This window comes from Campylobacter sp. IFREMER_LSEM_CL1890 (assembly GCF_025772045.1).
Classification (GTDB): Bacteria; Campylobacterota; Campylobacteria; order Campylobacterales; family Campylobacteraceae; genus Campylobacter_D; species Campylobacter_D lari_D.
Genome location: NZ_JAKMRK010000005.1, coordinates 1 through 115,343, shown reverse-complemented (window position 1 = coordinate 115,343; position 115,343 = coordinate 1). Strand labels below are relative to the sequence as shown.

Sequence of the window (115,343 nt, the reverse complement as noted above, 5' to 3'; positions counted from 1 at the left end):
TACACCAAATTGTCCTATAAGTTGAGAGTCTTTTTTGGCATCACCACTTAAGTTCTCTAAAAAGCTTTTTGTGCCACTTTTAGCAATGGTTCCAAGATGATTGATTAAATCGTCTTTATTCATACCTATACCATTATCACTTATAGTTAAGGTTTTTGCTTCTTGATTGAAATTAATTTGAATTTTTGGCTCAAATTTTAAATTTTTATAAGCATCATCACTCACGCTTAAATAACTAAGTTTATCAAGTGCATCACTTGCATTAGAAATAAGCTCTCTTAAAAAAATTTCTTTGTTAGAATACAAAGAATGAATCATAAGTTGTAAAAGTTGATTAACTTCAGTTTGAAATTGCATTTATATCTCCTTTATTTAAAAATTAAAAAACCAATCCATACTGCCAAAAGACAAAGGATAACATTTAAAATAATATTTATAAAAAAGTGAAAATAATCACCATTTTGCAAAAATAACAAATTTTCATAAGAAAAAGTTGAAAAAGTTGTAAAGGCACCCAAAAAACCAGTGCTAATTAAATTTTTAGTAAAAATATGCACACCTTTAGAATTTGCATAAGAAAAAAATAAACCTATTAAAAATGATCCTATTATATTGACCATTAATGTCCCATAAGGAAAGTTATGAGGAATGATTTTATTAAAAAAGTTGCTAGTAAGCATTCTGGATATGGCCCCTAAAAAGCCTCCAAAACCTACAGCTAAAATCGTACCAATCAAGCTTGTGACCTTTCGCTATCTAAGATTGTTTGCATTTTTTCTCTAGTTTGCTCAAGCCAATCATCTTTACTTGTATCAACAAGATCTAGAAATACCACTTTTAAAACACCACTATTTGCGCTAAAATTTTGGGTGTCTAAAATTTTAGCTGAATCAATAATTACCACAGGCTGGACTTTTAACTTAAGTTTTTCACTTAAAATTTTAGCTCCGACTTTAAATTTTAAAAGTTTTTGTGTTTTAGATCTTGTGCCTTCTGGAAAAATGGCTAAAATTCTATCCTCGTTTAATCTTTCTTTGGCTTCTTTTAAAAGCTTTACTAGGCCTTTTGGACTTCTATCTATACAAATAATTTTTGGTTTTTTAATCAAAGTTTTAAAAACAGGGAGTTCGCCTAGTTCTTTTTTAGCTATCCAAGATATATTTTTTGGGCATAAATCTTCCAAAACAACTATATCTAGCAAGCTTTGATGATTGATTAAAAGCAAATTAGCTTGAGGGTGTATAAAACCTTGGGTTTGAATTTTATAGTTTATTACATATTTTTGCAGTTTTGACCATACTTTTCTGATTTTCCAAATTTTTTCTTGCGATTGCAATAATAAAAAGGCAATACATAAAAATATAATAGATAAAATAAATTCTACCCAAAATATTAAAGCTTTAAATCTTTGATAAATCTTCACTTTTCACCCAGCCTATTTTTCCATTATTAAATAAAATTTTTCTGTATTCATCTCTTGAATCTAACACTTCTACTTCTTGTTTGTATTTCCCAGAATAAAAATGAGTTGAGTTTAGAGTTGGTAAAATTTGCACTTTACTTTCAGCTTTTAATATAGCTTTATATATGTTATTTTGAGCTAAAAAACTTGCTATTAGAGCCAAAATTGCCAAACCTAAAGCTGTGTAGCTTTTTTTAAATACAAACCATAAAGCGAAAATACCACACAAGCTCCATAAAAAAACTTGTTTGTAAAAATTAAAATCATTAGTTTTTGGATTTAAATCACTTTGTGTACTTATACTATCTTCTTTAAGTTCTATTTTTAAGGAAAAATCTTTTAATTCTTTAGAATTTAAATTAAAGTAAGAAAAATCAAAACGCGTTTTACTTTTATCTAAAATAGCATAATAAAATCCACTTTGTTTTTCAAAATCGCCTTTAATAGCCTCTACACCTTGTTTTTGGATATCTTTTATGTTAAAACTTGCTAGATTTGTGTTTTCTCCCGCAAGTTCTATAAATAAAATTATACTATCATTATCAAAACTACTCGCTTTTACTTGTTTAACTTCCAAATTGCTTGCAACTATATGTGAGTATTTATTAGAAGGAGCATCGATTTTTTTAAGTTTAATGGGCTTTATAATTAATGATGAGCTTTGAAAAATATGATCATTTCTACTTAATGAAACGATGATTTTGTTTAAACTAGCATTTAAACTTTTAGCTTCAAACCATAATTTTGTATGATATGAATTAGCCTTTTGTTCCCAAATAGGATTAGGATTGATCCAAAGCATATCATCACTTTTTTCAAAACTCACATTTAAATCAAAACTCACATTAGTTGTGGTAATAACCTCAAGATCTATAGCAAAAGCTTCATCTATGAAAGCTTCATCAGTGTATTCTTTTGCGTTTAATACTAAAGAACCTTGAGGGATGAAATTTTCATCATCGATTTTACTTTCATAATTACTCTCATCACTTGGAGCGATGGTTTGATAAATTTGCTTAGCTTGATCATCTAATTGATTGTAATTTTTTTCTAAAGTGTTATAATCTTCAAAAACACTATTTTCTTGAGCATATAAGTTAAAAGTTAGTAAAAAAAGACAAAAAAATTTGAAGATTTTTAGCAATTTAAAAATCCTTCAAACATTTTAAGTCCTACTTTTGATCCAAGAATATCATCGCACATTCTTTCAGGATGTGGCATTAATCCAAAGACTTTTTTATTTTCATCGCAAATTCCTGCTATATCGTTTAAAGAGCCATTTGGATTGTTGATATATCTTAGTAAGATCATATCTTTATCTTCTAGCATTTTAATACCATCTTCGCTATTAAAATAATTTCCTTCTCCATGGGCAATAGGTAATTCTATGATATCATTTTTTTGAAAATTTTTCAAAAAAGCATTATTATTTGATACTACTTGCAATGCTTGCATTTTAGAAATAAAACTTAAACTATTGTTATGTTTCATAGCTCCTTTTAAAAGTTCAAGTTCTAATAAAATTTGAAAGCCGTTACATATGCCTAGAACATATCCACCCTTTTGAACATGCTCTTTAAGTGTTTTTATAGCAGGAGCAAGTTTTGCAATAGCAGCACATCTTAAATAATCTCCATAAGAAAAACCTCCAGGTAATACGATTAAATCTGCACTAAAATCTTGTCTTTCATGCCAAATGATTTCAGTTTTTACCCCTAATTTTTCAAAGGCATAAGCTGTATCAAACTCACAATTAGTTCCAGGAAAACGAATAATAGCTACTTTCATAATATTATCTCATAATCTTCTATCACAGTATTTGCAAGTAATTCTTTACACATTAAATCAACTTGTTTAAAAGCTTCTTCTTCATCATCACAAGCTATATCAAAACTAATTTGTTTTGAGGTTTTAACATTTGCAATATTATTAAAATCCAAAGAATACAAAGCCTTTTCTATGGCTTTGCCTTGAGGATCTAAAACCCCATTTTTGAGTGTGATATTTATAGTTACTTTCATTATTTTTCCTAACTTAAAATTCTTTTTAAGACTTCTTTGTAAGCCATTTTTATATTACCCAAGTCTTGTCTAAAGCGATCTTTGTCTAATTTTTCATTAGTTTTGCTATCCCAAAATCTACAGCTATCAGGACTAATTTCATCAGCTAAGATCATATTTCCTTCATTATCAATACCAAATTCTAATTTAAAGTCAATCAATCTTAAACCTTTAGATTCAAAGAATTTTACTAGAATAGAATTGATATGTCTTGCGGTATTTTTGATTAATTCTAAATCTTTTTCACTTTTTACTAGATTTAAAATCAAACAATGCTCATCATTGATGATAGGATCACCTAAATCATCATTTTTATAACAAAACTCAACTACAGCAAAAGGTAAAATCGTGCCTTCTTTAATGCCTAATCTTTTTGTTAAAGATCCTGTAGCTACATTTCTAGTAATAACTTCAATGGGTATAATATTACATTTTTTAACAATTTGTTCTTTTTCGCTGATGGTTTCTACTAGATGGGTTTTAATGCCTTCTTTTTCTAAGAGATGAAAAATTTCAGTACTAATTTTACAATTTAATGCACCTTTTCCTGCTTCATTACCCTTTTTTTCTGCATTAAAAGCTGTTAAATCATCTTTAAATTCTGTGATGAGCAAATTCTCATCATCAGTTTTAAACATTTTTTTACCTTTTCCTTCATATAAAAGATCTAATTTCATAGCCATTTTACTCTCCTTTTGTAATGTTTAAAATTTTAATCGCATCTATTGCGGTTTTTAGTTGTATGTCATTATTAATTTGTTCTTTGGTAATGATATTTTTATCTTCTTTGTTGTCTTTTTTCTTTTCTTGATGTCCGATTTTATCTAGTTCAGCTTGTAAGTGTTTTTTAAGATCACTTTCTTTGATTTCAAAGCCGTGATTTTCTTCTTTACTTACTTTTCCTGGAAATACTTCTATATCAGGATTAACTCCAACAGCTTGTATAGTTCTACCACTTGGTAAATAATATTTTGCTATAGTAAGTCTCAAGCCTTCTTTGCCTTTTTCATCCATAGGTAATATAAGTTGCACACTACCTTTTCCAAAGGTTTTTTCTCCTATGATAATAGCGCGTTTAAAATCCTGCAAAGCCCCACTTACAATCTCGCTTGCACTTGCACTACCACCATTTACAAGCACTACTAAAGGTGCATTGGTGATTTTTTTACTAGGATTTGCTTTAAATTCTACATTCTCGCTTTCAATTTTACCTTTTTGTGAAACGATTACTCCTTTATCTACAAAAAGATTTACTAAACCCACTGCTTGATTTAAAATACCGCCTGGATTGGTTCTAAGATCTAGTATAATTCCTTTTGTATTAGAATGTTTTTTGATCGCTTTACTAGCTTCATCTACAACATTTTTATCAAAATTAGTCACTCTTAAATAAAGTAAATTTTCATTTTCAATTAATTTTGTATAAACACTATCTACTTTTATGATATCTCTTTTTAAATTTACATCAAATGGCTTTGCATCGCCTTTTCTATAAATAGTTAGAGTAACCTTTGTTTTAGGCTCTCCACGCATTTTAGAAACAGCTTCATTTAAAGTCATACCTAAAGTCGATTCATTATTAATTCTTAAGATAATATCATCAGTTTTAATACCTGCTTTATCCGCTGGACTTCCTTCTATAGGAGCTACAACACTAATTGCTCCATCTTTTTGGGTAATAGTAAAGCCAAGTCCACCAAATTCCCCATTAGTTTGTTCTTTAAGTTCTTTATAACCTTTTTCATCTAAGAAGGAAGAGTGGGCATCTAAATTTGTAAGCAAACCTGCTATGGATTTATCAACCAAATCTGTATAATTAACATCATCAACATAATATTGTTCTATGATAGACATAGTTCTTGTAAGTTTAGATAAAGCTTCTATTTTTTTTTCTGCTTCGCTAGGAGCGGGATTTTTAGCTTGCAAGTTAGTAAAAATAAAAGAAGCGGTTATTAAACTACAAATGCTAGCTGCGATAATAAGATTTCTTTTTGTCTTCAAAGGAAAAACTCCAAAATAAATATGAATTCATAAAATAATTATCTAATTTTAGTTATTTTTGCTTAAAAAATCGTAAATAAAGTAAATATTTTTATGATATTAGTGTATATATATAAAAAATTATTTATAAATATAACTAAATAAACTTGACAATAATAGACTAAAGTTATATAATACACTTCATATAAAAGTAAAAAGGAGTAAAAATGGCAAATATACAAGATTTTTTAACAGATTCTATGCTTTCAAATATAGAAAGTGCAATTTCTTTGGCCATTCATTCTAAGAATAGTGAAATAAAACCTTTGCATTTATTATGGGCTTTAAGTGTTGATAGCTCCAGTTTGCTTAATCAAGTTTTTAATAAATTAAATGTTTCTAAAGAGGCATTTGAGTTAGAAGTAAAAAGTAAAATTTCATCTTTTCCTACTAGCTCAAATGTAAATAAAGACAATATTAAATTTTCAAATGAATTTATTAATTCTTTAGAAAAAGCAAAAGGCTTGGCTTTAGAAAATAAAGATAGCTATTTAGCTGTGGATATGTGGCTTGTTTCAGAAAGTGCTAGCGGGGTTATTAAGGAACTTTTGTCTAAATTTGTAGATTTAAATGAGTTTAAAAAAGAATTAGAATTCATTAGAGCAGGAGCTAAAATAGAAACTAAAACAAGTGATGAAACACTTGATTCTTTATCTAAATTTGGTATTGATTTGACTATGAAAGCTAAAAACAATGAGCTTGATCCTATTATAGGTAGGGAAGAAGAAATTCAAAGATTAATGCAAATTTTAATCAGAAAAACTAAAAATAATCCTATTTTATTAGGTGAGCCAGGGGTAGGAAAAACTGCTGTGGTGGAAGCTTTAGCACAAAGGATAGTAAAAAAAGATGTTCCTACTTCGTTGCAAAATAAAAAAGTTATAGCTTTAGATATGAGTGCTTTAATAGCAGGGGCAAAATACAGAGGTGAATTTGAAGATAGATTAAAAGCAGTTGTAAATGAAGTAATAAAACATAAGAATGTAATTTTATTTATAGATGAAATTCACACCATTGTAGGTGCAGGTGCAAATGAAGGGAGCATGGATGCAGCAAATATTTTAAAACCTGCTTTAGCAAGAGGTGAGCTTCATACTATAGGTGCTACAACCTTAAAAGAATATAGAAAATATTTTGAAAAAGATGCAGCTTTACAAAGAAGATTTCAGCCTGTAAATGTAGCTGAACCTAGTGTAAATGAAGCTTTGGCTATGCTTAGAGGTATAAAAGAAAAATTAGAAATTCATCATAATGTAACTATTAATGATAGTGCTTTAGTGGCAGCTGCAAAGCTATCTAAGCGTTATATAGCTAATAGATTTTTACCTGATAAAGCGATTGATTTAATTGATGAGGCTGCAGCGGAATTAAAAATGCAAATAGAAAGTGAGCCAAATTCTTTAAGAAAGGTTAGAAAGCAAATTGAAAGTTTGGAAGTAGAAAATGAAGCTTTAAAAATGGAAGAAAATGAAGCTAATGAAAAAAGATTGGAAGAGATTAAAAAAGAATTAGCAAATTTAAAAGAAGAGCAAATCAAACTTAATGCCAAATTTGAAAATGAAAAAGCAGTATTTAATGGCATAAGTGCAAAGAAAAAAGAAATCGATACTTTAAAAAATGAAGCTATTTTGGCTAAAAATAAAGGAGATTTTCAAAAGGCTGCTGAAATAGAATATGGCAAAATTTTAGAGTGCGAAAAAGAGGTTTTAAATTTAGAAGAAAAATGGAAACAAATGACCCAAGAAGGAGTTTTGCTTAAAAATCAAGTAGATGAGGATTTAGTAGCTGGTATTTTAAGTAAATGGACAGGCATTAGTGTGCAAAAAATGCTCACTTCTGAAAAACAAAAATATTTACATATTCAAGAGTATTTACAAGAAAGCGTCATAGGGCAAGATGAGGCTTTGAGTGCTTTAGCTAAAGCTATTAAGCGTAACAAAGCAGGGTTAAATCAAGCAACTAAGCCTATAGGAAGCTTTTTATTTTTAGGGCCAACTGGAGTAGGTAAAACAGAAAGTGCGAAGGCTTTGGCTAAATTTTTATTTGATGATGAAAAAGCTATGGTGCGTTTTGATATGAGTGAATTTATGGAAAAACACAGTATATCAAGACTTTTAGGTGCACCTCCAGGATATATAGGGCATGAAGAAGGTGGGGAATTAACTGAAGCTGTTAGAAGAAAGCCTTATAGTGTGATTTTATTTGATGAAGTAGAAAAAGCCCATAAAGATGTATTTAATATACTTTTGGGAATTTTAGATGATGGTAGGGCTACAGATAGTAAAGGCGTAACGATTGATTTTACTAATACTATCATTATCTTAACTTCTAATATAGGTGCAAATTTTATTATGGAGTTAAAGGGCGAAGAAAAAGAAAAAGCTATTAAAGAAGCTCTTAGAAACTTTTTTAGACCGGAGTTTTTAAATCGTTTAGATGATATTATCACTTTTAACCCTTTGGGAGAAAGTGAAGCTAAAAAAATAGTTAAATTACTTTTTAATACCTTGCAAAAAAGTCTTGAAAATAGGGGTATTAAAGCAAGCTTGAGTGATAATGCTGCTAGTTTAATAGCAAAAGTTGGTTTTGATGTAGATTTTGGCGCAAGACCATTAAAAAGAGCTTTGTATGATATGGTAGAAGATAAATTAAGTGATATGATATTATCGGATGAATTAAATGAAAATGATGAGATTATTATAGATTCTAAAGATGATGAAATCATCATTGTTAAACAATAAGCAAGTGTAATACTTGCTTATTTAGAGTAAAATTATCTTAATAATACTAAATTGTAAATACTTCGTATATTTGATTAAAAAATTATCATTTTTTATCTATTCTTAACAATAAATATTTTAAAATCTTTAATGATATTTCTATAATTTAAGGAACAACAAATGAGTGATTTAGATATTTTTAATCGCCGTTTAGACGCATTAGAAAAACTTCCTCTTTTGAAAAATGAGATTTCTATCTCTAAAGCCTTAGAGCAATCAGGTTTTTCAAGAAGAGATTTTATGAAATGGGCTAGTGCTATGACTGCATTTTTAGCATTACCTGCTAGCTTTACTCCAGTAGTTGCAAGAGCTGCTGAGCTCAGTGATAGACTTCCAGTGATTTGGCTTCATATGGCTGAATGTACAGGATGTTCTGAAAGTTTATTAAGAAGTGATGCTCCTACCATTGATAGTTTGATTTTTGATCATATTTCTTTAGAATATCATGAAACTATAATGGGTGCTGCAGGTTGGCAAGCTGAACATAATCTTGAAGCTGCTATGGAAAAATATAAAGGTAGATATATCTTAATGGTAGAAGGTGGTATACCAACAGGTGCTACAGAAAACTTTTTAACTATAGGACCACATGGAAAAACAGGAAGACAATTAGCAGAACAAGCCTGTAATGATGCTTTAGCTATTTTTGCTATAGGTACTTGTTCGGCTTTTGGTGGTATCCAAGCTGCTAGACCTAATCCAAGCAATGCTGTAAGCTTAAGTAAAGTAACAAATAAAACAGTTATTAATGTACCAGGTTGTCCTCCAAGTGAAAAAAATATTATAGGTAATGTGATTCATTACATATTGTATCAAACATTGCCAGCACTTGATGCCTACAATAGACCAAAATGGGCTTATGGGTTAAGAATTCATGATCTTTGTGAAAGAAGAGGACGCTTTGATGCGGGTGAATTTGTGCAACAATTTGGTGATGAGGGAGCAAAAAAAGGATATTGTCTTTATAAAGTAGGTTGTAAAGGCCCTTATACTTTTAATAATTGCTCAAGAGAGAGATTTAATCAACATACTTCATGGCCAATCCAAGCAGGACATGGTTGTATAGGCTGTTCTGAACCTGATTTTTGGGATACTATGGGACCTTTTGAAGAAGTGATGGCAGGAAGATTATTTGATACTGTTTATGGCTTGGGTGCTGATAGCATTTCAGATAAAATTGGTATAGGTGTGCTTTGTGTAACAGGCGTAGCTGTTGCTGCGCATGCTGTAATTGCTTCATTAGAAAAAAATAAGGATTAAAAATGTCAAAAAGAATTATTATAGATCCACTTACTAGAATAGAAGGACATTTAAGAGTTGAAGTAGTGGTTGATGAAAATAATGTCATTAAAGAAGCATATTCAGGATCGACTTTATGGAGAGGGATTGAAACTATTGTAAAAGGTCGTGATCCAAGAGATGCAGGCTTTTTAACTCAAAGAATTTGTGGTGTTTGTACTTTTTCACATTATAGAGCAGGGATTATCGCAGTAGAAAATGCTTTAGGTATTACTCCGCCACTAAATGCAGTTTTAACTAGAACTTTAATGAATGCAGCTTTATACATGCATGATCATCCTGTACATTTTTATCAACTTCATGGTCTTGATTTTGTTGATGTTGTAAGTGCTTTAAGTGCTGATGTAAAAAAAGCAAGTGATGAAGCATTTAAATATACTGATATGCCTTATGCAACAGGTGCAGATAAGCTTTTAGAAGTTCAGCAAAGACTAAAAATCTTTGTAGATAAAGGAAATCTTGGACCATTTGCAAATGCTTATTATGGACACGCAACTTATCGCTTTACTCCTGAGCAAAACCTTATTGCACTTTCGCATTATTTAGAATGTTTAAGAATTCAAAGAACAATAGCTCAAGCTATGGCGATTTTTGGTGCTAAAAATCCTCATCCACAAAGTTTAACAGTAGGTGGTGTAACTTGTGTTATGGATCTTTTAAACCCATCAAGAATGGCTGAATATATGACTAAATTCCAAGAAGTAGCTGATTTTATTAATCGTGCTTATTATCCGGATTTAATCATGGCAGCTAAAGCTTACTCTAAAGAAGCAAGTGTATTAAATGATGTAGGGGTAAATAACTTCTATACTGAGAGAGAATTCCAAATTTCAAGTGATGAATGGTTGTTTGAAGGTGGTATTATTAGAAATGGTGATTTGAGTAAGGTTGAAGAAGTAGATGAAGCTAAAATCACTGAAGAGGCTACAAGATCATGGTATGCAGACAATGAAGCTTTACATCCTTATGATGGTAAAACTAATCCAAACTATACAGGCTTAATTGATGGTGAAAGCATTGATGATAAAGGTAATATGGTTCATAGTAAGGTATTTGATATTAAAGGCAAATATAGCTGGATTAAAGCTCCAAGATATGAAAATTCGCCTATGCAAGTTGGGCCATTAGCAAATATTTTAGTAAATTATGCTAAGGGTAATAAAATTGTAGTAGAAGCGGTTGATTCTTTCTTAAAAGCTACGAATTTACCAGTTCAAGCACTTATGAGCACTTTAGGAAGAACAGGCGCTAGAGCAATTGAAGCTAAAATTATTGCTGATCATGGTTTAAAAGCATTTGATTCTTTGGTTGAAAATTTAAAAACAGATGAAAGCACTTGTACTACTTATGTAATTGATAAAAACAAAGAATACAAAGGTAGATTTATGGGAAGTGCACCTCGTGGTGCGTTAAGCCATTGGTGTAGGATTAAAAATGGTGTAATTGAAAATTGGCAAGCAGTAGTTCCTTCTACTTGGAATGCAAGTCCAAAAGATGCAAATGGAGTAGGTGGTAGCTATGAACAATGTCTTATTGGTATGAAACTAGCTGATGTTAAACAGCCTTTAGAAGTAATAAGAGCTATTCACTCTTATGATCCTTGTATAGCATGTGCAGTACATGTAATGGATACTAAAGGTAATAATCTTAGCGAGTATAAAGTTAATGTAAATTTATAAGGAAAGGACTTTAGTATGGATTCTAAACATTCCTTAAAATCAAACAGAAAGGCTGAATACGAATTTAGTATCGGTCTTCGTTTTACACATTGGTTAAGAGCGGTTGCAATCGTGATTTTAGTGGGAACTGGATATTATATTTCTTATGTATTTCAAGCTCCTTCTATTTCATCTGAACCGACTTTATTTATGCAGGCAAAATACCGCATGGTGCACCAAATTTTTGGTTTTATCTTAATAGCTTGTGTGATTTTTAAAACATATTTGTTCTTTTTTGATTCAAAAAGTGATGGTGAGAGAAAGAGTATAAAAGATATTTTTAATGTAAAATTATGGATAGAGCAAATTAAATTTTACATTTTCCTAGGAAAGCACCCGCATTTACAAGGTGTATATAATCCTTTGCAATTTGTAACTTACCTTTTCTTTTATCTTGTTATGTTTGGGCTTATTTTGACAGGATTAATCCTTTATATGCATGTATATCATGAAGGCTTGGGTGGATTTTTATATAATATTTTAAGACCTATTGAGGTAATGTTAGGTGGATTGGCTGATGTTAGAACCTATCATAGAATTTTAATGTGGGTTGTGTTGATTTTTGTTCCAGTGCATATTTATATGGCTGTATTTAACTCAGTTAAAGGTAAAGATGGTGCTTTAGATGCTATCTTTAGCGGTTATAAATTTGTAAGAGAAAATCGTTGAAACTTCTAGTTTTAGGTATTGGTAATATTATGTTTGCAGATGAGGGCTTAGGCGTTCATCTTTGCAAACTTTTAGAAAAAAATTATAAGTTTTATCATGAAAAAGACTCGGTGAGTTTTGTAGATGGTGGAACTTTGGCTTTACAACTTAGCTATATTATAGCCGAATATGATGAAATGATTGTGATTGATTGTATTGCAGCAGATGATGCTAAGATTGGAGATATTTTTTTCTTTCCTTATGATGCAATGCCAAAAAAAGTTAATTGGAGTGGTAGTGCGCATGAGGTTGAAATGCTTCAAACTTTACAATACATGGAACTTATGGGAGATTTACCTAAAACTCAAATTTTAGCTTGCGTACCAAAGCGTATAGAGCCATTGAGTTTTGAACTTTCAAAAGAAGTCTTAAATGCTTTAGAAAAAATGGAGAAAATTTTACTTGATTTTTTAGAGAAAAAAGGCTTTACTTACAAGAGAATTGCTAATTATAATATACAAGAGCTTGCTCTAAATTCTTATAAAAGCTAAGCAAAAAAGCTTAGCTTAAATTCTAATCATCAAATTTTTGTCCCAAGAAATTTCCATTTACATCAGTATAAATTTCCATCATATTATTAAGTTTGAATTTATAACCTTGAATTTCTTTTTCAACTTTAATTATACTTGCATTTGGGTGCATTTTTTTAATCGTTGCTAAAACATTTGGACTTAAAAAAGAAGTATCAATTGGTCTGTATTTTGCATCGATTTCTTTCCAATCTCCATTGATAAAAAACTCAAGCTCAGTTCCATTGTCTAAATAAACATCAAAGCTATCAATATCTTGTTTAACTAAAGCAATATTTGAACCTGTAAAATGTTTTTGTATGAAATTTTTAGAATTTGCTGGTAAAGCATTAACTCCTACAATCATATCTTGTGCAAAAACAAAACCTGCAGTAACTAATGTTGCTAAAGCTATTTTTAATTTCATTTTTTATCCTTTATGTTGAATTATTTATGAAATCATATTGCTATTGAGTGAATTTTGTGTGAACTTAAAAGAAATAGCAAGTATTTAATTGTATAATGATAAAAAAGTTTTTTAAAAGGATAAATAATGTATAGGTTTGCACCATCGCCTACTGGAGATATGCATATTGGAAATTTAAGAGCAGCTTTATTTAATTATATTAAAGCAAGACAAGAAAATTCTGATTTTATTTTGCGTATTGAAGATACGGATAATGCTAGAAATATAGCTGGAAAAGAAGAAGAAATAAAAGCTATTTTAAAAGAATTTGGTATAACTTGGCAGCATTATTATGTACAAAGTGAGAATTTGAAATTTCATCGTCAAATGGCTTTAAAGCTAGTAAGTGAAAAAAAAGCATTTGCTTGTTTTTGTACTGAGGATGAATTAGCTCATAAAAAAGAACTAGCTAAAAGTAAAAATCAAGCATATAGATACGATGGTACTTGTGAAAAACTTGCAGATATTGATGTATTAAATTGTGAAAAACCTTTCGTAATCCGTCTTAAAAAACCTCAATCGCAAATGAAATTTATAGACTATATTAAAGGTGAGATTGGTTTTAATCCTGAAGATATTGATAGTTTTGTGATTATGAGGGCTGATAAAACCCCAACTTATAATTTTGCTTGTGCGGTTGATGATATGCTAGAAGGTGTTACTTGTATTATAAGGGGCGAAGATCATGTTTCAAATACTCCTAAGCAAGAACATATTAGAGCAAGTTTGGGTTATGATAAAAGCATGACTTATGCACATTTGCCTATCATTTTAAATGAAGAAGGTGTTAAAATGAGCAAAAGAGAGGCTCATTCTAGTGTAAAATGGATGCTTGATAATGGATATTTAGCAAGTGCTATTGCAAATTATTTAATACTTTTAGGTAATAAAACTCCGAAAGAGATTTTTACTTTAGAAGAAGCCATAGAATGGTTTGATTTGAAAAAAGTTTCAAAATCTCCTGCAAGATTTGATACTAAGCGTTTAATGCAAATTAACCGTGAGCATATAAAAATGCTTGATAATGATAAATTAAATTCTTTATTAAATTTAGGCAAAGATGTAGCTGAGCTTGCAAAATTTTATACTCAAGAAGCTAGCACGCTAAATGAGATAAGAGAAAAAATACAAGCAATTTTTGCAGTTAAAAATTATAATGAATTTGAAAAAGAATGTAAGTTGATTAAAGAAGTTTTAAAAGATTTAGATTTACCTCAAGAATATGATGAGTTTAAAAAGATTTTGATGGAAAAAACAAATTTAAAAGGTAAAAATTTCTTTATGCCTTTGCGTTTGGTATTAACAGGAGTTACTCACGGACCTGAAATGAGTGAAATTTATACTTTAATTAAGCCTTTTGTTAAAGAAATTATAAAGGAGTAAAATGGGAGTTGGAACAAGTTTGATTGTATCTTTGGTGCAAATTTTTTCTTTAGTTATTGAAATTTATGTATGGATTATAATCATTGCAGCATTGATTTCTTGGGTAAGGCCTGATCCATATAATCCTATAGTGCAAATTTTATATCGTTTAACTAATCCTGCTTATGCTTTTGTAAGAAGGTTTATTCCTACTACTATAGGGAGTATTGATTTAGCACCTTTGATTATTATTTTAGGATTAAAATTTATCCAAATATTTTTATCAAATTTAATTTTAGGAAGTTTATAAGTGTTGAAAAAAAGTGTAGTGTTACTTTTAGCTGGAGTGGTTTTTGCAAATAGTGCAATGTATTCTTATAAAGAATTAGAGCAAAGACCAAATTCTTTAGCTAAGGATTATTATTTATATCGTTTATTAGAAAAAAATGAATTTAAAAAAGAAGAAGTTGAAGGTTTAAAAGAACATATTTATCGTTATGCAGGGCGTATTAAAAATGCCATTGAAGCCATTATTCCGCCTTTGGGGTATAATAAAGAATATGAAGCTTGTTATAAATTTAATACGCAAAATATCTTAGATGCTAATGCTACTTGTCAGCTTATAAGATTAAATAGTTTAACTTTTATACAAGATCTTAATGCTTCAGTGCGTAATGAGATGAAAAAAAATATCCCACAGGATAATCCAAATTTAACAAAACTTTTAGAAGCTTTTGATGCTAAAGATCCTCTAAGTTATGCGGTTTTAAATTATGATAGTGCTAATTTTTATAAAATCTATAATTTCTTAAAAGATAAAAAAGATTTTTTCTTAGAAAAAGATTTTGTAAATGAATTAGCTAAAGAAAAAGAATTTACAAATTTTGTAAAAGAAATTATCATTAAGAAAAAAAGTCCATTGATAAGAAAATCTCTAGTCAATGTAGATGCAAATTTAACTTTTCAAGATAATGCTTTTTATCTAGGTGTAAATGCTATTTTAGAAAATGACGATAAAAAAGCATTGGAATTTTTTCAAGTAGCAAAAGATACTTTTAAAAGCAAACCTTTAGTAGATAATGCAAATTTTTGGCTATATTTGATCACTCAAGATAAAAAGTACATTGATGAGCTTGCTCAAAGTGATTCTTTAAATATTTATAGTCTTTATGCAAGAGAGTTAAAAGGCTTGCCTTTACCTAAAATAGAAGAATTAAAGCCAAAAAAACAAAAAAATGATTTTGATATGAAAGATCCTTTTGCTTGGCAAAAGCTCGCAAAAGAAATTGCAAAAGGTACTCCTAATGAGCTAGAAAAACTTGCAAAAGATTTTTATACCAAGGAAAATATCGCTATTTATGCCTATATTAAAGAAAGGGCCGAAGGTTTTAAAAAACATTATTTTATTATGCCTTATTTTGAATATTTAAAAGATTATTCCACGCAAAGAAAAGCTATGATTTTAGCTTTAGCTAGACAAGAAAGTCGTTTTATACCAACAGCCATTTCAACTTCTTATGCTTTGGGTATTATGCAATTTATCCCATTTTTAGCTAATCATATAGGCAATAAAGAACTGCAAATTCCAAATTTTGATCAAGACATGCTTTTTGAACCAAAAACAGCTTATACTTTTGCAAATCATCATTTAGATTATTTAGAATCTAAACTTAATTCCCCGGTTTTTGTGGCTTATGCTTATAATGGAGGTATAGGATTTACCACTAGAATGCTCAAAAGAGAAGATATGTTTAGAGCGGGAAAATATGAGCCATTTTTATCAATGGAGCTTGTTCCTTATGCAGAAAGCAGGGTATATGCTAAGAAAGTTTTAGCTAATTATGTTGTTTATTTGCATCTTCTGAACGATAATACACCGATTTCGAAATTTTTTGAAACTTTAGCTCAAAACACTGATTCTCAAAACACAAATCAAGTTTTAAAATAGGTTTTTGCACTAATTCATTAAGAGTGATTTTGTAATAACTTGCATAATCACTCTTAATGATATATTTAAATAATTTATCATTTTGATCTAAGGTTTTTATATTAGTTTTTTCTCCATCTATGAGTATTGAAATTTGCTCTTGCTTGATGTTGATATTTGGCAAAAAACTAAGTACAAAAACTTCTTTTTGACTTTTTTCATCTAATACAGGGTTTAAATAGCTCAATAAAGCAACTACTCTATTATCTTTATAATTAAAATTAATTTTTTGTGCATACATTAGAGTTTGGCTTTTTAAATTAATTTCACTTTGCTCTTGGGTTTTATTAGAGCATGCGGTAAAAATAAGTGTTAAAAAAATAATCATATAAACTTTTTTCATATTTTTGTTCCTAATTTTTTTATAATTATAAGCTTTTAACTTTTAAAAAGATATAATTTCATTTATTTTATTTGATTTAAGGAAGTTATGAAAAGATTAGCAATGGCTTTTAGCGGGCCTTCCAATTCAGGTAAAACGACTTTGATTACTCAAGTTGCTAAGTATTTTATGGAACAAAATTATAAAGTATGCATTATAAAACACGATCCAAAAGATAAAGCAAGCTTTGATATAGCAAAAAAAGATAGTTTTAAATTTTTTCAAAGTGGTGCTGATGTAATGGTTTTAAGTCCTACAAGGACAACTTTATTTACACATTCTCCAAGTACTTTAGATGAAGCTATTTCTAAGCTAGGAGAATTTGATTTTTTACTTATAGAGGGCTTAAAAACCTTAGATATGCCAAGAATTAGCGTTTTTTGTAAAGAAGTAGATGAGAGCTATTTTGCTTATTCTAAGGCTATTGCAAGCTATGAGAAAATTGAAAATAAAAATTTAACTTGGCTTTATTTGGATGATTTGGAAAGTATTTGTGATTTTATATTAAAAAATTCAAAAAAAGTATAGAGGTAAAATATGCAAGAATTAATTGACGATATACAAAAAGCAGTGATTGAAATTTCAAAAGAACTTAGATATTTAAAAGATTTTGATTATACCACTTCTCAAAATGCCACAGGAGATAATCAATTAAAACTTGATGTAAAAAGCGATGAGATTATCACTAGAATTTTAAAGCAAAGCAAAGGTTTAAAAAGCTTAATTAGCGAGGAAAAACAAGAGCAATTGCTAATCAATGAAAATGAAAAATATGTTGTTGCTTATGATCCTTTAGATGGTTCTTCTTTAGTAGATGTGAATTTTGCTATAGGTTCTATTTTTGCTATTTATGAGCAAAAGGCTAGTGCAAAAAATCTAAAAGCAGCAATTTATGCTATTTATGGCGTGCGTTTAGAGCTTATAGTGTGTATAGACACTCCTAAGCTTTATAGATTAAACGAAAAAGATGAATTTGTTTTTGTTAAGGATTTAAAATTAAACGAAAAAGGCAAATTAAATGCAAGCGGTGGGACACAAAAAAATTGGTCAAATACTCATAGAGCCTTTATAAAAGCTTTATTTGATGAGGGTTATCGCTTGAGATATTCTGGTGCTATGGTGAGTGATTTGCACCAAATTTTACTCAAAGGTGGAGGGTTGTTTTCATATCCTGCAACAAGCGATGCACCAAATGGAAAATTAAGAGCATATTTTGAGGTGTTTCCTTTTGCTTTTATTTTTGAAAAAGCAGGAGGATTTTCTACCAATGGAGAAAATGATTCTTTACTTGATTTAGAATTTGAAAAAATTCATGCAAGTACGCCATGCTTTTTGGGTTCTAAATATGAAATTGAAAAACTAAAACAAGCTTATAAAGGTTTTTAATGGCTGAAGTTAAAGATGAATTTGAGTTGGCTTTAGAAGTTAAAAAAAATGAACTTCAAGCTTGTCAAAACGAAAAAAAAATAAAATCTTGTTTACCTTGCTCTATGATTTTTGAGTGCTCTTTAAGAAAAGAGTATATAGAAGCAGTTTATAAGAGTATGTCTAAAGGTAAAGAAGGTGGATTTGATTTTTAATAAAGGTTGAAAATGCGTTATATTACTACCCCGATATATTATGTAAATGATGTGGCTCATATTGGTCATGCTTACACTACGATTATAGCAGATACTTTGGCTAGATTTTATCGCTTACAAGGAGAAAAAACATTCTTTTTAACAGGCACAGATGAACATGGTCAAAAAATAGAGCAAGCTGCTAGCGTTAGAAATTTTACTCCTAAAGAATATGCAGATGAAATTAGTGCTAAGTTTAAAAAACTTTGGGATGAGTTTGAGATTTCTTATGATTATTTCATTAGAACTACGGATGAAAATCACAAATTAAGCGTTCAAAAAGCATTTAAAAAAATGTATGATAAAGGTGATATTTACAAAGGCACTTATGAAGGCTTTTATTGTGTTTCTTGTGAGAGTTATTTTACTCAAACTCAACTTATAAATGAGTGTCATTGTCCAGATTGTGGTAAGAAAACACAGCTTTTAAAAGAAGAAAGTTATTTTTTCAAGCTTTCTAAATATCAAGATCAAATTCTTAAATGGTACAAAGAAAAAGAGCCGATTTTACCCAAAAATAAGGCTAATGAGTTGATTTATTTTGTAGAAGGTGGCTTAAAAGATCTTTCCATTACAAGAACGAGTTTTGAATGGGGTATAAAGCTTCCAAAAGAACTAAATGATGAAAAACATGTGGTGTATGTTTGGCTTGATGCTTTGATGAATTATGTGAGTGCTTTGGGCTATGGACTTGATGATGAAAATATGGATCTTTGGCCTGCTTATATACACTTTGTAGGCAAAGATATTTTGCGTTTTCATGCAGTGTATTGGCCTGCGTTTTTGATGAGTTTAGAACTTCCTTTACCTAAATTTATAGCAGCACATGGTTGGTGGACTAAAGATGGTGAAAAAATGAGCAAATCTAAAGGTAATGTAGTAGCGCCTAAAGAAGTAGCAGATACTTTTGGTTTAGAGGCTTTTAGATATTTTTTACTCAGAGAAGTTCCTTTTGGTAATGATGGAGATTTTTCGCAAAAAGCATTAATCACTAGAATCAATGCAGAATTAAGCAATGAGCTTGGAAATTTATTAAATAGAATTATCGGTATGAGTGCTAAGTATTCTCAAAATATTATTGAGTGTAAAGATGTGAATTTGTATTTTAATCAAGAATTAAATGAATGCAAAGAGTATTTAGATAATGCAATCAATGCTTTGGAAAATATCCAGCCAAATCGCTATTTAGAGGAACTTTTCAAGGCTTTATCTTTAGCAAATTTAAGTATTAGTAAATATGAGCCTTGGAAATTGATTAAAAATAATCAAACGCAAAAAGCTAATGCTTTAGTGGCTTTATGTGCTAATATTTTAACAAAAGCAACTATTTTACTTTCAGCTGCTATGCCAAAGATAGCATTAAAAATTGCAAAGGCTTTAAATTTTGAAATATCAAACGAAAATTATCAAAAACTAATTTTAAATAATCAATTATGTGATTTAAAATCAAGTGCATGTGAAGCTTTGTTTCCAAAAGTTGAATTAACCCAAGAAAACAAAAAAGAAGAAAAATTAGAAGAGAAGCCAAATTTAGCTCAAATTAAAATAGATGATTTTAAAAAAATCGAAATCAAAGTAGCATTAGTAAAAGATTGTCAGAATATAGAAGGCAGTGAAAAGCTTTTAAAATTTCAACTTGAACTTGAAAATGGCGAACTAAGACAAGTGCTTTCAGGTATTGCTAAATTTTATAAAGCTAGTGAGTTAATAGGCAAGCAAGTTTGCGTAATTACAAATCTAAAAAAAGCTAAAATTTTTGGTCATGAAAGCCAAGGTATGATTTTAAGTGCTCAAAAAGATGGAAAATTAGTTTTGATAAGCCCGCAAGGCTTTATCGAAAATGGAGCTTTAATAGGCTAGATGAATATTTCTAACTTTATCGAACTTATTAATGCTCGAGTTTTAAATTATGGAGCAACTTCTAGTGTTTATGATTTTAGTATAGATTTAAACAAAGTCAAACAAGCAAGTGTTTTTTTTGCTAAAAATAATGAACAAGCAAGCTTTGCTATAAAACTTGGTGCTTATGTTATAGTAAGTGAGGAAAGATTAAAACTTGAAGATAAAGATGTGTTTTATCTTCAAGTTGATGATTTAGAAGCAACTATTTTTAGACTTTTTAGATTTTTAAGTGAAGAAAAATCTTATGAATTTATATATTGCAATCATGTAGAATTAAAATTTGCAAAGGCATTTAATTTTAAAGTCTTAAACTCAAATATTTTATTAGATTTTGATCTTTTGAAAAATTCAAAAGAAAAAACTTTCTTTTGCTCTGATGATGAAAAATTTATTTTAAAACTTAAATCAAATTTTCATACTTTAAAAGCATGTAAATACGAAATTTTAGGCTCTAAATCTTTATTTCAAACGAGTTTGCTTTGTAAAAATTTGTATTTTAAAGATTTAAAATTTGCATTTTTTTATGCAGATATTTTTGCTAGATTTATTGATTTTGCTGAAAAGCAAAATCTATCTTTTAATTTTAATGAAAAAAAGTTAGATCTTTTTAAGGCATATTTTTTAAACTCAAAAAATGAAATTTGTGCTTTTGGTGGAAGTTCTAGAGTAATTTTACTTGTGGAAAATGAAAAAGATTTTGAATTTATATGCCAAAAACTCCAAGGCGTTAAAGATTTCAAAATAGCATTAAAAAATTCATTATTTTGTGATTTTTCTTATATAAATTTGAGTGAATTAAAGAATTTTTTTGATTTTAAATATTGCCTAATCAAAGAAAGCGAAGAAGAGTTTTTGGAATATTTTTTAGCACAAGAGAAAAAAATTAGTTTATTTGATTAAAAAAATATCAACTTTAAAAAGATATATTTACGATTTTATTTTATTAATTTAAGGAAAAAATATGAAAAAATTTTTATTTTTAAGTTTATTTGCTGCAGCTGCATTAAATGCTGAAATTTTAGTTTATGGTCCAGGTGGTCCTGCTCCTGTTTTGAAAGAGCTTGCTAAGCAATTTGAAGAAAAACATGGAGAAAAAGTTATTATTAATGCAGGACCAACACCTAAATGGATAAAAAAAGCAAAAACAGATGCTGATATTATTTATTCAGGTAATACTTCTATGATGGATGGTTTTGTTAAAGCAATGCCAAAACAAATCAAAATAGAAGATGTTCAAGTTTTAAATGCTAGAGGCTCGGGTATGATTGTAAGAGCAAATAATCCAAAAAAAATTAAAAAATTTGAAGATCTTTTAAAAGATGGTGTTAATGTTATGGTGGTTGATGGAGCAGGGCAGGTTGGCTTATATGAGGATATGGCTTTAAAAACAGGAAAAATTGAAAACCTAGAAAAATTAAGAAAAAACATTAAAGTATATGCTAAAAATTCAAAAGCAGCGGTTGATGAGTGGAAAAATAATCAAAATATCGATGCTTTAATCATTTGGACACATTGGATTAAAGCAGTTGGAGAGAAAGAAAATAAATTTATTTTAGCGGATAAAAATTCAATCATTTACAGAGCAGCTGAAATAGTTCCAACGCAAAAAGGTTTAAAAAATCCAAAAGTAGCTGAATTCATCAAATTTACACAAAGTAAAGAAGCTCAAAAAATTTGGAAAAAAGAAGGTTGGGTAGCTAAATAAAAATCAAAAGCATTTTACAAAAAGTAAAATGCTTTTATAGTATTATTTTTCGTTGATTTCTGCTTCGATGCTAATTTGTACTTCATCGCTAAGTGTTAAGCTAGAAGTATCAGGAGCAAATTTGAAATCACTTCTTTTAATTTGTCCTTGTAGAGTAAAACCTGCTTTTTCTTTGCCACTATCTGTTTTAATAACACCGCCAATTTCAGTATCTAAAACAACATCTTTGCTTACTCCAGCAATACTTAATGAGCCATACATTTTACCTTTTTCATTAGAGATTTTTTCATATTTACTCATAGTAAAAGTAATGTTTGGATGAGTTTTTGCTTTAAAAAAATCATCTTGTTGTAAATGTGCATCTCTTGCTTTATTTTCTGTGTTTATAGAAGCAACTTTTATATTTGCTTGAAGTTTGTTAAATTCAAATTTAGCACTATCAAAATCAATTACTGCATCATAATCTTTAAAATTTCCATTTACATTGCTAATTTGTAAATGTTTGATTTTAAAAGCTACATTTGTGTGTGCTTTATCTAAGCTAAATTCTTTACTCAAAGCACTACTTGCCAAAATCGAAGCAGCTAAAAATGAACCAAATAATATTTTTTTCATGTTTTCTCCTTAATGTTTAAAAAAGCAAATTATACAAACTAAAATAAAATGAAAGTAAATTTTTAAACATATTCTATAAAATCTTTTACATTAGCCTCTTTAAAGCCTTTTAGTCTTAATAAACAACTATCACATTTACCACAAGCTTTATCTCCTCTTTCATAGCAAGACCAAGTATATTCTAAGGCTACCTTTTCTTTTAGGGCTAATTCAACTATTTGTCCTTTACTTAGATGAACTAATGGGGTTTTTATTTGTACTTTGCAAGTTTTTGTTGTACCTTCATTGATAAATTCATTAGCTTTTTGTATAAATTTCGCACTACAATCAGGATAACCACTGCTATCTTCTTGTACCACTCCTATAAAAATACTTTCACAATTTTCCTTTTCAGCTATAGCACCTGCGATAGATAAAAAAATACCATTTCTAAAAGGAACATAGGTGTTTGGGACTTCTTTTTCATGTAGTTTTTCTTTGGGAATTTCTAAATTTAAATCTGTTAGTGAGTTTCCTCCAATATTTGCTATAAATGACACATCTAAAATATATTTTGTTTTTATGTTAAGTTTTTCACAAATTTTATTAAAACATTCCCTTTCTTTAAGCATGGTGCGTTGGTTATAGTCAAAATGTAAAGCAATGATCTCATATCCTTCTTTTTTAGCTAAATATGCACATAAAGTACTATCCATACCACCACTTATAATACAAAGAGCTTTTTTCATGCTTTTCCTTAATTTTGATATAATTTTGAAATTATAAAATCAAAAGGATAATAATGATTTTTTGTGAAGAAGAAATGGATATTTCTTTTCTTGAAAAAATAGCACAGAAAATGAGCGATCAAAATATAGAGCTTGTTTTGGTAAATGAAAGAGTTATGCGTGAGATTAATTTTAGTCAAAGAGGTATAGATAAAACTACAGATGTGTTATCTTTTCCTTTGATGCAAAATTGTGAAAATTTACTTGGTAGCATTGTGATAAATTTAGATGAAGTAAGTAAAAAAGCAATGGAGTATAAACACAGTAATGAAGAAGAGATGGCATTACTTTTTATACATGCTATGCTTCATTTACAAGGATATGATCATGAGGTAGATCAAGGACAAATGAGACAAAAAGAACAAGAATGGATTGAATATTTTAAACTACCAAAAAGCCTGATAGTAAGAGTGCAAGAGGAGTAAATATTTAAAAAATTTTAGCTTATGTGTGAGTTATATACCTATAATGAAAATACATTTATACTAAATATTTTAGGAAAAATTTGATATTTGTTTATCTAATTTGATAAAGAGTAGTACTAATTATGATTTTGTCCAAACAAAGTAAAAGCAATATTTAAGGTGAGAAAATCAATACGGAGCCTATGATAAAGCTCCTTATTCTACCGGAGCAATTGAAATTTTTATAAGTTTTGATAAGGGTTAAAGCCTTTTTTAGAAGAAAATTTAAAACTTGCTTATTTGATCTTAAACAATTTTAATCGTCAAATTTTTGTCTTAAAATAGTCCCATTATCATCAATATAAAGTTTCATTTGATTATTAAGTTCTATTTTGTAATATGAAATTTTTCTTTCTATTTCAATAATCGCTGCATTTGGATAGGTATTTTTAATGGTATTTTGTATTGCTAAAGGCAAAATAGCATAATTTAAAGATCTGAAATTTTCAGCTTCTTTAAATTCTCCATTGAGTGAAAACTCAATTTCACTTCCATCACTTAAATAAATTTCGTAAGAATATCCATCTTGTTCTACTAGACCAATCTCTGCATTAAAGTAATCTTTAATAAATTGTTTGATATTTACCGGCAAAGAATCAGGTGCTATGACTATACCAGCATTAAGAGTATTTAAACTAATCAAAAAAGCTAAAGCTAGTTTTTTCATTTTTAACCTTATTATATTTTTGACGATATTGTATCTTATTAATGTGAATTTTATGTGTAAGCTAGAATTTAAATAGCTTTTTGTTATAATTATCAAAAATACAAAGTAGGGCAATGGTAGCTTCATTTTTAATCGCTTTTAATGTTATTGTATTTATTTTTGTAAATTATCTTTATTTTGGTTCTTTAAATTTAGATACTATTTTGGGTTTAAATTTATTTTTTTTTCAAGGATTTTATTGGCAAATTTTAAGCTCAATATTTATGCATGGAAATTGGCCTCATTTGATTTTAAATATGATAGTGCTTTTTCAATTTGGTTCTATGCTTGAAAAATACTTAAAAAGTTTTAAATTTGCTCTGCTTTATTTAATCGGTGGAATTCTTTGCTCTTTGCTTAGTGCTTTTTATGTGTATTTAAGTTTTGATGGCAGTTTTGTAAATGTAGTGGGTGCAAGTGGTGCTATATGTGTTTTAATGGGGTATTATGCATATTTGGATAAAACCGCCACCAAAGGACTTATCGTGGCTATATTATTAATGAGTTTTGTGCCTATTTTTATGGGTGTTAATATAGCTTGGTATGCACATATTTTTGGCTTTATATGTGGATATGCTTTGGGTAAATTTAAGGTTATAAGATGAAATATATCTATTTTATTCGTCATGCTAAAGCTCAAAAAGAAAATTACGATCAAGATTTACAACGAGAACTTAGTTCTAGTGGAAAAGATGATTTAAAAACTATGATTTATAGGATTAAGGATTTAGAATTTAAAGCCCAAAGCATTATCTCAAGTCCTGCTAAGCGTTGTATAAAAACAGCACAAAAACTCTGTAAAAGCTTTTCTTTAAAAGAAAAAGATATCAAGATAGAAAAAAGCTTTTATGATGGTAATTTAAAGGATGTGTTAAATTTTATAAAAGAATCAAAAGAGAGTAGGGTAGTGCTAATTATGCACAATCCTTTATTGCAAGAACTTTGTGAGTATCTAGCTCATATAGATTTAGAAAACTTTCCAACTTCTGCTATTTTATGTATGCAATTTGATATAAAAGAATTTAAAGATATAAAAGAACACAGTGGGGAAGTTGTGTTTTTTGATTATCCTAAAAGTCAAGAAAATAACTAATCTACATTTTTAAACTTCAAATTTATTTAAGCAAAAATATAAACTAAAATTTAGTTGAAATAAAAAATATACATCTTTAGTCTTTTATAACTGCATAAAATAACTTATAATATTTTTCAAAAAATTATACTTATTTTTTTATGGATAAATTATTTTCATCCAAAAAATAAAATGCTTTAAATACTATATTATAGGTATTTTTAAATATATTTTACTTATGTATAAACAGATAAATATAAAAGTTTGAAAATTATAGTTTTCAATACAAAATATATATAATTTCAATATTTTACTATTTATCATATAATTTTACATATATATTAAGTTTAAATTAAAATATTTTTATAGACTAAAAAAGTTAAAATGATGAGTAAAAAAAGAAATTAATACAAAAGTTTAACTTGTGTGGAGTTTTTGATTTTATTTGGATTTTTGAATTAATCTTGAAAGTTGTTTTGCTAAAAGTTTAGCACTATTTTCATTTTTGCTAAGTTTTTTCATATTTTCTCTAAATTCGTAAAGTCTTTTTTCTTGTGCAAAGTCGTTATTTAAAGTATTATCTTGTTTTGAAATATTGTTTTGTTTTACTTGCTTTTGCGCGGTTTTTTTCTTAAAAAACATATCATCACCCTATTTTGTTTTTATAATTATAGCTTGATATTTTTTAAGTAAGATTTTTTTATAATTTTTATATTAATTTTAAAAGGAAAAAAATTGAAAACCATAGGTTTAATAGGCGGAATGAGTTATGAAAGCACACTTAGTTATTATGAAATTATCAATAAATTAACAAATGAAAAATTAGGAAAATTACATAGTGCCAAGATAGTTTTAACTAGCGTTGATTTTGAAGAAATAGAAGAATGTCAACGAAAGAATGATTGGCAAAAAGCAAGTGAAATTTTAACCCAACATGCCCTACTTTTGCAAAAAAGTGGAGTTGATTTTATATTAATTTGCACTAATACTATGCATAAATGTTATGAAAATATACAAAAAAACATTCAAATTCCTATCTTACATATAGCCAAAGCTATGCTTTTAGAACTTCAAGAGCAAAATATCGATAAAGTATTGTTATTGGGGACAAAATACACTATGCAAGAAGATTTTTATAAACAACTTTTAATTAACTCAAAGATTGAAGTTTTTATTCCCAAAAATGATGATATTTTAAAGCTTAATGACATTATTTTTAATGAACTTTGCAAAGGTATTATAAATGAAAAATCAAAAAGATATTTATGTGATTTGATTGCTCAATTTCCGGAGATTCAAGGAGTGATTTTGGGTTGTACTGAACTTGGTTTGATTATAAAAGAAAGCCCTAAAAAGCTATTTGATAGTGCATATATTCATGCAAAAATGGCTACTTTGAAAGCTTTGGAGAATGAGTGATGAAATATCCTCTAGATTGTGAAGAAAATTTTGAAAAGTCATTTTTATTTTGGCTTTGTAGATATGTGAAATTTAAACTAAATTCTTTATCAAATAAAGAATTAAAAGACCCCCAAGCCTTGGCTGTAGTAAATTTAGCCTTAAGTAAGGGTGTTAAAAATATACAAGAGCTTGATGCTTATGTAAAAAAAGCAAGAAATGCAGGACTTAGCGGTGTAAATACATATTTTAATCCTTTGAAAAAACTTTATGAGTATTTGTTATTTTATAAGCTTTATTCGCTAAAACAAATCGATGAAGAGCTTTTAGTAGAAATTTTAGCAAGTATTAGTGCTTCTTTGTCTGATGCGAGTAAGAAAAACTACCGCATAGCTGTGATTAATTTTTTTGCATTTTTAGATAAACAAAATGAAGAAGATCAAAAAGCACATATTTTTGATATCAACCTTAAAAATTGGGCAGGTGTAAGTGGCTCTAAAGGAGTTAAGCTACCTGAGTATATGAGTGAAGATGAAGTGAGTAAATTTTTAGATGCTATTGATAATACAGATTTTAAAAGTAATACCATACGCAATCGCTTGATTATTAAAATCATCATTTTTACAGGAATTAGGGTTAGTGAAGCTATTAATATAAAATTAAAAGATATTAGTGAAGAAAATGATCTTTATATTATACGCATTAGAGCTAAAGGTAATAAATACCGCGTTGTGATGATTAAAAAAGAGCTTATAGAACATCTTTTAAAAGATGTAAGGATAAATTATCTTTCTTATGATGGACTTTTATTTGTTAATCGCAATGGCAAAGCCCTAACCCAAGCTTATGTTTCGCGTATAGTAGAACAAATTTTATTTAAAGCAGGAATTCGCAAGCAAAAAAATGGAGCCCATATGTTAAGACATACTTTTGCTACCCTACTTTATAAAAAACAAAAAGATTTAGTTTTAGTCCAAGAAGCACTAGGGCATGCGAGTTTAAATACTTCAAGAATTTATACGCACTTTGATAATGAAAAGCTAAAATTAGCTGCAGAGGTAGCCAAAAAACTTCACGATAGAACCTAGATAGTTTTATCTAGTATTTTTTAATCACTTATTCTTAGTGTTTTTTGGCATTTAAAAACACACTAAGAATAATCAAAGCAAAAGCAAAAAGATCAATTACGCTATAAATAGTTCCTAAAAATAAAAAACTCATAAAAGCAGCAGCCACAGGTTCTATACAAGCTATCATACTAGCTTTAAAAGCCCCTATTAATTCAACTCCTTTTAAATATAAACAAAAAGCCCCTATTGTACCTATAAATACAATCGCGCTCATAGCCAAAAAGGAATTTAAAGAAAAATCATGTTTTGGGATATTTCCTTGTAATAATACAAAAAGCAAAAAAGAAGCAAATAAACTAGCCAAACCCATGATTAAAAATAAGCCATATTTTGCTATGATAAGTCTAGCACTCAAAGAATAAAATGCCACTCCAAGAGCTCCAAAAAAAGCCCAAATAACACCTCTTATGTCAAGTTTTAATGCATTAATATCCCCATTTGTTATAAGTAAAAATAAGGCAAAAAGTATTAAAAACAAAGCGATTAGCTCTATTTTTTTAGGTAAAATTTTATTTTTAAAACACATAAAAAGCATTATGATTAATGGTGCGTTGTATTGTATCATCGTGGCAGTTCCTGCATCGGTATAATAAATAGCCTTAAAATAACCATATTGAGTTATCAATAAACCAAAGATAGAAAAAATTAAAAGAGAGCTAAGTTCTTCTTTTTGCTTTAGTAATTTTAGTTTGAAATTTTTTACACCCAAAATTATTAAAATAACGCCGGTAAAAAGCAAACGATAAAAACTTACCCATTCAGCAGAATAATGATTTTTAAACAAATACTCAGCCAAAACCCCACTTATGGCCCAAAATATCCCACCAAGTATGACTAGAAAAACTCCCAAAAAACACCTTTAATCTTATTAATTTATATAATATTTGTAGTAAAATATTATTATATCATTATGTATATATTTTAAGGAAAATTGATGACTTATTTAGAGATTGATGGTGTTGAAAAGTTAAATGGAGAAGTGATAATAAGTGGTGCAAAAAACGCTGCACTCCCTTTGATAGCTTCAAGTATTTTAGCTAAAAATGAAGTGCAAATTTCAAATTTACCAAATGTAGCAGATATTTGTACCCTACTTTCTTTGCTTGAAAATTTAGGGGCAAATTATACTTTTAAAGACAATTTTGCAAAAATAAATACAAAACACTTAAATAAAACCATAGCAAAATACGACATCGTGCGTAAAATGCGTGCTTCTATACTTACCTTAGGGCCTTTACTAGCTAGATTTGGAAATTGTGAAGTTTCTTTACCGGGAGGTTGTGCTATAGGCCAACGCCCTATTGATTTACACCTTTTAGCTTTAGAAAAAATGGGAGCTAATATTGAGATTAAACAAGGCTATGTAGTAGCTAGTGGAGGGCTTAAAGGTGCTGATGTGATGTTTGATAAAATCACTGTTACAGGCAGTGAAAATATCATTATGGCAGCAGCCCTAGCTCATGGTAAAACTAGACTTTTAAATGTTGCTAAAGAGCCTGAAGTAGTGCAACTTTGTGAGGTTTTAGCTAGAGCCGGACTTGATATACAAGGCATAGGATCTTCTGAACTTGAAATTTATGGCACAAGTGGAGAACTTTTAGAATTTAAACCTTTTGAAATCATTCCTGATCGTATTGAAGCAGGAACTTATTTGTGTGCAGGAGCTATCACTAACTCAAAAATCACTCTAAAAAAAGTCAATGCAAGCCATCTTAGCGCAGTTTTAGCAAAGCTAGAGCAAATGGGCTTTAGTTTTGATATTAATGAAGATAGTATTAGTATAAATCCTGCTAAAGAAATCAAACCAGTTGAAATTTTAACTAGCGAATACCCAGGCTTTCCAACGGATATGCAAGCACAATTTATGGCTTTAGCTTTAAAAGCAAATGGTACAAGTATTATTGATGAAAGATTATTTGAAAATCGTTTTATGCATGTAAGTGAGCTTTTAAGAATGGGAGCTGATATAAGATTAAACGGGCATATTGCTACTATAAATGGTACTAAAGAGCTTTTGGGAGCTGATGTTATGGCTACTGATTTGCGTGCATCTTCTGCTTTGATTTTAGCGGCTTTAGCAGCTAAAGGCACAAGTAAAATTCATAGAATTTATCATCTTGATAGAGGGTATGAAAATTTAGAAGAAAAATTTAAAAAACTAGGTGCAAGTATAAGAAGGCTTGAAGAATGAGAGATATTTTTGCAACTTTAGATTTTTTAAAAGAACAAATCAAAGCAAAAAATGAATTTCAAAAAGTAAATTTGACACAAGCTTTGGGGTGTATTTTATATGAAGATGTTTTTGTGAAAAAAAACCTACCCGCTTTTGATAATTCTGCCCTAGATGGCTATGCACTAAATTATACACATAAGAATGAATTGCTAAAAATAAAAGGAAGTATTTTAGCAGGCGATAAAAATGATTATATTATAGGAAAAAATGAATGCTATAAAATCATGACAGGAGCTAAAATTCCTCAAAATGCAAATACTATTTTAATGCTTGAAGAAGCTTCGCTTGAAGATGAAAAGCTCAATGCTAAAAATGCTAAAGAAAACAATGCCATCCGCTTTAAAGGCGAGGAAGCAAAGCTTGGAGAACTTTTGTTTAAAAAAGGACAAAAAATCACTTCAGGCATGGTAGCTATGCTCGCTGCTCAAGGAATTTATGAGTTAAATGTTGTTAAGAAATTGCGTATTGGGATTTTTTCAAGTGGAGATGAGCTTGTAGAACCTTGGGAAAATGCTGATGAATACAGCATATATAATGCAAATGCTTTTGGAATTTATGCTATTTTGCAAGATTATGCTGATATTGAGTATTTAGGACTTATAAAAGATGATTTAAATGCATATAAAAAGCTTTTAGAAAATAAAGAATTTGATATGCTTATAAGCAGTGGTGGAGCTAGCGTGGGTGAGGCTGATTTTATCAAACAAGCTTTGCTTGAGTGTGATTTTAGCCCTATTTTTGAAAAAGTCAATGCTAAACTTTGTAAGCATGTAAAACTTTTTAGCAAAAGCGATATGCTTTTTCTAGCCCTACCGGGAAATCCTTTGGCTTCTTTAGTTTCAACGCATATTTTTGCAAAAAATATACTCAATTTACTTTATGGTAAAGAACTTTTGGAATTTGATAAAGCAAGATTGACTAAAGATTTAAATTTCAAAGGCCAAAGAAATGATTTTGCTTTTGGAAAATTAGTCGATGGATATTTTAAACCAAGCGAAGCTAAATTTGGCTCAGGTATGCTAAAACCTTTATGTGAAAACACGCATATTTTAATCACGCAAATTGATGATACAAAATTGGCAAAAGATCAAGAGGTTAAAGTTTTAAAAATTTAATAGGGTATTGCACTACCCTATTTTGAATGATTAACTTCTTGCTTTATCTAAGGTTTTAAAAAGATTATTTAAGATATTTTCTTCATTTTTTTGGTATTTGCTTTGGCGTAATTTCTCCCAAGCATATACACTATAATCTTTAGAAATTGAACCTATATTTAAATCTGTATTACTAAAAGCATTGTTGCTATCTTTTTTATACTCTTTTTCTTCTTTGTCTTTAAGTGCATTAAGTGTAGCTTGAAATTCATCTGAAGATGTGTTTTTTTCTTTGATTTTTGTCATATTGTTTAGGGCTAGCGGACTATTTTTATCATTTACTTGCATGAGTTGCTCCTTTTTTAAAATTTAATAATCACAAGCAAAAAACATTCCTTAATTTTAAAAACTTGACAATAAAATAAAGTTTTGATAAAATCACACTCTACTTTTAAAATGCGGGAATAGCTCAGGGGTAGAGCACAACCTTGCCAAGGTTGGGGTCGCGAGTTCGAATCTCGTTTCCCGCTCCACTTCTTTTAACTAAAATCAAACTTTTTTGATGTATTATACGATTAATATAATTTTTATAAAAGGTCGTTGTATTGTTTTTTAAGCAAATCATTCTAGTTTTATTTTTCTATACTTTTAGTTTTGCTTCAAATTTTGATGAAGTAAAATTAGCTTTGATTAAAGAATTTAAGACAAATTATCCGCAACTAGAAATCATTTCTTTGGATCTTAACACTCAATCAAGTTTGCCTGCTGATTTTAATCAATATATTTTTTTAAAGCTAGGTAATCATAATTTTGATAGAGCCGATGGCTTTATAAAGGCTGAATTTAAAACTCCAGAGCAGTTTAAAAAAAATATATTTTTTAAGTATTTTTTAAAGGCAAAATTAGAAGTTTTGCAAACTACGCGTCCTATTTCGCGTAATGAAAATTTAAGTCCTGCTAGTTTTAAAATTTTAAAAATTCCTTTTGATAAAGCCCCTCAAGGTGTATTAAAAAAAGATGAAATCACAAATTTAATAGCCAAAAGCAATATAAGAGAAAATATGATTTTAAAATATAATATGTTTAAAACCAAAACCCTTATACAAAGAAATGATTCTGTTTATGGTATCATCAAAGATGGGGATTTAAGTATGATGATAGAATTAAAAGCCTTGCAAAGTGGGAATTTAAACCAAAGAATTCGCCTTAAAAATAAAGATGGAAAAGTCGTGCATGGTAAAGTTATTAGTAAAAATTATGTGGAGCTAAAATGAGAAAAATTTTAGTAGGTATTAGCGGGGCTAGTTCTTGCGAGCTTGGCTTTTTATTATTAAAACATTTAAAAGAAAAAGGACAAATTTATGCTATTGTGAGTAAAAATGCAAAAATAAGCTTTATAAAAGAAAATTCCCTTTTGCAAAATATAGACTTTTTGCAACACATAAAAGATAAATTTGAGCTTGAACATGTAAATTTTTTAGATAATGAAGACATTAGTCAATGCGTAGCAAGCGGATCTTTTGGCATAGAAACGACTTTTATCGCACCTTGCTCGATTAACACTTTAGCAAAAATTGCTTGCGGTATAAATGATACTTTACTTACAAGAGCTGCAGGAGTGGCTTTAAAAGAACGCAAAAAGCTCATACTTGGAGTAAGAGAAATGCCCTATTCTACTTTAAATTTAGAACAAATGGCTAAACTTTCTAGCTATGGAGTTATCATCGCTCCTCCTGTAATGGCAAGTTATGCTAAGATTGATAATTTAGAAAAATTATATGAATTTATCATAGGAAAATGGCTTGATTTAGCAAATATCGAGCATAATTTATACCAAAGGTGGCAGTGATGGCTAGTTGTGTGTATCCAGGAACATTTGATCCTATCACTAATGGACATTTAGATGTTATCATTAGAGCTAGCAAGATGTTTGAAGAGGTGGTAGTTGCTATAGCTAAAAGTGAAAGCAAAAAGCCTATGTTTAGTCTAGAGCATAGAGAAAAAATGGTAAAAATTGCTACAAAAGACTTAAAAAATGTTAAAATTACAACTTTTGATAACTTACTAGTAGATCTTGCTAAAAATTTGCAAATAAATATCATTATAAGAGGCTTAAGAGCGGTGAGTGATTTTGAGTATGAATTACAACTTGGCTATGCAAATCACATGCTTTGGAAAGATTTTGAAACTATATATCTTATGCCAAATTTAAAAAATTCTTTTATTTCAAGCTCCATAGTAAGATCAATTTGTGCTCATAATGGTGATGTGAGCAAGCTTGTGCCAAAAGAAATTATATCTTTATTAAAGGAGAGAGATTGTATATAGCTTTTGAAGGGGTTGATTGTGTGGGTAAAAGCACACAGATAGAACTTTTAAAAAAATATTTTCATAATGCATTTTTTACTAAAGAACCAGGTGGAAGTGAGCTTGGAGTGCATTTGAGAAAAATTTTATTAGAAAGCAAAATACATTTTTCTAAAAAAACTGAGCTTTTGCTTTTTTTAGCAGATAGAGCAAATTTAATCGACATGCATTTAGCACAAAATAAAAACAAACTTATCATTTCAGATCGTAGTTTTATTTCTAATATGGCTTATGCAAGATGTGATTTTGATCAAAATATTTTATTTGAGTTAAATTCTTTTGCCACAGGCGGGGTTTTTCCGCAAAAGGTTATATTTTTGCATGGCTCTAAAGAGCTTATTGAACAAAGACTTTCTAAAAAAGATCTAGATAGTATTGAAAAAAGAGGGGTTGAATATTTTTTAAATATACAAAATGCCCTAGAAGAAACTTTAGAGTTTTTAAAAACCAAGATAGATATAAAAATTTTAAAATTAGATGCTTCTTTGAGTATTGAAATTTTACATGAAAAAATTAAGGATTTTATAGATGATTAATGCTTTAAAAGGAATGAAAGATTTACAAGATGATCAAGCTACTCTTTATGAAAAAGTGGTAAAAACTTGTGAAAAAGTAGCTAAAAACTATGGTTTTACTTTTATTAATTGTCCGCATTTAGAACTTACTAAGCTTTTTAAAAGAAGTGTTGGAGAAAGCTCTGATATAGTTGGCAAAGAAATGTATGAATTTGTTGATAAAGCAGGCAATGATGTGTGTTTAAGGCCTGAAGGGACAGCTGGGGTGGTAAGATCATACATAGAAGCTAAAATGGACAAGGCTCAAAGTGTTAAAAGATGGTTTTATCATGGCTCTATGTTTCGCTATGAAAGGCCACAAAAAGGAAGATTGCGTGAATTTCATCAATTTGGAGTAGAAAGCTTTGGCATAGCAAGTGTGTATGAGGATGCGAGCATTATTTTAATGCTAAATGAAATTTTTAAACGCTTAGAAATTCATACAAGCTTGAAAATTAATTCTTTAGGCTGTAAAGAATGTATGGGTGTATATAAAGAAAAACTCATAGATTTTTTAAATTCTAAAGAAGGTTTTTGTGAGGATTGTTTAAGAAGAAAAGACTTAAATCCTATTAGAGTGCTTGATTGCAAAAATGATCATTGTCAAAGTTTAATCGAAAATGCACCAAAACTAAGTGAAAATTTATGCTCATGTTGTAAGAAAGATTATGAAAAATTGCAAAAACTTTTAAAAGAAAATGATGTTGAATTTGAATGTGATGAAAAATTAGTGCGTGGGCTTGATTATTATTCTAAAAGTGCATTTGAGTTTGTTAGCGATGAAATCGGTGCAAAAGCTGCCGTAGCAGGTGGTGGAAGGTATGATAGATTGATTGAATACTTAGATGGTAAAAGTGGTTATGGTGTGGGTTTTGCTATGGGTATAGAAAGGATTATGGCTATTTTAGAACAAAAACAAAGCATAAAATCAAGAGAAGGAATTTATCTTTGTGCCATGGATGAAGCTTATATAGATACTATTTTTAAATTAGCAAATACTTTAAGAAAAAAACATAAGGTATATTTAAGCTATGAAGCAAAAAAACTTGCAAAGCATTTAAACCAAGCAGATAATGCTAATGCTGAAATCTTTTTGTGTATAGGCGAAGATGAAATGCAAAAAGAAGAGATTTTTTATAAAAATTTAGAAAATAAAGATACTAAAAATATAAAATTAGTAAATTTGGAGAATGAGTTATGATTGATTATGGTATTAATATTTGGGGTGCAAATAATTTTATCATTGAAAATGGCAAAGTATGTGTAAATCATGGTAAAAAACCTGCTATTATAGATATAGTAAATACTTTGCGCGATGATGGTTATAAGGGGCCATTGTTGCTTCGTTTTCCTCATTTAATCCATAAGCAAATTGAGCAAATTTATAATAAATTTGCTAAAGCGAAAAAAGAATTTAACTATAAAGGTTCTTTTAACGCTGTATATCCTTTAAAAGTCAATCAATATCCAGGTTTTGTAAAAAATTTAGTTAATCTAGGTAAAGAATACAACTATGGCTTAGAGGCAGGAAGTAAGGCCGAGCTTTTACTAGCTATGGCTTATAATAATGAAAGTGCTCCTATAACAGTTAATGGCTTTAAAGATAAAGAACTCATAAATATGGGCTTTATAGCGTGTGAAATGGGTTATAATATCACTTTAACTATGGAAGGACTTAATGAGCTTGAAGCAATGATTGAAATTGCTAAAAATCGTTTTAAGCCAAAGCCAAATATAGGTTTAAGAGTGCGTTTGCATTCAGCTGGAGTAGGAATTTGGGCAAAAAGTGGTGGTATAAATTCAAAATTTGGTTTAACATCCACTGAGCTTATTGAAGCGGTAAATCTTTTAAAAGCTAATAAACTTTTAGAGCAATTTACTATGATACATTTTCATTTAGGCTCACAAATTACTGAAATTCATCCTTTGAAAAAAGCTCTAAATGAAGCGGGTAATATCTACACCGAGCTTAGAAAAATGGGGGCAAAAAATTTAAAAGCTATTAATCTTGGTGGAGGTTTAGCGGTAGAATACTCTCAGTTTAAAAACGAAACAAGCAGAAATTACACCTTAAGTGAGTATGCAAACGATGTTGTGTTTATTTTAAAAGGTATTGCAGAACAAAAAAAAGATTTAGAGCCTGATATTTTTATAGAAAGTGGGCGTTTTGTAGCAGCTAATCATGCTGTTTTAGTAGCGCCTGTTTTAGAGCTTTTTTCTCAAGAATACACAGAAAGCAAGCTTTTATTAAAAGATAAAAACCCAAAACTTATTGATGAACTTTATGATTTGTATAAAAACATTAAAGCTTCTAATGCACTTGAGTATTTACATGATAGCATTGATCATATGGAGAGTATTTTAACCTTGTTTGATTTGGGTTATGTGGATTTACAAGATCGCTCTAATAGTGAAATTTTAGTACATTTGATTATGAGAAAAGCTATTTCTTTGGTGGGTGATCAAGCTGATTTATCGAGTTTGCAAAATGAAGTGCAAGAAAAATATTTAGTGAATTTTTCAGTATTTCAGTCTTTACCTGATTTTTGGGGTTTAGAGCAAAATTTCCCTATCATGCCACTTGATAGACTCAATAAAAAGCCAACTAGAAGTGCAAGTATATGGGATATAACTTGTGATAGCGATGGGGAAATTTCTTATTCGAAAGATAATCCTTTGTTTTTACATGATATTGATGTAGAAGCTGAAGATTATTTTTTAGGATTTTTCCTAGTGGGAGCTTATCAAGAAGTGCTTGGTATGAAGCATAATCTTTTTACACATCCAACCGAAGCTTGTATAAGTATTAATGAAAAGGGTTTTGAAGTAGAAAGCGTGCTAGAGGCTCAATCTATTTTAGATACCTTAGAAGATCTTGATTATGATGTGCATGCAATTATGGACAATATTAATGAAAAAATTTATGCTTCAAAACTTGTAAATGAAAATCAAAAAAAACATATTTTGGGTGAAATTTATTTATTTTTAAATGATAATGGATACTTAAAAAGTATAGGTTCTAAATGAGTATTTTTAAACTAATCAAAGAAGATTTTTCTATGCCAAAACAAAAAGATCCTGCATATAGATCTTGGGTGGAATTAGTTTTTAACTATCCTGGTGTTTGGGCTGTGGTAAATTATCGTTTTGCGCATTTTTTTTATATCAAAAATTATAAACGCATAGCAAGAATGATTAGTGGAATTTCTCAGTTTTTAACAGGGGTTGATTTGCATCCTGGAGCTACGCTAGGTAGAAGGATATTCATAGATCATGCAATAGGTGTGGTAGTAGGTGAAACAGCTATAATTGGTAATGATGTGATTATCTATCAAGGAGTAACCTTAGGTGGCACAAGTTTAGATAAAAATACCAAAAGACATCCTACTATAGAAGATGGTGTGATCATAGGCTCTGGGGCTAAAATTTTAGGTAATATTACCATAGGTAAAAATGCAAAAATAGGTTCAAATGCAGTTGTATTAAAAGATGTTGGGGCAAATTTAACAGCTATTGGTATACCTGCTTATATTAAAGAATTTCAAATAAGCCAAAAAGAGAGAATTCAAAAACTAGAGGAAAGAATTAAATTTTTAGAAGAAAAACTAAATAAAGAGGACAAATGATAGCAATTACAGGTGGAGGCACGGGAGGGCATTTGGCTATAGCTAGATGTTTATTGCAAAGCGCAAGAAAACAAGGCATAGAATGTATTTACATAGGAAGTGAAAATGGCCAAGATAGACTTTGGTTTGAAAATGAAAATGGTTTTTATAAAAAATATTTTCTAAGCTCTCAAGGCGTTGTTAATAAAAAAGGCTTAGCTAAAGTTCAATCATTTTTACATATTTTAAAACTTGCAAGAAAAACAAAACAAATTTTAAAAGAACATAATATTAAAGCAGTTTTTAGTGTGGGTGGATATAGCAGTGCTCCAGGCGCTTTTGGTGCTTTAATGGCAAATACTCCACTTTTAATCCATGAACAAAATTCAAAAATAGGAAGTTTAAATTCACTTTTAAAGCCTTTTTCTAAAGCTTTTTTTACTGCTTTTGATGATCAAATTAACAAAGCAAATACTTTCTTTTGTCCTTATCCTATCAGCGAGATTTTTTCTCAAAAAGCAAGAGTGAGAAAAGAATTAAAAAATATTATTTTTCTTGGTGGCTCTCAAGGGGCTAAATTTATTAATGACCTTGCTTTAGAAAATGCTTTATACTTTAAAGAAAAAGGCATAAATATCATTCATCAATGTGGTAAGAATGATTATGAAAGATGTAAAAAAGCTTATGAGGATTTAAATGTCAAAGTAGAGCTTTTTGACTTTGATAAAAACATTATGGATAAAATTTCTAAAGCAGATTTAGCTATATCAAGATCAGGCGCAAGCAGTCTTTTTGAGCTTAGTGCAAATTTACTTCCTTGTATTTTTATTCCTTATCCATATGCGGCTAAAAATCATCAGTATTTTAATGCTTTGTATTTAAAAGAGCGTAATTTATGTGAAATTTTAACCCAAGAAGAAAAACATCAATTTTTAAATTTGGTAGAAAATTTCTCACTAGAAGAAAAATCTTTAGCCTTGCAAGGATTAAAAAGTGAAAATGGCGCAGATTTTATGATAGAAAAAGCAAAACAAATGGGGTTTATTTAAATAAAATACTCCCCAAACGCACCATATTTGAACCACATTTTATAGCTAGTTCAAAATCCCCACTCATACCCATGGAGCAAATTTTTGCCCCGTGTTTTTGTAAAATTTCATAGATTTTAAAAGTTTGCTCAAAGCTTTCTTGAACTTTTTCCTCATCCATAGAGCCTATACACATAATGCCTGTAAGGTTTAAATTTTTACACTCTTCTTGTATTTGTAAATATTCTTCTATGGCCTTATTTTGCTCTATACCACTTTTAGAACTTTCATTAGCAGTATTGATTTCTAATAAAGTATCTAATTTATAATCAAGTCTTTTATCTACGGCTTTGGCGATTTTTAAGCCATTGCAAGATTGCCAAAGTAATGGGTTTTGTTTGATTAAAAGATTGATTTTGTTACTTTGAAGATTGCCTATAAAATGCCATTTGATTTCTAAATCTTGAAGTTTTTCTTTTTTTAAAGCTAAAGCTTGGACTTGATTTTCTCCAAACTCTATAACACCTTGCTTAAAAAGCTCTCGAATTTGTTCATCTTGAACATACTTGCTAGCTGCTACTAAACGCACATTTTGTTTTATGGTTTTTTCAAAAATACTTTCTAAATTCATCTTTTCCTACATCAATTCATATAATTTTTTACGCTCACTTGAGCTTCCTATACCAAGTTGCATACGATATTTAGTGATAGTCCTACGCCCTAGTTGCACACTTGGGAATTCTTTTTGAGTGAGTTCAAGAATTTTCAAATCACTCAAAGGTTTTTTAGGATTTTCTTTTTTAATTAAATTACTAAGAAAATCTTTGATTGTAGCATTAGAAGTTTCGCCATCATCAACTGCGGTGGTAAAGAAAGATTTTAAAGGTATTAAACCTCTATCACAACTTAAGTATTTGTTTGCAATTGCCCTTGAAATAGTAGAAGCATTTCTTTCAAGATCTTGTGCTAAATCTTTAAGTTGCATAGGTTTAATATCTCCGCCCATGAAAAAATCATATTGATATTCTATAATCATAAGCCCTAGTTTATAAAGGGTAGCTTTACGCATAGCTAGTGCATCGATTAAATTTTTTGCATCTTTTAAATAAGCACTTAAAAACTCATGATCTAAACCATCTGCTTCAAAAGCAATTTCAGGATAATAATCATCATTGATTTTAATTTTAATTTCACCATTTTCTTGATAAATAAATATATCAGGAATGATTTCCATGCTCTCTTCAAAATACTCCAAAAAAGGTGGAATGGAGATTTTTTTAATTATAGCTATAGCCTTTTTATATAAAGGATCTTTGATAAAATCTTTTGCATTTTCTAAATTTAAAATTAACATTTTGCAAAACTCATAAAGCTCATCATCTAAGTCAAAATGCTCTAATGCAAAAATAAAAGCTTCTTGATTGTCTTTTGCGCCCACTCCAATAGGCTCAAGATACTTAAATCTTTGTCTGATTTTTTCTACTTCTAAAGGATCAAATTCACCTAAAATTTCTTCATCATATTCAAAATAACCTTCATGATTTAAACATTCTATGATTTTTTCAGCAATGGTTTGGGATTTTTTAGTAGGAAAAAATGGTGGTATGATTTGCTCGCTTAAAAGTTCATATACATTTTTTACTTCCAAGCTTTTTGCATCAATCATTTGTGTAGTGGTATTTTTACTAAAATACTCTTGATAATACTTGTTTTGATTGTTTGTAATGCTTGAGTTTTCTTTGATCTCTATAAAAGGATTTTCTTTAGCAAATTCATCTAAACTTTCTTTTAGATCTTCAATATTAGCTTGCAATATAGGAAGCCAAGATCTTAAGGTTTGTGATAGTTTTGCTTTTTGTGTTATAGAGGTTTTTTGTTTAAGCATTATTCAAGTCTAAACTCACTTCCAAGATAATATTTTTTAACATCTTCATTATGCGCAATTTCATTAGCATTACCACTAGCTAGCAACCTTCCGCTTCTAATCACATAAGCTCTATCGCAAATTGCTAAAGTTTCTCTTACATTATGATCAGTGATTAAAACACCTATATTCATAGCTTTTAAATCATTAATCAAGCTTTGAATTTCACTCACTGCGATAGGATCAACCCCAGCAAATGGTTCATCTAAAAGTAAAAATTTAGGATCACACATAAGTGATCTTGCGATTTCACAACGCCTTCTTTCACCCCCACTTAAACTCATGCCTTTTCTGTGTCTAATAGGTTCTATGCTAAGTAATTCTAGCATTTGTTCTATCTTTTGTTCTAATAAATTTTTATCCTTATATATTACTTGGGCGGCTAAAAGTAAATTTTCTTCTACGCTTAAGTCTTTAAAAACACTACTTTCTTGAGGTAAATACCCAATGCCAAGCTTTGCTCTTTTATTAAGTGGTTCTTTTGTGATATCTTGTGAGTCTAAAAACACCTGTCCACTTGTTGGCAAAATAAGTCCACATATCATATAAAAACTCGTAGTTTTTCCTGCTCCATTAGGCCCTAAAAGTCCTACAACTTCTCCACTTTGCACTTCTAGCGAAACATCGTGTATGATTTTAGTTTTTTTAATGATTTTTTCTAAATTTCTAGCTTCTAGCTTACTCATGTATTATATACTTTCTTTTATTTTCATAAGGAATGATTTGTAAAATTATATTAAAAATTTGATATTTATCTAAATATTTTTTTAATTTTTCATCACCCCACTCTACCAAATGCAAACCCTCTTCAAAAAAATTTTCAATCAAGCCATTTTTTAAAAGCCCATCAAAACCTTCTTGATAAATATCATAATGATACATTTTACCTTGTTGAAAATCATACTCTTGCATGATAGAAAATGTAGGAGAATTAAGCGTTTTTTCTACTCCAAGAAATTGAGCATAATTTTGTACTAAAGTAGTTTTACCGCTTGCTAAATCCCCTTGAAGTAAAATAACTCCATTTTTAGGTAAAATTTCACAAAGCTTATAAAGCTCATTTTGGCTTAAAATCATTTCTTTCATTGGATTTTTACCACATATTTTTCTTGCATAGCTTTTGGTATGCTTTTGGTTGTTGGTATATCTAAGACTTTATAGGTATTGGTATATTCTATAAATTTAATGCTTATTTCATCGCCAATTTTTACTTCTTTACTAGCTTTAACTACTTGATTATTTATACTTACTACACCACTTTTGCACATATCTTCTGAAATAGCACGACGCTTAGTAATATTAACTACATTTAAAAATTTATCTATTCTCATAAAAATATTTTATCAAAAAATACAAGAAAATGTTATAAAATGTCTAAATATTTTACATTATATTAAGCTAAATTCGTTAAATTTTACAATCATTTTTTTACAAAGAGGAAAGACAATGAAAAAAGATATTAAAAAAGTAGTTTTAGCATATTCTGGCGGACTTGATACAAGTATAATTTTAAAATGGCTACAAGATGAGTATAAATGTGAAGTAGTAACTTTCACAGCAGATATTGGACAAGGCGAAGAGCTTGAACCTGCTAGAAAAAAAGCGCTTTCTTTGGGTGTAAAAGAAGAAAATATTTTTATTCAAGATTTAAAAGATGAATTTGTAAAAGATTATGTGTTTCCTATGTTTAGAGCAAATGCTATTTATGAAGGAGAATATTTACTAGGTACAAGTATAGCAAGACCTTTGATAGCAAAAGCTTTAGTAGAAATAGCAAATAAAACTAATGCAGATGCTATTAGTCATGGAGCAACAGGTAAAGGAAATGATCAAGTGCGTTTTGAATTAGGTGCTTTGGCGCTAAATCCAAATTTAGCCATTATTGCTCCTTGGAGAGAATGGGATTTAAATAGCCGTGAAAAACTTTTAGCTTATGCGCAAAAACATGGTATTGATATAGCTAAAAAGCCAGGTAAGTCACCTTATTCTATGGATGCAAATTTATTGCATATTTCTTATGAGGGTTTAGTACTTGAAGATCCCGCTGCTAAACCTGAAGCGGATATGTGGCGTTGGGTGAAAGATTTAAAAGAAACTCCAAATGAAAGCGAAGTGATAGAGCTTGAGTTTAGTAAAGGCGATTTATGTGCTATTAATGGAGAAAAAATGTCTCCTGCACAGCTTTTAGCAAAACTTAATGGGCTTGGTGCAAAACATGGTATAGGTCGTCTTGATATTGTTGAAAATCGCTATGTGGGTATGAAAAGTAGAGGTTGTTATGAAACTCCGGGTGGAAGTATACTTTTAAAAGCACACCGTGCTATAGAAAGTATCACTCTTGATAGAGAAGCAGCACATTTAAAAGATGAATTAATGCCAAAATATGCAAGTTTAATTTATAATGGCTATTGGTTCTCGCCTGAAAGATTAATGCTTCAAGCCTTAATTGATGAGTCACAAAAATATGTAAATGGTAAAGTTAAACTTGAATTATATAAAGGTAATGTAATAGTAATAGGCAGAGAAAGTGTGAATGATAGCTTATTTAGCGAGGCTTATTGTACTTTTGAAGAAGATGCTGTGTATGATCAAAAAGATGCAGCAGGCTTTATAAGATTAAATGCTTTGAGATTTATCATCGCAGGTAAAAATGGAAGAAAATTTTAAAAAGGAAAACAATGAAAGTATTATTAATTAAAGATGTAAAAAGCTTAGGAAAAGCAGGAGAAGTTAAAGAAGTAAAAGATGGATATGGACAAAATTTTTTAATTGCCAAAGGTTTTGCCAAAGCTGCTACACATGAAGTTTTAAAACAATATGAAGCAGAGCAAAAGAAAAAGGCTGAAAATTTAAGATTTGAACTTGCAAATTTGGAAAAATTAAAAGAGGAATTATCTAAAATCACTATTTGTATAGCTAAGCCTGTGGGAGCTAATGGAAGCTTGTTTGGTGGGGTTACTAAAGATGAAATCGCACATGCATTAAAAGATCAAAAAGGTATAGAGCTTGATAAAAAAAGCTTAGAATGTGATACCATAAAAGAGCTTGGTGTGCATGAAATTTCAGCAAAATTAGGCCATGCAATTCATGCTGTATTTAAGCTAGAAGTTAAAGGAGAATAATGTTTCACGCAACTACAATTTTAGCTTATAAAGGTAAAAATAAATCTGTAATTGGTGGAGATGGGCAAGTAAGTTTTGGAAACACTGTTTTAAAAAACAATGCAGTTAAAATTAGAAAATTAAACAATGGAAAAGTATTAGCAGGTTTTGCAGGAAGCACTGCTGATGCTTTTAATCTTTTTGACATGTTTGAAAAACTACTTTCTAGTTCTAAGGGTGATTTGTTAAAAGCTGCAATAGATTTTTCAAAAGAATGGCGTAAGGATAAATACCTAAGAAAACTTGAAGCAATGATGTTGGTATTAGATAGAGATCATATATTTTTACTTTCAGGAACTGGAGATGTAGTTGAGCCTGAAGATGGTGCTATAGCTGCTATTGGTAGTGGGGGTAACTATGCACTTTCTGCTGCAAGAGCTTTAGCCAAACATTCAAATTTAGATGAAGAAGAATTAGTCAAAGAAAGCTTGCAAATAGCTGGTGAAATTTGCATTTATACAAATACAAATATTAAAACTTATGTAATTGAGGATGATAAATGAATTTAACTCCAAAAGAGATTGTGAAATTTTTAGATGATTATGTAATTGGACAAAAAAACGCCAAAAAAATTATAGCAATTGCTTTAAGAAATCGTTATAGAAGAATGCAGCTTAGCCCTGAACTTCAAGATGATATCATGCCAAAAAATATTTTAATGATAGGATCAACTGGGGTTGGTAAAACAGAGATTGCAAGACGCCTTGCTAAGATGATGGGACTTCCTTTTGTAAAAGTTGAAGCAAGTAAATATACTGAAGTTGGTTTTGTTGGGCGTGATGTAGAAAGCATGGTTAGAGATTTAGCTAATGCTGCTTTAAATTTAGTAAAAAACGAAGAAAAAGAAAAAAATAAAGACAAAATTAATGAATTTATAGAAAATAAAATTTTAGAAAAACTTTTACCACCTTTACCAAAGGGTGTTAGTGAAGAAAAACAAGAAGAGTATCAAAATTCTTTAGAAAAAATGCGCGTGAAATTAAAAGCTGGTGATTTAGATGATAGCACAATAGAAGTTGAAATTTCACAAAGCGTGTTTGATACTAATCCAAATTTACCACCTGAAATGGGTGCTATGCAAGATATAGTAAAAGTTATTGGCGTGGGTAATAAAAAAGTTAAAAAAGAAATGAAAGTAAAAGATGCAAGAATAGCTTTAGCTCAAGAAGCAAGTGAAAAAATTCTTGATATGGAAAGTATTAAAGGCGAGGCTTTAAGAAGAGCTGAAAATGAAGGGATTATTTTTATCGATGAGATAGATAAAGTAGCAGTTTCAAGCTCAAATTCAAACCGCCAAGATCCAAGTAAAGAAGGGGTACAAAGAGATTTGCTTCCTATAGTTGAAGGTAGTACTATACAAACTAAATTCGGACCTTTAAAAACTGATCATATTTTATTTATCGCAGCAGGTGCTTTTCATTTAAGCAAGCCAAGTGATTTAATTCCTGAACTTCAAGGGCGTTTTCCTTTAAGGGTTGAGCTTGATTCGCTAGATGAGGATGCTTTATATGCTATTTTAACAAGACCTAAAAATTCATTACTAACACAATACATTGAGCTTTTAAAAACTGAAAATGTAGAGCTTGTTTTTGAAGATGAGGCTATTAGAGAAATAGCAAAAATAGCAAGCAAGGCTAACGAAGAAATGCAAGATATTGGCGCAAGACGCTTACACACGGTGGTGGAAAAACTTTTGGAAGATATTAGTTTTGAAGCAGATGAATATGCTGGAAAAGTTTATAAAATAGATGATTTTAAAGTGCAAGTTAAACTTGGAGATATCATAGAAAATAAAGATTTAGCTAGGTATATCTTGTGAAAAGTGGCTTTATAAGCATAGTGGGTAGAACTAATGCGGGAAAAAGTTCTATCCTTAATTCTTTATTAGAAGAAAAAGTGGCTATGGTTTCTCATAAGCAAAATGCTACAAGAAGAAAGATTAATGCAATTATAATGCATGAGAATCATCAGCTTATTTTTATAGATACACCAGGCTTGCATGCAAGCTCTAAAGCTATGAATCAGCTTATGATTGATTTGGCGATTAAAAGCATTGTAGATTGTGATGTGATTTTATTTGTAGCTAGTATTTATGATGATATTAAAGATTATGAAAATTTTTTAAGTTTAAATCCTAAAGTGCCGCATATTGTATTAATCAATAAGGTTGATTTGGTAAAAAAAGAAGTCTTACTTAAAAAATTAAGCGAGTATTCTCAGTTTAACTCGCATTTTAGCGCTATTATCCCCTATTCTGCTAAGCAAAAATTTTATAAAAAAATTCTCTTAGATGAGATGATTAAGTATTTGCCTGAACATCCGTATTATTTTGATCCTGAGTTTATTACTATCACAAATGAAAAGGATATCTATAGAGATTTTATTTTAGAAGCTATATATGAAAATTTAAGTGATGAAATTCCTTATAGCACTGAAGTAAAAATAGAAAAAATCAAAGAGCTTGAGCAAATTTATTATATTAACGCTATCATCATTACAGATAGTAATTCTCATAAAGGAATGATACTAGGTAAAGATGGAGCTACAATTAAGCGTATAGGTAAAGAAGCTAGGATGAAAATAGAAAAATTAGCACAAAAAAAGGTAATGCTAAAATTGTTCGTTCAATTAGAAAAAAATTGGCATAAAAACGAGCAAAATCTCAAAAAAATCCTTTATGATGAGTAAAAAAATCATCAAAAAAGATTTTCTTACTTATGAAAAACTTTTATATATAAAACTTACAAATCCTATTAGTGAAGATGAAATCTTAAAAAAGAGCTTTGAGGAACTTGGTCTTAAAGATGATTTTTCATATGAGCTAAAGTATTTTCAAGATAAATCTTTTACTCATGTATTTTTGTGTAAATATGAAGATATTTTAGATGTTGATTATGTAATCCCAGAACCCCTGCTCTTTGAAGTGTATTTTAGGAATGATACAAATAGTGAAAATCTTGCATTATTATTTAAGAAAAAATACATAGTTTTAGTGGAGTATTTGGGATGTGAATTTCAAAATTGCAAAGTTATGCCATTAAATACTTATAGTAAAATATATGATGAAAAATTAAAAAATACATATAAAAACATCATAAGTATAGACGATACTCAAAATCTTAGCAGTTTTGATAAATTTAATAGTAATACTTTCTATCAAAAATTATTAAAAAAACATGATCGAGTTAAAATTGATTTTGCCAATATAGCAAAAATAAATCATTTAAAATCTTTTAGTTTTAAAATTTTATTAGCTTTTACATGCGGGATTTTACTAGCCTTAGTTTATCCTTTGTATTTATATACGCAAAAATCATTTTATGAAAAAGAAAAAATAAAATATGAAAATTTAATCAAAAATCAAGATGATATCTTAGAGCAAGCAAAAATAAATCAAAAACAAAATCATGAAGTTGAAAAATTACAAGAAAAAAATGAACAAAAAATTGATTTGTTACAAAAATTTTATGCAAATACGCTCTGCTATAAGGATTTTTATAATTTTTTAAAAGTCTTAAATTCTCATCAAAGTTATATAGAAGCTTTATATATAAAAAATAATGATTTTATCATAAAGCTTAATAAAGATTATGATTTTTATGATGATTTTAAAAAATATCATTTTGTGTTAAAAAATAAAGAGATTAACGATGAAAAAATTACTCTTGTTTTTGAAAAATCTTTATGAAAATTTAGAAAATATTTTTACGAGATTATCTAAACGCGAATTTATATTGACTTTGATAATGGCTTTTGTATTTGGTTTTTTTATAATCTATATGAGTATTTTTGAGTATTTTGAAAAACAAATGAAATTGTCAAAAGATGAGTTATTTATTTTACAAGCAAAATATGAGCAAAAACAAGAATTGATTTCTGATTTTAAAGATGAAAAATTGCAATCTTTTGATAATGAAATATCCTTAGAAGAAAGTAAAGATTATCAAAGTGTTTTAAAAAATATAGAAAAAAATCTCACTAAAGTAAGGTTTTTACAAATCCAAAGTCATGAAAGTCAAGATCAGTATTTTACTTATTATGATTTAAGATTGAGTTTTAATGGTGATTTTTATTTTTTAATGCAATTTTTGCAAGAACTAGATCCTTATATAAAAGTCAAAAATTTAGAGCTTGTAAAATATGAAAATGAATTAAAAATTACATTAAATCTTATTTTTACTCTAGTATAAAAATGATTTTTTTGATAAAATTTATCTAAACATGGCAAGCGATCGCTTCTTTTGAAGAGGAAAGTCCGAGCTGCAATAAGACAAGGATTCCATCTAATGGATGGCTAGGGTAACCTAAGGGAAAGTGCAACAGAAAGAAAACTACCATATTATATGGAAAAGGTGAAACGGTAGAGTAAGAGCCTACCAGTAGCTTTGGTAACAAAGCTAGCTATGTAAACCCAATCCGCAGCAAGAAGGGGTGGTTTTAGTCTTATAATATAACCCTTCGCTTGAACTTGTTTGCAAAAACAAGTCTAGATAAATGATCGCTCTTGACAGAACTCGGCTTATCGCCATGTTTTATTTCATATAAGCAGATGCTTTTTTGAGTTTTTGTAAATTTTTTGCTACTTCATCTTGCTTTTTTTTCATAAAAGCTATTGCCTCATTAGTAAGAGCTAAAGCCTCATTGGGACAATCTTTAAAGTCAGGTTTTTCTATGAGTTTAACTATTTTTTCCACATCTTCAGTATATACAGCTAGTTTAAACTCATCTATCCATTTTTTTTCACTCATTTTTGATGAACTTCTCTCCAAGCCTCTAACAAGCCTTTGACTACATTGATAACTTCATCTACTCTTGCTTCACTATTTTCTATATTTGCTAAAGAAAGAAGTTGTAATTCTCTAGTGTATAGGCCACTTAAGTAGTGTGCTATTTCTCCGCCTTTTTCATAATCAAGGCAATTTAACAATTCTATAAAAATAGCACTAGCTCTTTTTACATAATACACTCTTTCTTCTATATTTCCATTTTGAATAGCTATTTTTATCCTACTTGCAAAGCGTAAAATCCCACTATATAACATCTCTATAAGTTTTTCTTGGGATTCTACACCAGTTTGATTTTGTGAATACGCATTATATACTGCACTATTTAGCATTTAAATCCTCTCTATTTTTTAAGAATTTTGATTATTTGCTGCATTAATCATATTTGTAATAACACTTGCTTGGTTATTTAATTTTGCAATTATACCATCATATGCAGCCCATCTTGACCACATTGTGTCATATCTGCTTTCTATGGATTTTTTAGTATTTTCTATAGTTTCGTTTAGATTTTTTGATTCTTTGGTTAAAGAGTCTTTATAACCCCCAAAAGAACCATCAGAGCTCATCATCTCACCCATAGTGTTTTTTAATACCCCAAAGGTTCCAGTTTCTTCTTTGTAAACTGAATATATAGTTTTTGGACTTAAGCCAAATTTTTTCAAAAAGTCTTTATCGCCTTGAATTTCTAGATTACTTCCTGATGTTCCTTTGATTCTAAATTGGATTTGCTGATTATTGTTACCTTGATTAATGATTTCAAAACTAGCTTCTAAACCTTCTAAGCCAAAACTATTTATATGATCAACTAAATTTTTAGCTTTTTCTATATCATCTTTTCCTGTTAGTTTAAAAGGATCTCCATTGGCAGTTTTACTTAAATCTATAGTTTCATCATTATAAGTAATGGTAAAATTACCTTCTTTGAATTCTATATCGCCACTATCAAGCTTACTTACTCTATCTCCTGTTAGATCAATGTCTTCAAAGCCATTGTGTCCTACGAAAAATTTCTCAGCCATTTCAGGATCTTCATTAAACTTAGCATTAAATTTTCCAGAGTCAAAGGTTAAAACCCCATCATTTAAAGTCAAACCATAATCAGCTAAAGATAAACTTACTTTTGAAGAAACTTTAACACCATCTGAAGTATCACTATCTCCAACTGTGATTGTTCCATCTACTGTGATAGTTTGAAGCAAAATATTGTTAATTTGTGATTTTATATTATAAATCGAGCTTACACCTACGAAATTTCCTTTTGTCCCTGCATCAGGATCGTATTTTGTCGCTGCATTAAGATTGATCATCAAATCATTATAAGCAGTAGCTAAGCTTTCTAAAGATTGTGCTATGGCTTCAGTATCTTGAGTAACATTGAAACTAATTTCACCCTTTTGTTTAAGCTCTAGGGTAATATCAGGTCCTATATCTGTGATGGTATTAGTTGATCTAATCATCTTAACGCCATCTACACTAAAGATAGCATCCATACCTTTTTGGATATGGTTTTCATTGTCTTTGGAAACATTGTAGCCTTGTGGTGTGCTATAATCTAAATCAATTCCAAATTTTTTACTTAGTAAATTTTTGGCATTTGGATCTCTAGTATAATTTGCTTGATCTATATTGCCATCAGCATCAGTTGCATAACCACCATCAAAAAGACTTAATTCACCACCATTAGTAGCTCTAAAAGTAAAAGACTTTTTATCTTCGCTAAAGCTTAATTCTACTTTTCCATTAGTTTGTTTTTTTAAATCCTCTGCTAAACTTTCATAGGTTGTTTGATCATTTATATCTATAGTAAATCTATCATATCTTTCACCATTTTTTATAACAAAAGTAAAAGAAGTGTTTTGACCTGATTCAAGTAATTTATCAGAAGTGCTTCCAACAACTTTTCCGGTTATTTTATCTTTTTCATTTCCAGCATTTTGAGGTCTAAAACCATACAAACCACCTGCACTAATGCTATCTTTATCAAGTTTCCAGCCCATAGCTTCTAAAAGTTTATCATCGCCTGAAAAAGAGATATTGTTTTTAGTTCCTGTTTCAGTGCTTTGCACTACTAAACGATAAGGATTGTCTCTATCTCCGGTATTTACTAGCTTAGCTTCTATTTTACCACCTGTGGCGGAATTGATTTTTTCAGCAAGTTGAGCTACGGTTGTACTTTTATCAATTTCTATTTTATAGTCTTTTCCATCTTGGGTAATAGTAAAAGAAGCTTTGCCATTTTCATCACCTTCTATACCTAAACTGCCCATGACGGTAGAGGTTTTGTCTTTAAAACCATTGCTTTGATAAACATCTTTTTGAGCAAGTTGATCGACTATGACTTTCATATTTGAAAGATTAGATAAAGAGCCTACAACCAAGCTAGCAGCAGCGCTATCACCACTCACACTAGGAGAAACTTTCTTTTTGTTAAATTGAGAAGTATCGCCAAGACTATTTACAGCAGTTTGAAAAGCAAGTAGTTTAGCTTCAAGCTCTGCTAAGTCTTTTTGTCTTGAAGTGTTAGTTTCAAGTTGTGTGTTATAAAGCTTTAAGTGAGCATTCATTTCTGCTTCTTTAAGCTTATTAAGTGTATCGCTTGTTAAAACTCCCGAACCTATACCTAAACTTCCTAAACTACCTACTGCCATGATTAACTCTCCTTATCAAAAATGGTGCCAATAACACCTTTAAAATGTTCTATTAATTTCATAACTTCTTCACTAGGAATTTTGCGTATTAATCTACCTGTGTCTTTTTCGGTGACATTTACATACATTTCGTTTATTTTATCATTATACGCAAAACGCACATTTGTTTCCAATGTCTCCATTTGTCTATTAAGTTTTTCTGTTGCGTTTTTTAATTTTTCATTTAAATTCTCATCTTGATCATTTAAATCAACTTGTTGCTTATTCTCTTGAGATGGCTTTTCAACACTTTTTGTGTTAAAATGAGTTATATTTGTATCCCTTTGAATATTGCTAATGTCCATTTTAAACTCCTTTTTAAAAGACTCTAAAACACACTATCGACACAATTTTAAAAAACTTAATATTTAAATTAAAAATATATATATTTAATAAGCAAAAAGTGTTCTCAAAAAGTTTAAAATTAAAAAATTTCAAACTTTTTGAAGAATTTTTCATCATTTACAAGTAATTTTTTTGCAATAAGTCTGTCTATAACTTCTTTGGAGCAATTTGTCATTAAAGGCCACTCTTTATGATAATCTTCTAATGATCCTTTATTTGTCGCATCAATTGCAACACAATCTTTTTTGATAAATATATCTCTTTTTGCATCGATATTATTTACCACACGCCAAATTAACATATAAGGATTTTCCAAAATAGCATCTGAATCTAAAAAAACTAAAATTCTAAAATGTTTTTTATAAATTTGTAGTTTTTCAAAAATTTGAGCAATTTTTTCTTTTTTATCAATTAAGATCACACAAATTGGAGCAAAGGTTTGGGTGTAAAATTGTTTTAATTTTAAAATATTTTGATCTTTTTCTTTAAAAAGTGAAAACAAAGCTTCATCACTTAGAATTTCAAGTTCAACTTTTTTCTCATCACCACACGCATCAAGTCCTGCTTTACCACCGTAACAATAAGTGCTTGAAGCATGATCGAGTTGATCGCAAATTCCTTCACTAATAAGTAATTTTTCTTCATCAAAGCGATTAAGTATATAAGGTATGAGCTTGTCATAATCTTGCAAGCAAGGTGCATTTTCATCGACAAAAATAGCATGTTTTGCAAAACTCATTTGCCCTACTCCCCAAAAAGTATGCATTACTTGTTTTGCATGAGCTGGATATTTTGCTTCTATTTTGGCTAAGATTAAATTATGAAAAACTCCATTTTCAGGCATGTTATAATCTATCAAATCAGGTGCGTTAGTTTGAAGTAAAGGTAGAAAAACTCTTTCTGTGCCAAGCCCCATGTATTTATCTTCTAAAGGCGGTTTTCCTACAACAGTAGCTTGATAAATCGCATTTTTTTTAGCAAAGATTTTTTCTACTTTTAAGACAGGACAAAGTTCAACAGGAGTATAAAAGCCTGTATGATCTCCAAAAGGTCCCTCGGGTGCAAATTCATTTGGATTTACAAAACCTTCAATCACAAAATCACTATCATAAGGCACATAGAGGTGATTGCTTTTGCATTTTGCCAAAATAGCAGGTTTTTTCTTAATAAAACCATAAAGTAAAAGTTCAAAAATACCTTTTGGTAAAGGCGCTTGAGCACACCAAATATATAAAGGATCTCCACCTATGGCTATACTTACTGGCATTTTTTGATTTGCTTTTTTATACTCATGAAAAAAATGGCTCGCGTCTTTGTGAATTTGCCAATGCATAAGCAAGGTTTTTTCATCAACTACTTGCAAGCGATACATTCCAAGATTATTTTGTTTTCCATTTATGCTTTGAGTATAAACTTGCCCCATAGTGATAAAAGGTGCAGCGTCTTTTTCCCAAGTTTTTAAAATAGGTATTTCATATAAAGAATTTAAGCTTTTGTAGTTAAATTCTCCATCTTTTTTGATGCGTTTTGGTGGGATATTTTTTAAATCAAGCAAGGTTTTGAAAAAATTTAATTTCGCACCAAAGCTTTGCGGTATGTGCATTTTAAGTAAAGAGCTAATTTCTTTAGCTACATCTTCATAATCTTTTCCAAATGCTAAATTTAAAGCTTTTTTGCTGCAAAAAGTATTTAATAATACAGGATAATCGTATTTTTTGCCATTTTTTACTGCATTAGTAAAAAGCAAGGCTTTAGAGTCTTCTTTTTTAACTTCTATATAAGCTAAATGTGCCATTTCAAGTTCTACATCTACTGGCTCATGGATGGTTTTTAATAAATTATTTTTTTCTAAAAGCTCTACGAATTTTTGCATTTATATCATACTCTCTGCTTCTTTTAAAATTTCTTTTGCACCTTTTGCTATCATTTCTTTGGCTAAAAGCTCGCCTACATTTGAGTAATTTTGCTTATCAATCACTCTTTTTTCTTTTAAAATTTTACTTGCATCGGGTAAGCCCACTATGGCGCGAATTTCTATTTTTTCATCAATGATTTTTGCATTAATTCCTATAGGTACTTGACAACCACCTTCTAGGGTTTTTATAAAATCTCTTTCTATATGAGTTTCTACAAAGGCATTTTTATCGTTTAAGCATTCAAGGTATTTTAAAATTTGTTTATCATCAATGCTTTCTATGCCTAAAGCTCCTTGAGAAGCTGCAGGTATCATCTCATCAAGTTCAAAAGCCCTAATGTATTTTATTTCTTTATCTAAACCCAAGCGTTTAATGCCAGCTAGAGCTAAAATAATAGCATCAAATTCCTTAGCTTTAAGTTTTTCTAAGCGTGAGTTGATATTACCTCTTAAAGAAATGATATTTAAATCAGGTCTTAACGCTAAAAGCTGCATTCTTCTTCTAAGACTTGTAGTGCCTACTTTTGCACCTTTTGGAAGAGCATTTAAGTTTTCATAATACTCACTTAAAAAAGCATCATTTACCACTTCTCTTTTTGAAATAGCAGCTAAAACTAAGCCATCAGGAAAGAAGCTTGGCACATCTTTTAAGCTATGCACAGCTAAGTGTGAATCACCTCTTAACATACTTTCTTCAAGTTCTTTTGTAAAAAGTCCTTTTCCACCTATTTTAGCTAAAGGAGAATCAAGTAAAACATCACCTTTAGTTTTAAAACCCTCTAAAGAAATTTCTAAATCAGAATGTGTTTGTAATAATTTATTTTTTATATACTCACTTTGCCATAATGCAAGTTGGCTTTTTCTTGTTGCGATGATTAATTGCATTTTTTATGCTCCTGTATGATTTCTACATCTATGATTTCTTCTTCGTTGTTTGTTTGATGATATTTTCTTTTTTGTTTTGTAAATAATTTTAATATCATCATAAAAAATAAGAGTAAAATTCCCAAAAATGTGCTTAAAATTCCTGGTATTAAAAGTAAAATTCCAACTATAGTTAAGGAAAATAATTTAATCATACCAAATAAATTAGTATTGGCATTTTGCATAGTTATGAGATTTGTCCAAGTCTTTGCTAAAAACATTGCTCCTAAAAACATACTTGCAAAAACTATCATAAAAAAATTTAAAAAACCAAAAAAGACTATAAATAAAATACTAGCAATCAATTCTAAAATCAAAAAAGCACTTAAATTTGTTTTTGCTATCATAAAATTTTCTCTAAGTGTGAAATTACTTCTTGGGTTTTTAAAACTTGTTTTTCTAGGGTGTTTCTATGGATTAACTCTACTTCATCGCTTTCTAAGCCCTTACCTATAACTAAAGCATAAGGAAAGCCCATTAATTCAAAATCATTAATCTTTACACCAAAACGCTCATTTCTATCATCAAACAAAATTTCTTTATCTTTAAAATGAGTATAAATTTGCTCGGCAAATTCCATAGCTTTTGTATCTTTTATATTAGAAACGATAATATCTAAAACAAAAGGAGCTAAAGTTTTATTCCAAATGCAACCTTTTTCATCATGGCTTGCTTCTATAGCAACAGCTACTAAACGGCTCACTCCCATACCATAACAACCCATAGTGAAAAATTGAGCTTTACCATTTTCATCTAAATAGTTTGCATTCATTGCTTTTGAGTATTTATTTCCAAGTTTAAAAATATGCCCTACTTCAATACCTTTGCTTTGCTTAAGCTTGTGCTGACATTTTGGACAAAGATCATGCTCTTTAACTGCGGTAAGATCTTTAAAGCGTTCTTTATTTAAATTTACAACATTGATTCCGACTAAATGATAATCTTTTTTATTTGCTCCAATAATCATATTTGTTTCATTTTCAAGCTCACGATCAATATAAAAATCAACTCCATTTAATCCTACAAAGCCGATAAATCCTGGTACCAAACCTGCTTTTTCTAATTCTTCTTCACTTACATCGGCCAATTCTAATGCATTTGCTGCATTTAGTGCTTTAACTTCTTGCAGTTCATCATCGCCGCGTATAAAAAATACTACAATTTTTTCTTCATTTTCATAAATAGCTTTTTTAGCAATAGCTTTAACAGTATAGTAAGGATTAATTTTAAAAAATTCCGCTAATTCTTCTATAGTTTTTACATTTGGAGTGTGAAATTGTGTAGCAAAATCAGCTTCTGGCCTTTCATCTTCACAACTTTTTTTAGCTCTTTTTGCTGCTTCAATATTTGCAGCATAATCACAATGCTCGCATAATAATATATCATCTTCGCCATTTTTAGCCAAAACCATAAATTCTTTTGAACCGCTTCCACCAATAGCCCCACTATCAGCTTCAACAGCTCTAAAATCAAGCCCTAATCTTGTAAGAATTTTACTATAAGTTTCATGCATAAGATTAAATTCTTTATCTAAATCAGCTTCATTGCTATGAAAACTATAGCCATCTTTCATTAAAAATTCTCTACATCTTAAAAGTCCAAATCTAGGTCTAGCTTCATCTCTAAATTTAAGTCCTATTTGATATAAATGCAAAGGAAGTTGCTTGTAAGAATTTACTTTATTTCTAACCAAAGCTACTATGGCTTCTTCATGGGTTGGTCCTAAGACAAAATCATTTTCTTTTCTATCTTTAAAGCGTAAAAGCTCTTTACCAAAAACATTAAATCTCCCACTTTCTTTCCAAAGTTCAGCTGGGGTATTAAAACTTAAATTTACTTCTAAAGCCCCTGCTTTATCCATTTCTTCTTTGATGATATTTTTAATCTTATCTAAAACTCTTTTTCCTAAAGGTAAAAAATTATACAAACCACTTCCAATTTGTTCTACAAAAGCACCCTTAACTAAAAATATATGACTTGGCAGGGTAGCATCTTTTGGATTTTCTTTTGTGCTTATGGCATAAAATTTACTAAATTTCATGATTATTCTCCAAATTAAATTCACATTTATAGAAGTTTAAACCTTCCATGCTTTCATTTTTTAAATCAAACACATAACGCATGGCATTTACAACAGAGTCATTTTGCATAGTTCCACTTAGTTTTTTTAAATTTACACTAGGATGATGTAAAAATGCATTCATCACCTGTCTTATAAGCTTTCTTGCTTCTTCATGATTTGAGTGTTTTAAATATCCTTTATCTATGGCCTTTTGTAATTGTTCTTTAGTGATTTCATCAGCTTGCAAGCGTAATTGCTTGACCAAAGGTAAGGTTGCTAGTTTGCTTAGATGTTGAAAAAACTCATTTGTCATAGCGCCTACTATAGAATAAGCAATCTGGGCTTGATGTTCTCTTAGTGTTAAATTTTTTCTTACAACTTCTTCTAAATCATCAACAGCATAAACTATATTTTTTTCATTTGCTTTTACATCAATATCCCTAGGCACTGCTATATCAAAAAAATATCTTTTATAATCTTTTTCTTCTAATATGTCATTGGTTATGATAGCATGTGGAGCGTTTGTGGCACTAAAAAATATCTCATATTTATTTAATGCTTCTTTTAAATTTGCGATACTTTCGCAATTTGCATTTTCACCTAAATCCTCACAAAGTTTTTGGGCATTGTGTATATCTCGATTTAAAATCAACACTTTAGCTTTAGCATTTAATAAATGTTTACAGGCTAACTCACTCATTTCCCCTGCACCCACTACAACTGCAGTTTTATTTTCTAAATTTATAAGCTCTTTGGCTTTTGCTACCGCTACTGAAGCAACTGAAATAGGATTTTTGGAAATTTCAGTTTGATTTCTAATATTTGCTGCACATTTAAAAGCATAATGGACTGCTCTAGTTAAATGCACACCACATCTTTGTTCTTGTAGAGCAAATTTATAAGCATCTTTTAATTGTCCAGCAATTTGTGTTTCTCCAATAACTAAACTATCAAGTGAACTTGCCACAGAAAATAAATGATGGATAGCCCCACTATCTTCATAAAAATCAGCTTTTGTGCTTAAATTTTCTTTATCAACCCCACAAAGCAAACTAAGTGTTTTTAAAATATGTTCATTGATACTTTCAATTTCTCCGATAAAAAGAAAAATTTCAACTCTATTGCAAGTGCTAAGCACTAAACTTTCTAGAATTTTATTATTAGTATGGATTAATCTTAATAGTTCTCTTTTTTTATCTTCATTGGAAAAGGAAAGTTTTTCTCTAGTAGCAATATCTGTATTTTTGTGCGTAAAACTGATACAATAATAATGCATTAAAATTCCCTTTCTATCATACTTTTAATAATATCTTCCAAATCTTTTATATTGTATTTTTCTATGGCTTTTAAGGCATTATTTGCATAGGTGTTTAATTCTTGACCAATTTGATTAAAAATTTCATACTCTTGCATTTTATTTTTAATCCAAGTAAGTTCATCTATATTTAAATCTTTCTTGTAATAAGACTTAAGTATTTCTTGATCTTGTGGATTTAATTTTTCATATAAATACATATAAGCAAGGGTAGTTTTACCTTCTTTAAAATCATTCATGGCGGGTTTGCCTAAGGTTTGTTCATCGCCTTTGATATCTAAAATATCATCTACGATTTGAAAAGCCAAGCCCAAGTTTTTACCATATTCTGCAAAATCATCTTCATTTAAATTAGCAAGTATAGCCCCACATCTTGCACTAGCTTCGATTAAAACGGCTGTTTTGTTATATATCATTTGCAAATAAGCGTTTTTATCGGTATTGAAAGTTTCGCTTAAATTTACATCCATTAATTCACCAATGGAAAGCTTTACAACAGCATTGGAGATGATTTTTGCTAATTTTAAATCTATTAAAGAAAGTTCATAGAAGGCTTTTGAGTATAAAATATCTCCAAGCATGATAGCATTTTTGGCTCCAAATTGTTCATTGATAGATTTTACACCTCTTCTTAATTTTGCTTCATCAATCACATCATCATGCAATAAGCTTGCAGCATGGATTAATTCTATAATGGCACAAATTTTATAACTAATATCGTTTTCACTAGCTATTTTTAAAAGTAATTTTGAGCGTAATTTTTTACCGCCTTGAAGTTTTGAACTCATTGTTAAAATAGGCTTGTAATTTAATTCAGATAAAAATTCATGCATATATTGATCTATCTTTTGCACCATGCTTTCCTTAATTTTCTTATAATTATATTTTATTAAATTTTACTTTAGTTTTGATTAAGAGTGACTTTTCTAGGATCTAAAAATTCCACTTCTAATCTTTTATCTCTATCTTCTATGTAGATAGTGAAAATAGCCTCACCTTTTTTAAAATCACTAAATTCAAGTATTAATCTTGCTCTATCTATGTGTGGATTTTTATAATCAGGCACTAAAGTTTGATCTACCCAATTTAAATTTCTTCTTAAAGACATCACAAATTGCCTAGGGTATTTTTTATACCTTGAATGAACGATGATATTAGTTTGATCAAATAAAGTCCATGAAAAGTCAAAATAATAAATCTCATCAGGATAGTCAATTTCTTTTATTTTTACACTTGCTTTTTCATCTTTACTTAAGGTAAATTTATAAGTATAATCAAAAAATACTTCAGCTTTTAAAAAATTAAACATCAAAAATAAAGATAAGAATAAACGCAAAATCAACCCTCATGCCCTAAAATTTCAGCACTTAAGCCTATATAAAAATCATTTTTTCTCTCATCTATTAAGAGTGAATTTTCCATTTGAAATTGTGCTACATCATTTTCATTTAAATTATTTTTTTCTAAAAGCTCTATCATAGCGATATGATCGGCTAATAATTTTTCTAAAACATTTTCTAATGCACCTAAATTTGCATATTTTATTGTTTCAATAAATTTTTCTTTAGGGCTTTTTGCAAACATTTCATCAAAAATATCCATTTTTATCCTTTTATGTAAGTTTGAATTTTTTCTATTAAAGTAGTTTTATCGTTAGCTTCATCTAAGTCTTTAATTTCTTTTTGCCAAGAAATATGTATATAATCCATCTTAGCATTTTTAGCACAAAGTCTGTCTTTTAAGCTATCGCCTATGAAAATACTTTTTTCATATTTTGCTTCATCTGCGATTAATCTTAGCATCATAGGATCAGGCTTAGCTTCTATACCATAACTAACACCTAGTATTTTATCAAAATATGAAAGAATGTTTTGTTTTTTTAAAATAGGTACCAAGCTTTCTTGAGGTGCATTTGTGGCTATAGCTAAATAGCAATCATTTTTTTTACAAAATTCCAAAACCTCAAGCACACCATCAAAAAGCACCACGCTTTGATCATAATGCTTAATAAAATACTTCTCATAACCTTCTTTAAAGCTAGTATGTGAGTAAGTATCAACCCCGTAAAAAATCTTAGCATAATTTTGCCCAGGAGTATTGATAGTATCTAAAATAAACTCTCTTTTTAAAGGTTCTAAATTTAAATCCGCTCTTATTTCATTTACCGCACATACTATAGCATTAGCACTATCTATAAGCGTGCCATCCATATCAAAAATTACATTTATCAATATTCATCCTTAAATTTAATTTTATGTTTGTCTTTTTTATAACTTTGATTATTTTTTAGCTTATATAAGGCATTGGCTTTTGAAGCTAAGGTTTTTTGGTCTAAACTTTCATCTAAACACTCATTTACAAAAATCTCCAAAGCCTTAGTATAAGTAGAATCTAAAAACACCGCTTGAATTTTCTCAAAGATTTTAGCATTTTTTTGCATTCTTTCCCTAAAAAGAGTTAAATCAAAATCTTCTCTTTTTAAAGCACTCACAGCAGAATTAGTAAATTTTTCTAAAGCTCTTACATATTTTACCCTTAAAGCTTTTTCATCATTTTTCATTCTGCTGCACTTGTATTGATTCTACATTGTAATGCTTCTTGTACTAAATTTCTTGCTATTGAAGCTTCAGCATCTACAATATGTAAATGTTTATCAGTATGTGGGAAAATGATCTTAGCACCTGTACCACTTGTTTTTAAAACCGTTTGTATGGGTTTGTTAAAGCTAGAAAGCACTTGATAGAGCATATCAAGCTTAGCTTCATTACTTATAGTTATAATAGCAACTGAGCATTCTTCTATATTTGCTACTTTTAATGTTTCTACTTGGGCTACATTTGCAAAAAAGATATTTTCATTTCTACTGCGGCCAAGTTCAACTAAATTTAAATCACTTTCTAAAACCAAATATGGGATACCTGTTTTTTTGATCTTTTGCACCACTTCTTGACCTAATCTTGTATAACCAAAAATGATAAAATGATCTTTCATTTTTTGATCACATAAATAAAATTTAGCCATATCATTTTGCTCACCTTCGGCTGCGTTGGCTATTTTTCTAAGATTATTTAAAATAAAAGGCGTTGCAACCATAGTGACGATAGAAACTATAATAAAAATTTGCGCTGTTTTTTCATCTATAAGTGAATTTACTTGCATTAACGAAAATACTGCTAGCGCAAATTCTCCAATTTGAGAAATACTCAAAGCAGTTTTTAACGCTACTCTTTTTCTTGTATAAAGAATTAAAAGACCATAAATTACTACAAATTTTATCAATAAAACCAAGCTTACAAAAACAAAAATCAAAAACCAATTTTCAAAAACTATATGAAAATCAATTTGCAAACCAACACTGATAAAGAAAAATCCTAAAAGCAAATCTCTAAAAGGAACCAAATCTGCTTCTATTTTATGTTTATATTTAGTTTCAGCTATCAAAGCTCCAGCTATGAATGCTCCAAGTGAGTATGAAAAACCAAAAGAATGAGCCAAAAAACTCGCTCCTATTACAGTAAAAAGTATGGTAGCGATGAAAATTTCATTTGCATTAGTTTTAATGATGAATTTTAAAACATAAGTAAAAAGGTATTTGCCTATAAAATAAAGCAAAACAAGTAAAATTACAGCACTGACTAAAGTTGTAAGTAAAAGTTTTGAAATATCAGCATTTTGAGAACTAAATATATCAATCATTAATAGCAGTGGTATCACAGCAATATCTTGAAAAAGTAAAATTCCTAAAGCTTTTCTGCCGTATTCTTCGTTGATATCGCCATTATCATTAAGTATTTTTAAAACTATAGCAGTGGAAGATAAGGCTAGAGCAAAACCTGCTATCATTGCGATATGGCTTGCTATACCTAAAATATAAGTTACAAGTAAAGTACAAACCAAACCACAAGTTAGCATTTGCAAACTTCCATTTAAAAATACTTCTTTTTTCATTGCCAAAAGATGTTTAAATGAAAATTCAAGCCCTATGGTAAACATTAAAAAAACTATGCCAAATTCAGCTACATGTATAACAAATTCATTAGTGCTAAAACCATAAAATTCACGCACAAATAAACCTGTAGCTATATAACCTATAATAGTTGGAATACCAAATTTTTTAAGTATAACATTAAGTATGACAGCAACTGCTACTGCAGTTAAAAATAAAGTTATAAAAGCATCCACTCACCAACCTTTTGTAATGTTTTTATTATTTTATTTTTTCTAAAAAAATTAAATCAAAATTACTTCTATGTTTAACTACTGCTCTTGATTTTGAAGGATTATCTCTTCTATCAAGTTCTAATCTTAACTCTTCAATGGTGTTTTCAAACTCATCAATTTTTGTTTTTAGTTTTAAAATCACATCAACACCAGCTAAATTAACCCCAAGATCTCTTGTTAAGCGTAAAATCATTTTGATTCTATCTATATCTTTTTGAGAATAAAGTCTCATTTTACCATCGGTTCTACTTGGCTCAACTAAACCTTCTTTTTCGTATTGTCTTAGAGTTTGTGGGTGTATACTTAAAACTTTTGCAACAACACTTATAAGATACACCGGTTCATCATAACTATGCTCCATTACTTACTCCTTTCAAGGTAATTTTTCTTCTAAAATTTTTACAAATTCAGGATCAAGGTTATTAATATCAGGTATTTTTACATTTAAAATTAAATACATATCCCCATAAAGATCTGTTTTTCTATTTTGCACTCCATAGCCTTTAAGTCTAATTTTTTGATTGTTTTTAGAATTTGGCGGTATGGTAATTTTAACTTCTTTTCTTGGGGTATGCACACTGATTTTATCTCCAAAAAGCGCTGTTTTCAAGCTAATTTCAACCTTTTTGTACAAATCATCATCTTCTCTTTCATATTCATCGCTTTTTTCAAGTTCAACTTTTAAAATCAAATCCCCTCTTTGCCCTTGAAAGCTTTTTCCTTTACCTCGTATGCGTAGCTTTTCGCCATCTTTTATGCCATGTGGAATTTTGATTTTAACTTGCTCGTTATTTATATTTACCAAATGCTCACCACCTAAAATTCCTTTTTCAAAAGGAATTTTAACACTTGCTTGCAAGTCTAAATCTTCTTCAAATCCTCCAAATCCCCCAAAGCCACTTCTAAAATTATTACTAGAACTAAAACCGCCACTAAATCCTCCAAAGCCTCCACCAAAAATATTTTTTAAAATATCATTGATGTCAGCTCCACCTGCATTTCTTGAAAAATCATGAAAACTTTGCCCGCCAAACATAGAATCGCCATATCTATCATATTGAGCTCTTTTTTTCTCATCACTTAAAATTTCATAAGCGGCGTTAATTTCTTTAAATTTTTCCTCAGCACCATTTTCTTTGTTAATATCGGGATGATATTGTCTTGCTAATTTTCTATAAGCTTTTTTTATCTCATCTGCACTAGCGTTTTGCGAAACTCCTAGTGTTTCATATAAACTATTACTCATTTTTATTATTCCTTAATTTTTTATAAGATTATATCAAAAACTTTAGTCTTAGTCAATCAACTTTTATAAGTTTTAAAACTAAAGGTTTTATTTACAATTGTGTAAAAATAAAATTTTATACTTGCATTAAATGATTTTACAAAGGATAAAACATGAAAAAAACTATGATTCTTTCTTTGGTATTGGCAACTAGTCTTTTTAGTGCTAGTATTGATTTTAAACAAGCAGATGATAATGTAAAAAGAACTTTACCAACTGATAATCAAAATACTATACTTTCTTATCATGATTCCATACAAAAAGTTAAAAATTCAGTTGTAAATATCTCAACTTCTAAAACTGTTCAAAGTAGTTCATTTGGAATTGATGATTTTTTCAATGACCCTTATTTTAGACAATTTTTTGGTTTTGATTTCCCACAAGCTCCAAAAAATAAAAAAAATAAAGAAGTTGTAAGCTCATTAGGTTCTGGTGTAATTATTTCAAGCGATGGTTATATTATAACAAATAATCATGTTATAGAAGATGCTGAAAAAATCACTGTAAATTTACCTGATTCTAGCACTGAATATAAAGCTAAATTAATCGGTGCTGATCCTAAAACAGATTTAGCAGTGATAAAAATAGAAGCAAAAAACTTACCCGCAGTAGTTTTTGCTGATTCAGATAAATTACTAGAAGGTGATGTAGTGTTTGCTTTGGGTAATCCTTTTGGTGTTGGAAGTAGTGTTACAAGTGGGATTATTTCGGCCTTAAATAAAAACAATATAGGTCTAAATCAATATGAAAATTTCATCCAAACTGATGCTTCTATTAATCCTGGAAATTCAGGCGGAGCTTTGGTAGATAGTAGAGGAGCTTTAGTTGGGATAAATTCAGCCATACTTTCAAGAAGTGGTGGAAATAATGGCATAGGTTTTGCAATCCCTTCTAATATGGCAAAATCTATTGCACAAAAACTTATTGAGCATGGAAAAATTGAAAGAGGATATTTAGGCGTAGTCATAGGAGCTTTAACTCAAGATATTAAAAAAGCCTATACTAATCAAGAAGGTGCTTTAATTACTGAAGTACAAAAAGATTCAGCAGCTTATAATGCAGGGTTAAAAAGAGGAGATTTGATTATAAAAGTAGATAAAACTGTGATTAAAAGCCCTATGGATTTAAAAAACTACATAGGAAGTATTGATCCAAAACAAGCAGTAGAAGTAACTTATGAAAGAGATAATAAAGTCAAAACAGCTAAATTTATGTTAAAAACAGATGAAAAGTCGCTACAATATGAAAAAGGTTATATTGATGGTCTAAAATTAGTGGAACTTGACTCTAAGAATAGACAGCAATACCGCATACCTGAAAGTATTAGTGGTATTTTAATTACCGAAGTTACTCCAAAATCAAAAGCTGAAAAAATAGGTTTTGAGCAAGGTGATATTATCATAGGTGTTGATCAGTATGAAATTTCAAATTTTAAAGAATTATCTAAGGCTTTAGAATTAAATAAAGGTAAAGAGTATGTTAAAATTTGGATTAATAGAGGCGGATTTGTAAGAGCTTTACTTTTTTAAGAAAGGAAAAAAATGACAAATATTTTAATGATAGAAGATGATTTAGAATTAGCAGAGATTATAGCTGAATATTTAGAGCAATTTGATATGAAAGTAGATATTGCTCATGAGCCTTATATAGGTCTTTCAAGACTTGCTTTAAATCCTTATGATTTAATCATTTTGGATTTAAGCTTACCTGGACTTGATGGACTTGAAGTATGCGAGGAAATTCGTAAAAAATATGATACACCTATTATCATTTCAAGTGCAAGGCATGATATTAGCGATAAGGTTGCAGCACTTGATTTGGGTGCAGATGATTATTTACCAAAACCATATAATCCTCAAGAACTTCAAGCAAGAATTAAAAGTCATTTAAGAAGAATTTCAAACACAAAAACTGCTCAAGCTCAAGTTAAAAAAGATCTTGTATATGATAAATATAAACATACTATCACTATGAAAGATCAAGAAATTAGCTTTACTAATGCTGAATTTGATATTTTGAGTTATTTAATTAAAAAAGAAGGTGGAGTGGTAAGCCGCGAAGAGCTTGTGTATAATTGTAGCTCTATTAGTGAAGATTCTAGTAATAAAAGTATAGATGTAATCATTAGTAGAATCAGACAAAAAATCGGAGATGATCCTAAAACTCCAAAATACATTCATTCAATCAGAGGTATAGGATATAAATTAACTCAATGAATAAATCATCAATTTTTTATACTATAACCTTTGTTTTTTTGCTTGCAAGCGTTAGTGTAATTTTAGCTTTTTTATGGCTTATAAAATATGATCAACAAAATTACACTAATGAGCTTAATGCAAAATATTCTTTTATAGCTAATGCAAGATTATTATATTTTAATCATGTGATTAGTGAAAGAGAATTTTATGAGCAAACAAAAAATTACAAAATGATAGAATTAACAACTCCATCAGCCATAAGACAAATCATCTATAAAGCTGAAACTATAGCACGGGCTCAAACTAGCACAGGTGTAGTTGAAATCATTACTTTAGAAGATAATGTGTATTTAAAAATCATCTTTGATGGTAAGCTTTATTTATATAAAGATTTAGAATATCAAGGTTATCGTTATTTTGTGATCAAGCTTATTGCTAGTATAGTAGTAATGGTTTTATTGATTTTATATATTTTTATCATTAAAAAATTAAAACCACTTAGAGCTTTAAAAAGACAAATTGATAAATTTGGCGAAAATAAACTCAATGAAATTCAAAATGTTAGCAAGGGAAATGATGAAATTTCTCAAGTAGCAACAGCCTTTTATGAGTCTATTTTAAGAATTCAAAAACTAAACACTTCAAGGCAGTTTTTCTTAAGAAATATTATGCATGAGCTAAAAACCCCCATTACTAAAGGTTTAATTACTTTAGAAATGCTTGAAGATAGCAAATATAAAGAAAGATTAGTGGGTGCTTTTAATCGTTTAGAGATTTTGATTAATGAATTTGCAGCCATTGAGCAAATTACTTCGGGCGCTGGTTTGATTAATTTAAAAAAATACAATATCTTAGATCTTTTAGATGAAGCTAAAGATATAGCTATGAGTGATGATGAAAAGGTAAAAATTAGTATAAAAGAAAGTTTTAGTGTCAATGTAGATTTTAAACTTTTTACCACTGCAATGAAAAACATGATAGATAATGCGACAAAATACTCTGATGAAAATTGCGTTACTATAGAAATAACTAAAGATTATCTTTGCTTTAAAAACAAAGGAAAAGCCTTAGATAAAGACTTGAAATACTATACTCAAGCCTTTACGCAAGGCAAGAAAAATAAAGATAGTTTTGGACTTGGATTATACATTGTTAAGACTATTTTAGATTCTCATAAACTCACGCTTTATTATGAATATAAAGATGGTGTTAATCATTTTTATTTTAATGATATACAAAATATAATTTTAAACTAGGAAATTCATGCCTTTATCGCGTTTAAATGAAGAACAATATAAAGCCGCTAGTGCTCCTTTTGGACACAATCTAATTATAGCAAGTGCAGGCACGGGTAAAACTTCAACTATAGTTGCAAGAATAGCTTTTTTACTTCAAAATGGTATAAAGCCTGAAAAAATTATGCTTCTAACCTTTACAAACAAAGCTAGTAAAGAGATGATAGAAAGACTTAGTAGGTATTTTGATAAAAGCATTACTTCAAAAATCACAGCTGGAACCTTTCATAGTACTGCTTATTCTCTACTTAAAGAGTTAAATCACGATATTATTTTAAAACCTGCGAGTGAGCTTAAAATTCTTTTGCGTTCTATTTTTGAAAAACGCACTTTTCATCATTTAAGCGATATTAAACCTTATATGCCAAGCTATTTGTATGATGTGTATTCTTTATTTCAAAATACTAATGCAAACTTAGATGAATTTTATAATTGGTTTTGTCAAAATTACGATGAACAAGCTGTTTATGCTGAAATTTATGAAGATATTTTAAAAGAATACGAAGAAGAAAAAATGCGTTTTAACTATGTGGATTTTAATGATTTATTGATCAAATTAAAACATGTTTTAGCTTCACATCATTTTGAATTTGATGAGATTTTAGTAGATGAATACCAAGATACTAACACCTTGCAAGGCTCGTTAATTGATGCTTTTAAAAGTAAAAGTTTGTTTTGTGTGGGTGATTATGATCAAAGTATTTATGCTTTTAATGGGGCTGATATTTCTATTATAGGAAGTTTTAAAGATAGATTTGTCGATGCAAATATTTTTACTTTAAATAAAAACTATCGTTCTAGTAAAAATATACTTGCGTTAGCTAATAAGGTTATTTTAAACAATGAAAGATTATATCCTAAAGAATTAATTGTAACTAGAGAAGGAGATTTTAAAGCGCCAAGTTTGCTAACTTTTAATGAATTATTTGATCAATACTCTACCATAGCAAAAATAATTTTACAAAGCGGGGTTAATCTTGATGAAATTGCTGTGATTTTTAGAAACAATTCTAGTGCAGATGGAGTAGAAGTAGCCTTAAGAGAACTTGGCATAGCAAGCAAAAGAAAAGGTGGAGGAAGTTTTTTTGAAAGCTTGGAAGTTAAAAACTTTTGCTCTATGCTTGCAATCGTGCTTAATCCAAAAGATATCATGGCTTTTATACATTTACTTGAATACACCAAAGGAGTTGGTGGAGTTTTGGCAAAAGATATTTTTGATGCTTTATTAAAATTAGGACATTCTAGTTTAATTAAAGGCTTTTTAAATCCTGATAGTAGCGTAAATTTAAAAAAATACAAAAAACAAAGTTACCAACTAGGACTTTTTGATGATATTGAGGAGCTAGCCTCGCCTTCAAGATTTAACTTAGAAAGTGAATTTAACACCCACCCTATTTTAAGCTTACCCAAAATCAACGAGTTTTGTGCAAAAAATCTTGAAAAAATTTATCTTTTTATTAAAAAAGCAAGTGAATGTAAAATCTCGACCCAACTTGTAGATTTGATTTTAGAAAATGATTATTTTAAAGAAATTTGTGATATTTTGGCAACTAAAAGAGCGACTAATAAAAATTCCAATGTTGATTTAAATAAAAAAAATGAAATTTTAGAAAAAATCAACGCGAAAATGTTTGTATTAAAAGAACTTGCTAAAAATTATAGCGATAATTATAAATACTATAACTTTCTTACTCTTGGTGCTAGTGAAATGAGTAGTGGTAGTGGGGTTAATCTTTTAAGTATACATGCAAGTAAGGGGCTTGAGTTTGAACTTGTATTTGTAATTGATCTTGCACAAGGAAGATTTCCTAACCAAAAGCTCATGAGCATGGGTGGAAGTTTGGAAGAAGAAAGAAGACTTTTTTATGTAGCTGTAACTAGAGCTAAGGATACTTTATACTTAAGCTATGCAAAATATGACAAGATTAAAAAAAGCAATTATCAACCTTCGTGTTTTCTAATCGAAGCAGGTATGTGTAAAGAAGAATAAAAATAAGACTTTATTAATCTTTTTATATTATGATTAATAAAAATCATTCAAGGAGAAAAAAATGAATAGTGTATTATTCAAAGGAAATAAAGTAAATTTAAAAGGAAACAACATCCAAGTTGGTGACATGGCTCCAAATATCACTTTAAAAGCCAAAGATCTTTCAGGTGTTGAAATTGCTCCAAAAGGTAAAACTCAAATTATTATCAGCGTACCAAGCCTTGATACTCCAGTATGTGCAACTGAAGCTAGGGAATTTAATAAAAAAGCAGCAGCAAGTGGTGTAGAAGTAATCGTAGTTAGTATGGACTTACCATTTGCTATGGGTCGTTTTTGCTCAACTGAAGGTATAGATAATTTAACTGTTGCGAGTGATTTTGTTTCTAAAGAATTTGGTGAAAAATATGGTGTTTTAATGGCTGATGGTCCACTTGAGGGAATTTTAGCTAGAGCAGTGTTTGTAATTAAAGATGGCGTAGTTGCTTATAAAGAATTAGTAAATGAAGTAACAGAACTTCCTAATATGCAAGCTTTAGAAAATTTCTTTAGTCAAAGTTGTGGATGTGGTGGTTGTGGTTGCCACTAAATTTTAAAAGCCTGCAAAAGGCTTTTAAATCTAACTGCAAAAATACTTAAAAACAATATTAGCAATTAACCTTTTCTAATTTTGGAGCAATAACAAATCTACAATAAGCTTGGCTAGGATTATTTTTAAAATATTTTTGATGATAGTTTTCAGCCTTATAAAATTTTTCTAGTTTTAAAACTTGCGTAACTATGGCTTTAGCGTAATATTTTTGTGCTTTTTGTAAAAAATTGCTAATAATTTTTAACTCCTCATTAGTTTGATAAAAAATAACTGATCTATACTGCGTTCCTTCATCAGCTCCTTGTTTATCTAAGCTTGTTGGATCGTGCATTTTGAGAAAAATTTCTAAGATTTTTTCTAATGAAATTTGTTTTTCATCATAAATTATCTTAGCTACTTCTATATTCCCATCACCATTTATCACGCTTTCATAACTTGGATTTGGCTTACCACCGCTATAACCTACTTCTGTATAAACTACGCCTTTGATTTCATCAAACACGGCTTGAGTACACCAAAAACAACCCGCACCTAAGATAATTTCCTTATTTGTCATTATTTTCCAAATCCTTATTTTCTTTTAAAACAAGTTGCATAAGATAAAGCTCTTCCCCATCTATGATTTTTAAATCTTTATCTTCGCATTTTGGGCACCAAAAGATATTATTTTCAAGCACTCCACTAAAATGGCATTTTTGACACTCAACTACTACTTCTTGAATATGTATAATAAATTTAGCATTCTTACATAAGGGACTATTTTCTTTAAAAGTTTCAAAGCTTCTTTGTAAAAGTGGAGGTTCAATCCCACTTAAACGCCCTATTTTAACATGCACTTCTTCAATAACTTTTCCTTGAGCGTATTCTTCACAAAGTTCTAGCAAAGATTCTGTAATACTTAACTCATGCATTAGCAAATTCTTGGTAAAAGCTCGCCTTTTGGAGCTTCTAAAATGCGTTTTGCTCCATAAGCATTTTCTAAAACCACTCTTGCTTTTTTATTAGCTGTGATTTCACCTATAATAGCTGCATTAGTATTAAATTGTTTTAAAATTTCTAATGCTTTTTGTTCATCTTTTTTATCTACACAAATAATAAAAGTTCCTTCATTTGCAAGCTCATAAGGCTCATACCCAAAAAGCTCACAAACCCCTAAAACTTCATCACAAACTGGGATTTTTTCTTCAAATATTAAAAGCTCTAAATTACTTAATTTAGTCCATTCATTTAAAACTGCACTAAGCCCACCACGCGTAGTATCACGCATTGCTTTTATGGAAATATTTGCATTTAAAAGTGTTAAAACTTCATCTTTTAAGCTTTTACAATCACTTTGGATATTTGCCTCTAAATTATTTCTTTCAACCAAAACCGCACAACCATGAGCTCCAATATCCCTTGAAACTAAGATACTACAACCACTTTTTAAGTTTTTGGTATTGATTTTTTGTATATTTTTACCTATACATGAAGTATTAATGTATATTTCATCGCCTTTATTTTTAGGAACAACTTTAGTATCCCCGCAAACTAGCTTTACTCCCGCTTTATCGCATTCTTCTTTTATAGATTTTAGTATAATTTTTAACTTTTCTAGCTCAAAACCCTCTTCTAAAATTAAAGCTAATGATAAATATAGTGGTTTTGCTCCCACCATTAATACATCATTTACGCTACCACAAACTGCTAATTTTCCTATATTTATATCTTTTAAAAAGATAGGATTTAATACAAAAGAATCAGTACTAAAAGCCAAATCATCTAAAATAGCAGCGTCATTTGCTTCTTTTAAAACATCATTTTCAAAAATAGAAAAAATTTCACTTATCAAAGCATTCATTTCTTCGCCACCGCCACCATGGGCTAAAGTAATTTGCTTCATTTTATGCCTTATCTTGATAGTATTTATAATAAGCTGCGCAAGCTCCTTCACTAGAAACCATACAGCTACCTATGGGATTTTTTGGAGTGCAAGCTTTTGCAAACACCTTACAATCGTAAGGCTTGGCTAAACCTCTTAAAATTTGACCACAAATACAAGCCTTGCTTTCGTTTTTACTTTGTACTTTACAATCAAACACTTTGCTAGCATCTAAGTGTGCAAATTCATCTTTTAGACAAAGCCCGCCATTTACAATCACTCCAAGACCTCTAAATTCAAAATCACAAGGTTTAAAGTATTTTTCCACTAAAGCCTTAGCTTTTAAATTTCCTTCTTTGCTAACTACTCTGTGATATTCATTATAAACTTCAAAAGTATTTGCATTCATTTGCTCTACTATATTCAACACACTAAGCATTATATCAACTGGCTCAAAACCACTCACTGCTATAGGAGTTTTGTATTTTTTAGCAATAGGTTCATAAATATTTGATCCTGTGATAACGCTTACATGGGAAGGCCCTAAAAAGGCGTCAATTTTTACATTTTCATCTTGCATGATAGCTTCTACCGCGGGTGGAACCAACACATGATTGATATGAAAAAATAAATTTTTTAAATTTAAAGCTATACCTTTTTCTATAATCACCCCACTCATAGGTGTAGTTGTCTCAAAACCTATGGTAAAAAAGATTATATTTTTTTCAGGGTTTTTTAAAGCTATATCTATCACATCCAAAGGTGTATAAAGTGCTCTAATATCAGCCCCTTTAGCTCTAAGATCAATTAAGCTTTCATAACTTCCTGGTACTTTAAGCATATCGCCTAATACGCAAAAGATAGTATTTGGCATACTTGCAAGCTTTAAAGCCACATCAATACGCTCTCTTGGCATAACACACACAGGACAGCCTGGGCCATGAACAAAATTAATTTCTTTTGGCAATAAATCAGGCAAACCAAATTTCATAATACTATGCGTATGTCCACCGCAAATTTCCATGATATTAATAGGCTTAGTAATTTTAGAAGCAATAAGTTCTTTTAGGGCTAAAATTCTTTCTTTATCTCTAAAATCATTAATTAAATCCATTTTTTAGCCCCATATCGCCTTCATTTTCATCGATTTGTCCATTTTGCATTTTCTCTGCTATATCAGCATAAATTTTTAAACTCTCTTGTGCGGCTTGAGTGTCGATTTTTTCCATAGCAAAACCCACATGTATAAGCACATAATCGCCTACTTTTAAAGGCTCACTTATTAAATCCAAACTTACTCTTCTTTTAACCCCTAAAGTTTCTACTATGGCTGAATTTAGCTCATCAATTTCTAAAATTTTAGAAGGTATAGAAAGACACATTAGTTAAGCTCCTTTTTCATTTTTAGATAATTTATCCAAAGATCAAATCCTGTTTTTGTTTTACTATCTAAAATCATAATATCTATTTTAGGATTTAGCCTTTTAGCTGCCATAGAAGCTGCTTTGAAATCAAAGTCAAAATGTTGAGCCAAATCGGCTTTAGTAATGACTAATAAATCAGCCTTTCTAAACATCACTGGATATTTTTCCACCTTATCGCTACCTTCTGTTACTGAAAGTAAAACTACATTTAAATGTTCACCCAAATCATAACTTGCAGGACATACCAAATTTCCCACATTTTCAACAAAAACTATATCAAGTTCGCTAAGTTTAAAATGATGTAAAGCTTCATGCACCATAAAAGCATCTAAATGACAAGTTTGTCCTGTAGTAATTTGATGAGCTAAGCCTCCTGCTTTAATAATGCGATTTGCATCATTATTAGTTTCTAAATCTCCTTCAACCACAGCTATTTTTAAATCATCTTTTAAAGTTTTTATAGTTTCTTCTAAAAGCGTTGTTTTGCCGCTTCCTGGGGAACTCATTAAATTAATACAAAGAGTATTATACTCATTAAAATGCTCTCTATTATGAGCTGCTTGATGATCATTTTTTGATAAAATTTTACTAATAACATTAATAGTTTTTTCATCTTTTAAAACTGGATTTTCATGATGGTGATCATGATGATGTTCATGTCCATTAATAGAACAGCCGCAATCTTTACACATAATCTTTCCTTTATATTTTTATTTTATTGTATATAAAAAAGTATTAAAAAAATATGAGTTTTATTAAGTTTTTAAAGATAAATAATGTACAAGTTGCCCAAGTGCGATAGAACTATCATTGCAAGGAAATTGTAAAGAAGTTTTATAAGCAAAATTTTTTCGAACTAAAATTTCAAGTAAGGTTTTGTTTTGAAATACTCCGCCACATAAAAGCACTTCTTCTTTAAAATCTTTTGAATATTCTATAATTAAATTTGCAATGCCATTAAGCAAACCTGTGCTAATTTTAACTTTATCTTTATCTTCTAAAGCTTGCAAAAAAGCATTTTTAAAGCAAATTTCTTTTTCTTTGATGTCAAATTTGTAACTATAATCAAGATTTTTATCATAATATTTTTCCATCAAAAGCCCAATTTGTGCTTCATAATCAAGCTTTTGTATATCAAAAGCAAAAGCGCCAAAAGCATCAATAATCCTACCAAGAGAACTCGTATATAAAGAGCTTTGAGTGTGAATTTTTTTAAGATTATTTAATTTTACTTGAGAAAATTTAGCTAAAAACTCGCTAGCTTTGCTTTCTAAATTAAAATCAAAAATTAAAGCTAAAGCTAAATTTGCGATATTTTTAATATCTGCATTAATTAGTTTGAAATTTTTAAAATGATTTAGCCTTTCATAGCTTTTTAAATTCGCTCTAAAAATCTCTCCACCCCAAATTTTTCCATCATCTCCATAACCTGTTCCATCAAAAACAAAGGCTAAAACATCATTTTTGTAAATTTTGTGTTCAAATAAACAAGCACACAAATGTGCATAGTGATGTTGCACGCGAAAATTTTTATAATCTTTAAATTCTTTTACATAGTTAAATTGTGGGTGCTTATCGCTTAAAATCTGATCAAAATTTAGTTTATAAGAGTTTTGAAAGAAAGTTAAAATTTTAAAAAATCTCTCTTGTATGTCTAAACTTTTCATATCGCCTATATAAGGAGAAATGAAAATTTGATTTTTAAAAAAACAAGCAAATTCGTTTTTTAACTCACTTCCTAGAGCTAGAATATTTTCTTTTGTATTAAAAATACTTGCTGTATTGATATAAAGTGGGTTAAGGCCTCTTGAAGTCCTTAAAAACATAGTTTTTTCGCTAATAACTTGAGCAATGCTATCATCGCTTGAGTTGTGTATTACTCTATCATAATCAAGATAAAAATCAAACACATCACTAAGTTGCTCTAAAAGTTTTGTTTCTTCATAAATAATGCTTTGTGAACTTAAATTAGCACTTGTTGCAATGATAGGTTTTTTAAAATGTTCAAAAAGCATTAAATGCATTCCCATATAAGCTAACATAATACCTATTTTATTGGTATCTGGTGCTAAGCTTTTATGGATATTTTTGCTATTTAAAATAACTATGGGTTTTAAATTTGAAGTTAAAAGTTTTGCTTCAGCTTCATTAATAAAAGCTAATTCTTGAGCCATTTTAAGATCTTTTACCATGATAGCAAAAGGCTTTTTAGGGCGATTTTTGCGTATTCTAAGTTCATTTATAGCATTTTTATTTGTGCTATCACAAATTAAATGAAACCCACCCATACCTTTAAAAGCTATGATTTTACCTTCTTCTAAAAGCTTTGCAAGCAAGATAAAAGCTTTTTCATCTTTGGCTAAAATATTTTGATTTTTATCTTTTAAAAAAATAATAATTTTACATTTTGGGCATGAGAGTGGTTGGGCATGAAAACGACGATTAGTAGGATCTTCATACTCGCTTTGACAAAAAGAACACATTTTAAACTCATCCATAGTCGTATTAACTCTATCATATGGGAGTTTTTTTATAATAGAAAATCTTGGTCCACAATTTGTACAAGTGATGAATGGATATTTAAATCGCGGATTTTTCTCATCGTAAAATTCATTATAGCAATCCTCACAAAGAGCAAAATCACTTAAAATCGGGCTAAATTTTTCACTATCTTGTGAAGTACTTATGATAAATTCATTATAAGTTTTTTGAAGTTTTTTATAAGAAAAGCTAAAATCATCTATCCTAGCTAAAGGTGGTAAATTAGCAAAAAGTTTTTCTTTAAAAATTTTTAAATCATCATTGCCACACTCAAGGATTATAACAACACCTAAGCTATTATTATAAACTTCACCTTTTAAATTAAGCTCTTTAGCTATGTTAAAAACAAAAGGACGAAAGCCAACGCCTTGTACTAGCCCTTTAATATGAATTTCATATCCAAAGTGGGACATCACTTAACTTAAAAAATGGTATGTGTTTAAATACATTTTTGCTAAGGCTTTTATGCTCAAACAAGCTCCCACTAAGCACGGCACAATCAACTTGTTCTTTAGCCTTTAAATCATCAAATAAATCTCTTAAAAAATACGCCAAACTCTCAACAACGCCTAAGGCTATGATTTGATTTTCTACTCCAGCAAGCTTAAAACTCATCACGCTTCTTAGTGTTTTAGTGTAATCAAATTCTTTTTGCTCATTAAGCTTAAAATCTATTCTAACACCTTTTGCCATTTTACTCTCATCTGCTAAGGCCAAAAGTGCTAATGCTGCTTTTTTCTCGTCTTCATCAAGCTCTAAAATCATCCCTACCATGCCAAAAAGATTAAAAAAATTATTAGCCATATTTAGTTCTTTTCGCACAAGAATAAATTCTTTTTCATAATTAGCTAGTAATCTCTTAGCAACATCATCTTGACTTATAGTTTCATAAAACTCATCAAAGCTTTTTGGTAAGCAAAGTTTTAAAAGATTTAGCTCTTTATCAAGTAAGATAATATCATCATTTCTTTTGCTAAGTTCTAAAAGCAAAGGCTTTTTGTCTTTAAAATCAGACAATATACAAGAAATTCTTGCGAAATTTTTATCCTCTTTTTGAAAAATCAAATTTTTAAACTCGGGTAAAATATAATCATAACCCCTACAAACTACTAGTTCATTTTCGATTAAAGCTACTTCAAAATCATCTTCAAAATGTTCTAGCTTTTTAAAATTTAAAAACTTAATTCCTTCTTTTTCAAGTTCAAAACATAAAGCAAACAAGAAAAGATTATCATATATTTTTATTTTAAAATATTCATGATTTAATTGATGATTTTGTCTAAAAATAGCATTAAATTTAAGCTTCATTAGAGGCTTTTCAACCCCTGCTAAGATTTTAAATTGCTCGTTATTGCAAGAAAAAAATGCATTGATATGTTTTGGGTCACAAGGTATTAAAAAATCATCCAATGCTTCATTAAAAATTTCAAAAGCATATATTCCTTTTGGACTTTTAAAATGCATTTTTTCTTTGTTTTTTAATTTTTCCAAGGCTTTTTTTAAATTATCGTAGAAATTTTCTTTAGTGATTTTTATAAATTCTTCTTCTATTTTAAATTCTTCTTCTACAAAAATACCCCATTCATTTTCTAAAAGCTCGCCATTAGTATAAGCATTTGCATTAAGTCTTGTTAAAAAACTTCTTTGAGTAAAAGCTTTTTCTTTTTTTATAGGTGTAAAATCTTCTTCTATAACTTTTAAGTCAAATTTGTTTAAAAAAACACTATGGCTGATATTTTCTAAATTAGAACAAAAGGCTTGAATTTCATCTTTTTCGCCTTTAATCTTAATGATGATTTTTTCATCTTTTTGCTCATAATCATACACATAATCTTTAGCATAATAAGCTAACAAATACTCAAAAATATCATTTTTAGATTTATAATCAAAAGTAATTTCTAAAAGCAAGTTTAAAACCTTAAAATTAAATTTTTAAAAATATAAATATAACAATTTTAATTCTAAGGAAAGCTTAAAAAATAAGACTTTTTAGAAAAACTTCTCTTGCTTTATAATCAGGCATAAATTTATATAAAAAATCATAAAATTCTTTTTGATGATGTGGGTAGATTAAATGTGTAAGTTCATGCAAAATCACATATTCTATAGCTTTTATAGGTTTTTGCATAAGTTTTAAATTTAAGTTTATGTATGCTTTTTGATGATTACAAGAACCCCATCTTGAAATCATTTCCTTGATGCAAATTCTTTGCACCTTTCTTTCAAAAGCAAATTCCCATTTTTTTATAAAATACTCAAAAATCACTCTAGCACTACGCCTCAAGAAAAGATCTAAGGACTTTTGATTTTTTGCAAAAATTTTATCTTTTTTTATAAGAACTTTTTTATGATTTTCGTTAAAAACTAGCTTGTATTTTTTACCTAAAAAATACAATTCATCACTTGCTAAAACTACTCTTTTTAAAGAAAGTTCTTTTTCTTTGGCTCTAATCCAACTTTCATTTTTTTCTAAAAATCTTAAAACATCTCTTTGCTCATAATATAGCGGTATGCTAAGTTTGAAATTTAAATCCCTGTCTATCCTAAGTCTTAGATATTTAAGTTTTTTCTTTTCAAAAGCAAAACGAAATTCTTTAAATTCTAAAATTCCTTTTATACTAGTGCTTTGCCTTGCCATTTTTTACTTTTCCATCTATATGAATTTACTATACCGCGTAAAAACTCATCTGCACAAAAACCTATCCAAACTCCCAAAATTCCAAGTCCAGCATAAAAACAAAGCACATAACCAACCGGTAAAGAAACCCCAAGCATAAACACCACTCCACTTAAAAATGGAAATCTCGCATCACCACTTGCTCTTAGCGAATTCACCATGACTATATTAAAAGTTCTTGAGATTTCTAAGAAAATTGAAAGAGTAAAAAGTGGTATCATAAGCTCTTTTAAACTTTCTTCAAGCTTTACCACACCCATAGTAAAATCTTGCAAAACATAATTAAGCAAAGCTACAAAAGCACTTGCTACCACGCTAAAATATAAAGCTATCCAAGTATGCTTATAGGCTACATTTAAGTATTTTGCGCCGACTAATTTACCTATGATAATTTCATTTGCCACGCTTATAGCTTGCCCTACTAGCATGATAAGTAAAGAAATTTGAAAATAAATCGTTTGAACGCTTAAATTTTCTTTACCCAAGCTTGCTACAAAAGCAAAAGCTATGGTGTATTGTATAAACCATATCAAATGCTCTCCTGCTGCAAAACCACCAATGTTAAAAATCTTTTTAAGTACCACTTTTTCAAGACTTATCATCTCTTTAATTTTAAGATGAATTTTGAGTTTAAAACTAAGTATTGCTACAAGCATACCAAAGGCGACCAAACGCCCAAGTATATTACTAAGCCCTACTCCAAAAAGCTCTAGTTTGGTAAAATGTAATACATAAAAATTTCCTATAAATATCACAACATTCATCAATAAGGTAGTAAACATAACCCAATAAGCCATATTATACACCCTAATAATAGCAGCTAAAACTATACCCATAGCGTCAAAAAACAAACAAATTCCAAGCATGTGCAAGTAAATTTCACTATTCTTTAAAAGCTCATTTGGAATTTGTAAAAGATAAAGCAAAAACTCTCCATGCCATAAAATCAAACTTCCGCACACAAAACCAAGCAAAGCATTTAAAAATAAACTTTGATGAATTGCCTTTCTTGCTAGAGTGTAATCTTTAGCTCCTAAAGCTTGAGCGATCACTACACTACAACCCACACTTAAAAAACTAAAAATAATGATAAATAAATCTGCTACTTGATTACCCGCACCCATGGCTCCAACTAAAAAGTTAGAATACTGCGAAACCATCACGGTGTTGATAATCAAAGAAAAATATCTTAAAAACATTTCAAGCAATATAGGCATACTAAGATGTTTGAGTGAAAGTTGTTTGCTTGCCATAAATACTCTTTTTGATAATAATCTTTTGAAAGTAAAAAGTAATTTTACTTAAAAATTACTTTTTATAAAATAAATAATGTCAATTTAATTTGATATACTTAAAACAATTTGATCATTTTCCTCTTTAAAAGTATATATTAAATCATCACACTTATATGAGATTTCTTTTTTACAAGTTTTATCTTTTAAAGGTTCTTGCAGAATTTGTGGTAAGTGTTTATTTATTAAAGTTTTAATAGACATCCCCATCCCATGATCTAAATTTTTTATCAATTTTCCATCCACTTGATTTTCATCATCTATAACATATGAGCTATATTTAAAATCAAGGCTATCCAAAATACAAAATAATTCTTTTTTATCTTCATAAGGAGCTATAGCTGTATCAAATTTTGAATGATAGAAAATATATGCCGGTTTAGGATAGGAACTTTGCAATATTAAGTGTTTTTGGTTTAGTATATCTCTAATTAATCTTCTTCCAAGTGAAAAATAATACGGCGATTGCTTGTTTATAGTCCAAAAAGTTTTATCGTAACAACATAGTCTTATATTATTAAAAAAATGGAAAGTACCAAAACACATATGCTCACTATAATCAATTTCTTTCCCAAAACCTATCAATCTCCAACATGTTTTTGCATAAGATGAATTATCTATAACTGCATCGATAATCCAAGGAGAAATTTTTGCACATAAATTTGCTAAATATCCACCATGAGATGATCCTATTAAAATATGCTTTATACCCCCCCCCATAACTTTAAAAGGAGGATTTTTTCTAATATATAAAAGAGCATTTAGTATATCTGTTGCTTGCATAATACCAAAATTTTGATATTCGTTTTTAGTTGGTTGCAAACTGACACTCAAATCAAGATAATAGTTTTTATCCAACTGCCAATTATTCTTCATTTTTTGGATTTGCTTGTTGACATAATCCATAGCAGGGTAAAATTCATCAAAATTGTTTAATTTTTGTATGTCATAAGGAATGTTTATATTAAGTGCATTTATACTTGTATTAAAAATAAATTTATCAATATTATCAAGAAAAAATTTTGCTCCTGTTTGAGGACGATTGCCTATACAGTGATAATTTACAGCTAAAACAGCAATATTGTATTCCCGTGCCCCATAGTTAGCTAATTTTGTTTTGTAAATTTCATTTGAATCACCACCTAATCCAGGTATAATACAGACGATAGCTTCAATTTCTTTTTCATCATCATATGTAAGTTTAAACTCCAACTTACTTTCTCTTTTTATATTTAATTCTACATCATCACAAGAGTCTATGAAATAGGTTTGATTTATGAGCATGCTAAGCCTTTTAGAAATTTTGATTAATTATATCATCAAAATTTCTAAATAAATAAAAATTATCCAAAAGCTCCATTTAAGTATGCTTTTGTTTTTTCTTGTTTTGGATTTTCAAAAAATTCTTTACTTTCACCAAATTCTACAAGTTCACCTAGATGAAAAAATGCAGTATAATCAGCCACGCGCTTACCTTGTTGCATGTTATGCGTTACCATGATCATAGAAAGATTATGACTTAATTCTTTAATAAGCTCTTCTATAACGCTTGAAGATATAGGATCAAGTGCAGAAGTTGGTTCATCTAAAAGTAATAATTTTGGCTTTATGGCCAAAGCTCTTGCAATACAAAGGCGTTGTTGCTGACCACCTGAAAGTGCTAGAGCATTTTGTTTTAGTTTATCCTTTACCTCCTCAAAAAGCCCTACTTTTTTAAGACAATCTTCCACCAAAGCATCTTCTTCATCTTTGTTTTTGATCATCCCATGGAGTTTTGGAGCATAAGAAATATTATCATAAATGCTTTTTACAAAAACATTAGGTTGTTGAAATACCATTCCAACTTTTTTTCTAAGCACGACTAAATCTTGATTTTTAACATCTTTTCCATCAATCTCAACAAGACCATCGATTTTTGCTATTTTGTCATTCATCCTATTAAAACAACGCAAAAATGTGGATTTTCCACAGCCTGAAGCACCTATTAAAGCTGTGATTTTATTTTTTTGAATTTCCATATTAATATCAAATAAAGCTTGTTTTTTACCATAAAATAAATTTAGATTTGTTGTTTTTGCTATCATTTTAATTTTCCTTGAAAATATCTTCTTAAAAGTATTGCTGCTAAATTTAAAATCACCAAAAGAGATAAAAGCACTATAATCCCTGCTGCTGTTCTTTCTAAAAATGCACGCTCTGGCATAGCTGACCATGAAAAAATTTGAGCAGGTAAAACACTTGTTGGCGCAAAAACACTATTTGCCACATCAGGTATAAAAGCTATCATACCTATAATCATCAAAGGTGCGGTTTCACCAATAGCTTGAGCTAAAGTTAAAATAGAACCTGTTAAAATCATAGGCATTGCCAAAGGTAGCATAATGCCTTTTATCATTTGAATTTTAGTCATGCCTAAAGCATATGCTGCATTTTTCATATTAATATCCACACTTTTTAAGGCAGCTTTAGTTGAAACAATAATAATAGGTAAGCTCATAATAGCCAAAGTTAATCCTCCAACTAAAGCACTAGAACGAGGCATCCCAAAAAGATTAATAAACACCCCAAGTCCTAAAAGTCCAAATAAAATACTAGGAATACTTGCAAGGTTATTAATACACACTTCTATAAAATGCGTAAATACATTTTGCGGAGCAAATTCTTCTAAATAAATAGCTGCCCCAACTCCTATTGGGATACTTACAACCATACATACTATCATCACAAGTAAAGTTCCAACCACAGAAGCAAAGATTCCTGAATTTTCAGGTGATTTAGAATCTCCATTAAGGAAAAAATTTGTGTTAAAACTTAGTTTGATTTCTTGCTTTTGAACTAATTCATCAACTAAAGTTTTTTGTTCATCGCTTAGTTTATTGTAGTTTTTTTTCATATATTGATCAACTTCAGAATTTGCTAAAAGCCAAGATTTTTCTTTGATTTGACCTGTTCTTATTTTCCTTTGTTCAGCACGCGATAAAAGCTCATATGAAGGGCTATTTCTATCAGCCTGGGCATAAATGTAAGTTTGCTTAAAAGCTCCTATCCCAAGATACCCTACGCTTGATAAAAAAATACAAAGAAAAATAAGGTTTATATAAAGCCCCATTTTACAGAATCTTTTGAAATTTTTTGAAGCTTTTTTTCTTTGTTTAAAAAGTTTTTTCATAAATTTTTCCTTTTATGGAAGCGATTTATCAAATAAACGCTAAAAATATTAATGATTAATGTAATAATAAAAAGCACAAGCCCTAAAGAAAATGCACTTAAAGCTAAAGAACTATCAAAAGCTTGATCGCCACTTAATGCTTCTACTATTTTTACAGTCACTGTTGTCATATCTTCTAAAAAATTCATTGTTAAATTTGGACGCAATGAAGCAGCCATAACAACAATCATTGTTTCACCTAAAGCTCTTGAAAGTCCTAAAAGACAAGCTGCAACTATACCTGGCATTGCTTCTGGTAAAATTACTGCAAAAACGACTTCTTTTTTAGTCATACCTAAAGCATAAGCTCCGTTTATCCTTTTTAAACTTACAGCTTCAATACAATCTTGTGAGAGTGAAGCCACTATAGGAACTATCATAATACCCATGATAAAACCTGCACCTAGGGCACTTTGAAAACTAGCTTCTATACCAAAAAGAGAAAAAAACCACACTATAAAAGGAGCTACAACTATGGCTGCGAAAAATCCAAAAACTACAGTAGGAATTCCTGCTATGATTTCTAAAATAGGTTTTAAATAGTTTTTAGATTTTTTACCTGCAAATACTCCAAGATAAATAGCACACATTACACCTAAAGGTAAGGCTGTTAGCATTGCTATTAATGAAATATAAAAAGTTCCCCAAAATAAACTCAAGGCACCAAAAACCCCATGCTTGCTACTTCCATCAGCACCTACAAATGCAGCATCTGCTGCCCACTGACTTGAGAATAAAAAAGTAAATACGCTTTCTTTTTGAAAAAATTTTAATGCCTCTATTAAAATAGTTAGCATAATAGCAAAGCTTACTACTACGCTAACAAAAGCACAAAGAAAAAGCGTTAATTTTATTATTTTTTCTTTTATCAATTTTTCATCCTAAAAATTAAAAAACTTTCCCTGCTTTAACAAGCTCATCAGTTAATAAACCTTTTTCTTCTATATGTTTTTGGGTTTGTTTTAATGTTTTTTCATCCAAAGGAACTAATCCTATTTTTTCTAATTCTGCTCCGCTTTTAGCTAAATCATCACTCATATAAATTTTTGCAAATTCAAATACTTCTGGATTTTTCTTAGCATTTATATATATAAACAAAGAACGAGCTAGTTTATATTTTCCTTCAGATATATTTTTCTCATCAGCTTTTACACCATCAATATCAACTGCATTAATCTTATCATCATTGCTAGCTAAAAATCCGTATCCAAAAAGCCCAAAAGCTTCTTTATCAACAGAAAGTTTTGAAACAATTAAATTATCGTTTTCTCCGCTTGGTATAAATGCTCCATCTTGGCGTATAGTTTTATATGCACCTTTATATTCAGGAATTTTTTTAGAAATATCTACCATTACAAGCTCTTCTATACTATCTCTTGTTCCTGAACTTGATGGAGGACCATAGATTGTAATTTTTCTATTTGGTAGATTTTTATTGATTTGTTGCCAATTTGTATAAGGATTTGGGACTAATTTTCCATCTTGTGGAATTTCTTTGGCCAAAGCTAAAAATAACTCATGTAAGCTTATATTTAATGGAGCATTGATTTTATTTTGAGCTAAAACTATGCCATCATAACCTATCATAATCCCGACTATATCACTCACACCTGATTTTTTACAAGTTTCAAATTCACTTGGCTTGATTGCTCTTGAAGCATTAGAAATATCAGTAATTCCCTCGCAAAACACTTTAAAACCACCGCCTGTGCCAAGACTTTCAACTATAGGTGTTTTTGTATTTTTTATAGAAGCATACTCTTCAGCAACAAAAGAAGTAAAAGGATAGACAGTAGATGAACCTGCTATTTTTAATTCTGCTGCGTTTAAACTAACAAAGGTAGCCACACTTAAAGCCAAAAGTTTTTTCATTTTTTCTCCTTGTTTTAAAAAAGTAATGAAAATTTAAAAAAACTTGGAAACATTTTGGATACATGTATTTTTTGATATAATTTTATATGCTAAATGTTATTTTGATAGAAGATGATAAAGATTTAAATGAGTTAATTAGTTTAAGACTTAGTCAAGAAAATATAAAAATTTATAATTATTTTGATTTTTTTGACTTAGAAACCTTTCTAGATACAAATGAAATAGACTTAATCATCATGGATAGAAATTTACCAAGTGGCGATAGTGTAGAGATGATAAAACAATTAAGAAAAAAAGGTTATATGGAGCCTGTGATTTTTCTTAGTGCAAAGACTTTACAAAAAGATATTTTAGAAGGTTTTGAGCAAGGCTGCGATGATTATATATGCAAACCTTTTGATTTTAATGAGCTTTTATTTAGAATCAAAGCCGTAACTAAAAGAAATAAAACTCCAAAAGAACAAATTTCTTATCAAGATTTTACTTTATATATAGAAGAGAGAAAATTAATTTATCAAACAAATACATTTGAAAATTTATCAACCCTAGATGTAGAATTACTCAAGTGTTTTTTTAATCACAAAAATCAACTTCTAAGCCGTCAATTTTTAAGTGAGCAAGTATGGAAAAATGACACAACAAGCGATAAGACAATCAATACGGCTATTTTAAGATTAAAACAAAAAATTCCACAAATTAAAGAAAATATCATTTCAGTGCGCTCGGTGGGTTATAAATTGTGTTAAAAATCAGAAATTTTTTTGCTTTATTTTTTATATGTTTTTGTATATTTTTTATAGGATTGTTTTATTTTGTTAATGAGCAATATATAAACAACACTATAAAAAGCACTTATGAGCAAAAATTAAAAACCTTGAATGATACATTAAAATTTAGCATTATAAAAACACTCAATACAAACAACATTCAAGAATTTTCTCAACAAACAAGAGCAGATTTTATCATCAAAAAAGATGGAAAAACCATCTCATCTTTAGATGATTTTGATTTTTTTAAAAATCAATTTAACGCAGATTTTACACATGAATTTTTTAATAATAAAGAAATTTATTATAAAGCTTATCAATATGAAGGATATAAATACATCATCATTGTTTATCCAAAAATAAACGCAAAAATACAAGATTTTTGGATAAAAAATATTTTGATTTTTTTGCTTTTTTTAGCAGTATTAACTGCAATATATATTTTTATATTTAACTTTTTTAAAAAATACTTTCAAGAATTACTTTTGTTTATTAAAAATATAAAGAATCAATCAGAATTTCATTTTACAAAGAACTTTTTTTATGATTTAAATTCTTTAAATTTAAGATTATTAAAAATAAAAAAATTATTTTATGAGAAAGAATTACAAAATAAAAAACAAGCCAAAAAAATTAAAATGAAAAACACTCAACTTTCAAATTTAATCAGTGCTATTTCACATGAGTTAAAAAATCCTTTAAGTGTTATAAATTTAAGTTTGCAATCTTTAGAAAAAGAACATAATGATGAAACTATGAAAAAATTTATGCTTGAAAAAATTCACAAGCAAAGCATAAAAATCAACCAACTAACACACAAACTAAATTTTGTTTTTAATTTAAATATCACATCTTTAAATAAAGAAAATTTTGATTTATATGCTTTAAGTAAAAATATTGTTGAAAATTTTAATGAAAGCAGGATTAAAATTCAAGGAGAGCAAACTTTCATAAAAGCAGATTCTTTTCTCATTGAGCAAGTTATTATTAATCTCATTAGCAATGCACTAAAATATAGTCAAAAAGATATTTTTATTGAAGTTAAAAACCAAGAATTTACTATACAAGATCAAGGCATAGGCATAGAGGAAAAATACTTAAAATTAATCACAAAAAAATTTTATAAAATCAATACTAGCCAAAACAATTCTTTTGGACTAGGATTGTTTTTAGTTAAAAAAATACTCACTTTACACAAAAGTTCTTTAAAAATTCAATCTAGCCCACAAAAAGGTAGCATATTTTCTTTTAGTATTGGCTAATCACTCTCTCAAAAAGCCATATTCATAAATTTTTGGTTCGATTTTTTTAGCCAAAATATCTAAAGCTAAATTCAAATCACTAAGTAAAATTTTATAATGCTCATCTTTTGCCTTGCTAGGCATATTCATCTTGCCTTTTTCATCTCTACCTTGAAAAAATTCTTTTATATCATACAAAGAAGCATTTACCAAATACCCTGCCTTTTCTTTATGCGTGTGATAATACTTAAAAAGCTCTTTGCCTGCTTTTAAAAGCTCTTTTGCTTCATTAGAAAATTCCACCTTGTCTAATGTATCATCAAATAAAACATCTTCATTTTTTATCTTGCCATTTATAAATTTATACATAAAATCACTCTTAAATGCTTCTTGAATGATGCCTAATTCTTTCTCGCTAAAAGGTATGAAGTGATTTATACCTTCTTTTGCGCTTATACGATTTTGTCCATGAAAAAGCATAAAAGCAAGACAATTGTTTTTAAATTCATCATCATTTTTGTATAAATCATTTGGGGATAAAAACTGATCTCTATCATTTAGCCAAGTAGCTTTTATAGCATGACGCACTGAAAAATATAAGCCCGTATTGATAATATTTAATTGATTTATATTTTGAAAAATTCCATGTCTATTTGTTTTTTGATTTAGCAATGCTACTAAATTTTGTGTTTGAAAATCAGGTGCATCAGCCATTAATATCCCTATATTTTCAATTTTATCTTTTATATTAAATTTTCTAAGCCATTTGTTTATGCTTTCTTTTTTATCGTTATAAAAATTTTTCCTACCTAAAAAATTTCCATTTTCATTAAAAACATCAAGTCTTACCTTTTTAAGCTCATCTTTTTGGCTCATATCCCATATCAAAAATCCTATAGGAAAATTTCCTTTTACATTATCAAAAGTATAAGAAGGCGCTAGGAAGCCTTTCAAAAATTTAGCCTTAAAAGTTTCTCTAAATTTAGAAAAATTAGAACTATTTACATATTTAAGTTTAGAAAAAGTGGCTAGCACAGTTCCATCAATCTCACAATATATTCTTATATAAAATTGTGCAAAAAGTTCGTTTCTAGCACTGCTTAAAATATCTTTATATTTTTCATAAACATAATTATCAAGACTAACACCTTTTTTATGCTTTCCACTTCCTGACATAGTTGATGTGGCGCCTGCTTCTGCATAAGGCGGATTTATAAAGATGATGAGTTTTTTGCGTTTGTTTTCATCTTTTAAAATTTCTTGTAAATTTGAAGGTAGTTTTGATTTATAAATGACATTGCCTTTATCATCTACTTTATCAAAAAATTCATCATTTAAAAAGTCAAATTGAAAAACATGATTTTCAAATAAATTTGCACCATTTTTTATACGCTCATGTATCACATCAACATCTGCTTTATCTATGGTAGAGCAAAAAACATTTTTTGCATTTGTAAAATTTGCTAGCAAATTTCCTGTCCCACCAGCACAGTCCCATATATAGTATTTCTCTTCATAGTCTTTGCCTAAAGCCTTTGATAAATACTCACAAGCCTTATCCACCCAAATTCTTGGAGTAAAAAACGCTCCCTTTCTTTCTCTAATGTCTTGATCTACAAGCAAATCCCTACGCTCTATCATATAATCCCAAAATTCCTCCAAAGGCGGACGCTCATAAATAGCCCAAAAATCTTTATGTGCTTTTTGATTGTCTTTAAAGCCCGTTTTTTCCGTAGCGATAGAGCCTAGATCTGTCTTTTTGGCATTAAATTCATAATGATCTTTATTCAAGATAGCAAAAAGCTTTTCTACTATGGTTTGATTTTCATTTGAGAGTAAATCAGCTAGGTAAAAGTCCGCATCGATAATGCCGTTTTTCTTTGCTAAATCCCAATCTATACTTATGCTTTCTTTTACGCTTTTGCTCCATTTGTGATATATGCTTACAAAGTTGTTTTTGTTGATTTTAAATTTGCTTATGTTTTCGTTTGTTAAATTTTCTTTTATGAAATTTTTTAATTCCTCATCATTTTTTTCATAGTAAAAAATCAAAGCTTCGTTTAAAATTTCATCTAATTCTTTTAAAAGTTTTAAAAACTGCTCACTTGTGTGTTTGCTAGCTGCTACACCCCAAACCCTATCATTTTGATAAAAAATTTCTTGAATTTTATAATAAGGTAAAAATGCGATTTTTTCAGCATCAAATGCACCTATTAAAGCAGGTGTTTGCATGGTATGAAAACTTCCATTTTTTATAGTCATAATGAGTTGAACAAATGATTTTTTAATATCACTTATGCCTTGCTTAGCTTCAGCCCAAAATAAATTAATCTCGCCTAAGTCTTTGTGCTTTTGCGTGACAATAAAATCAATACTAGAACCAACTATAGAAAATTTTGAAAAATACGCTTCACGCACTTTGTTTTTTAAAATTTCTTCATTTAGCTTTAACCATTCTTGCATTTTTAACCTTTGATAATAAATAAACTTACAATTTTAAGCAAAAGAATATTATTTTTCAATTATTTTTTTATTATCATAGATTAAAATATCTTATTTTATAAATCATTAATATAAAATTTAAAGGTTTTTTATGCAAAACAAAAATGATGTTTTCTTTTTCGGCGCAGGTTTTTCAAAATCACTAAATAATTCTTATCCTACTCTTGCTGAATTATCAAAATATTTCATAGAGCAAGGACATATTTATAATAATGAGAAAATTTATCAAGAAAATATAGAGCAACTATTGACTTATCTTATAGCACCATTACCCTTTAAAACAAAGGAAGAAATTTTAAGAGATGAAGCTTCTTATCTTGAAAAGATAAATATAATTAATTCTTTTTTTATTAATTTACACAATGTTAAAAGTATAGATATAAATAATGAAGACATTAAAATATTATCAAAATTTATCAATCAAAATAAAAGTACCTGTATAACGCTAAATTATGATTTATTACTCGAACAAATATTATCTAAAAACACTCTTTATGAATGTTTTTATAAATTTCCAATTAATAGTTTATCATCAAGAGGAAGAGAACTCCATCATAGAGTATTTACTCCGTTAAAGGATGATCTGTTTAAACAACATACACCAGAAATTATAAAGTTACATGGTTCTATTAATTGGTATCACAATCGTTCTATTTCAAACAGTCAAATATATATTTATGATAATCAACATGCACCAGAATATTATTTAGATATGTTAAAAATAGATATGCATCCATTAATTATTCCACCTATACTTGATAAAACAAGCAACTATAACCATACAATTATGCAAGCTCTTTGGATGAAAGCATTTAATGCGATAATCAAAGCAAAGAATATTTATATTTATGGTTTTTCTTTTCCTTTAAGTGACTTGTCCATAGTTTATCTTTTTCAAAAAGCATTACAATTAAATAAAAATAATTACACAATATATGTAATAAATACAAATAGAAACTTAAGTAGTAAAAAGAAAAGATATATTGACATATTTGGAGAAAATAAATGTAATTTTGAATTTTGTTGTGAAAATAATTTTAAAAAATTTATGAAATATTTATCTTGTTATATAAAAGAAGATCCAGATGATGAGATAGAAAAATTATTAAAAAGTTAAAATTAAATGATATTTTAAACTTTAAAATATATCATTATAAAATCCATTATTAAAAAAAGGAGAGAAAATGCTTTCAAAAGAAGTAGTAGCTTTATTAAATGAGCAAATTAATAAAGAAATGTATGCAGCAAATTTGTATTTGAGTATGAGTTCATGGTGCTATGAGCATAGTTTTGATGGTGCAGGGGCGTTTTTGTTCGAGCATGCAAGAGAAGAAAGTGATCATGCTAGAAAACTCATCACTTATTTAAATGAAACTGATTCTAAAGTAGAATTAAAAGAAGTTAAAAAACCTGATAGTGATTTTAAATCATTACTTGATGTATTTGAAAAAACTTTTGAGCATGAGCAAAGTATCACTGCTTCTATTAATAATCTTGTAGATTTTATGCTTTCAAGTAAAGATTATTCTACATTTAATTTTCTACAATGGTATGTAAGCGAACAACACGAAGAGGAAGCGCTTTTTAGAGGTATAGTAGATAAAATCAAACTCATAAGCGATAATGGCAATGGCTTATATATGGTAGATCAATACATCAAAAGTCTGACTAATAAATAATTTTTAGCTTCCATAAATTTGGAAGCTAAATATCTTTTAATTTAAAAGAATTCTTGCAAAATAAAAGTAAATTTGCTAAAATACTTTTTATTTAAAAGGATTTTTATGCAAATGAATGAAATTACTGATAAGCTTAAATTTATACTCCAAAAAGAAGGCATAAAAAATGCCAAAGATTCTGATGTAGCCAAAATGCTAAATATCAATCCTGATACCTTTTATAGTATGAAATTTAGAAATTCCATACCTTATAAACAAATACTTCATTTTTTAAATGAAAGAAATATCAACATCAATGCATTTTTTTATGAAGATTCCCTTGAGAGCAATACTCCAACACTTGATCTAAACTATAATGTCTTAAAATATTATGATGTTAATGCTTCTATGGGAGGTGGAGCTTTAAATGATAATGTGAGTTTTTCAGAAGTGATTATAGATGAAAAACTAAGTGATTTTTTTGGCTCAAAAGATTGTGATATCATCCCTTGTATAGGCGATAGCATGGAGCCTGAAATCAAAGATGATTCTTTGTGTTTAGTAGATAAAAGTAAAAGCTTTAAAGAAGGTGGAGTTTTTGCAGTAAATACTAGAGATGGTTTATTTATCAAACAAATTTTTAAAAGCAATAAAGGCGGAGTTTATTTACACTCTTTTAACCTAAGTTATGCAGATGTTCATTATCAAAATGGAGACTTTTTAATTGTAGGTAAGGTAGTAGGGACTATTAGTAGAATTTAATATTTAGCAAATAACTTCTTTTTCTATATGATAATTTTTATTATTTAAATTAATAAAAAGTTAATAAATTATATTTTTAAGTTAATTTTTATTAAAAAATAGTCAAAATTATGTTTTAAAAGTTAATAGATAATAAATAAGAGTGTTTTTATCTTTTAACAAAACTACATGAAAGGGAAGTTATGAAACATAAACTAGCTAAAGTCGCCACTTATGCTTGTTTAGCATTGGGCATTAGTTTGACTACACAAGCTTTTGCTTCTTCAGAGCCTAGAACCCTTGATGGTTATGTGGCTCAAGAAGATGCATTTTTTGATTATCTTTATAAAAATCACCCTATTTTTAAATATGAAAAAGAAGGGCGTTTAGTGGGTAAATTTACCCATAGTGATAGAACTGAAAATTGGGTTGTAAATCAAAATGGAGCTAAATTTGCTGCCGAGCATGATTTAAAGCAAGCCTCTATTACCTATCGTTTGCCTTATGAATCTTTTTTGGATTTTCCAAACAAATTTGTGGGTCCAAAAAAATGTGGCGAATGCCATCCTGCTCAATATGCTTCTTGGGAGCGCTCTCGTCATGCAAAAACCGTGCGTTTTCCACATGAAATGGAAGAAGTTGGTGGAGCTGAAGGTTTGAAAAAACCTATGTATAATTCTCAAGCTACTATTTTACCCGATGGAATTTATCCAAATGATGTTTATGCTCTCATTGGAACACCAAGAACAAAATATGGTTTTATAGATAGATGGCTTGTGCGTGGAACTTACCATGTTGAAGATGGAAATTTGAGTGATTTAAGTGGTAAATTAACCGCTGGAGGCAATCAATTTTCAAGACTTTGGAGTGAGTTTTTAACCCCTGAAATGGCACAAAAAATAGCTGCATTTGCACCTGGTTTTCCTACTAAAATGGAAGATTTTGGAGGAAATGGCTCTCAAGTATGGGGAACAAACTCTTATGCTGCAACCTATAAAGAAAAAGCGGTTTTCCAACCTGCTACTGCGTATTGTGAAACCTGTCATACTTTTAAATTTGACTTTAAAAGCAAGGAAGAATTTTACAAAGCACTGGGTAATCCAAAAGAACTTCAAAAACATACCATCTCAAAAGGCATTACTTGCGAGGAATGCCATGGGGCTGGAGCACATCTTTATGGAGCAAGAGGTGCGGGCATGCCATCAAATTGTGAAAGATGTCATCAAAGATTTTCATATAATGAAACCGATGCTAAAATCAATCCTAGAAAACCTTTCAACGCATATTTTAAATCAAGTTGTCCTGCGTGTGGAACAGAAGGTGCTCAAATGTATTCTTCAGCACACTACGATAAGGGTATGAGATGTAATACTTGTCATGATCCGCATGAAGTAACTTTTAATGATTGGAAAAGCGGTTATACTAAAACAAAACTTAAAAAAACTTGCAAAGATTGTCATGAAACTCAAGCAAGCTTTTTCAAAAAAGGTGGAATTCACGCAAAAGATAACTGTACAGCTTGTCACATGCCAAATATGATGAGTTGCGAAAACTTTGGAGCGGTTCAAAACCCTGATAAAGGTGGATTTGATAATGTTAGAGCTTCACATATTTGGAATATCAAAGTAGATAAAACCGCAAAAACACTTAATCCACCAGAAGGTAAAGAAAGATCGCCTAAAGTTGGTGGTTGGACTATAGCTAGAGATGATGAAGGTAGATTTTTCCTTGATTTAATGTGGAGTTGTGGTAGAACTAGTTTTAGTGATATTAACCTAATGGGTCCTGGTGCAAGTGGTTGTCATAGTCCTGTACAATCAACCTTACCTGAAAAACTTCACTTTAGCAATCAAGAAATGATTTATGATAAAGTAATGCAGTGGCAAAACCCTGTTAAAGAAGGATATGAGAAAATTAGAAAAGGCATAGCAAATATTGATAAAACTTTTGCTGAAAAAAATAAACTTTCAATAGAGCAAAAATCAAAAGTATTAAGCCTAACTAATCAAGCTCAAGCCATAGCTGATAGACTAGAAAAAGATGGTTCTTGGGGTGTTCATGGACCTGCTTATTCTAAGAAAATCATAGAAGAAGCTTTAATTTATATCCAAGAAGCACAAAATATCCTAAATGGTAAATAAAAACAAAGGAAGAATGAAAAATTCTTCCTTAAAATAAGGAGCTAGTCTTGAAAAATTTAATTACTCGACTTTTTATTGTGCTTTTTACTCTTTTTATGCCATCAGGATTTATTTTTGCTGAAGCTAATGGAGAAATAGGCTCAATAGAAGGTGTAAAAAGCATTAGCTTAGCACAAGCTCAAGAAATGCTAGATCAAAACAATACTTATTTTTTTGATGTCAATTCAGAGCAAGATAGACAAGCTAATGGTTATATACCTAATTCCATATCAACCTATGTGGAAAATTGGCAAAATTTATTACCTAATAATAAAAATGCAAATTTAGTATTTTATGGTTTAAATCGTTTTAGATTTGAAGCTTCTCAAGCAGCTGCAGTTGCTATAGAACTTGGCTATAAGAACTCTGTTGTAATGCTTGATGGTATAGAATCATGGGTAACTTCAGGTAGAAAAGTTGAAAAAATAGACACAGTTAAATGGGAAAAAGCTAAAGAAATTATCGAATTTAAAGACACTATCCACTCAAGATTTAAATTTAGCAACACCCCATCTTGTCGTGATTGTCATGCTCAAAAAGGTAAAGGCATTAGAGCTGATATTGCAGCAAATAAAAACCTAATCAATCAAAAATGTGCAACTTGTCATGAAAAAGCAAGCAATGCTTTAGCAAAAAGCGCTCATGGGGTGCAAGAGTTCTTACCCGCTCAAGATATGCAAAAGAAAAAAGAAAAACCATCTTGTGCGACTTGTCACTCTATTCATATTACCCCAAAACATTCAGGAATTTATTCACAAAAACAATTAGTTGATCAAAAATGCACACAATGTCATAAACAAAAAAGTGCAACTTTTCATATGACTTTTCATGGTAAAGGTATGTTTTTAAGCACTCCAGGTGAAACTCCAAGTGTTGCTACTTGTTCTGATTGTCATGGAAAACATAATATTTTAAAATCAAGCGAAAGAAGCTCAACTCTCTCGCCAATTAACCGTGTTCAAACTTGTAAATCATGCCACCCAAATGCAAATGAAAATTTCGCAAATTGGATGGCACATGCTGATCACAGTGATGGCGAAAAATATCCTGGATTACATGGTGCTTATATATTCATGACTATTTTGGTCATTTCTGTATTTGTTTTCTTTGGAGCCCATACTATACTTTGGTGCTTGCGTTTAATTGCTATGCGTATAAAATATCCTAAAGAATGGAAAGAAGCAAGAAAAGCAGCACATGAAGATAAAGTAAGAGTAAGAAGATTTAGCACTTTCCATAGAATTCAGCATTTTTTTATGGCAGTTAGCTTTTTGGGTCTTGCATTCTCAGGCTTACCGCAAAAATTCTATGATTCAGCATGGGCTAAACCTATGATTGATTTAATGGGTGGAGATATCATTAACGCTGCAACCATACATCATATTTCAGCCATAGTAATGTTTGCAGTATTTTTCTCTCACATTGGAGAAATCATCATCGTAAATTGGAAACGCCGTGATGTAGCAAGGGATCCAATAACTGGCAAAATAAGCTTTATGAAAGTTTTAAAAGCTACTTTTGGACCTGATTCTTTAATGCCAAATTGGCAAGATTTTAAAGATATGAAAGATCATTTTAAATGGTTCTTTGGTTTTGGACCAAGACCGCAATTTGACCGCTGGACTTATTGGGAAAAATTTGACTATCTAGCAGTATTTTGGGGTATGTTTATCATTGGTATTTCAGGGCTTATTTTATGGTTTCCTGCTTTCTTTGGTAAATTTTTACCAGGTGAAGCAATCAACTTAGCAACCCTACTTCACTCTGATGAAGCTTTACTTGCTACAGGATTTATTTTTGCAATTCACTTCTTTAATACGCATTTTAGAGCAGATCGCTTCCCTATGGATATGGTGATTTTTTCAGGAAGTATTAGTGAAGAAGAGATTAAACAAGAAAGAAGCGTATGGTATAAACGCTTAAAAGAAAGTGGAAAATTAAGCACTTTATATGAAAATAAAAGTAACTTCAAAGCATATCAATGGCTAGCTAAACTTGCAGGATTTGCAATGCTAATCACTGGCTTAGTATTTTTATTTTTAATGCTTTATACTTTCTTTAACACTATCTTATAACCTTATTCGCTATAATAGCGAATAAGGACTTTTTCTAATTTTTTCAAGGATTTTAAATGTTTAAAACAATACTCTCACTTAGTTTTTTAAGTATTTTTTTTATAGCTTGTTCTAATGAAGAAAAACTTGATTCTAATTTAATCTCAAGCGGTACACAATTTTCTAAAGAAAATTTGCAAAAAGCAAATGATTTAGATAAAAAATCTTATGAAGAAATAGCCTATTTATTTAAAGATAATACAAATATAAAAAGTGATGATAAAAACATTTTAATCATTTTCAGCGCAAATCACTGCCTTTATTGTGATAAATTAAAAGAAGAAATTAAAAATGATAAAAAAATACAAGAACTTATAAAAGACAAATACAGCTCATATTATATAAATATAAGCTATAAAAAAATTCATACATTTTATAAAAACCATAAAAGTGACTTAAGTACAGCTGAACTTTCTAGTATTTATGATATAGTAGCCACCCCTACTATTGTAATTTTAAACAAAAACAGCCAAACTTTGCTAAATTATCCTGGTTTTATTAGCGCAAAAAGACTAAGCGCTACAATGGAGTTTTTAAATCAAAAAGAAAATCAAAATTTAGACGAAGCAACCATAGCACAAAAACTCATACATTTTTATAAAGAAAATAATATTTAAAGGTTAAAAATGCAGTATTTTTTTTCTTTTGCAATGAGTTTTTTACTAATGAGTATATATGCCATAGCTTGTGCTGTGGCAACCTTTATAGAAAATGATTTTGGTATTAGTGCAGCTAAAGCTTTAATTTATAATAATGCTTGGTTTGATATGTTGCATTTATTACTAGGTTTAAATTTAATCGGAGTGATATTTCACAACAAGCTTTTTCAAAAGAAAAAATACTCTATCTTGCTTTTGCATTTATCTTTTATAGTGATTTTAATCGGTGCTGGACTTACTAGATATTTTGGCTTAGAAGGTGGAATGCATATAAGAGAAAATCAAAGCTCTAACACCATAGTTACTAGGGAAGAATTTATAAAAATTACTGATTTTGATGCTAATGCTAGTTTTGAATTTCCTATTAGCTTTACCACGCTAACTCAAAAGCATTTTGAAAAAACTATTGACTTAAATGGCGAAAAATTAATCATAAGCTCTATCAAATACACTCCACAAAAAGACTCTATCACACCTGCTAGCTTAAAATTAAATATTAATTATCAAAAAGCAAATACACAAATAATCTTAAATCCAAATTTTACAAACAAACAAGCAGTGCATTTTAACTTACGGGAAAAAAATTTTACTATCAATTGGGGACCAAGAGAAATTAAGCTTCCTTTTGCATTACACTTAAAAGATTTTATACTAGAGCGTTATTTAGGCTCTATGAGTCCATCTTCTTATACTTCAAAAATTCAAATCATAGATAAGCAAAATAATATTAATCTAGATTATGATATTTTTATGAATAATGTTCTTGATTATGGTGGATATAGATTTTTTCAAAGTTCTTATGATCAAGATGAGCAAGGCACTATACTTTCAGTCAATAAAGATCCTGGTAAAATCCCTACTTATATAGGTTATACTTTATTGATTTTGGGATTTTTATGGGTTTTATTTGATAAAAACTCAAGATTTCATCGTTTAAGCATTTATTTAAAAAAAGGTCAAAGTTTTGTATTGTTTATTTTGCTTTTTGCAAATTTACAAACTCCACTTTTTGCACAAGAAGATAAAAATGAAATTTTAAATTTAATCTCGAATTTGCAAAAGAATTCCTATGAACATTCTTTAAATTTTGCAAGATTACTTGTGCAAGATCATAATGGTAGAATCAAGCCTTTAGATACTTTGGCAATGGAGTTTGTTTATAAAATCACTCAAAAAGAAAAATTTTTAAATCTTCACTATGATCAAATTTTTCTAGCAATGATGATTTATCCTAAAGAATTTAGAAAAATCAAAATGATAGCTACAAAAACAAGCAAGCTAAGAGAATTAATAGGCGCAGATATAAATGAAAAATACATAGCATTTGATGATGTGTTTGATAATGGGGTATATAAACTGAGTAATTATGTTGAAGAAGCTAACCGCAAAAAGCCCTCACTAAGAACTAACTTCGATAAAGATTTACTAGCCTTAGATGAAAAAATAAATCATGCATATTATATTTATAGCGGTCAAGCTTTAACTATTTTTCCTGATATTAATGAGCAAAGTTTAAAGTGGTATTCTCCGGTGCAAATTTTACCTTTTGCAAAAGAAGATGTAGAGCGTTTACAAATGCTTTTAGTTAGCTATTTTTTACAAGTTCGCAATGGTGTTGAAAATAATCAATGGCAAGATGCAAATGAATTTTTGCAATCTTTAAAAGATTTTCAAAATCACTATGGAAGTAGTGTTTTACCGCCAAAAGAAAGATTAGATCTTGAAATACTGCTTAATCATTACAATATCTTTGATAATCTAACTTTTGTTTATATTAGCTTTGCATTAGTGTTTTTCTTTTTAAGTTTTTATACTATATTAAAAAATATCTCTTTGTCGACTTTTGTATATAGATTTTTTTACATCATTTTAAGTATATGTGCAATCATACATGCACTAGCTTTAATCATTCGTTGGTATGTAGGTAGGCATGCTCCTTGGAGTAATGCTTATGAAAGCATGATTTGTATAGCTTTTGCTTGTGCGATGAGCGCTGTGATATTTTTTAAAAAATCACTCTTGGCTTTATGTGGTGCGAGTTTTTTAGCAGGCATTTCACTTTTTGTGGCTCATCTTGGCTTTATGGATCCTCAAATTGGGAATTTAGTACCTGTTTTAAAATCATATTGGCTTAATATTCATGTTTCTATTATAACAGCAAGTTATGGATTTTTAGCACTTTGTTTTATTATAGGGATTTTGAGTTTAATTCTTTTTGCTTTAAGGGGTAAAAATAAAAATATAGATTTAAACATCATTAAATTACACTGTGTTAATGAAATGTCTATGATAATAGGACTTGCAATGCTTACAATAGGAAATTTTTTAGGCGGAGTTTGGGCTAATGAAAGCTGGGGAAGATATTGGGGTTGGGATCCAAAAGAAACTTGGGCTTTGATTTCTATTGTAGTTTATACTATGGTATTGCACTTAAGATTTATTTTTAAAACTTATTTTATTTTTGTATTTGCAAGTGCTAGTGTTTTAGCCTTTTATAGCATATTAATGACTTATTTTGGAGTGAATTTTTATCTTTCTGGACTTCATTCTTATGCAAACGGCGATGCTTTTCCTATACCAACTTTTGTGTATGTTTTGATTGCACTTAATTTTGTTTTAATTATTAGTGCAGGAAGAAAACGGGATTTAAATACGCCTAGTTTTTAAACTAGGCTTTGCTTTTTTCTATTTCTTGAAGTGCTTGAATAAGATCTTTTAAATTTTCATAAGGAATATGAACTTTCCAATCTATTCCATTTTCCTTTTTTAAAGCCACACCTATACTTAAGACATCATTACTTCCTATACCATAAGGATTAGAAAGATTGCAAAGACTTATTTCTCCACTTTTACTGCCATGTAATTCTATAGTTTTAAATATTTTTTTACTCATGTTTATCCCTAAAAGCTGTGATAATTTTTGCTTGAAATTTCAACCAATCTTTTTGAAGCATAATAGGAAAACCACCATAAACCCTAGCACCTTCTAAATTTTTAGTGACCCCGCCTCTTGCGGCTATGGTGGCAAAATCTCCTATTTCTAAATGCCCACTTGTAGCACTTTGTCCACCCATAGTAACATTTTTACCCAAAATACTTGAGCCTGAAATTCCACTTTGAGCTACTATAAGACAATTCTCCCCTACTTCACAATTATGCCCTACTTGAACAAGATTATCAATCTTTGTGCCTTGCTTTATGATAGTACTTTCAAAAACTGCTCTATCAATAGTCGTGCAAGCTCCAACTTCTACAAAATCTTCTAAAATAACATTTCCATTATGATAAATCTTATAATGCTCGCCATTTTTTGTATGCGCATAGCCAAAACCATCACTACCTATAACACAATTTGCCAGTAAATGACATTTTTTACCTATTTTAGTGTCATTATAAATCACAACATTTGGATGGATTGTAGTATATTCACCTATACTTACATTATCGCCTATATAAGCTCCTGCCATTATCACTACATGATCAGCTATTTGGACATTTTCTCCAATATAAACATTTGGCATAATCTTGGCACTTTTAGCGATTTTGGAATTTTTCTTTTCACTAGAAATTAAAGGTTTAGCAAAAAGCTTACTTAAAAGCGCAAAAGATAAATGTGGATTATCAACAACCAATTTAACACAATCTTTTGAAACTAAATTTTCAAATTCTTTTGAGACTAATATAGCCCCAGCTCCACTACTTGCAATTTTTTTAGAGTTTTTTTCTCCATCGCAATAACTAAGTTCAGTAAAACTTGCATTATTTAATGAATTTAAAGCTGTAATTTCTATATCATCTCCGCAATATTCTATGCCTAAAAATTTAGCAATTTCACTAATTTTCATTTTACCTCCATTAAAATAGAACCACTTCTAACTACACTAATAGGATTATACTTTTTCATAGTTTTTAAAAAGTTATCAATATTTTTTGCATCATCACTTGCCATTACTATAATAAACTCACCATCACTATAAGTTACACTGCCATTATAAGCTTTTAATATGGCATCTAAACCTGCAAAATTTTCATTTAAAGCAATCTTTACCAAAGCTGTTTCTTTTTCTATAAAATCACTAGAATCAATTACCTTATAAGTAGGTATGAGTTTATGAAGTTGCTTTATGATTTGCTCAAAAACTTTTTCATCGCCTAAAGTAACGATATTTATCCTTGAGAATTCTTTATCATCAAGTGGAGCAACCGTAAGAGATTCTATATTATAACCGCGTCCTGAAAAAAGCCCGACAACGCGTGATAATACCCCATGCTCATTTAATACAATGACAGAAATTACTCTTCTTTTCATTTTTTATCCTTGTTTTTATAGCTAGGTAAAATCATATTATAAATAGCTCCACCCGCAGGTACCATAGGTAATACATCTTCATAACGATCTATAGCTACATTTAAAACACAAGTTTTTTTAGATTCTAAGGCTGCTTTAAAAGCTTTTTGAAATTCTTCTTTATTAAAAACATTACAACCCTCACAATGAAAACCTTTAGCAATAGTAACAAAATCAGGTTGACTTGTTAGATCTGTATTAGAAAATCTTTCTTTATAAAACATACTTTGCCATTGTCTTACCATACCTAAAAAAGAATTATTTAAAATAATATTAATCACTTTGATTCCATAAGCACTTGCTGTCATTAGCTCTTGTATATTCATTAAAAAAGAACCATCGCCTACAAAATTTACCACCACTTCTTCACCCACAGCTAATTTAGCCCCAAGTGCAGCCGGTAAAGAATACCCCATAGTTCCTTGCCCACCGCTTGTTGCAAGTTGTCTTGCATAATTAAAAGGATAAAATTGCGCTACCCACATTTGATGTTGTCCTACATCAGTAATTATCCTTGCATCAGGAGCTAATCTAGCACATTCTTCTATAACCCATTGAGGTTTTAAAACTTCATCGCTATCTTCATAGATTAAAGGATATAATTGTTGATAGTTTTGTAAAGTTTTAAACCATTCTTGGTATTTTGTGTTGTCAAAACTTTCTTTTTTTAATTCTTCTAAGGTATCTAAAATAACACTTTTAATATCCCCAACTATAGGAAAATGCGCTTCGATGATTTTAGAAATAGAGCTTGGATCTATATCAATATGAACGATTTTTGCACCCTTAGCAAACTCACTTGTTTTACCAGTAATCCTATCATCAAACCTAGCACCCACAGCAATGAGCAAATCACACTCACTTAAAGCGATATTTGCACAATAACTTCCATGCATACCTGCCATTTTTAAATTAAGCTCATCATCACTTCTTAAAATCCCTAGAGCCATCAAAGTTTCAACTGCAGGAATTTGGCAAAAATGAATCAAGTCTCTTAATTCGTCACTAGCATTAGAAGCTATGCAACCTCCACCTAGGTAAAATAAAGGTTTTTGAGCATTTTTAATCAAACTTACTAATTTTTTAATTTGCTTGATATTTCCTTTATAGGTTGGCTTGTAAGTTTTCATAGAAATTTCTTTAGGATAATGCCATATACCCATAGCAGCAGTAACATCTTTAGGTATATCAATATGCACAGGCCCTTTTCTACCTGTTGTAGCAATATAAAAAGCTTCTTTTAAAATTTTAGGTAATTCTTCGATATTTTTTACTAAATAATTATGCTTTACACAAGGTCTTGAAATACCTATAGCATCGATTTCTTGAAAAGCATCTGTTCCTATTAAAGAATTTGCAACTTGAGCTGAAATTAAAACCAAAGGTATAGAATCACTATAAGCAGTAGCTAAACCTGTAACTGTATTAGTAAAACCAGGTCCACTTGTAACTACTGCCACACCAACTTTACCACTCATTCTAGCATAAGCATCAGCACTATGTAAGGCCGCTTGCTCGTGTCTGACTAAAATGTGTTTAAAATGAGTTTGTTTGTAAATTTCATCATAAATATTTAAAGCCGCACCACCAGGATAACCAAAAACTACTTTAACATTTTCTTCTTTTAATGCTTCACAAATCATTTGCGAGCCATTTAGCTCTTTCATTATTTTACCTTTTTGCTTAAAATGGAAAATATTATAACGATAATTTAATAAATATTATTTTACAAGAAAGAGTTTCTTGTAAATCAAGAAACTACTTGTGCTTTTTTAGCGTATTCTATACCTAAATCAAAAGCTTTTGCATTTGCCTCTTTAGTTTTTGCAGGTACCATATCAAGCATAGTTTGTTTTAATGCATCAATATCAATACATTTACTCATATAAGCAGCTATAGCTAAAGCAACGACTGATTGAGTAGCTACATTCCCTACTTCTTCTTTAGCTATAGTAATAATAGGAATTTCAAAAATTTTCCATCTTGTATAATCTTCTTTACTTGGATGAACTAAATTTGGCTCTATAACTATAACACCACCATCACAAACACCATCTTTGAAACTATGGTAACCTTTATCAGCAGTTGAAAGCATAAAACTAACTTCACCTTCTACTGCATAAGGAAAAAAGATTTCATTTTCATCAACGATAATATCAACCTTAGTTGGCCCACCTCTAACTTGAGAAGTATAAGTAGAAGCTTTAAAAGCATTACGCCCTTCTTTAATGGCGGCTTTAGCTAGAATTTCACCTGCAGTGATAACCCCTTGTCCACCTTCACCACAAAATCTTAATTGATATTTCATTTTAATACTCCCAAATCAACCATTCTTTTTTCTCTCAAGGCTCTTCTAACTTCCTCATAAGCTTCACAATATTCTGCTTTGCTTTCATCTTGGTGTAAAATTCCTGTAGGGAATTTATCCGCTCTTTGTTCATAGTCTAATTGTTCAAATTTAGACTTTTCAACACAACGATTTTTAATCCAATCAAGCATGCTTACAGCTTCGCCCATTTTGTTTTTTCTACCTAGGTTAATATGGCAGTTTGAAAATACATCTACAAAACTATAACCTTTGTGAGATAAAGCTTTAAAAATGATATTTTCAAGCTTATTTGCCTCTATAACATTTGTTCTTGCTACAAAAGAAGCCCCAGCGGCTTTAGTAAGCTCACAAGCATCAAAATTTGGGTCTATATTACCTGCTTGAGCTGTAACAGTGTAAAAGCCTTGTGGGGTAGTTGGTGAAGTTTGTGAATTTGTAAGACCATAAATAAAATTATTGATTAAAATATGAGTTAAATCTATATTTCTTCTACATCCATGGATGGTATGATTTCCACCAATTGCTAAAGTATCGCCATCTCCGCTTACTACGATTACATGTTTTTTAGGGTTTGCTAGTTTAATCCCTGTTGCATAAGCAATAGCTCGACCATGAGTAGTATGGACTGTATTGCAATTTACATAAGAACTCATTCTACCACTACAACCTATACCAGAAACTAAACAAACATCATCCATATTCCAGCCAAGTTTTTGAATAGCTCTAATAATAGCTTTTAAAACAACACCATCCCCACAACCCCAGCACCATTGTGTTGGAAGTTTATCTACTCTTAAATATTCATCGTAATTAAAAGCCATTTTATATATTCTCCTTTACTTTAGCAATAATTTCACTTGGGGTTATAGGGCGACCATTTGCACGGTGCAAGCTAATAAAATCATCTCTTTTACTTACTCTTTGAATTTCTTCTAAATATTGCCCCATATTAAGCTCACTTACCATAACTTTTTCAAATTTAGATACTACTTGAGCTATTTTTTTCTCAGCTACTGGATAAAGGGTAATAGGTCTAAAAAGCCCTACTTTTAAACCCTCTTCTCTAAGTCTTAAAATAGCTTCTTTAGCAGATCTTGCAACGCTACCATAGGCGATGATTAAAAACTGCGCATCATCACACATAAACTCTTCATAAGTACAAATTTCATTAGTATTATTTTTGATTTTACCAAATAATCTTTTGATATTTTTATCTACTATTGCTCCATCTTCTGTTGGAAAGCCTATGTCTCCATGATGAAGTCCTGTGATATGATAACGATAACCTTCAAAGAAAGGATTTAATGTGGCAGCTTCATTTTCACCTGCTGCATAAGGTTTGTAATCTTTTTTATCACCCGTAAATTTTTTTCGGTTGATAATTTCTAATTCTTCTAAATCAGGTAATTTTGCCTTACCATTCATGTGTCCTATGGTTTCATCTAAAAGCAAAAATACTGGAGTCATGTATTTTTCAGCTAAATTAAAAGCTCTAATAGTTTCAGTGTAAGCTTCCTCTAATGAAGCAGGAGCTAAAGCTATACTTGCATAATCTCCATGCGTTGGAGCTTTTGCTTGAAATAAATCACCTTGCGCAACCCTTGTTGGAAGACCAGTTGAAGGACCACCTCTCATAACATTTACAATTACTAGTGGAATTTCAGCTATAAAACCCAAACCAATTTGTTCAGCTTTTAAAGAAATTCCCGGTCCGCTGCTTGCTGTCATGGATTTTACTCCACTCATAGAAGCACCTAAGGCCACGCTAATACCCGAAATTTCATCTTCCATCTGTATAAAAGTACCATCATTTTTTGGTAACATATGGCTTAGTTCATGTGCTATTTCAGAACTTGGGGTAATTGGATAACCACCAAAAAATTTACAGCCACAATCAATCGCAGCTTTGGCTACTAAAACATTACCTGTTGATATAACTTCTCTCATTTTGTTTTCCTATGCATTTAGTTTTTTGTATTTATTTTCTTTAACAGCTTGTGCTCTTTCTTTAGCTTCTGGCGTAAGCTTTGCAAATTTAAATTCATCTCTTTTGGCAACAAAGATCGCAAAATCAGGACAGTGACTTTCACATTCACTACAGCCTATACAAGAATCAGGATGAACCACTTCTATCATCTGTCCTAAAACTGCACTGATTTCATCTCTCATTGCTAAAACTCCGGCTGGACAATAGCTAACACAGATATTACAAGCCTTACATCTTGCTTCATCAACCCAAACTGGTGTATTCTCTGGAGCAATCATTAATATTCCTTTCTAGTTTTTTGTAATTTTCTAATGATTTTTTATTAAAAATTATTTTTAAAACAAACTTTTTATTATAGCGAATTTATAGCATGATTAAATATTATTTAAAAGATAAAATAAAACTAATAAGATTTTATAACACAAAGTAACATTAGGAGTAAAAAACTCCTAAAAAATTATTTATAATTATACTGAATAAAAGAATTTTCTAATGCAATTTGTTCTTGATTGTCTAATTTTAATTCTAAAGTTTCAAGCACCCCATCAAGACTAATCCTTGCCATAACTCCAAAAGCTTTTTCTCTTATGCCATATTCTCCATCTAAAATCACACATACTGGTAAAAATTCTCCACTTTTTAAAGCCTCTATCATTCTCACGCAAGCACTAGCAGGAGCTAAATAGGCTGAAGTTTTTAAATATTTTATAATTTTAGCACCACCGGTTTTAACCTCTTGTTCAATTTGAACAATATCTTGCTTATCTAAGACTTCACTTAAAGCTTTATTTTGCACTTTACTTTGAGATTTTACCAAAACCATACTATCATTGTGAAAACCTATAAGCTTAGTATCTATATAAGAAGTTTTTATATCTAATTTTTTGCTCACTTCGTATTTAAATCTAGCATTATCTAAAACACCTGCCATAGCAATGATTTTTTTTAATGAAAATAATTTACTTTCATAAAGAGCGTTGAGTAAAAAATCTACAGGATTGCTTACTATGATAAACAAAGGATCGTTGTTAAATTTTTTAATATTTTTTGCACACTCAAGCATAATTTTAGAATTAATAACAAAAAGCTCATCTCTACTCTGACCTTCTTTTCTAGCTACACCTGCACTAAAAATAACCACTTGAGAATCTTTTGAGTATGTATAATCATCCGTACAAGTTATTTTAATATCAAAATTAAAAGCGGCTATGCTTTGACTTAGTTCTAATTCTCTAGCAAAAAGCAAGTCTTTATTAATATCAATCAATATAATCTCATCTATTAATTCTCTTAAAATTAAAGCATAAGCAATGCTTGCACCGACATTTCCTGCTCCTATGATGGTAATTTTCATCTTAGCTCCTTTGTGGTATTATTTAACTAAATTTGTCGGTAATTCAAAAATATTTTTTATCAAATGATAAGGAAGTTGCAAACTTTGTGCGATAAGTTGAGTTTTAAACTCGGGATTATCAATTGTTCCACCTAGTTTAATTTGTGTGCTAATTTGCCTGTCTTTGCCTAATATAATTTGATTGATAATTGGAACTTTAGAAATAACCGAACTAGCTGATTTTAGCGTTCTAAGCTCTAATAAACCATCCACTTGACTACTTCTTAAATTGATTTTAGCTTGACCTAAAATATCTGCACTATCACCATTAAAATTTAGCGCATCTATTTCAAAAAGATCTTTTTTGCGATTAAAACTTATACCAGCATTTTCTACACTAAAACCTTTTTCATTAAAAGTTGGGGCTTTAAATAAAATCAAACTAGGTATTGTATCAATAAAACTTAAGAGTTGCTGATGAAATTTTAAATCTTTTAAATAAGTATCTTTAAATAAAAATTTGCCTTTAAAAAAATCAGTACTATTACCATCTACATAAAGATTAAACTCGCCTTTTTCAAAAACATTTTGACGCATAAAAGTATTCAGAAAATCATCATCCATTTTTAAAGCTCTAATTTGCATTTGATTTTCTTTAAGCAAAAGCTCAAATTTAGACTCATTTCTATTAGCCCAAGCTTTTATATAGTCTTTTTTGATTTTAGCATTAAATTGATCAAAATCTAAAGTTTTGTTAAAATCTTTTAAGATCAAATCTATATTTTTAGCACTGATATTGTAATTTGAATTTTCAAGATTATCTAGTGTATTTTCTGTATCTTGTTCTGAAAATAATAAATTAACATTATTTAAAGTAATGTTAATATCATCATTGTCTTTTTGTGCAAAAACACTACCACTTGCGCTAGTTAAATTAAAATCTTCTCCCTTTATTTTTATACTAAAACTATCATACTCATAAGGATTATTATCCTTATAGAGTAAAAATGATTCAAAAGTGGTATTATTTATATCTACATCAAAATCTTTAAAATTTAAAGTGTCTAATGACAACTCTCCATCATGCACATTATTTTTTTGCATTAATTTAGAATAAGTCTTATACTTTGCAAGCTTAGCAACATAAACAGACATACCTTGATCAAAATTTAGAGTCGTAGTAAGCTCTTTATTATATAAACTGATATTTTTATCATAGTTAAGATCTAAATCAAGAAATTTATTTTCCATTTTTAAGCTATCTTGTGGTAATTTTAAATTTGTTATAAAGGTCTTAAAATCACCTTTTTTTTGCTTTAAATCAATACTTGCATTAAAATCACCGCTGATTAATTCACTTTGTACGCTTGCATTTTTAATCTCTAATTTATCTTTTTGTAAATCAATATTTGCTTGTATGATTTTAAAGTCACTTATATTTATATTAGAATTTACAATATCAAAATTTCCTTTATATGAAATTCTTTCAGGATGTTCAAAAGGAATTTTCAAAACTAAATCAGTCTTTGTAATACCATTGTTTTGTAAAAATGGTAATTTTATATCATACAAACGCAAAATTTTATTCACTCTATAATCAGCTCTAGCATTGTCACTTTTTATGCGTATATAAATTCCTGCTTTTTCATTTAGCATATTGTCTATATAAATTTGACTTTGATTGAGATTGTAATTGTTAAAATATAATTTATCATAGATAAATTCTAGTTTTTGTTTATTAAATTCAAGCCTTACAAAAGGACTAATGATAGGATCTATACCTTTATCTAAAACCACCTTCAAGTTATTTACATAACCTTTAGCACTAATATCATTCAAATAATATCTATGTTTTCCAAAATCTGCAAAGCCATTTAATTTCTCTATAAAATAAAAATCAGCCTTTACCTTACCGCCCACCCAAAGAGCAAGATTAGAAGGCAAATGCACTCCATTTTCCACTAAAATATCAAAAATTTTTGAAATATTATTTGAGCTTGTATTTTCTAATTCATAAGCAATTTCTTCTCTTTTAAGTGAGAATTTGACATCACTTTTTAAAAAATCACTATCAATTTCTCCTTTAAAAGTATAAAATTTTGTCTTAGGATTGATAACTAAAGAGCCAACTACACTAAGGTTATGATCTTTTAAAAGAAAATTATCAATATTAGCTTGTATATTTTTATCACTAATTTTTAAATTGACTTTTACTAAAAGATTTTTACTGTTTACAAAAAATAGATTATTTTTATAAATTAATTCCACGGGATAGTTATTAACAAAAATTTCATCTATATTGATTTCTTGAAAAAACCAATAAATATATTTTACATCTTTGATAAGTTGTACAGCTTTACTCGCACTAGTTTCATTTTGAGTGTTTTGATTTTGAGAATTTACTATAACTTTTTTTGCATTTAAAATGAGTTTTTTATCTAATTTAATATATAATTTCTCCAAATTAATAGAAGAAATTTCTAATTTTTCTATGTAAATTCCATTTTTGAGGTAAACAAACAAAACAATGAAAAGTATCATAGGTAATGCTAAAAATTTAAGAATTTTTTTAATATGTTGTGATTTGATTTTAATTTTTCTTTTATCCATTTTTTATTATCTACTTTTACCTATAAAAACAAACTCTGTAGTTTTTATACCACAAGGTTCTGTTAGTAAGATTATAACGCAATTAGATAAAAATAACTATAAAATGAGCAATATTGACAAATATACTTTATATTTTTTAGGCCATCCACAATCTGGCTGGATAAATATAGGCACAAAAGAACTAAATAGAGCTGAATTTTTACATAAGCTTACCGTCGCTAAAGCAGCACTTGAAACTATTACTTTAATTCCTGGGGAAACGACTGAAATTTTCTTTGAAGAATTAGCACCAAAGTTAAATTTAAATGCCAAAACCTTAATGCAAGAATTTTACAAACAAAGCCCTTTTAAAGAAGGTATGCTTTTCCCCGAAACTTATAAAATTCCAAAAGGCATTACAGAAGAGCTTTTAGTAAAATATCTTTTGGCTTACTCTGCAAGTGAATTTAAAAAACTTTCTTATAAAATTTTTAGAGAATACAATGAAAAAAAATGGCATGAATATATCATCATTGCTTCCATTATACAAAAAGAAGCAGCGAGTAATGAAGAAATGCCTATAGTTTCATCTGTGATTAGAAATCGCTTAAGAAAAGGCATGAAGCTTCAAATGGATGGGACATTAAATTATGGAAAATACTCTCATGAAAAAATCACTCCACAAAGAATAAGATCAGATAATAGTTCTTACAATACTTATAAATTTAATGGCATACCAAAAGAAGCTGTGTGTAATGTTTCATTTGAAGCTATTAAGGCAGCTATTTTTCCTGCTAAAACAGAATATTTATACTTTGTAAGAGATAAAAAAACCAATAAGCATATTTTTACCTCTACTTTAAAAGATCATAATAAGGCAATAAGAAATTGATTATAAAATTTCTCTTTGACCTTTTGCATCAGGTTCGCTTAAAACACCTGTTTGTGAAAGTTGTTCTATGATATTTGCTGCGCGGTTGTAGCCTATTTTTAAGCGTCTTTGCAAATAAGAAATACTAGTTTTTCTATCTTCTAAGATTACAGCCTTTGCTTCTTCATAAAGTTCATCTAAATCTCCATCATCAAATTCACTTCTTTTATAGGCTCCATCTTGACTATCATCTTTTAAAAAGCTCTCATCATATTCTACTACTTGTTGAGCTTTTAAAAACTCTACAATATTTTCGATTTCATTTTCACTTGCAAAAGGTGCGTGCAAACGCACTAAACCACTCATACCAGGAGGGGTAAATAAACAATCTCCACGCCCTAACAAACTTTCAGCACCCATAGAATCTAAAATAACCTTAGAGTCTATCTTTTGCCCTACTTTATAAGAAATTCTACTTGGTAAATTTGCTTTTACAACACCGGTAACAACATCTACTGAAGGGCGTTGTGTGGCTACGATTAAGTGAATTCCGCTTGCTCTTGCCATTTGTGCTAAACGACCTATATAAAACTCTACATCCTTACCTGCTGTCATCATTAAATCAGCCAACTCATCGATAATCACTACAATAAATGGTAAAATTTCTCCACCTTGTTCTTTGATCTTTTCATTGTAATTTTCTATATTTTTAGTTTTTGCTTCAGCCATCAAGCGATATCTGCGTTCCATTTCAGCCACCATATTTGATAAAGCATTTACCGCCTTTTTAGGATCAGTAATTACCGGTGTAAGTAAATGTGGAATATCATTATAAATACTAAATTCAAGCATTTTAGGATCTATCATCATAAGTCTTAAGGTTTTTGGCGAATTTCTATAAAGCAAAGATAAAAGCATAGAATTTATACCCACACTTTTACCACTTCCTGTAGTTCCTGCTATTAAAAGATGAGGAAGCTTTTTAAGATCTGTGATGAAAGGATCGCCTACTATATCTTTACCTAAAGCTATAGTTAAAGGTGAGCTAGAATTTTTAAATACCTCACTTTCTAAAATTTCTCTTAAGTAAATCGTATCGATTTTTTCATTTGGAACTTCAATTCCCACTACATCTTTACCTGGGATTGGAGCTTGAATTCTTATAGTTTGAGCTTTTAAAGCCATAGCCAAATCATCTTGTAATGATAAAATTTTACTTACTTTAACATCTGCTGCTGGGCGAAATTCAAAAGTAGTTACAACAGGACCCGTGTAAGTTCTAACTACATCGCCACCTATTTTAAAGCGTCTTAATTTTTCCAATAAATCATAAATTTTTCTATCTATTTCTTCTTCATTTATCTCGCTTTTACCTTCTTTTGGCATAGTTAAAAAATCTAAGGGTGGTAAAGAAAAATCTTTTGGTTTTTCAAAATTTCCAAAATCAAGATCTTTCAACAAGGCTTTGTTTTCACTCACTTCATTAGTGATAGAATGGTGTGTTTTATTTTCTATTACTTCTATTATAGGCTCTTGGGTAATCTCAAATGGAATTTTTTCTTCTTTAACTTCATTTTGTGCTTCTTCTACTACAAAAGGATTTTCATAGTTTCTTTTACTTCTTAGCTCTTCTATACTAATAGGCTTGGCAAAATCATCTTCACTAAAATCAAGTTCTTTTACTTCATTTTGTGGAATAAAATCTTCATCTTTAAATTCTTTTACCCCTAAAAAGCTAGTTTTATCTTGAATTTTTTTAAACTCAGCTTCTTTTTGTGCTTCTATAGCATTTAATTCTTCAATTTTTTTAAAATCCTCATTAAGCTCTTCTAAGATTTTTTCTTTTTGTAAGGCTTTATATTCTTCTAGCAATTTAGCTTTTTGTAGCATTTGCTCACGCTCTTTAAGCTCTTTGGCAAACAAAGAATTTTCTTCTATCACCTCTTCTTTGTTTTCGTTTAAATCCATATTGCGTCTTTTATAGCTTGGTTCATCTAAATTTTTACTTTTTAAAGTTTGAGTATAAATATCTTCACTTTTATTTTTGTATTTTAATAAATACTCTTCAGGGGTCATTTCATCTTCCTTTATATTTATTTGACTAGCTTTTTGAGCAAAACTTGCAATAGGCTCTGAAAGCTCATGAATATAACTTGAACCTAGCTTTTTATCCTCTTCACTAATCACAACCTCTTCTAATTCTTGATTTTTTAAATCTTCAAGATTAAATTTTTTATTCTCTTGGATTTCTTTTTTTGGTAGCTCTTTTTCCTTGATAAGTTCTTCTGTTTTATCTTTAATTAAAAGCTCTTGTTTGAGCTTTTCTTGCTCTTCTTTAGTTTCATTTTCATACTTATCGCCACCAAAAAAGCCAAAAATTTTATTTTTAATTAAAGTTTCAAGTTTTAAATAAAAATCAAAATCAAGCTCTATTTTAAATACCTCTTTGATAATTTGCGGAAAAGAAATACTAAAAGCAAAAGCTAAAAGCAAAATCACCAAGATTAAACTTCCTATTTTTCCAAAAAGTCCATCTAAGATTACAAACATAGCAGAGGCTATATAGCCTTTATCTTGCAAGAACGCTGAAGCAAAAATAAGTGAGGCAAAAATACAAGCAAAAACAGCCACACTAAATCTACGCTCTATAAGTTCAAAATTATAGTTATTTTTATACAAAAGATAATTAAACCAAAAAAAGACAAAAGGGTAAAATTTAGTCAATGATCCAAATAAAAAATAACTAAGTTTTGCCAAGGAATACCCTATAATACTTACTAAAGCTTGATCGGGTATCAAAGCACTTAAGCAAAAATAAAAAATAAAAATATTAGAAATAACAAAAATAGCTTCTTTTTTTATAATATATCCTTTATAAAGAAAAAAGCTATTATATCAAAAAATTATAAGTAGTTTAATAAACTAATTTGAGAAATTTTAGAAGTAGCCGAAAGCATAGCTTGATAAGATACCATAGTTTGCATAAACTGCATATAAGTTTGCCCATAATCAGCATCAGTTACACCGCTTTTAATAGAAGCTACATTGATATTTAAAAAAGTCATTCTTTTATTTGTCTCTTCTATATTATTAGTGTAAGCTCCTATGGTTGTTTGCATTTTTCTAACATGATCTTGCAAATGATCTATTCTTTCTAAAGCCCCTTGTAAACCTGTATTTCTAGGATCACTTCCTTCTGAATCAGCCCTCATACTGCCATTTAAAACAGCATCTATCATCTCATCTAAGTCTTTAATCAAATCAACATTTGGATCATCAATAGTTAAAGAATTGTTTGCACTAAATACAAAACCTGATCCATTTACAGAAGTACCTGCTGGAGGAAAACCGCTATTTGAATTTGAATCTTTAATAGTAAGACCTATATTAGTGTTACTTGAAAATTTATCAGTAATACTTATACGACCTTTATAGTCCATACTAACTTCAACAAAACCTTTAGAATCAGCTATATCTTGTTGGATAGTTTGAAAATCATTATTATTAATAGTTCCGTTTGCATTTGGAGTAATAGTTGCTGTGGGAACATTATCACTTGCAAACATACCGATAATATCATTTAACTGGCCATAAGTAATATCTTCAGGTCTTGTTTGCATACCCACTGCATTACCTGTATTTTCATTATATTGAGAGTGAGTAATAGGAAAACTTATGGTTTGACCCGGATTATTTGGATCAGGATAACTTACAGTAGAATTTTCTAAATCAATAGTTACATTATATTTTTGACCACTTCTAGAAGTGATTTCCATTTGGAGTTGTTGACCTTGCATGCTTCCATTGGCATTTGCTACAACTTCACTTAACTTTGTACTATCAGTAGCATATTCACTTGTACCTTTAATCACTTGAGAAACATTGCCAAAAACAGTATTTCCATCTTTTTCAAAAGGCACATCATAACTAGCCCCATTAGTTTTATCACCATTGATGTTACTTTTAATAAAATCTGTTTTGTGCAAGTCTACAGTAAATTGTTTACCATCTAATTCAATCGTAACGGGACTTTTAGTATCATTCAGATTTCCACCATGCGCTGCTTGCATAATACGATTGGTTACTTCTGCCATAGAAATACCTTCAGCATCCGCAGCCTGTTTTAAATCTTTAATAAGTTGCTCATCTTGAAGCTGTGGAGTTAAAGCAACAGCATGAAAATCTAAAGAGCTACTTCCTTCTTTTAAGCTCTTTATTTCTATCTGCCCGCTATCATTTAATGCTACCTTAACAACCTCATTTCCCTCTGTATTTCCATATAATCTTCCAATATTTTTTAATACATCTTCAATTTTTGCATCAGGATCTATATCTAAAGTAGCTTTAAAACTTGTTCCATCAGGTCTAACACCTTGAATATACATAGCTGAATGCGGGAAAGGAAGTTTATCATCATAGCTATCTTGAAAATTTTTATCTGGATCAAGTTTTCCATTTTGAACATAGTTTTGGCCTATTAAATGTGAAAATTTAGATTCTCCGGTTAAAAATTCTTTTTTGTCCGGATAACGAGCATCAGTAAAAGAAACATTTGTTGAAATAATTTTATTGATATTTGAATCAGGCTTAAAAAATAAATCCCATCCAGGTATATTATAAGGAATTTGGGTGCCAGCGCCACTTACTACAAAAATATTATCTTTATTCCCAGTATAATTTCCATAATTATCAAAAGGTTTATTTGCACTATTTGATCCTGCAAAGAGATATTGCCCATTGATACTAGTATTAGCAATATTTACAATAGAATCTCTTACAAGTTTGAGTTCTTTTGCTATAGCCTCTCTTGATTCTTGAGAATTACCATCACTTGCAGCTTTTGTGAGTAATGTTTTAAATTTTTCTAAAAGTTCTGTGATATTTTTCAAGGCAGTATCTGTGTTTTTTGCTAGCTCCATAGCAGATTGAGTTCCTTGAACTATTTGACCTATGTTTGCCATCTCATATTCTAATCTTGAGCCATTAATATAAACATTTGCATTTTCCCAAGAATGCTGAATAAGCTGACCTGTTTGTAGCTGCAAATTATATTTATTAAGCAAAGACTGACCATCTGTGTAGTTTTGTATAGAAGTGTAGTAATTATACTGATTGCTAATTCTCATTATTTTGCTCCGCAAATAAATTTTTTAATTATTTACAAGCAAAAAAAGTTCCAAATTTTAATAATATTTAAATTTTTTTATATAAAATATTTTATATTGTTTTAATTTTTTTTTAGTATAATCCCATATTCTATTTAATTATTTTAAAACTTTCAAAAAGCCCGAGTGGTGAAACTGGTAGACGCGCCAGACTCAAAATCTGGTAAGGGCAACCTTGTGTCGGTTCGAGTCCGACCTCGGGCACCATTTAATTATTATTTTGTATTTATTATATTTTAATTTTATTATTTCTT

At 29.4% G+C, this 115,343-nt stretch carries 117 protein-coding genes, 2 tRNA genes and 1 other RNA gene (1 of these 120 running past the window's edge); 54 read left to right on the top strand and 66 right to left on the bottom strand.

The window, feature by feature from the left end; all coding sequences use genetic code 11:
• The 8 genes in view from htpG to L8W57_RS03960 are tightly spaced (at most 11 nt apart) and all read right to left on the bottom strand, a layout consistent with a single transcriptional unit that may run on beyond the window.
• Positions 1-357, bottom strand: the beginning of a protein-coding gene (gene htpG / locus L8W57_RS03995) for a molecular chaperone HtpG (RefSeq protein WP_263662039.1). The gene continues 1,473 nt to the left of window position 1, outside the view; only the first 357 of its 1,830 coding nucleotides appear in the window; its start codon is at positions 355-357; the stop codon falls past the left edge of the window.
• 11 nt (positions 358-368) lie between these two features.
• A complete protein-coding gene (crcB, locus tag L8W57_RS03990; RefSeq protein ID WP_133318941.1) occupies positions 369-737 on the bottom strand; it encodes a fluoride efflux transporter CrcB in 369 nt (122 codons plus the stop codon).
• Positions 734-1,423, bottom strand: coding sequence for a lysophospholipid acyltransferase family protein (locus L8W57_RS03985; protein WP_133318940.1), 690 nt, complete (start codon positions 1,421-1,423; stop codon positions 734-736). The genes crcB and L8W57_RS03985 overlap by 4 nt, the downstream gene beginning before the upstream one ends.
• Complete coding sequence (locus L8W57_RS03980; RefSeq protein WP_243705620.1) at positions 1,401-2,606, bottom strand: hypothetical protein; 1,206 nt, start codon at positions 2,604-2,606, stop codon at positions 1,401-1,403. The genes L8W57_RS03985 and L8W57_RS03980 overlap by 23 nt, the downstream gene beginning before the upstream one ends.
• Positions 2,600-3,250 (bottom strand): phosphoribosylformylglycinamidine synthase subunit PurQ, encoded by a 651-nt coding sequence (gene purQ / locus L8W57_RS03975; protein ID WP_263662037.1) that lies wholly within the window; start codon positions 3,248-3,250, stop codon positions 2,600-2,602. Before purQ ends, L8W57_RS03980 begins: the two co-directional genes overlap by 7 nt.
• Positions 3,247-3,483, bottom strand: a complete 237-nt coding sequence (gene purS / locus L8W57_RS03970) for a phosphoribosylformylglycinamidine synthase subunit PurS (protein ID WP_263662036.1) — start codon at positions 3,481-3,483, stop codon at positions 3,247-3,249. Before purS ends, purQ begins: the two co-directional genes overlap by 4 nt.
• 8 nt (positions 3,484-3,491) lie before the next feature.
• Complete coding sequence (gene purC / locus L8W57_RS03965; RefSeq protein WP_263662047.1) at positions 3,492-4,199, bottom strand: phosphoribosylaminoimidazolesuccinocarboxamide synthase; 708 nt, start codon at positions 4,197-4,199, stop codon at positions 3,492-3,494.
• A gap of 7 nt (positions 4,200-4,206) precedes the next feature.
• Entirely contained in the window at positions 4,207-5,523 is a 1,317-nt protein-coding gene (locus L8W57_RS03960) for a S41 family peptidase (protein WP_318529479.1), read from the bottom strand.
• 206 nt (positions 5,524-5,729) lie between these two features.
• On the opposite strand from L8W57_RS03960, the gene L8W57_RS03955 reads away from it, so the two are divergent.
• The 5 genes from L8W57_RS03955 (at position 5,730) to L8W57_RS03935 (ending at position 12,558) form a co-directional block, all read left to right on the top strand.
• Positions 5,730-8,303 carry an ATP-dependent Clp protease ATP-binding subunit gene (locus tag L8W57_RS03955; RefSeq protein ID WP_263662035.1) on the top strand — a complete coding sequence of 858 codons (2,574 nt, stop codon included), beginning with the start codon at positions 5,730-5,732 and terminating at the stop codon, positions 8,301-8,303.
• Positions 8,304-8,462: 159 nt separating this feature from the next.
• On the top strand, positions 8,463-9,602 hold the full coding sequence (locus tag L8W57_RS03950; RefSeq protein WP_133318935.1) for a hydrogenase small subunit: 1,140 nt from the start codon (positions 8,463-8,465) through the stop codon (positions 9,600-9,602).
• A 2-nt stretch (positions 9,603-9,604) separates the two neighbouring features.
• Entirely contained in the window at positions 9,605-11,320 is a 1,716-nt protein-coding gene (locus L8W57_RS03945; RefSeq protein WP_133318934.1) for a nickel-dependent hydrogenase large subunit, read from the top strand.
• A gap of 15 nt (positions 11,321-11,335) precedes the next feature.
• Positions 11,336-12,028, top strand: a complete 693-nt coding sequence (gene cybH / locus L8W57_RS03940; RefSeq protein WP_133318933.1) for a Ni/Fe-hydrogenase, b-type cytochrome subunit — start codon at positions 11,336-11,338, stop codon at positions 12,026-12,028.
• Positions 12,025-12,558: a HyaD/HybD family hydrogenase maturation endopeptidase gene (locus L8W57_RS03935; RefSeq protein WP_133318932.1), complete on the top strand. Its 534-nt coding sequence runs from the start codon at positions 12,025-12,027 to the stop codon at positions 12,556-12,558. The genes cybH and L8W57_RS03935 overlap by 4 nt, the downstream gene beginning before the upstream one ends.
• A gap of 22 nt (positions 12,559-12,580) precedes the next feature.
• On the opposite strand, the gene L8W57_RS03930 is transcribed toward L8W57_RS03935, so the two are convergent.
• Entirely contained in the window at positions 12,581-13,003 is a 423-nt protein-coding gene (locus L8W57_RS03930) for a PepSY-like domain-containing protein (RefSeq protein ID WP_133318931.1), read from the bottom strand.
• 126 nt (positions 13,004-13,129) lie between these two features.
• On the opposite strand from L8W57_RS03930, the gene gltX reads away from it, so the two are divergent.
• Genes gltX through L8W57_RS03915 form a run of 3 tightly spaced genes read left to right on the top strand, consistent with a single transcriptional unit; the run spans position 13,130 to position 16,352 of the window.
• A complete protein-coding gene (gene gltX / locus L8W57_RS03925) occupies positions 13,130-14,425 on the top strand; it encodes a glutamate--tRNA ligase (RefSeq protein WP_133318930.1) in 1,296 nt (431 codons plus the stop codon).
• Between the two features lies 1 nt (position 14,426).
• Positions 14,427-14,714 carry a YggT family protein gene (locus L8W57_RS03920; protein WP_012661430.1) on the top strand — a complete coding sequence of 96 codons (288 nt, stop codon included), beginning with the start codon at positions 14,427-14,429 and terminating at the stop codon, positions 14,712-14,714.
• On the top strand, positions 14,715-16,352 hold the full coding sequence (locus tag L8W57_RS03915) for a lytic transglycosylase domain-containing protein (RefSeq protein ID WP_133318929.1): 1,638 nt from the start codon (positions 14,715-14,717) through the stop codon (positions 16,350-16,352).
• Here the strand turns inward: L8W57_RS03915 and L8W57_RS03910 are convergent.
• Positions 16,240-16,734 carry a hypothetical protein gene (locus L8W57_RS03910; protein ID WP_133318928.1) on the bottom strand — a complete coding sequence of 165 codons (495 nt, stop codon included), beginning with the start codon at positions 16,732-16,734 and terminating at the stop codon, positions 16,240-16,242. The genes L8W57_RS03915 and L8W57_RS03910 overlap by 113 nt on opposite strands.
• 87 nt (positions 16,735-16,821) lie before the next feature.
• Here L8W57_RS03910 and mobB point away from each other — a divergent pair, with 87 nt between their 5' ends.
• From mobB to L8W57_RS03880, 6 genes are all read left to right on the top strand, one after another.
• Positions 16,822-17,301 carry a molybdopterin-guanine dinucleotide biosynthesis protein B gene (mobB, locus tag L8W57_RS03905; protein ID WP_133318927.1) on the top strand — a complete coding sequence of 160 codons (480 nt, stop codon included), beginning with the start codon at positions 16,822-16,824 and terminating at the stop codon, positions 17,299-17,301.
• A gap of 9 nt (positions 17,302-17,310) precedes the next feature.
• Positions 17,311-18,159 (top strand): class 1 fructose-bisphosphatase, encoded by an 849-nt coding sequence (locus tag L8W57_RS03900; RefSeq protein WP_133318926.1) that lies wholly within the window; start codon positions 17,311-17,313, stop codon positions 18,157-18,159.
• Positions 18,159-18,353, top strand: coding sequence for a hypothetical protein (locus tag L8W57_RS03895; RefSeq protein ID WP_133318925.1), 195 nt, complete (start codon positions 18,159-18,161; stop codon positions 18,351-18,353). Before L8W57_RS03900 ends, L8W57_RS03895 begins: the two co-directional genes overlap by 1 nt.
• Before the next feature lie 12 nt (positions 18,354-18,365).
• Entirely contained in the window at positions 18,366-20,252 is a 1,887-nt protein-coding gene (gene metG / locus L8W57_RS03890; protein WP_133318924.1) for a methionine--tRNA ligase, read from the top strand.
• Positions 20,253-21,194 carry a hypothetical protein gene (locus L8W57_RS03885; RefSeq protein WP_263662033.1) on the top strand — a complete coding sequence of 314 codons (942 nt, stop codon included), beginning with the start codon at positions 20,253-20,255 and terminating at the stop codon, positions 21,192-21,194. It abuts the gene before it with no gap.
• A 61-nt stretch (positions 21,195-21,255) separates the two neighbouring features.
• Positions 21,256-21,999: a substrate-binding domain-containing protein gene (locus L8W57_RS03880; protein WP_133318922.1), complete on the top strand. Its 744-nt coding sequence runs from the start codon at positions 21,256-21,258 to the stop codon at positions 21,997-21,999.
• A gap of 42 nt (positions 22,000-22,041) precedes the next feature.
• On the opposite strand, the gene L8W57_RS03875 is transcribed toward L8W57_RS03880, so the two are convergent.
• Both L8W57_RS03875 and queC read right to left on the bottom strand, forming a co-directional pair.
• Positions 22,042-22,614 (bottom strand): YceI family protein, encoded by a 573-nt coding sequence (locus tag L8W57_RS03875; protein ID WP_133318921.1) that lies wholly within the window; start codon positions 22,612-22,614, stop codon positions 22,042-22,044.
• A gap of 62 nt (positions 22,615-22,676) precedes the next feature.
• Positions 22,677-23,342 (bottom strand): 7-cyano-7-deazaguanine synthase QueC, encoded by a 666-nt coding sequence (queC, locus tag L8W57_RS03870; protein WP_133318920.1) that lies wholly within the window; start codon positions 23,340-23,342, stop codon positions 22,677-22,679.
• 53 nt (positions 23,343-23,395) lie between these two features.
• Here queC and ybeY point away from each other — a divergent pair, with 53 nt between their 5' ends.
• Complete coding sequence (gene ybeY / locus L8W57_RS03865; protein WP_133318919.1) at positions 23,396-23,806, top strand: rRNA maturation RNase YbeY; 411 nt, start codon at positions 23,396-23,398, stop codon at positions 23,804-23,806.
• Between the two features lie 295 nt (positions 23,807-24,101).
• Here ybeY and L8W57_RS03860 read toward each other — a convergent pair whose 3' ends face one another.
• The gene (locus L8W57_RS03860) at positions 24,102-24,512 is read right to left on the bottom strand and encodes a PepSY-like domain-containing protein (protein ID WP_133318918.1); all 411 of its coding nucleotides are present in this window, start codon (positions 24,510-24,512) and stop codon (positions 24,102-24,104) included.
• Between the two features lie 113 nt (positions 24,513-24,625).
• On the opposite strand from L8W57_RS03860, the gene L8W57_RS03855 reads away from it, so the two are divergent.
• Together L8W57_RS03855 and L8W57_RS03850 are read left to right on the top strand one after the other, a co-directional pair.
• Positions 24,626-25,156, top strand: a complete 531-nt coding sequence (locus tag L8W57_RS03855) for a rhomboid family intramembrane serine protease (RefSeq protein ID WP_133318917.1) — start codon at positions 24,626-24,628, stop codon at positions 25,154-25,156.
• Complete coding sequence (locus L8W57_RS03850; RefSeq protein ID WP_133318916.1) at positions 25,153-25,644, top strand: SixA phosphatase family protein; 492 nt, start codon at positions 25,153-25,155, stop codon at positions 25,642-25,644. Before L8W57_RS03855 ends, L8W57_RS03850 begins: the two co-directional genes overlap by 4 nt.
• A gap of 420 nt (positions 25,645-26,064) precedes the next feature.
• Here L8W57_RS03850 and L8W57_RS03845 read toward each other — a convergent pair whose 3' ends face one another.
• Entirely contained in the window at positions 26,065-26,265 is a 201-nt protein-coding gene (locus L8W57_RS03845; protein WP_133318915.1) for a molybdenum cofactor biosynthesis protein, read from the bottom strand.
• A gap of 93 nt (positions 26,266-26,358) precedes the next feature.
• Here L8W57_RS03845 and L8W57_RS03840 point away from each other — a divergent pair, with 93 nt between their 5' ends.
• Positions 26,359-27,042 (top strand): aspartate/glutamate racemase family protein, encoded by a 684-nt coding sequence (locus L8W57_RS03840; RefSeq protein ID WP_263662031.1) that lies wholly within the window; start codon positions 26,359-26,361, stop codon positions 27,040-27,042.
• Positions 27,042-28,109: a tyrosine-type recombinase/integrase gene (locus L8W57_RS03835; protein ID WP_133318980.1), complete on the top strand. Its 1,068-nt coding sequence runs from the start codon at positions 27,042-27,044 to the stop codon at positions 28,107-28,109. The genes L8W57_RS03840 and L8W57_RS03835 overlap by 1 nt, the downstream gene beginning before the upstream one ends.
• A 34-nt stretch (positions 28,110-28,143) precedes the next feature.
• Here L8W57_RS03835 and L8W57_RS03830 read toward each other — a convergent pair whose 3' ends face one another.
• Positions 28,144-29,001, bottom strand: a complete 858-nt coding sequence (locus L8W57_RS03830; protein WP_263662030.1) for a DMT family transporter — start codon at positions 28,999-29,001, stop codon at positions 28,144-28,146.
• 84 nt (positions 29,002-29,085) lie between these two features.
• Here L8W57_RS03830 and murA point away from each other — a divergent pair, with 84 nt between their 5' ends.
• Entirely contained in the window at positions 29,086-30,342 is a 1,257-nt protein-coding gene (gene murA, locus L8W57_RS03825) for a UDP-N-acetylglucosamine 1-carboxyvinyltransferase (protein WP_047208267.1), read from the top strand.
• Positions 30,339-31,499, top strand: a complete 1,161-nt coding sequence (locus L8W57_RS03820) for a molybdopterin molybdotransferase MoeA (protein ID WP_263662029.1) — start codon at positions 30,339-30,341, stop codon at positions 31,497-31,499. Before murA ends, L8W57_RS03820 begins: the two co-directional genes overlap by 4 nt.
• A gap of 30 nt (positions 31,500-31,529) precedes the next feature.
• Here L8W57_RS03820 and L8W57_RS03815 read toward each other — a convergent pair whose 3' ends face one another.
• A complete protein-coding gene (locus L8W57_RS03815; RefSeq protein ID WP_039668370.1) occupies positions 31,530-31,826 on the bottom strand; it encodes an invasion antigen C in 297 nt (98 codons plus the stop codon).
• A 110-nt stretch (positions 31,827-31,936) separates the two neighbouring features.
• Between L8W57_RS03815 and L8W57_RS03810 the strand changes: the two genes are divergently transcribed.
• The 9 genes from L8W57_RS03810 to L8W57_RS03770 all read left to right on the top strand — a co-directional run bounded on the left by L8W57_RS03810 (position 31,937) and on the right by L8W57_RS03770 (position 39,053).
• Positions 31,937-32,011 (top strand) — tRNA-Gly (locus L8W57_RS03810).
• Positions 32,012-32,083: 72 nt separating this feature from the next.
• Complete coding sequence (gene flgA, locus L8W57_RS03805) at positions 32,084-32,752, top strand: flagellar basal body P-ring formation chaperone FlgA (protein ID WP_263662028.1); 669 nt, start codon at positions 32,084-32,086, stop codon at positions 32,750-32,752.
• Entirely contained in the window at positions 32,749-33,327 is a 579-nt protein-coding gene (locus L8W57_RS03800; RefSeq protein ID WP_133318909.1) for a UbiX family flavin prenyltransferase, read from the top strand. The genes flgA and L8W57_RS03800 overlap by 4 nt, the downstream gene beginning before the upstream one ends.
• Positions 33,327-33,806, top strand: a complete 480-nt coding sequence (coaD, locus tag L8W57_RS03795) for a pantetheine-phosphate adenylyltransferase (RefSeq protein WP_263662027.1) — start codon at positions 33,327-33,329, stop codon at positions 33,804-33,806. The genes L8W57_RS03800 and coaD overlap by 1 nt, the downstream gene beginning before the upstream one ends.
• Positions 33,797-34,381, top strand: coding sequence for a dTMP kinase (gene tmk / locus L8W57_RS03790; protein WP_133318908.1), 585 nt, complete (start codon positions 33,797-33,799; stop codon positions 34,379-34,381). The genes coaD and tmk overlap by 10 nt, the downstream gene beginning before the upstream one ends.
• Positions 34,374-35,600, top strand: a complete 1,227-nt coding sequence (gene hisS, locus L8W57_RS03785; protein WP_133318907.1) for a histidine--tRNA ligase — start codon at positions 34,374-34,376, stop codon at positions 35,598-35,600. The genes tmk and hisS overlap by 8 nt, the downstream gene beginning before the upstream one ends.
• Complete coding sequence (gene speA, locus L8W57_RS03780) at positions 35,597-37,426, top strand: biosynthetic arginine decarboxylase (protein ID WP_263662025.1); 1,830 nt, start codon at positions 35,597-35,599, stop codon at positions 37,424-37,426. The genes hisS and speA overlap by 4 nt, the downstream gene beginning before the upstream one ends.
• Complete coding sequence (gene cysE / locus L8W57_RS03775) at positions 37,423-38,025, top strand: serine O-acetyltransferase (RefSeq protein WP_133318905.1); 603 nt, start codon at positions 37,423-37,425, stop codon at positions 38,023-38,025. The genes speA and cysE overlap by 4 nt, the downstream gene beginning before the upstream one ends.
• Positions 38,022-39,053 carry a UDP-N-acetylglucosamine--N-acetylmuramyl-(pentapeptide) pyrophosphoryl-undecaprenol N-acetylglucosamine transferase gene (locus tag L8W57_RS03770; protein WP_133318904.1) on the top strand — a complete coding sequence of 344 codons (1,032 nt, stop codon included), beginning with the start codon at positions 38,022-38,024 and terminating at the stop codon, positions 39,051-39,053. The genes cysE and L8W57_RS03770 overlap by 4 nt, the downstream gene beginning before the upstream one ends.
• Here L8W57_RS03770 and L8W57_RS03765 read toward each other — a convergent pair.
• Genes L8W57_RS03765 through L8W57_RS03745 form a run of 5 tightly spaced genes read right to left on the bottom strand, consistent with a single transcriptional unit; the run spans position 39,046 to position 42,287 of the window.
• Positions 39,046-39,663, bottom strand: a complete 618-nt coding sequence (locus L8W57_RS03765) for a YggS family pyridoxal phosphate-dependent enzyme (RefSeq protein WP_133318903.1) — start codon at positions 39,661-39,663, stop codon at positions 39,046-39,048. The two genes, L8W57_RS03770 and L8W57_RS03765, sit on opposite strands and share 8 nt — an antisense overlap.
• 6 nt (positions 39,664-39,669) lie before the next feature.
• Positions 39,670-40,917 (bottom strand): RNA polymerase factor sigma-54, encoded by a 1,248-nt coding sequence (locus L8W57_RS03760; protein ID WP_133318902.1) that lies wholly within the window; start codon positions 40,915-40,917, stop codon positions 39,670-39,672.
• Complete coding sequence (gene lptB, locus L8W57_RS03755) at positions 40,917-41,642, bottom strand: LPS export ABC transporter ATP-binding protein (protein WP_039618272.1); 726 nt, start codon at positions 41,640-41,642, stop codon at positions 40,917-40,919. The genes L8W57_RS03760 and lptB overlap by 1 nt, the downstream gene beginning before the upstream one ends.
• A complete protein-coding gene (gene tsaE / locus L8W57_RS03750; protein ID WP_133318901.1) occupies positions 41,635-42,042 on the bottom strand; it encodes a tRNA (adenosine(37)-N6)-threonylcarbamoyltransferase complex ATPase subunit type 1 TsaE in 408 nt (135 codons plus the stop codon). The genes lptB and tsaE overlap by 8 nt, the downstream gene beginning before the upstream one ends.
• Positions 42,039-42,287, bottom strand: coding sequence for an RNA-binding S4 domain-containing protein (locus tag L8W57_RS03745; protein WP_066007995.1), 249 nt, complete (start codon positions 42,285-42,287; stop codon positions 42,039-42,041). Before L8W57_RS03745 ends, tsaE begins: the two co-directional genes overlap by 4 nt.
• Positions 42,288-42,402: 115 nt before the next feature.
• Here L8W57_RS03745 and L8W57_RS03740 point away from each other — a divergent pair, with 115 nt between their 5' ends.
• The 8 genes from L8W57_RS03740 to rnpB all read left to right on the top strand — a co-directional run bounded on the left by L8W57_RS03740 (position 42,403) and on the right by rnpB (position 48,655).
• Complete coding sequence (locus L8W57_RS03740) at positions 42,403-43,623, top strand: argininosuccinate synthase (RefSeq protein WP_263662024.1); 1,221 nt, start codon at positions 42,403-42,405, stop codon at positions 43,621-43,623.
• Between the two features lie 11 nt (positions 43,624-43,634).
• Complete coding sequence (gene rplI, locus L8W57_RS03735) at positions 43,635-44,078, top strand: 50S ribosomal protein L9 (RefSeq protein WP_039618280.1); 444 nt, start codon at positions 43,635-43,637, stop codon at positions 44,076-44,078.
• Positions 44,078-44,620, top strand: a complete 543-nt coding sequence (gene hslV, locus L8W57_RS03730; RefSeq protein ID WP_133318899.1) for an ATP-dependent protease subunit HslV — start codon at positions 44,078-44,080, stop codon at positions 44,618-44,620. Before rplI ends, hslV begins: the two co-directional genes overlap by 1 nt.
• Positions 44,617-45,936, top strand: a complete 1,320-nt coding sequence (hslU, locus tag L8W57_RS03725; protein ID WP_133318898.1) for an ATP-dependent protease ATPase subunit HslU — start codon at positions 44,617-44,619, stop codon at positions 45,934-45,936. Before hslV ends, hslU begins: the two co-directional genes overlap by 4 nt.
• Entirely contained in the window at positions 45,933-46,805 is an 873-nt protein-coding gene (gene era, locus L8W57_RS03720; RefSeq protein WP_263662022.1) for a GTPase Era, read from the top strand. Before hslU ends, era begins: the two co-directional genes overlap by 4 nt.
• A complete protein-coding gene (locus L8W57_RS03715) occupies positions 46,795-47,805 on the top strand; it encodes a hypothetical protein (RefSeq protein WP_133318896.1) in 1,011 nt (336 codons plus the stop codon). The genes era and L8W57_RS03715 overlap by 11 nt, the downstream gene beginning before the upstream one ends.
• Positions 47,768-48,307 (top strand): hypothetical protein, encoded by a 540-nt coding sequence (locus tag L8W57_RS03710; protein ID WP_133318895.1) that lies wholly within the window; start codon positions 47,768-47,770, stop codon positions 48,305-48,307. Before L8W57_RS03715 ends, L8W57_RS03710 begins: the two co-directional genes overlap by 38 nt.
• Before the next feature lie 26 nt (positions 48,308-48,333).
• Positions 48,334-48,655: RNase P RNA component class A (rnpB, locus tag L8W57_RS03705), an RNA gene on the top strand.
• Here rnpB and L8W57_RS03700 read toward each other — a convergent pair.
• From L8W57_RS03700 to L8W57_RS03620, 17 genes are all read right to left on the bottom strand, one after another.
• Complete coding sequence (locus L8W57_RS03700) at positions 48,650-48,865, bottom strand: hypothetical protein (protein ID WP_133318894.1); 216 nt, start codon at positions 48,863-48,865, stop codon at positions 48,650-48,652. The genes rnpB and L8W57_RS03700 overlap by 6 nt on opposite strands.
• Positions 48,862-49,233 carry a flagellar export chaperone FliS gene (gene fliS / locus L8W57_RS03695; protein ID WP_133318893.1) on the bottom strand — a complete coding sequence of 124 codons (372 nt, stop codon included), beginning with the start codon at positions 49,231-49,233 and terminating at the stop codon, positions 48,862-48,864. The genes L8W57_RS03700 and fliS overlap by 4 nt, the downstream gene beginning before the upstream one ends.
• Before the next feature lie 18 nt (positions 49,234-49,251).
• Positions 49,252-51,552, bottom strand: coding sequence for a flagellar filament capping protein FliD (fliD, locus tag L8W57_RS03690; RefSeq protein WP_263659842.1), 2,301 nt, complete (start codon positions 51,550-51,552; stop codon positions 49,252-49,254).
• Positions 51,553-51,554: 2 nt separating this feature from the next.
• Positions 51,555-51,896, bottom strand: a complete 342-nt coding sequence (locus L8W57_RS03685; RefSeq protein ID WP_133318891.1) for a FlaG family protein — start codon at positions 51,894-51,896, stop codon at positions 51,555-51,557.
• A 119-nt stretch (positions 51,897-52,015) separates the two neighbouring features.
• Positions 52,016-53,809 carry a menaquinone biosynthesis decarboxylase gene (locus L8W57_RS03680; RefSeq protein WP_263659843.1) on the bottom strand — a complete coding sequence of 598 codons (1,794 nt, stop codon included), beginning with the start codon at positions 53,807-53,809 and terminating at the stop codon, positions 52,016-52,018.
• Positions 53,810-54,736 (bottom strand): hydroxymethylbilane synthase, encoded by a 927-nt coding sequence (gene hemC / locus L8W57_RS03675; protein ID WP_263662020.1) that lies wholly within the window; start codon positions 54,734-54,736, stop codon positions 53,810-53,812.
• Entirely contained in the window at positions 54,727-55,122 is a 396-nt protein-coding gene (locus tag L8W57_RS03670) for an FxsA family protein (protein WP_133318888.1), read from the bottom strand. Before L8W57_RS03670 ends, hemC begins: the two co-directional genes overlap by 10 nt.
• Entirely contained in the window at positions 55,119-56,819 is a 1,701-nt protein-coding gene (locus L8W57_RS03665) for a proline--tRNA ligase (protein ID WP_263662046.1), read from the bottom strand. Before L8W57_RS03665 ends, L8W57_RS03670 begins: the two co-directional genes overlap by 4 nt.
• Positions 56,806-58,113, bottom strand: a complete 1,308-nt coding sequence (hemA, locus tag L8W57_RS03660) for a glutamyl-tRNA reductase (protein ID WP_263662019.1) — start codon at positions 58,111-58,113, stop codon at positions 56,806-56,808. Before hemA ends, L8W57_RS03665 begins: the two co-directional genes overlap by 14 nt.
• Positions 58,113-59,006 carry a polyprenyl synthetase family protein gene (locus L8W57_RS03655; protein ID WP_263662018.1) on the bottom strand — a complete coding sequence of 298 codons (894 nt, stop codon included), beginning with the start codon at positions 59,004-59,006 and terminating at the stop codon, positions 58,113-58,115. Before L8W57_RS03655 ends, hemA begins: the two co-directional genes overlap by 1 nt.
• Before the next feature lie 47 nt (positions 59,007-59,053).
• Entirely contained in the window at positions 59,054-59,461 is a 408-nt protein-coding gene (locus tag L8W57_RS03650) for an exporting protein (RefSeq protein ID WP_133318977.1), read from the bottom strand.
• A 29-nt stretch (positions 59,462-59,490) separates the two neighbouring features.
• Complete coding sequence (locus L8W57_RS03645) at positions 59,491-59,754, bottom strand: DUF2018 family protein (RefSeq protein WP_258107334.1); 264 nt, start codon at positions 59,752-59,754, stop codon at positions 59,491-59,493.
• Positions 59,755-59,756: 2 nt separating this feature from the next.
• Entirely contained in the window at positions 59,757-60,383 is a 627-nt protein-coding gene (locus L8W57_RS03640) for an HAD family hydrolase (protein ID WP_263659848.1), read from the bottom strand.
• Entirely contained in the window at positions 60,380-60,712 is a 333-nt protein-coding gene (locus L8W57_RS03635; protein ID WP_258107332.1) for a hypothetical protein, read from the bottom strand. Before L8W57_RS03635 ends, L8W57_RS03640 begins: the two co-directional genes overlap by 4 nt.
• On the bottom strand, positions 60,709-62,334 hold the full coding sequence (locus L8W57_RS03630) for a cation:proton antiporter (RefSeq protein ID WP_133318882.1): 1,626 nt from the start codon (positions 62,332-62,334) through the stop codon (positions 60,709-60,711). Before L8W57_RS03630 ends, L8W57_RS03635 begins: the two co-directional genes overlap by 4 nt.
• Before the next feature lie 25 nt (positions 62,335-62,359).
• A complete protein-coding gene (locus tag L8W57_RS03625) occupies positions 62,360-62,734 on the bottom strand; it encodes a heat shock protein transcriptional repressor HspR (protein ID WP_039668403.1) in 375 nt (124 codons plus the stop codon).
• A 12-nt stretch (positions 62,735-62,746) separates the two neighbouring features.
• Entirely contained in the window at positions 62,747-63,619 is an 873-nt protein-coding gene (locus L8W57_RS03620; protein WP_263662017.1) for a J domain-containing protein, read from the bottom strand.
• A gap of 152 nt (positions 63,620-63,771) precedes the next feature.
• Between L8W57_RS03620 and L8W57_RS03615 the strand changes: the two genes are divergently transcribed.
• The 5 genes from L8W57_RS03615 to tpx all read left to right on the top strand — a co-directional run bounded on the left by L8W57_RS03615 (position 63,772) and on the right by tpx (position 69,727).
• Positions 63,772-65,187 (top strand): DegQ family serine endoprotease, encoded by a 1,416-nt coding sequence (locus tag L8W57_RS03615; protein ID WP_263662016.1) that lies wholly within the window; start codon positions 63,772-63,774, stop codon positions 65,185-65,187.
• A gap of 12 nt (positions 65,188-65,199) precedes the next feature.
• Positions 65,200-65,874, top strand: coding sequence for a response regulator transcription factor (locus L8W57_RS03610; RefSeq protein WP_039626094.1), 675 nt, complete (start codon positions 65,200-65,202; stop codon positions 65,872-65,874).
• Complete coding sequence (locus L8W57_RS03605) at positions 65,871-67,112, top strand: ArsS family sensor histidine kinase (RefSeq protein WP_133318879.1); 1,242 nt, start codon at positions 65,871-65,873, stop codon at positions 67,110-67,112. The genes L8W57_RS03610 and L8W57_RS03605 overlap by 4 nt, the downstream gene beginning before the upstream one ends.
• Positions 67,113-67,119: 7 nt before the next feature.
• On the top strand, positions 67,120-69,141 hold the full coding sequence (locus tag L8W57_RS03600) for an ATP-dependent helicase (RefSeq protein WP_263662015.1): 2,022 nt from the start codon (positions 67,120-67,122) through the stop codon (positions 69,139-69,141).
• A gap of 61 nt (positions 69,142-69,202) precedes the next feature.
• Positions 69,203-69,727: a thiol peroxidase gene (gene tpx / locus L8W57_RS03595; RefSeq protein WP_258107330.1), complete on the top strand. Its 525-nt coding sequence runs from the start codon at positions 69,203-69,205 to the stop codon at positions 69,725-69,727.
• 58 nt (positions 69,728-69,785) lie between these two features.
• On the opposite strand, the gene msrA is transcribed toward tpx, so the two are convergent.
• The 15 genes from msrA to L8W57_RS03520 all read right to left on the bottom strand — a co-directional run bounded on the left by msrA (position 69,786) and on the right by L8W57_RS03520 (position 84,605).
• Entirely contained in the window at positions 69,786-70,286 is a 501-nt protein-coding gene (gene msrA, locus L8W57_RS03590; RefSeq protein ID WP_220567195.1) for a peptide-methionine (S)-S-oxide reductase MsrA, read from the bottom strand.
• Positions 70,276-70,641, bottom strand: coding sequence for a hydrogenase maturation nickel metallochaperone HypA (locus tag L8W57_RS03585; protein WP_220567194.1), 366 nt, complete (start codon positions 70,639-70,641; stop codon positions 70,276-70,278). The genes msrA and L8W57_RS03585 overlap by 11 nt, the downstream gene beginning before the upstream one ends.
• Complete coding sequence (gene hypE, locus L8W57_RS03580; RefSeq protein ID WP_263662012.1) at positions 70,641-71,612, bottom strand: hydrogenase expression/formation protein HypE; 972 nt, start codon at positions 71,610-71,612, stop codon at positions 70,641-70,643. Before hypE ends, L8W57_RS03585 begins: the two co-directional genes overlap by 1 nt.
• Before the next feature lies 1 nt (position 71,613).
• Positions 71,614-72,705 (bottom strand): hydrogenase formation protein HypD, encoded by a 1,092-nt coding sequence (hypD, locus tag L8W57_RS03575; RefSeq protein ID WP_220567192.1) that lies wholly within the window; start codon positions 72,703-72,705, stop codon positions 71,614-71,616.
• Complete coding sequence (locus L8W57_RS03570; RefSeq protein WP_012661500.1) at positions 72,692-72,973, bottom strand: HypC/HybG/HupF family hydrogenase formation chaperone; 282 nt, start codon at positions 72,971-72,973, stop codon at positions 72,692-72,694. Before L8W57_RS03570 ends, hypD begins: the two co-directional genes overlap by 14 nt.
• A complete protein-coding gene (gene hypB / locus L8W57_RS03565; RefSeq protein WP_261530076.1) occupies positions 72,973-73,707 on the bottom strand; it encodes a hydrogenase nickel incorporation protein HypB in 735 nt (244 codons plus the stop codon). The genes L8W57_RS03570 and hypB overlap by 1 nt, the downstream gene beginning before the upstream one ends.
• Positions 73,708-73,770: 63 nt before the next feature.
• The gene (gene hypF / locus L8W57_RS03560) at positions 73,771-75,969 is read right to left on the bottom strand and encodes a carbamoyltransferase HypF (protein ID WP_263662011.1); all 2,199 of its coding nucleotides are present in this window, start codon (positions 75,967-75,969) and stop codon (positions 73,771-73,773) included.
• On the bottom strand, positions 75,950-77,464 hold the full coding sequence (locus L8W57_RS03555) for a hypothetical protein (RefSeq protein WP_263662010.1): 1,515 nt from the start codon (positions 77,462-77,464) through the stop codon (positions 75,950-75,952). Before L8W57_RS03555 ends, hypF begins: the two co-directional genes overlap by 20 nt.
• 64 nt (positions 77,465-77,528) lie before the next feature.
• On the bottom strand, positions 77,529-78,194 hold the full coding sequence (locus tag L8W57_RS03550) for a M48 family metallopeptidase (protein WP_263662009.1): 666 nt from the start codon (positions 78,192-78,194) through the stop codon (positions 77,529-77,531).
• Entirely contained in the window at positions 78,170-79,486 is a 1,317-nt protein-coding gene (locus L8W57_RS03545) for an MATE family efflux transporter (RefSeq protein ID WP_133318869.1), read from the bottom strand. Before L8W57_RS03545 ends, L8W57_RS03550 begins: the two co-directional genes overlap by 25 nt.
• A gap of 84 nt (positions 79,487-79,570) precedes the next feature.
• Complete coding sequence (locus tag L8W57_RS03540) at positions 79,571-80,809, bottom strand: DUF2920 family protein (protein WP_133318868.1); 1,239 nt, start codon at positions 80,807-80,809, stop codon at positions 79,571-79,573.
• Between the two features lie 59 nt (positions 80,810-80,868).
• Positions 80,869-81,609: a phosphate ABC transporter ATP-binding protein PstB gene (pstB, locus tag L8W57_RS03535; RefSeq protein ID WP_133318867.1), complete on the bottom strand. Its 741-nt coding sequence runs from the start codon at positions 81,607-81,609 to the stop codon at positions 80,869-80,871.
• Positions 81,606-82,694 carry a phosphate ABC transporter permease PstA gene (pstA, locus tag L8W57_RS03530; protein WP_133318866.1) on the bottom strand — a complete coding sequence of 363 codons (1,089 nt, stop codon included), beginning with the start codon at positions 82,692-82,694 and terminating at the stop codon, positions 81,606-81,608. Before pstA ends, pstB begins: the two co-directional genes overlap by 4 nt.
• A complete protein-coding gene (gene pstC, locus L8W57_RS03525; protein ID WP_047208303.1) occupies positions 82,691-83,605 on the bottom strand; it encodes a phosphate ABC transporter permease subunit PstC in 915 nt (304 codons plus the stop codon). The genes pstA and pstC overlap by 4 nt, the downstream gene beginning before the upstream one ends.
• Before the next feature lie 16 nt (positions 83,606-83,621).
• Positions 83,622-84,605 carry a substrate-binding domain-containing protein gene (locus L8W57_RS03520; RefSeq protein WP_133318865.1) on the bottom strand — a complete coding sequence of 328 codons (984 nt, stop codon included), beginning with the start codon at positions 84,603-84,605 and terminating at the stop codon, positions 83,622-83,624.
• Between the two features lie 86 nt (positions 84,606-84,691).
• On the opposite strand from L8W57_RS03520, the gene L8W57_RS03515 reads away from it, so the two are divergent.
• Together L8W57_RS03515 and L8W57_RS03510 are read left to right on the top strand one after the other, a co-directional pair.
• The gene (locus L8W57_RS03515) at positions 84,692-85,351 is read left to right on the top strand and encodes a response regulator transcription factor (RefSeq protein WP_043019788.1); all 660 of its coding nucleotides are present in this window, start codon (positions 84,692-84,694) and stop codon (positions 85,349-85,351) included.
• Between the two features lie 128 nt (positions 85,352-85,479).
• A complete protein-coding gene (locus L8W57_RS03510) occupies positions 85,480-86,634 on the top strand; it encodes a sensor histidine kinase (RefSeq protein ID WP_263662008.1) in 1,155 nt (384 codons plus the stop codon).
• Here L8W57_RS03510 and L8W57_RS03505 read toward each other — a convergent pair whose 3' ends face one another.
• Positions 86,635-89,076: a hypothetical protein gene (locus tag L8W57_RS03505; protein ID WP_263662007.1), complete on the bottom strand. Its 2,442-nt coding sequence runs from the start codon at positions 89,074-89,076 to the stop codon at positions 86,635-86,637. It lies immediately after the preceding gene.
• A gap of 130 nt (positions 89,077-89,206) precedes the next feature.
• Here L8W57_RS03505 and L8W57_RS03500 point away from each other — a divergent pair, with 130 nt between their 5' ends.
• From L8W57_RS03500 to ccsA, 7 genes are all read left to right on the top strand, one after another.
• Positions 89,207-90,232 (top strand): SIR2 family protein, encoded by a 1,026-nt coding sequence (locus tag L8W57_RS03500; RefSeq protein WP_263662006.1) that lies wholly within the window; start codon positions 89,207-89,209, stop codon positions 90,230-90,232.
• 67 nt (positions 90,233-90,299) lie between these two features.
• Complete coding sequence (gene ftnA / locus L8W57_RS03495; RefSeq protein ID WP_220566403.1) at positions 90,300-90,794, top strand: non-heme ferritin; 495 nt, start codon at positions 90,300-90,302, stop codon at positions 90,792-90,794.
• A gap of 105 nt (positions 90,795-90,899) precedes the next feature.
• Positions 90,900-91,535 carry a helix-turn-helix transcriptional regulator gene (locus L8W57_RS03490; protein ID WP_039668429.1) on the top strand — a complete coding sequence of 212 codons (636 nt, stop codon included), beginning with the start codon at positions 90,900-90,902 and terminating at the stop codon, positions 91,533-91,535.
• 182 nt (positions 91,536-91,717) lie between these two features.
• Entirely contained in the window at positions 91,718-93,655 is a 1,938-nt protein-coding gene (locus L8W57_RS03485) for a multiheme c-type cytochrome (RefSeq protein ID WP_133318862.1), read from the top strand.
• A 95-nt stretch (positions 93,656-93,750) separates the two neighbouring features.
• Positions 93,751-95,769, top strand: a complete 2,019-nt coding sequence (locus L8W57_RS03480) for a rhodanese-like domain-containing protein (protein ID WP_133318976.1) — start codon at positions 93,751-93,753, stop codon at positions 95,767-95,769.
• A 56-nt stretch (positions 95,770-95,825) separates the two neighbouring features.
• Positions 95,826-96,425, top strand: a complete 600-nt coding sequence (locus L8W57_RS03475) for a SoxW family protein (protein WP_133318861.1) — start codon at positions 95,826-95,828, stop codon at positions 96,423-96,425.
• A 9-nt stretch (positions 96,426-96,434) separates the two neighbouring features.
• Positions 96,435-99,134: a cytochrome c biogenesis protein gene (gene ccsA / locus L8W57_RS03470; protein ID WP_263662005.1), complete on the top strand. Its 2,700-nt coding sequence runs from the start codon at positions 96,435-96,437 to the stop codon at positions 99,132-99,134.
• 1 nt (position 99,135) lies between these two features.
• Here the strand turns inward: ccsA and L8W57_RS03465 are convergent, their stop codons facing one another.
• The 10 genes from L8W57_RS03465 to L8W57_RS03420 all read right to left on the bottom strand — a co-directional run bounded on the left by L8W57_RS03465 (position 99,136) and on the right by L8W57_RS03420 (position 109,005).
• Positions 99,136-99,360: a hypothetical protein gene (locus L8W57_RS03465; protein WP_263662004.1), complete on the bottom strand. Its 225-nt coding sequence runs from the start codon at positions 99,358-99,360 to the stop codon at positions 99,136-99,138.
• Positions 99,353-100,312 carry a UDP-3-O-(3-hydroxymyristoyl)glucosamine N-acyltransferase gene (gene lpxD / locus L8W57_RS03460; protein WP_263661691.1) on the bottom strand — a complete coding sequence of 320 codons (960 nt, stop codon included), beginning with the start codon at positions 100,310-100,312 and terminating at the stop codon, positions 99,353-99,355. Before lpxD ends, L8W57_RS03465 begins: the two co-directional genes overlap by 8 nt.
• Positions 100,309-100,776 carry an acetolactate synthase small subunit gene (gene ilvN / locus L8W57_RS03455; RefSeq protein ID WP_263662003.1) on the bottom strand — a complete coding sequence of 156 codons (468 nt, stop codon included), beginning with the start codon at positions 100,774-100,776 and terminating at the stop codon, positions 100,309-100,311. Before ilvN ends, lpxD begins: the two co-directional genes overlap by 4 nt.
• Entirely contained in the window at positions 100,773-102,482 is a 1,710-nt protein-coding gene (locus L8W57_RS03450; protein ID WP_263662002.1) for an acetolactate synthase large subunit, read from the bottom strand. The genes ilvN and L8W57_RS03450 overlap by 4 nt, the downstream gene beginning before the upstream one ends.
• Positions 102,483-102,565: 83 nt before the next feature.
• On the bottom strand, positions 102,566-103,123 hold the full coding sequence (locus L8W57_RS03445; protein WP_263660781.1) for a 2-oxoacid:acceptor oxidoreductase family protein: 558 nt from the start codon (positions 103,121-103,123) through the stop codon (positions 102,566-102,568).
• The gene (locus L8W57_RS03440) at positions 103,120-103,965 is read right to left on the bottom strand and encodes a 2-oxoglutarate ferredoxin oxidoreductase subunit beta (protein WP_263662001.1); all 846 of its coding nucleotides are present in this window, start codon (positions 103,963-103,965) and stop codon (positions 103,120-103,122) included. Before L8W57_RS03440 ends, L8W57_RS03445 begins: the two co-directional genes overlap by 4 nt.
• 1 nt (position 103,966) lies before the next feature.
• The gene (locus L8W57_RS03435) at positions 103,967-105,091 is read right to left on the bottom strand and encodes a 2-oxoglutarate synthase subunit alpha (RefSeq protein WP_263662000.1); all 1,125 of its coding nucleotides are present in this window, start codon (positions 105,089-105,091) and stop codon (positions 103,967-103,969) included.
• 9 nt (positions 105,092-105,100) lie between these two features.
• Entirely contained in the window at positions 105,101-105,415 is a 315-nt protein-coding gene (locus L8W57_RS03430; RefSeq protein WP_133318853.1) for a 4Fe-4S binding protein, read from the bottom strand.
• 173 nt (positions 105,416-105,588) lie between these two features.
• On the bottom strand, positions 105,589-106,485 hold the full coding sequence (locus L8W57_RS03425; protein ID WP_133318852.1) for a lactate/malate family dehydrogenase: 897 nt from the start codon (positions 106,483-106,485) through the stop codon (positions 105,589-105,591).
• 18 nt (positions 106,486-106,503) lie between these two features.
• A complete protein-coding gene (locus L8W57_RS03420) occupies positions 106,504-109,005 on the bottom strand; it encodes an AsmA-like C-terminal domain-containing protein (RefSeq protein ID WP_133318851.1) in 2,502 nt (833 codons plus the stop codon).
• On the opposite strand from L8W57_RS03420, the gene mltG reads away from it, so the two are divergent.
• Positions 108,992-109,945 (top strand): endolytic transglycosylase MltG, encoded by a 954-nt coding sequence (gene mltG, locus L8W57_RS03415; protein WP_133318850.1) that lies wholly within the window; start codon positions 108,992-108,994, stop codon positions 109,943-109,945. The two genes, L8W57_RS03420 and mltG, sit on opposite strands and share 14 nt — an antisense overlap.
• Here the strand turns inward: mltG and L8W57_RS03410 are convergent, their stop codons facing one another.
• Positions 109,946-112,474 carry a DNA translocase FtsK gene (locus tag L8W57_RS03410; protein ID WP_412175107.1) on the bottom strand — a complete coding sequence of 843 codons (2,529 nt, stop codon included), beginning with the start codon at positions 112,472-112,474 and terminating at the stop codon, positions 109,946-109,948. It abuts the gene before it with no gap.
• Positions 112,475-112,827: 353 nt separating this feature from the next.
• Positions 112,828-115,050: a flagellar hook-associated protein FlgL gene (flgL, locus tag L8W57_RS03405; protein ID WP_133318848.1), complete on the bottom strand. Its 2,223-nt coding sequence runs from the start codon at positions 115,048-115,050 to the stop codon at positions 112,828-112,830.
• 159 nt (positions 115,051-115,209) lie between these two features.
• Between flgL and L8W57_RS03400 the strand changes: the two genes are divergently transcribed.
• Positions 115,210-115,296, top strand: a tRNA-Leu gene (locus L8W57_RS03400).
• The last annotated feature ends 47 nt before the right edge of the window (positions 115,297-115,343 follow it).

What these genes read in the sequence shown, in the direction of transcription:
- purQ (WP_263662037.1), bottom strand. Translation starts at nt 3,250, where the DNA reads ATGAAAGTAGCTATTATTCGTTTTCCTGGAACTAATTGTGAGTTTGAT.
- purS (WP_263662036.1), bottom strand. Translation starts at nt 3,483, where the DNA reads ATGAAAGTAACTATAAATATCACACTCAAAAATGGGGTTTTAGATCCT.
- purC (WP_263662047.1), bottom strand. Translation starts at nt 4,199, where the DNA reads ATGAAATTAGATCTTTTATATGAAGGAAAAGGTAAAAAAATGTTTAAA.
- L8W57_RS03955 (WP_263662035.1), top strand. Translation starts at nt 5,730, where the DNA reads ATGGCAAATATACAAGATTTTTTAACAGATTCTATGCTTTCAAATATA.
- L8W57_RS03950 (WP_133318935.1), top strand. Translation starts at nt 8,463, where the DNA reads ATGAGTGATTTAGATATTTTTAATCGCCGTTTAGACGCATTAGAAAAA.
- L8W57_RS03945 (WP_133318934.1), top strand. Translation starts at nt 9,605, where the DNA reads ATGTCAAAAAGAATTATTATAGATCCACTTACTAGAATAGAAGGACAT.
- cybH (WP_133318933.1), top strand. Translation starts at nt 11,336, where the DNA reads ATGGATTCTAAACATTCCTTAAAATCAAACAGAAAGGCTGAATACGAA.
- L8W57_RS03930 (WP_133318931.1), bottom strand. Translation starts at nt 13,003, where the DNA reads ATGAAATTAAAAATAGCTTTAGCAACATTAGTTACTGCAGGTTTTGTT.
- gltX (WP_133318930.1), top strand. Translation starts at nt 13,130, where the DNA reads ATGTATAGGTTTGCACCATCGCCTACTGGAGATATGCATATTGGAAAT.
- L8W57_RS03920 (WP_012661430.1), top strand. Translation starts at nt 14,427, where the DNA reads ATGGGAGTTGGAACAAGTTTGATTGTATCTTTGGTGCAAATTTTTTCT.
- L8W57_RS03910 (WP_133318928.1), bottom strand. Translation starts at nt 16,734, where the DNA reads ATGAAAAAAGTTTATATGATTATTTTTTTAACACTTATTTTTACCGCA.
- mobB (WP_133318927.1), top strand. Translation starts at nt 16,822, where the DNA reads ATGAAAAGATTAGCAATGGCTTTTAGCGGGCCTTCCAATTCAGGTAAA.
- L8W57_RS03900 (WP_133318926.1), top strand. Translation starts at nt 17,311, where the DNA reads ATGCAAGAATTAATTGACGATATACAAAAAGCAGTGATTGAAATTTCA.
- L8W57_RS03895 (WP_133318925.1), top strand. Translation starts at nt 18,159, where the DNA reads ATGGCTGAAGTTAAAGATGAATTTGAGTTGGCTTTAGAAGTTAAAAAA.
- metG (WP_133318924.1), top strand. Translation starts at nt 18,366, where the DNA reads ATGCGTTATATTACTACCCCGATATATTATGTAAATGATGTGGCTCAT.
- L8W57_RS03885 (WP_263662033.1), top strand. Translation starts at nt 20,253, where the DNA reads ATGAATATTTCTAACTTTATCGAACTTATTAATGCTCGAGTTTTAAAT.
- L8W57_RS03880 (WP_133318922.1), top strand. Translation starts at nt 21,256, where the DNA reads ATGAAAAAATTTTTATTTTTAAGTTTATTTGCTGCAGCTGCATTAAAT.
- L8W57_RS03875 (WP_133318921.1), bottom strand. Translation starts at nt 22,614, where the DNA reads ATGAAAAAAATATTATTTGGTTCATTTTTAGCTGCTTCGATTTTGGCA.
- queC (WP_133318920.1), bottom strand. Translation starts at nt 23,342, where the DNA reads ATGAAAAAAGCTCTTTGTATTATAAGTGGTGGTATGGATAGTACTTTA.
- ybeY (WP_133318919.1), top strand. Translation starts at nt 23,396, where the DNA reads ATGATTTTTTGTGAAGAAGAAATGGATATTTCTTTTCTTGAAAAAATA.
- L8W57_RS03860 (WP_133318918.1), bottom strand. Translation starts at nt 24,512, where the DNA reads ATGAAAAAACTAGCTTTAGCTTTTTTGATTAGTTTAAATACTCTTAAT.
- L8W57_RS03855 (WP_133318917.1), top strand. Translation starts at nt 24,626, where the DNA reads ATGGTAGCTTCATTTTTAATCGCTTTTAATGTTATTGTATTTATTTTT.
- L8W57_RS03850 (WP_133318916.1), top strand. Translation starts at nt 25,153, where the DNA reads ATGAAATATATCTATTTTATTCGTCATGCTAAAGCTCAAAAAGAAAAT.
- L8W57_RS03845 (WP_133318915.1), bottom strand. Translation starts at nt 26,265, where the DNA reads ATGTTTTTTAAGAAAAAAACCGCGCAAAAGCAAGTAAAACAAAACAAT.
- L8W57_RS03835 (WP_133318980.1), top strand. Translation starts at nt 27,042, where the DNA reads ATGAAATATCCTCTAGATTGTGAAGAAAATTTTGAAAAGTCATTTTTA.
- murA (WP_047208267.1), top strand. Translation starts at nt 29,086, where the DNA reads ATGACTTATTTAGAGATTGATGGTGTTGAAAAGTTAAATGGAGAAGTG.
- L8W57_RS03820 (WP_263662029.1), top strand. Translation starts at nt 30,339, where the DNA reads ATGAGAGATATTTTTGCAACTTTAGATTTTTTAAAAGAACAAATCAAA.
- L8W57_RS03815 (WP_039668370.1), bottom strand. Translation starts at nt 31,826, where the DNA reads ATGCAAGTAAATGATAAAAATAGTCCGCTAGCCCTAAACAATATGACA.
- L8W57_RS03800 (WP_133318909.1), top strand. Translation starts at nt 32,749, where the DNA reads ATGAGAAAAATTTTAGTAGGTATTAGCGGGGCTAGTTCTTGCGAGCTT.
- coaD (WP_263662027.1), top strand. Translation starts at nt 33,327, where the DNA reads ATGGCTAGTTGTGTGTATCCAGGAACATTTGATCCTATCACTAATGGA.
- hisS (WP_133318907.1), top strand. Translation starts at nt 34,374, where the DNA reads ATGATTAATGCTTTAAAAGGAATGAAAGATTTACAAGATGATCAAGCT.
- speA (WP_263662025.1), top strand. Translation starts at nt 35,597, where the DNA reads ATGATTGATTATGGTATTAATATTTGGGGTGCAAATAATTTTATCATT.
- cysE (WP_133318905.1), top strand. Translation starts at nt 37,423, where the DNA reads ATGAGTATTTTTAAACTAATCAAAGAAGATTTTTCTATGCCAAAACAA.
- L8W57_RS03770 (WP_133318904.1), top strand. Translation starts at nt 38,022, where the DNA reads ATGATAGCAATTACAGGTGGAGGCACGGGAGGGCATTTGGCTATAGCT.
- L8W57_RS03765 (WP_133318903.1), bottom strand. Translation starts at nt 39,663, where the DNA reads ATGAATTTAGAAAGTATTTTTGAAAAAACCATAAAACAAAATGTGCGT.
- L8W57_RS03760 (WP_133318902.1), bottom strand. Translation starts at nt 40,917, where the DNA reads ATGCTTAAACAAAAAACCTCTATAACACAAAAAGCAAAACTATCACAA.
- lptB (WP_039618272.1), bottom strand. Translation starts at nt 41,642, where the DNA reads ATGAGTAAGCTAGAAGCTAGAAATTTAGAAAAAATCATTAAAAAAACT.
- tsaE (WP_133318901.1), bottom strand. Translation starts at nt 42,042, where the DNA reads ATGAAAGAAATGATTTTAAGCCAAAATGAGCTTTATAAGCTTTGTGAA.
- L8W57_RS03745 (WP_066007995.1), bottom strand. Translation starts at nt 42,287, where the DNA reads ATGAGAATAGATAAATTTTTAAATGTAGTTAATATTACTAAGCGTCGT.
- L8W57_RS03740 (WP_263662024.1), top strand. Translation starts at nt 42,403, where the DNA reads ATGAAAAAAGATATTAAAAAAGTAGTTTTAGCATATTCTGGCGGACTT.
- rplI (WP_039618280.1), top strand. Translation starts at nt 43,635, where the DNA reads ATGAAAGTATTATTAATTAAAGATGTAAAAAGCTTAGGAAAAGCAGGA.
- hslV (WP_133318899.1), top strand. Translation starts at nt 44,078, where the DNA reads ATGTTTCACGCAACTACAATTTTAGCTTATAAAGGTAAAAATAAATCT.
- hslU (WP_133318898.1), top strand. Translation starts at nt 44,617, where the DNA reads ATGAATTTAACTCCAAAAGAGATTGTGAAATTTTTAGATGATTATGTA.
- L8W57_RS03715 (WP_133318896.1), top strand. Translation starts at nt 46,795, where the DNA reads ATGATGAGTAAAAAAATCATCAAAAAAGATTTTCTTACTTATGAAAAA.
- L8W57_RS03710 (WP_133318895.1), top strand. Translation starts at nt 47,768, where the DNA reads ATGAAAAAATTACTCTTGTTTTTGAAAAATCTTTATGAAAATTTAGAA.
- L8W57_RS03700 (WP_133318894.1), bottom strand. Translation starts at nt 48,865, where the DNA reads ATGAGTGAAAAAAAATGGATAGATGAGTTTAAACTAGCTGTATATACT.
- fliS (WP_133318893.1), bottom strand. Translation starts at nt 49,233, where the DNA reads ATGCTAAATAGTGCAGTATATAATGCGTATTCACAAAATCAAACTGGT.
- fliD (WP_263659842.1), bottom strand. Translation starts at nt 51,552, where the DNA reads ATGGCAGTAGGTAGTTTAGGAAGTTTAGGTATAGGTTCGGGAGTTTTA.
- L8W57_RS03685 (WP_133318891.1), bottom strand. Translation starts at nt 51,896, where the DNA reads ATGGACATTAGCAATATTCAAAGGGATACAAATATAACTCATTTTAAC.
- L8W57_RS03680 (WP_263659843.1), bottom strand. Translation starts at nt 53,809, where the DNA reads ATGCAAAAATTCGTAGAGCTTTTAGAAAAAAATAATTTATTAAAAACC.
- hemC (WP_263662020.1), bottom strand. Translation starts at nt 54,736, where the DNA reads ATGCAATTAATCATCGCAACAAGAAAAAGCCAACTTGCATTATGGCAA.
- L8W57_RS03670 (WP_133318888.1), bottom strand. Translation starts at nt 55,122, where the DNA reads ATGATAGCAAAAACAAATTTAAGTGCTTTTTTGATTTTAGAATTGATT.
- hemA (WP_263662019.1), bottom strand. Translation starts at nt 58,113, where the DNA reads ATGCATTATTATTGTATCAGTTTTACGCACAAAAATACAGATATTGCT.
- L8W57_RS03650 (WP_133318977.1), bottom strand. Translation starts at nt 59,461, where the DNA reads ATGTTTAATTTTTTAAAAGCTGAAGTATTTTTTGATTATACTTATAAA.
- L8W57_RS03645 (WP_258107334.1), bottom strand. Translation starts at nt 59,754, where the DNA reads ATGGATATTTTTGATGAAATGTTTGCAAAAAGCCCTAAAGAAAAATTT.
- L8W57_RS03635 (WP_258107332.1), bottom strand. Translation starts at nt 60,712, where the DNA reads ATGAAAAATGATGAAAAAGCTTTAAGGGTAAAATATGTAAGAGCTTTA.
- L8W57_RS03625 (WP_039668403.1), bottom strand. Translation starts at nt 62,734, where the DNA reads ATGGAGCATAGTTATGATGAACCGGTGTATCTTATAAGTGTTGTTGCA.
- L8W57_RS03620 (WP_263662017.1), bottom strand. Translation starts at nt 63,619, where the DNA reads ATGAGTAATAGTTTATATGAAACACTAGGAGTTTCGCAAAACGCTAGT.
- L8W57_RS03615 (WP_263662016.1), top strand. Translation starts at nt 63,772, where the DNA reads ATGAAAAAAACTATGATTCTTTCTTTGGTATTGGCAACTAGTCTTTTT.
- L8W57_RS03610 (WP_039626094.1), top strand. Translation starts at nt 65,200, where the DNA reads ATGACAAATATTTTAATGATAGAAGATGATTTAGAATTAGCAGAGATT.
- L8W57_RS03605 (WP_133318879.1), top strand. Translation starts at nt 65,871, where the DNA reads ATGAATAAATCATCAATTTTTTATACTATAACCTTTGTTTTTTTGCTT.
- L8W57_RS03600 (WP_263662015.1), top strand. Translation starts at nt 67,120, where the DNA reads ATGCCTTTATCGCGTTTAAATGAAGAACAATATAAAGCCGCTAGTGCT.
- tpx (WP_258107330.1), top strand. Translation starts at nt 69,203, where the DNA reads ATGAATAGTGTATTATTCAAAGGAAATAAAGTAAATTTAAAAGGAAAC.
- msrA (WP_220567195.1), bottom strand. Translation starts at nt 70,286, where the DNA reads ATGACAAATAAGGAAATTATCTTAGGTGCGGGTTGTTTTTGGTGTACT.
- L8W57_RS03585 (WP_220567194.1), bottom strand. Translation starts at nt 70,641, where the DNA reads ATGCATGAGTTAAGTATTACAGAATCTTTGCTAGAACTTTGTGAAGAA.
- hypE (WP_263662012.1), bottom strand. Translation starts at nt 71,612, where the DNA reads ATGAAGCAAATTACTTTAGCCCATGGTGGCGGTGGCGAAGAAATGAAT.
- hypD (WP_220567192.1), bottom strand. Translation starts at nt 72,705, where the DNA reads ATGGATTTAATTAATGATTTTAGAGATAAAGAAAGAATTTTAGCCCTA.
- L8W57_RS03570 (WP_012661500.1), bottom strand. Translation starts at nt 72,973, where the DNA reads ATGTGTCTTTCTATACCTTCTAAAATTTTAGAAATTGATGAGCTAAAT.
- hypB (WP_261530076.1), bottom strand. Translation starts at nt 73,707, where the DNA reads ATGTGTAAAGATTGCGGCTGTTCTATTAATGGACATGAACATCATCAT.
- hypF (WP_263662011.1), bottom strand. Translation starts at nt 75,969, where the DNA reads ATGTCCCACTTTGGATATGAAATTCATATTAAAGGGCTAGTACAAGGC.
- L8W57_RS03550 (WP_263662009.1), bottom strand. Translation starts at nt 78,194, where the DNA reads ATGGCAAGGCAAAGCACTAGTATAAAAGGAATTTTAGAATTTAAAGAA.
- L8W57_RS03545 (WP_133318869.1), bottom strand. Translation starts at nt 79,486, where the DNA reads ATGGCAAGCAAACAACTTTCACTCAAACATCTTAGTATGCCTATATTG.
- L8W57_RS03540 (WP_133318868.1), bottom strand. Translation starts at nt 80,809, where the DNA reads ATGCTCATAAATCAAACCTATTTCATAGACTCTTGTGATGATGTAGAA.
- pstB (WP_133318867.1), bottom strand. Translation starts at nt 81,609, where the DNA reads ATGATAGCAAAAACAACAAATCTAAATTTATTTTATGGTAAAAAACAA.
- pstA (WP_133318866.1), bottom strand. Translation starts at nt 82,694, where the DNA reads ATGAAAAAACTTTTTAAACAAAGAAAAAAAGCTTCAAAAAATTTCAAA.
- L8W57_RS03520 (WP_133318865.1), bottom strand. Translation starts at nt 84,605, where the DNA reads ATGAAAAAACTTTTGGCTTTAAGTGTGGCTACCTTTGTTAGTTTAAAC.
- L8W57_RS03515 (WP_043019788.1), top strand. Translation starts at nt 84,692, where the DNA reads ATGCTAAATGTTATTTTGATAGAAGATGATAAAGATTTAAATGAGTTA.
- L8W57_RS03505 (WP_263662007.1), bottom strand. Translation starts at nt 89,076, where the DNA reads ATGCAAGAATGGTTAAAGCTAAATGAAGAAATTTTAAAAAACAAAGTG.
- L8W57_RS03500 (WP_263662006.1), top strand. Translation starts at nt 89,207, where the DNA reads ATGCAAAACAAAAATGATGTTTTCTTTTTCGGCGCAGGTTTTTCAAAA.
- ftnA (WP_220566403.1), top strand. Translation starts at nt 90,300, where the DNA reads ATGCTTTCAAAAGAAGTAGTAGCTTTATTAAATGAGCAAATTAATAAA.
- L8W57_RS03490 (WP_039668429.1), top strand. Translation starts at nt 90,900, where the DNA reads ATGCAAATGAATGAAATTACTGATAAGCTTAAATTTATACTCCAAAAA.
- L8W57_RS03485 (WP_133318862.1), top strand. Translation starts at nt 91,718, where the DNA reads ATGAAACATAAACTAGCTAAAGTCGCCACTTATGCTTGTTTAGCATTG.
- L8W57_RS03480 (WP_133318976.1), top strand. Translation starts at nt 93,751, where the DNA reads ATGCCATCAGGATTTATTTTTGCTGAAGCTAATGGAGAAATAGGCTCA.
- L8W57_RS03475 (WP_133318861.1), top strand. Translation starts at nt 95,826, where the DNA reads ATGTTTAAAACAATACTCTCACTTAGTTTTTTAAGTATTTTTTTTATA.
- ccsA (WP_263662005.1), top strand. Translation starts at nt 96,435, where the DNA reads ATGCAGTATTTTTTTTCTTTTGCAATGAGTTTTTTACTAATGAGTATA.
- L8W57_RS03465 (WP_263662004.1), bottom strand. Translation starts at nt 99,360, where the DNA reads ATGAGTAAAAAAATATTTAAAACTATAGAATTACATGGCAGTAAAAGT.
- lpxD (WP_263661691.1), bottom strand. Translation starts at nt 100,312, where the DNA reads ATGAAAATTAGTGAAATTGCTAAATTTTTAGGCATAGAATATTGCGGA.
- ilvN (WP_263662003.1), bottom strand. Translation starts at nt 100,776, where the DNA reads ATGAAAAGAAGAGTAATTTCTGTCATTGTATTAAATGAGCATGGGGTA.
- L8W57_RS03450 (WP_263662002.1), bottom strand. Translation starts at nt 102,482, where the DNA reads ATGAAAGAGCTAAATGGCTCGCAAATGATTTGTGAAGCATTAAAAGAA.
- L8W57_RS03445 (WP_263660781.1), bottom strand. Translation starts at nt 103,123, where the DNA reads ATGAAATATCAATTAAGATTTTGTGGTGAAGGTGGACAAGGGGTTATC.
- L8W57_RS03440 (WP_263662001.1), bottom strand. Translation starts at nt 103,965, where the DNA reads ATGGCTTTTAATTACGATGAATATTTAAGAGTAGATAAACTTCCAACA.
- L8W57_RS03435 (WP_263662000.1), bottom strand. Translation starts at nt 105,091, where the DNA reads ATGAGAGAAGTTATATCAACAGGTAATGTTTTAGTAGCCAAAGCTGCG.
- L8W57_RS03425 (WP_133318852.1), bottom strand. Translation starts at nt 106,485, where the DNA reads ATGAAAATTACCATCATAGGAGCAGGAAATGTCGGTGCAAGCATTGCT.
- mltG (WP_133318850.1), top strand. Translation starts at nt 108,992, where the DNA reads ATGAAAAGTATCATAGGTAATGCTAAAAATTTAAGAATTTTTTTAATA.
- L8W57_RS03420 (WP_133318851.1), bottom strand. Translation starts at nt 109,005, where the DNA reads ATGATACTTTTCATTGTTTTGTTTGTTTACCTCAAAAATGGAATTTAC.
- L8W57_RS03410 (WP_412175107.1), bottom strand. Translation starts at nt 112,474, where the DNA reads ATGTTTGTAATCTTAGATGGACTTTTTGGAAAAATAGGAAGTTTAATC.
- flgL (WP_133318848.1), bottom strand. Translation starts at nt 115,050, where the DNA reads ATGAGAATTAGCAATCAGTATAATTACTACACTTCTATACAAAACTAC.